General features: G+C 61.4%; 103 protein-coding genes and 2 riboswitches. Of the genes, 45 read left to right on the top strand and 58 right to left on the bottom strand.

The window, feature by feature from the left end; translation table 11 throughout:
- Positions 1–173 precede the first annotated feature (173 nt).
- Positions 174–5336 (top strand): dermonecrotic toxin domain-containing protein, encoded by a 5163-nt coding sequence (locus BLW22_RS11950; RefSeq protein ID WP_074846432.1) that lies wholly within the window; start codon positions 174–176, stop codon positions 5334–5336.
- Positions 5337–5356: 20 nt separating this feature from the next.
- Here BLW22_RS11950 and BLW22_RS11945 read toward each other — a convergent pair whose 3' ends face one another.
- The gene (locus BLW22_RS11945; RefSeq protein ID WP_065927883.1) at positions 5357–5626 is read right to left on the bottom strand and encodes a PepSY domain-containing protein; all 270 of its coding nucleotides are present in this window, start codon (positions 5624–5626) and stop codon (positions 5357–5359) included.
- A gap of 140 nt (positions 5627–5766) precedes the next feature.
- On the opposite strand from BLW22_RS11945, the gene BLW22_RS11940 reads away from it, so the two are divergent.
- The 7 genes from BLW22_RS11940 to BLW22_RS11910 all read left to right on the top strand — a co-directional run bounded on the left by BLW22_RS11940 (position 5767) and on the right by BLW22_RS11910 (position 11783).
- The gene (locus BLW22_RS11940) at positions 5767–6762 is read left to right on the top strand and encodes a FecR family protein (RefSeq protein WP_074846428.1); all 996 of its coding nucleotides are present in this window, start codon (positions 5767–5769) and stop codon (positions 6760–6762) included.
- A 326-nt stretch (positions 6763–7088) separates the two neighbouring features.
- On the top strand, positions 7089–7538 hold the full coding sequence (locus BLW22_RS11935; RefSeq protein WP_065927885.1) for a hypothetical protein: 450 nt from the start codon (positions 7089–7091) through the stop codon (positions 7536–7538).
- Positions 7538–8089: an adhesin gene (locus BLW22_RS11930; protein WP_074846425.1), complete on the top strand. Its 552-nt coding sequence runs from the start codon at positions 7538–7540 to the stop codon at positions 8087–8089. The genes BLW22_RS11935 and BLW22_RS11930 overlap by 1 nt, the downstream gene beginning before the upstream one ends.
- Positions 8090–8155: 66 nt before the next feature.
- Entirely contained in the window at positions 8156–8902 is a 747-nt protein-coding gene (locus BLW22_RS11925) for a hypothetical protein (protein WP_027606447.1), read from the top strand.
- A 61-nt stretch (positions 8903–8963) separates the two neighbouring features.
- A complete protein-coding gene (locus BLW22_RS11920) occupies positions 8964–9644 on the top strand; it encodes a C39 family peptidase (protein WP_065927976.1) in 681 nt (226 codons plus the stop codon).
- Between the two features lie 38 nt (positions 9645–9682).
- The gene (locus BLW22_RS11915) at positions 9683–10426 is read left to right on the top strand and encodes a hypothetical protein (RefSeq protein ID WP_027606449.1); all 744 of its coding nucleotides are present in this window, start codon (positions 9683–9685) and stop codon (positions 10424–10426) included.
- Positions 10427–10475: 49 nt separating this feature from the next.
- Positions 10476–11783: a hypothetical protein gene (locus BLW22_RS11910; protein ID WP_065927886.1), complete on the top strand. Its 1308-nt coding sequence runs from the start codon at positions 10476–10478 to the stop codon at positions 11781–11783.
- A gap of 81 nt (positions 11784–11864) precedes the next feature.
- Here the strand turns inward: BLW22_RS11910 and BLW22_RS11905 are convergent, their stop codons facing one another.
- Positions 11865–13187 carry a sigma-54 dependent transcriptional regulator gene (locus BLW22_RS11905; protein WP_027606451.1) on the bottom strand — a complete coding sequence of 441 codons (1323 nt, stop codon included), beginning with the start codon at positions 13185–13187 and terminating at the stop codon, positions 11865–11867.
- 344 nt (positions 13188–13531) lie between these two features.
- Here BLW22_RS11905 and BLW22_RS11900 point away from each other — a divergent pair, with 344 nt between their 5' ends.
- Positions 13532–13792 carry a hypothetical protein gene (locus BLW22_RS11900; RefSeq protein ID WP_065927887.1) on the top strand — a complete coding sequence of 87 codons (261 nt, stop codon included), beginning with the start codon at positions 13532–13534 and terminating at the stop codon, positions 13790–13792.
- 65 nt (positions 13793–13857) lie between these two features.
- On the opposite strand, the gene BLW22_RS11895 is transcribed toward BLW22_RS11900, so the two are convergent.
- Genes BLW22_RS11895 through gnd form a run of 3 tightly spaced genes read right to left on the bottom strand, consistent with a single transcriptional unit; the run spans position 13858 to position 17227 of the window.
- Entirely contained in the window at positions 13858–14682 is an 825-nt protein-coding gene (locus BLW22_RS11895) for a Cof-type HAD-IIB family hydrolase (protein WP_065927888.1), read from the bottom strand.
- Positions 14679–16202 (bottom strand): glucose-6-phosphate dehydrogenase, encoded by a 1524-nt coding sequence (zwf, locus tag BLW22_RS11890; protein ID WP_065948661.1) that lies wholly within the window; start codon positions 16200–16202, stop codon positions 14679–14681. Before zwf ends, BLW22_RS11895 begins: the two co-directional genes overlap by 4 nt.
- Positions 16199–17227, bottom strand: a complete 1029-nt coding sequence (gene gnd, locus BLW22_RS11885; protein ID WP_223841635.1) for a phosphogluconate dehydrogenase (NAD(+)-dependent, decarboxylating) — start codon at positions 17225–17227, stop codon at positions 16199–16201. Before gnd ends, zwf begins: the two co-directional genes overlap by 4 nt.
- A gap of 226 nt (positions 17228–17453) precedes the next feature.
- On the opposite strand from gnd, the gene BLW22_RS34980 reads away from it, so the two are divergent.
- The 4 genes from BLW22_RS34980 (at position 17454) to BLW22_RS11870 (ending at position 22245) form a co-directional block, all read left to right on the top strand.
- The gene (locus tag BLW22_RS34980) at positions 17454–17633 is read left to right on the top strand and encodes a DUF6026 family protein (RefSeq protein WP_256097793.1); all 180 of its coding nucleotides are present in this window, start codon (positions 17454–17456) and stop codon (positions 17631–17633) included.
- Positions 17634–17793: 160 nt separating this feature from the next.
- Positions 17794–19551 (top strand): phosphoethanolamine transferase CptA, encoded by a 1758-nt coding sequence (locus BLW22_RS11880; RefSeq protein ID WP_065948662.1) that lies wholly within the window; start codon positions 17794–17796, stop codon positions 19549–19551.
- A gap of 114 nt (positions 19552–19665) precedes the next feature.
- Complete coding sequence (locus BLW22_RS11875; protein WP_074846422.1) at positions 19666–21891, top strand: TonB-dependent siderophore receptor; 2226 nt, start codon at positions 19666–19668, stop codon at positions 21889–21891.
- A gap of 144 nt (positions 21892–22035) precedes the next feature.
- Complete coding sequence (locus tag BLW22_RS11870; protein ID WP_065927892.1) at positions 22036–22245, top strand: hypothetical protein; 210 nt, start codon at positions 22036–22038, stop codon at positions 22243–22245.
- Positions 22246–22347: 102 nt separating this feature from the next.
- Here BLW22_RS11870 and BLW22_RS11865 read toward each other — a convergent pair whose 3' ends face one another.
- The 10 genes from BLW22_RS11865 to BLW22_RS11820 form a co-directional block, all read right to left on the bottom strand.
- A complete protein-coding gene (locus BLW22_RS11865) occupies positions 22348–22839 on the bottom strand; it encodes a GNAT family N-acetyltransferase (RefSeq protein WP_027606459.1) in 492 nt (163 codons plus the stop codon).
- A 173-nt stretch (positions 22840–23012) separates the two neighbouring features.
- Positions 23013–24116, bottom strand: coding sequence for a cell division protein ZapE (gene zapE / locus BLW22_RS11860; protein WP_074846418.1), 1104 nt, complete (start codon positions 24114–24116; stop codon positions 23013–23015).
- A gap of 15 nt (positions 24117–24131) precedes the next feature.
- Positions 24132–24467 (bottom strand): nuclear transport factor 2 family protein, encoded by a 336-nt coding sequence (locus tag BLW22_RS11855; RefSeq protein ID WP_065927894.1) that lies wholly within the window; start codon positions 24465–24467, stop codon positions 24132–24134.
- Between the two features lie 51 nt (positions 24468–24518).
- Complete coding sequence (locus tag BLW22_RS11850; protein WP_065927895.1) at positions 24519–25235, bottom strand: helix-turn-helix transcriptional regulator; 717 nt, start codon at positions 25233–25235, stop codon at positions 24519–24521.
- Between the two features lie 148 nt (positions 25236–25383).
- Complete coding sequence (pepN, locus tag BLW22_RS11845) at positions 25384–28041, bottom strand: aminopeptidase N (protein ID WP_074846415.1); 2658 nt, start codon at positions 28039–28041, stop codon at positions 25384–25386.
- Between the two features lie 13 nt (positions 28042–28054).
- Positions 28055–28885 (bottom strand): DUF2797 domain-containing protein, encoded by an 831-nt coding sequence (locus BLW22_RS11840; RefSeq protein WP_027606464.1) that lies wholly within the window; start codon positions 28883–28885, stop codon positions 28055–28057.
- Positions 28882–29142, bottom strand: a complete 261-nt coding sequence (locus BLW22_RS11835; RefSeq protein WP_065927897.1) for a YeaC family protein — start codon at positions 29140–29142, stop codon at positions 28882–28884. Before BLW22_RS11835 ends, BLW22_RS11840 begins: the two co-directional genes overlap by 4 nt.
- A 14-nt stretch (positions 29143–29156) precedes the next feature.
- Complete coding sequence (locus BLW22_RS11830) at positions 29157–30026, bottom strand: rhomboid family intramembrane serine protease (RefSeq protein WP_065927898.1); 870 nt, start codon at positions 30024–30026, stop codon at positions 29157–29159.
- Entirely contained in the window at positions 30023–30997 is a 975-nt protein-coding gene (locus BLW22_RS11825; RefSeq protein WP_161985732.1) for a metallophosphoesterase, read from the bottom strand. Before BLW22_RS11825 ends, BLW22_RS11830 begins: the two co-directional genes overlap by 4 nt.
- The gene (locus BLW22_RS11820) at positions 30994–31884 is read right to left on the bottom strand and encodes an NAD(+) kinase (RefSeq protein ID WP_003190745.1); all 891 of its coding nucleotides are present in this window, start codon (positions 31882–31884) and stop codon (positions 30994–30996) included. The genes BLW22_RS11825 and BLW22_RS11820 overlap by 4 nt, the downstream gene beginning before the upstream one ends.
- Positions 31885–32030: 146 nt before the next feature.
- On the opposite strand from BLW22_RS11820, the gene BLW22_RS11815 reads away from it, so the two are divergent.
- On the top strand, positions 32031–32978 hold the full coding sequence (locus tag BLW22_RS11815) for a DUF1853 family protein (RefSeq protein WP_074846412.1): 948 nt from the start codon (positions 32031–32033) through the stop codon (positions 32976–32978).
- A 380-nt stretch (positions 32979–33358) separates the two neighbouring features.
- Here BLW22_RS11815 and BLW22_RS11810 read toward each other — a convergent pair whose 3' ends face one another.
- The 4 genes from BLW22_RS11810 to cobW all read right to left on the bottom strand — a co-directional run bounded on the left by BLW22_RS11810 (position 33359) and on the right by cobW (position 39965).
- Positions 33359–33961, bottom strand: a complete 603-nt coding sequence (locus BLW22_RS11810) for a vWA domain-containing protein (RefSeq protein WP_065927977.1) — start codon at positions 33959–33961, stop codon at positions 33359–33361.
- A gap of 53 nt (positions 33962–34014) precedes the next feature.
- Positions 34015–35013 (bottom strand): magnesium chelatase ATPase subunit I, encoded by a 999-nt coding sequence (locus BLW22_RS11805; protein ID WP_065947748.1) that lies wholly within the window; start codon positions 35011–35013, stop codon positions 34015–34017.
- 125 nt (positions 35014–35138) lie between these two features.
- A complete protein-coding gene (cobN, locus tag BLW22_RS11800) occupies positions 35139–38900 on the bottom strand; it encodes a cobaltochelatase subunit CobN (protein ID WP_074846408.1) in 3762 nt (1253 codons plus the stop codon).
- 3 nt (positions 38901–38903) lie between these two features.
- On the bottom strand, positions 38904–39965 hold the full coding sequence (gene cobW / locus BLW22_RS11795; protein ID WP_065927903.1) for a cobalamin biosynthesis protein CobW: 1062 nt from the start codon (positions 39963–39965) through the stop codon (positions 38904–38906).
- Positions 39966–40058: 93 nt separating this feature from the next.
- A riboswitch (cobalamin riboswitch) is annotated at positions 40059–40257 on the bottom strand.
- A 42-nt stretch (positions 40258–40299) separates the two neighbouring features.
- A riboswitch (cobalamin riboswitch) is annotated at positions 40300–40504 on the top strand.
- A gap of 97 nt (positions 40505–40601) precedes the next feature.
- Between cobW and BLW22_RS11790 the strand changes: the two genes are divergently transcribed.
- The 4 genes from BLW22_RS11790 to cobM all read left to right on the top strand — a co-directional run bounded on the left by BLW22_RS11790 (position 40602) and on the right by cobM (position 42712).
- Positions 40602–40790, top strand: a complete 189-nt coding sequence (locus BLW22_RS11790) for a CbtB domain-containing protein (RefSeq protein WP_027606475.1) — start codon at positions 40602–40604, stop codon at positions 40788–40790.
- Between the two features lie 11 nt (positions 40791–40801).
- Positions 40802–41506 (top strand): CbtA family protein, encoded by a 705-nt coding sequence (locus BLW22_RS11785; RefSeq protein WP_074846405.1) that lies wholly within the window; start codon positions 40802–40804, stop codon positions 41504–41506.
- Positions 41503–41895, top strand: coding sequence for a cobalamin biosynthesis protein (locus BLW22_RS11780; RefSeq protein WP_074846404.1), 393 nt, complete (start codon positions 41503–41505; stop codon positions 41893–41895). Before BLW22_RS11785 ends, BLW22_RS11780 begins: the two co-directional genes overlap by 4 nt.
- 70 nt (positions 41896–41965) lie before the next feature.
- Complete coding sequence (gene cobM, locus BLW22_RS11775) at positions 41966–42712, top strand: precorrin-4 C(11)-methyltransferase (protein ID WP_074846402.1); 747 nt, start codon at positions 41966–41968, stop codon at positions 42710–42712.
- A gap of 185 nt (positions 42713–42897) precedes the next feature.
- Here the strand turns inward: cobM and nfuA are convergent, their stop codons facing one another.
- Both nfuA and BLW22_RS11765 read right to left on the bottom strand, forming a co-directional pair.
- Positions 42898–43482: a Fe-S biogenesis protein NfuA gene (gene nfuA, locus BLW22_RS11770; protein WP_017136914.1), complete on the bottom strand. Its 585-nt coding sequence runs from the start codon at positions 43480–43482 to the stop codon at positions 42898–42900.
- Positions 43483–43575: 93 nt separating this feature from the next.
- Positions 43576–45867 carry a fatty acid cis/trans isomerase gene (locus BLW22_RS11765; RefSeq protein ID WP_074846400.1) on the bottom strand — a complete coding sequence of 764 codons (2292 nt, stop codon included), beginning with the start codon at positions 45865–45867 and terminating at the stop codon, positions 43576–43578.
- Between the two features lie 165 nt (positions 45868–46032).
- Here BLW22_RS11765 and metH point away from each other — a divergent pair, with 165 nt between their 5' ends.
- Entirely contained in the window at positions 46033–49743 is a 3711-nt protein-coding gene (gene metH / locus BLW22_RS11760; RefSeq protein ID WP_074846398.1) for a methionine synthase, read from the top strand.
- Positions 49744–49795: 52 nt separating this feature from the next.
- Positions 49796–50014, top strand: coding sequence for a DUF2970 domain-containing protein (locus tag BLW22_RS11755; protein ID WP_027606482.1), 219 nt, complete (start codon positions 49796–49798; stop codon positions 50012–50014).
- Here BLW22_RS11755 and BLW22_RS11750 read toward each other — a convergent pair.
- Positions 50011–51078 (bottom strand): ABC transporter substrate-binding protein, encoded by a 1068-nt coding sequence (locus BLW22_RS11750; protein WP_065927909.1) that lies wholly within the window; start codon positions 51076–51078, stop codon positions 50011–50013. The genes BLW22_RS11755 and BLW22_RS11750 overlap by 4 nt on opposite strands.
- A gap of 422 nt (positions 51079–51500) precedes the next feature.
- Between BLW22_RS11750 and BLW22_RS11745 the strand changes: the two genes are divergently transcribed.
- The 3 genes from BLW22_RS11745 to poxB all read left to right on the top strand — a co-directional run bounded on the left by BLW22_RS11745 (position 51501) and on the right by poxB (position 55957).
- Complete coding sequence (locus BLW22_RS11745; protein ID WP_074846396.1) at positions 51501–53159, top strand: nitrite/sulfite reductase; 1659 nt, start codon at positions 51501–51503, stop codon at positions 53157–53159.
- Positions 53143–53637, top strand: coding sequence for a DUF934 domain-containing protein (locus BLW22_RS11740; protein WP_003235539.1), 495 nt, complete (start codon positions 53143–53145; stop codon positions 53635–53637). The genes BLW22_RS11745 and BLW22_RS11740 overlap by 17 nt, the downstream gene beginning before the upstream one ends.
- A gap of 595 nt (positions 53638–54232) precedes the next feature.
- Entirely contained in the window at positions 54233–55957 is a 1725-nt protein-coding gene (gene poxB / locus BLW22_RS11735; RefSeq protein ID WP_065927910.1) for a ubiquinone-dependent pyruvate dehydrogenase, read from the top strand.
- Positions 55958–56199: 242 nt separating this feature from the next.
- Here the strand turns inward: poxB and BLW22_RS11730 are convergent, their stop codons facing one another.
- Entirely contained in the window at positions 56200–56757 is a 558-nt protein-coding gene (locus tag BLW22_RS11730) for an NADPH-dependent FMN reductase (protein WP_027606488.1), read from the bottom strand.
- 226 nt (positions 56758–56983) lie between these two features.
- Here BLW22_RS11730 and BLW22_RS11725 point away from each other — a divergent pair, with 226 nt between their 5' ends.
- Positions 56984–57220: a hypothetical protein gene (locus BLW22_RS11725; RefSeq protein ID WP_065927911.1), complete on the top strand. Its 237-nt coding sequence runs from the start codon at positions 56984–56986 to the stop codon at positions 57218–57220.
- Between the two features lie 63 nt (positions 57221–57283).
- On the opposite strand, the gene BLW22_RS11720 is transcribed toward BLW22_RS11725, so the two are convergent.
- A complete protein-coding gene (locus tag BLW22_RS11720; RefSeq protein WP_074846394.1) occupies positions 57284–57628 on the bottom strand; it encodes a hypothetical protein in 345 nt (114 codons plus the stop codon).
- 181 nt (positions 57629–57809) lie between these two features.
- Between BLW22_RS11720 and BLW22_RS11715 the strand changes: the two genes are divergently transcribed.
- Entirely contained in the window at positions 57810–58703 is an 894-nt protein-coding gene (locus BLW22_RS11715; RefSeq protein WP_065927913.1) for a LysR substrate-binding domain-containing protein, read from the top strand.
- Here BLW22_RS11715 and BLW22_RS11710 read toward each other — a convergent pair.
- From BLW22_RS11710 to BLW22_RS11690, 5 genes are all read right to left on the bottom strand, one after another.
- On the bottom strand, positions 58700–59269 hold the full coding sequence (locus BLW22_RS11710; protein ID WP_027606492.1) for a GNAT family N-acetyltransferase: 570 nt from the start codon (positions 59267–59269) through the stop codon (positions 58700–58702). The two genes, BLW22_RS11715 and BLW22_RS11710, sit on opposite strands and share 4 nt — an antisense overlap.
- 20 nt (positions 59270–59289) lie before the next feature.
- Entirely contained in the window at positions 59290–61545 is a 2256-nt protein-coding gene (locus BLW22_RS11705; RefSeq protein WP_074846391.1) for an Orn/Lys/Arg family decarboxylase, read from the bottom strand.
- A 201-nt stretch (positions 61546–61746) separates the two neighbouring features.
- The gene (dnaQ, locus tag BLW22_RS11700; protein WP_162844274.1) at positions 61747–62487 is read right to left on the bottom strand and encodes a DNA polymerase III subunit epsilon; all 741 of its coding nucleotides are present in this window, start codon (positions 62485–62487) and stop codon (positions 61747–61749) included.
- Between the two features lie 82 nt (positions 62488–62569).
- Positions 62570–63022 (bottom strand): ribonuclease HI, encoded by a 453-nt coding sequence (rnhA, locus tag BLW22_RS11695; protein WP_003173571.1) that lies wholly within the window; start codon positions 63020–63022, stop codon positions 62570–62572.
- A 44-nt stretch (positions 63023–63066) separates the two neighbouring features.
- A complete protein-coding gene (locus tag BLW22_RS11690) occupies positions 63067–63825 on the bottom strand; it encodes a class I SAM-dependent methyltransferase (protein WP_053134936.1) in 759 nt (252 codons plus the stop codon).
- 65 nt (positions 63826–63890) lie between these two features.
- Between BLW22_RS11690 and gloB the strand changes: the two genes are divergently transcribed.
- The 9 genes from gloB to BLW22_RS11645 all read left to right on the top strand — a co-directional run bounded on the left by gloB (position 63891) and on the right by BLW22_RS11645 (position 78286).
- Positions 63891–64658 carry a hydroxyacylglutathione hydrolase gene (gene gloB / locus BLW22_RS11685; RefSeq protein WP_074846388.1) on the top strand — a complete coding sequence of 256 codons (768 nt, stop codon included), beginning with the start codon at positions 63891–63893 and terminating at the stop codon, positions 64656–64658.
- 98 nt (positions 64659–64756) lie between these two features.
- A complete protein-coding gene (locus BLW22_RS11680; protein ID WP_065927917.1) occupies positions 64757–66172 on the top strand; it encodes a lytic transglycosylase domain-containing protein in 1416 nt (471 codons plus the stop codon).
- A gap of 144 nt (positions 66173–66316) precedes the next feature.
- Complete coding sequence (locus BLW22_RS11675) at positions 66317–68146, top strand: extracellular solute-binding protein (protein ID WP_065927918.1); 1830 nt, start codon at positions 66317–66319, stop codon at positions 68144–68146.
- Positions 68143–69987 (top strand): extracellular solute-binding protein, encoded by a 1845-nt coding sequence (locus BLW22_RS11670; RefSeq protein WP_074846385.1) that lies wholly within the window; start codon positions 68143–68145, stop codon positions 69985–69987. Before BLW22_RS11675 ends, BLW22_RS11670 begins: the two co-directional genes overlap by 4 nt.
- Positions 69988–71064: a microcin C ABC transporter permease YejB gene (locus BLW22_RS11665; protein ID WP_027606500.1), complete on the top strand. Its 1077-nt coding sequence runs from the start codon at positions 69988–69990 to the stop codon at positions 71062–71064. It begins immediately after the preceding gene.
- A gap of 1 nt (position 71065) precedes the next feature.
- Entirely contained in the window at positions 71066–72085 is a 1020-nt protein-coding gene (locus BLW22_RS11660; RefSeq protein WP_027606501.1) for an ABC transporter permease, read from the top strand.
- Between the two features lies 1 nt (position 72086).
- The gene (locus tag BLW22_RS11655; RefSeq protein WP_065947737.1) at positions 72087–73700 is read left to right on the top strand and encodes an ABC transporter ATP-binding protein; all 1614 of its coding nucleotides are present in this window, start codon (positions 72087–72089) and stop codon (positions 73698–73700) included.
- A gap of 178 nt (positions 73701–73878) precedes the next feature.
- Positions 73879–77325, top strand: coding sequence for a hypothetical protein (locus BLW22_RS11650; RefSeq protein WP_074846382.1), 3447 nt, complete (start codon positions 73879–73881; stop codon positions 77323–77325).
- Positions 77326–77398: 73 nt separating this feature from the next.
- Positions 77399–78286 (top strand): AraC family transcriptional regulator, encoded by an 888-nt coding sequence (locus tag BLW22_RS11645; protein WP_065927923.1) that lies wholly within the window; start codon positions 77399–77401, stop codon positions 78284–78286.
- Here the strand turns inward: BLW22_RS11645 and BLW22_RS11640 are convergent.
- The 3 genes from BLW22_RS11640 to BLW22_RS11630 all read right to left on the bottom strand — a co-directional run bounded on the left by BLW22_RS11640 (position 78228) and on the right by BLW22_RS11630 (position 80631).
- Positions 78228–78815: a LysE family translocator gene (locus tag BLW22_RS11640; RefSeq protein WP_027606505.1), complete on the bottom strand. Its 588-nt coding sequence runs from the start codon at positions 78813–78815 to the stop codon at positions 78228–78230. The genes BLW22_RS11645 and BLW22_RS11640 overlap by 59 nt on opposite strands.
- A 186-nt stretch (positions 78816–79001) precedes the next feature.
- Entirely contained in the window at positions 79002–79631 is a 630-nt protein-coding gene (locus BLW22_RS11635; protein WP_065927925.1) for a ribonuclease T2 family protein, read from the bottom strand.
- A gap of 19 nt (positions 79632–79650) precedes the next feature.
- The gene (locus BLW22_RS11630; protein ID WP_065927926.1) at positions 79651–80631 is read right to left on the bottom strand and encodes a Gfo/Idh/MocA family protein; all 981 of its coding nucleotides are present in this window, start codon (positions 80629–80631) and stop codon (positions 79651–79653) included.
- A gap of 127 nt (positions 80632–80758) precedes the next feature.
- On the opposite strand from BLW22_RS11630, the gene BLW22_RS11625 reads away from it, so the two are divergent.
- Positions 80759–81121, top strand: coding sequence for an NUDIX hydrolase (locus BLW22_RS11625; protein WP_065927927.1), 363 nt, complete (start codon positions 80759–80761; stop codon positions 81119–81121).
- 187 nt (positions 81122–81308) lie between these two features.
- On the opposite strand, the gene BLW22_RS34850 is transcribed toward BLW22_RS11625, so the two are convergent.
- The 5 genes from BLW22_RS34850 to BLW22_RS11605 form a co-directional block, all read right to left on the bottom strand.
- On the bottom strand, positions 81309–81482 hold the full coding sequence (locus BLW22_RS34850) for a hypothetical protein (protein ID WP_159440245.1): 174 nt from the start codon (positions 81480–81482) through the stop codon (positions 81309–81311).
- 94 nt (positions 81483–81576) lie between these two features.
- Positions 81577–82062 carry a periplasmic heavy metal sensor gene (locus BLW22_RS11620; protein ID WP_065927928.1) on the bottom strand — a complete coding sequence of 162 codons (486 nt, stop codon included), beginning with the start codon at positions 82060–82062 and terminating at the stop codon, positions 81577–81579.
- A complete protein-coding gene (locus BLW22_RS11615) occupies positions 82059–82484 on the bottom strand; it encodes a hypothetical protein (RefSeq protein WP_065947733.1) in 426 nt (141 codons plus the stop codon). Before BLW22_RS11615 ends, BLW22_RS11620 begins: the two co-directional genes overlap by 4 nt.
- Positions 82481–83059 (bottom strand): RNA polymerase sigma factor, encoded by a 579-nt coding sequence (locus BLW22_RS11610; protein WP_074846379.1) that lies wholly within the window; start codon positions 83057–83059, stop codon positions 82481–82483. Before BLW22_RS11610 ends, BLW22_RS11615 begins: the two co-directional genes overlap by 4 nt.
- Positions 83060–83090: 31 nt before the next feature.
- Positions 83091–83402, bottom strand: a complete 312-nt coding sequence (locus BLW22_RS11605) for a YXWGXW repeat-containing protein (protein ID WP_065927931.1) — start codon at positions 83400–83402, stop codon at positions 83091–83093.
- A gap of 222 nt (positions 83403–83624) precedes the next feature.
- Between BLW22_RS11605 and BLW22_RS34975 the strand changes: the two genes are divergently transcribed.
- Positions 83625–83765, top strand: coding sequence for a hypothetical protein (locus BLW22_RS34975; protein WP_162844259.1), 141 nt, complete (start codon positions 83625–83627; stop codon positions 83763–83765).
- Between the two features lie 116 nt (positions 83766–83881).
- Positions 83882–84826: a GGDEF domain-containing protein gene (locus BLW22_RS11600; protein WP_065927932.1), complete on the top strand. Its 945-nt coding sequence runs from the start codon at positions 83882–83884 to the stop codon at positions 84824–84826.
- A gap of 265 nt (positions 84827–85091) precedes the next feature.
- On the opposite strand, the gene BLW22_RS11595 is transcribed toward BLW22_RS11600, so the two are convergent.
- From BLW22_RS11595 to BLW22_RS11585, 3 genes are all read right to left on the bottom strand, one after another.
- Positions 85092–85352: a hypothetical protein gene (locus BLW22_RS11595; protein WP_065927933.1), complete on the bottom strand. Its 261-nt coding sequence runs from the start codon at positions 85350–85352 to the stop codon at positions 85092–85094.
- Positions 85353–85356: 4 nt separating this feature from the next.
- Positions 85357–85803, bottom strand: coding sequence for a GNAT family N-acetyltransferase (locus BLW22_RS11590; protein ID WP_065927934.1), 447 nt, complete (start codon positions 85801–85803; stop codon positions 85357–85359).
- Between the two features lie 78 nt (positions 85804–85881).
- Positions 85882–86940, bottom strand: coding sequence for an AbrB family transcriptional regulator (locus BLW22_RS11585; protein ID WP_074846376.1), 1059 nt, complete (start codon positions 86938–86940; stop codon positions 85882–85884).
- 109 nt (positions 86941–87049) lie between these two features.
- On the opposite strand from BLW22_RS11585, the gene BLW22_RS11580 reads away from it, so the two are divergent.
- Positions 87050–87949, top strand: coding sequence for a LysR family transcriptional regulator (locus tag BLW22_RS11580; RefSeq protein WP_065927936.1), 900 nt, complete (start codon positions 87050–87052; stop codon positions 87947–87949).
- A gap of 13 nt (positions 87950–87962) precedes the next feature.
- On the opposite strand, the gene BLW22_RS11575 is transcribed toward BLW22_RS11580, so the two are convergent.
- From BLW22_RS11575 to BLW22_RS11565, 3 genes are all read right to left on the bottom strand, one after another.
- Positions 87963–88292 (bottom strand): hypothetical protein, encoded by a 330-nt coding sequence (locus tag BLW22_RS11575; RefSeq protein ID WP_026136677.1) that lies wholly within the window; start codon positions 88290–88292, stop codon positions 87963–87965.
- A gap of 274 nt (positions 88293–88566) precedes the next feature.
- A complete protein-coding gene (locus BLW22_RS11570) occupies positions 88567–91068 on the bottom strand; it encodes a TonB-dependent siderophore receptor (protein ID WP_065947729.1) in 2502 nt (833 codons plus the stop codon).
- 116 nt (positions 91069–91184) lie between these two features.
- Positions 91185–91622: a DUF3995 domain-containing protein gene (locus tag BLW22_RS11565; RefSeq protein WP_065927938.1), complete on the bottom strand. Its 438-nt coding sequence runs from the start codon at positions 91620–91622 to the stop codon at positions 91185–91187.
- Between the two features lie 92 nt (positions 91623–91714).
- On the opposite strand from BLW22_RS11565, the gene BLW22_RS11560 reads away from it, so the two are divergent.
- On the top strand, positions 91715–92104 hold the full coding sequence (locus tag BLW22_RS11560) for a DUF2946 domain-containing protein (protein ID WP_074846374.1): 390 nt from the start codon (positions 91715–91717) through the stop codon (positions 92102–92104).
- Between the two features lie 95 nt (positions 92105–92199).
- Positions 92200–94326: a TonB-dependent receptor gene (locus BLW22_RS11555; protein ID WP_074846371.1), complete on the top strand. Its 2127-nt coding sequence runs from the start codon at positions 92200–92202 to the stop codon at positions 94324–94326.
- 83 nt (positions 94327–94409) lie between these two features.
- Here the strand turns inward: BLW22_RS11555 and BLW22_RS11550 are convergent, their stop codons facing one another.
- Complete coding sequence (locus tag BLW22_RS11550; protein ID WP_065927978.1) at positions 94410–95426, bottom strand: ABC transporter substrate-binding protein; 1017 nt, start codon at positions 95424–95426, stop codon at positions 94410–94412.
- Between the two features lie 133 nt (positions 95427–95559).
- Positions 95560–96009, bottom strand: coding sequence for a hypothetical protein (locus tag BLW22_RS11545; protein WP_051429370.1), 450 nt, complete (start codon positions 96007–96009; stop codon positions 95560–95562).
- Between the two features lie 414 nt (positions 96010–96423).
- Between BLW22_RS11545 and BLW22_RS11540 the strand changes: the two genes are divergently transcribed.
- The 3 genes from BLW22_RS11540 to BLW22_RS11530 all read left to right on the top strand — a co-directional run bounded on the left by BLW22_RS11540 (position 96424) and on the right by BLW22_RS11530 (position 97345).
- The gene (locus tag BLW22_RS11540) at positions 96424–96690 is read left to right on the top strand and encodes a hypothetical protein (RefSeq protein ID WP_074846368.1); all 267 of its coding nucleotides are present in this window, start codon (positions 96424–96426) and stop codon (positions 96688–96690) included.
- A gap of 115 nt (positions 96691–96805) precedes the next feature.
- Positions 96806–97036 (top strand): hypothetical protein, encoded by a 231-nt coding sequence (locus tag BLW22_RS11535; protein ID WP_065927941.1) that lies wholly within the window; start codon positions 96806–96808, stop codon positions 97034–97036.
- Positions 97037–97108: 72 nt separating this feature from the next.
- Positions 97109–97345, top strand: coding sequence for a DUF2789 domain-containing protein (locus BLW22_RS11530; protein ID WP_065927942.1), 237 nt, complete (start codon positions 97109–97111; stop codon positions 97343–97345).
- An 81-nt stretch (positions 97346–97426) separates the two neighbouring features.
- Here BLW22_RS11530 and BLW22_RS11525 read toward each other — a convergent pair whose 3' ends face one another.
- From BLW22_RS11525 to BLW22_RS11470, 13 genes are all read right to left on the bottom strand, one after another.
- The gene (locus BLW22_RS11525; RefSeq protein ID WP_413038076.1) at positions 97427–98659 is read right to left on the bottom strand and encodes a methyl-accepting chemotaxis protein; all 1233 of its coding nucleotides are present in this window, start codon (positions 98657–98659) and stop codon (positions 97427–97429) included.
- Between the two features lie 546 nt (positions 98660–99205).
- On the bottom strand, positions 99206–99610 hold the full coding sequence (locus BLW22_RS11520; protein WP_003191666.1) for a TraR/DksA family transcriptional regulator: 405 nt from the start codon (positions 99608–99610) through the stop codon (positions 99206–99208).
- A gap of 325 nt (positions 99611–99935) precedes the next feature.
- On the bottom strand, positions 99936–100958 hold the full coding sequence (locus BLW22_RS11515; protein ID WP_024076018.1) for an ABC transporter permease: 1023 nt from the start codon (positions 100956–100958) through the stop codon (positions 99936–99938).
- A gap of 58 nt (positions 100959–101016) precedes the next feature.
- Positions 101017–102570 (bottom strand): sugar ABC transporter ATP-binding protein, encoded by a 1554-nt coding sequence (locus tag BLW22_RS11510; RefSeq protein ID WP_065927944.1) that lies wholly within the window; start codon positions 102568–102570, stop codon positions 101017–101019.
- A 65-nt stretch (positions 102571–102635) separates the two neighbouring features.
- Positions 102636–103571, bottom strand: a complete 936-nt coding sequence (locus tag BLW22_RS11505; RefSeq protein ID WP_065947725.1) for a sugar ABC transporter substrate-binding protein — start codon at positions 103569–103571, stop codon at positions 102636–102638.
- A gap of 48 nt (positions 103572–103619) precedes the next feature.
- Positions 103620–103796 (bottom strand): hypothetical protein, encoded by a 177-nt coding sequence (locus BLW22_RS34970; protein WP_162844258.1) that lies wholly within the window; start codon positions 103794–103796, stop codon positions 103620–103622.
- A 127-nt stretch (positions 103797–103923) separates the two neighbouring features.
- Positions 103924–104952: a Gfo/Idh/MocA family protein gene (locus tag BLW22_RS11500; RefSeq protein ID WP_074846360.1), complete on the bottom strand. Its 1029-nt coding sequence runs from the start codon at positions 104950–104952 to the stop codon at positions 103924–103926.
- Between the two features lie 239 nt (positions 104953–105191).
- Complete coding sequence (gene iolG, locus BLW22_RS11495; RefSeq protein ID WP_065947723.1) at positions 105192–106202, bottom strand: bifunctional inositol 2-dehydrogenase/D-chiro-inositol 1-dehydrogenase; 1011 nt, start codon at positions 106200–106202, stop codon at positions 105192–105194.
- 19 nt (positions 106203–106221) lie between these two features.
- Complete coding sequence (gene iolD, locus BLW22_RS11490; RefSeq protein WP_065927948.1) at positions 106222–108153, bottom strand: 3D-(3,5/4)-trihydroxycyclohexane-1,2-dione acylhydrolase (decyclizing); 1932 nt, start codon at positions 108151–108153, stop codon at positions 106222–106224.
- A gap of 10 nt (positions 108154–108163) precedes the next feature.
- Positions 108164–108979, bottom strand: a complete 816-nt coding sequence (locus tag BLW22_RS11485; RefSeq protein ID WP_065927949.1) for a TIM barrel protein — start codon at positions 108977–108979, stop codon at positions 108164–108166.
- Between the two features lie 23 nt (positions 108980–109002).
- Entirely contained in the window at positions 109003–109791 is a 789-nt protein-coding gene (gene iolB, locus BLW22_RS11480) for a 5-deoxy-glucuronate isomerase (protein ID WP_065927950.1), read from the bottom strand.
- Positions 109788–110681 (bottom strand): myo-inosose-2 dehydratase, encoded by an 894-nt coding sequence (gene iolE / locus BLW22_RS11475; RefSeq protein ID WP_065927951.1) that lies wholly within the window; start codon positions 110679–110681, stop codon positions 109788–109790. Before iolE ends, iolB begins: the two co-directional genes overlap by 4 nt.
- Positions 110682–110782: 101 nt before the next feature.
- The gene (locus BLW22_RS11470; RefSeq protein ID WP_074846357.1) at positions 110783–112720 is read right to left on the bottom strand and encodes a bifunctional 5-dehydro-2-deoxygluconokinase/5-dehydro-2-deoxyphosphogluconate aldolase; all 1938 of its coding nucleotides are present in this window, start codon (positions 112718–112720) and stop codon (positions 110783–110785) included.
- Positions 112721–113035: 315 nt separating this feature from the next.
- On the opposite strand from BLW22_RS11470, the gene BLW22_RS11460 reads away from it, so the two are divergent.
- Positions 113036–114241 carry an ISL3 family transposase gene (locus BLW22_RS11460; RefSeq protein WP_065924368.1) on the top strand — a complete coding sequence of 402 codons (1206 nt, stop codon included), beginning with the start codon at positions 113036–113038 and terminating at the stop codon, positions 114239–114241.
- 79 nt (positions 114242–114320) lie between these two features.
- Positions 114321–115229 carry a MurR/RpiR family transcriptional regulator gene (locus BLW22_RS11455; RefSeq protein WP_074846354.1) on the top strand — a complete coding sequence of 303 codons (909 nt, stop codon included), beginning with the start codon at positions 114321–114323 and terminating at the stop codon, positions 115227–115229.
- The last annotated feature ends 114 nt before the right edge of the window (positions 115230–115343 follow it).

Raw genomic sequence — 115343 nt, 5'->3', positions numbered from 1 at the left:
ATTGGAAGAGACAACAAGAATCCAGACCCCCGATTAAACAACGCCTCAGGTGCCTGCTGTCAACGGGCGCTTGACGTCTGCGGCGGTTTGATCGCGAGTTATCTACCCCCCTGCACTCCCGCGCAATCCTTAACGTGGGCGCTCGTAAACGTCTATCTGATGGAGAGTGCCCTATGTCGACGGTCATCCCGCCCTACTTCTTCGACGAGTTCCTGCTTCCCGTAAAACGCAATGAGCCGACACCACGGGAGCGTGCCCTGGGGTTCACGGTCAAGGACCTTGAATGGTTGCACACGCTGTACTACGCCACCGACGCAGCCCGCCAGGACCCCGCGGTGCAAGGCAACCCCATGCACGTAGAACGGTTGTTGATCAACCCCGGCGGTCAACCCGCCATCCCACTGGCGGGCGCGTTCATGATGAGCCCGACGCCGGACGACAACAAAGCCGTGCTCTATACCCCCTACGGTGGCCTGGAACTGTTCGACAGCCGTGCCGGCCTGCTTGGCGAGGTGCAGGAACGCTTGACGCAACCGAGCAGGCGCAGCGAGTTGCTCCAGTTTCTGTCCATTGCCGAACGGGACGCGTTGCCGATAAACGTACGCCTGACGCTGACCACCGCCACGATTGCGGACGCCGTGATGGCCGACCAACAGAGGATCATCCTGGCTAACCAGCAAAAAAATGTACGGGCGATGCTCGATGAACTGCGCAAGCTCCCCGGTCTGAACGACATGCTCGACACCTTGCTCGGCATCATGGCCCGCTCCTATTTCCCAGGGTTGAACCCGGCCGACACTCGCGTGAACTTCTTCAGCCGCCCGGCCACGGGCGAAGAGGCCCGCTGGGTCGACTCGCTTCCCTTGCGTGATGCGTTGCTGCGGTTTTATGTCAGGCATGCCTGGCCAACCGACCAGACTCATTCGTTCTTCAACATCGGCCGAAACACCACAGCCTTCAGCCAGCAGCAACTGGCCGAGGACCAGCAGCGATGGAACAGCGTGGTCGAGCAAACCAGCGGCATTCTTTCCAAGCTATTGAACAGCCTGCTCCAGTCGTACTGGAACCAAGAGGTCAACGCGGACCAGTCGCGCCAACGGTTTTGCGCCCGCGTCATGAGTGACAAATGTCGCGCAGACCTGCTGTTCAAGCATCAGGACATGATCCTGAGCAGCGAAGAAAGCGAGCAACTGCGCGCGCTGTTCCTGGCAGACAAGACCGCGCGCGCGGCCTATACCCACCACCTGAACGTCGAGAGGGTGCGCATCCATGCGCCCTTTCAGCACTATGTCCATCTTGGGGGCACCTTGATGATCAGCAATGCCCACGCGTACCTCTACACGCAATCACGCGGCTTGCAGGTGCTCAAGGACATCGATGATCTGAAGGACATCCTGTTGACCCTGCTCAAAACCGCAGGGCATGAAGATGAGTTGCTCAATTTCCTCTCCTTGGACGAGCGTAGCGTGTTCATTGGCAGTGATCAGATAGAAGTGACCGGCAAGCCGGTGGCGGGCGATGCGTTCCAGGAGATGGTCGAAGACATTCTCGCCAAACAGTTCGACAACCTGGAATATGCGCTGGGGCTCTATCGGCGTAGCGCAGGTGAGATCGACCTGGCCGCGCTGCTCGACAATGCCCTGGACGTGCGCACCATGCTCGACAGCCGTTTGCAGGCGCTGGACGCCGGCGGGCGCTGGTCCGTCCATCCCATCACCAGCGGCAACGGCCGCCCCTCTACCGTCCATGCCGAAAAGGCCAAGGCACAGCTGAAGACGCTGGAAACGGTCGAGGCGGCGATGGCGATGGAGCGCAGCAAACACCCGACCCTGCGCGAGTTGGTGGGCCGAGCATTGAACGTCGAGCTGGGCAAAAGACAGTTGAGCCTCAAAGCCGACAACGTCTACATCAACCGCTACGCCACGCCAGCCAGCGAGCGCGAAGAGCGATTGCCCCTGGCGTCGACAAGCATGGTGGAGCACTTTATTGCGCGCCTGGCCAAGCAAGCCGAGGCCTTGACCGACTCGCCCCTGACCTGGTTTTACGGCAAGCGCCGCTCAGGCGTCGCCAACCAACTGCACAACCTGACCACGAACAGCTTCAATGCGGTGATCGAGCAGGTCCTGACCACCTTTGCAGAACATGACCTGCGGACGCTGCCGCATCTACTCCTGGAACATAACCGCGCGCACCTGAGCCATGGCATGTTGCTGGGGCTCAGCGGTGAAGCACAACTGAGGCGATTACAAAAGAGCCTGCCGGTCGCCTGCCTCGACCTGCTGGACAGCGCCCTTCACGCCGAAAACATGACCCGACTCACCCGGCGTGGCCTCAACGGGTTTATCCCTGACGCGTTTGGCTTGACCCTCAACCTCGGGGCTGACGCCGTACCCGAAGCTCTGACCAACTGTTTTGTACTGACCGAGCGTGGTGGCACCGACCCCGACCATTCAGGGCTGGCAATGCTGTGGACGCCGCGTGCCGGCTATGAGGCCTTTGCGTCGTTCAACGTCTTGCGCGAAGTGCTGGAACAACGCTTGCTGAGCCCCACCGCACGGTTACCGCTGATCGAGAACCTGAGGCCCTCCAAGCGCATACCCCACCAGTCCTATCGGCTCGGCCCCCTGCAACGTATCGACGAGCATCTGCTGCACAATCGCCAACAGACTTACAGCGACTTCATGCGCGACAAGATCGACCATGTACTGTCGATGAAATTGAACGCTCAACGCTTTCAGGACTTCATGGACAGTTTTATCCGCCAGGCCACACCGACCAACCTGCCCAGGGCGATGGCCATTGCACGTGCCATGATCCATCAACAGGCACTGCCGGTCTGGCTGGGGATGGCGCGGCCACATGAACAAATCCTGCATGCCGAACTGCTTGAGCAATACCGCGCCAGCGTAACGGATGAGCAGGATTACCTGCACGGCCTCACACCCATGCGCGAACAGGTGCTGAGTAGCTTATCTACCTTGCTCAATGCGCGGTTTCCCGGGCAAGTGGTCAACCCCGACGCCATATTGATACCTGGCCGTATCGACCTGCAAAACCACACCCAGACCCTGACCGACTTCGCCCTGCGGCACTTGCCTGAACTGAACGCTGACGATATCCGGCCGCGATCGCGTACAGACACGCCCTTGCCAGCAGCACTCGATGGCAGCACCGTGGTGCAACTGGTGCGCCAACTGGACTTGAAAAGTCTCTACCAGACACAGCTGACCACCCTGCTCAAGGGCCAGACCGAAGACACCCGTCGCCGTCGTCGATTGTTTTGTCGGCAACTGCCGTGGCAATTGCTGCAATACGCCCATGAACAAACACTTCAGGAGCGCCTGTCGGCATCAGCCTGGAGCTTTATCCAGCAAGTCTTTGATATGCCCGATGCCCTGGCGCGCAACAGCGTAAGCGGCGTCACGGCGATGGTTCGCCCGCTCGAACTGATCGCCACGCCGGGGGCGGCGCTGGTCAAGGCTCTGGGCTGCTACCTGATCGGCCCGAAGGGCGGCGCGACGGGCCCGTTGATCCTGTATGCGCCCTATAGCCCCAGCCACCTGTTGAAGGAATACGCAAATGAAGCGGCGTTCATCAGCGAATTCACCACCCCCGGGGCGCTGCAAGAGTGGGTGGTCAGCCAGTTGGAAGAATCGCAACAAGCCACTTACCGCAATTTGCTCAGCCAGAACTGGCGTCATGGGCTTTCGGAAATCCGTGTGGGTGCCAACCCGATTGTCGGCAACCTGCTCAAGCGCCTGTTCAAGGACAATATTGAGTTGCTGCTGCAGATGCTCGCCTGCCAGTTCTCTGAGTCGGGCAAGGTCAAATGGGACGGGATCACCAGCCTGTTGACCCGGGAGATTCCCAAGGGTTTGCAGTTCATGGCCGGTAAACTTGCTTACCCGCTAGTGGTGTGGCGCAGCTACAAACTGTTCCTGGCCTCCGCAGAAGACCTGCAACAGCACCGCTGGCAACGCGCGCTCAAGGCCTTTGCCGGCGGAGTGGCCGAATTGGCCGCGCTGCGCAAGGCGCTGGACAAGCTCTTGCCCCAGGACGCGCCAGTCACGGAGCCGCCCCCCGTTGAGCAGTGGTTGCAAGCCCCCGCGCCTGCTGCGGATACCCTGGCAGACCTGGACCTGACCGCACCCGCACGGACACACCTGCAAGTATTCGAAGACCACGATATTGCGCTGGCGGACCTCACCCCAGGCAAGCCTACCGGCCTTTACAGGGATCAGGCCGGCACGCGGCAGTTCATCCCCTTGTCGGGCAAGGTTTATCCGATAAAACAAGCCGGCAAACACTGGCGGTTGATCAAGGACGAGCTACCGGGCCCCTATGTGCAGTGCAACACCCAGGGGGTGTGGACACTGGACCTCGACCGGCATTACCCGCGCTACGGCAAAACGTTAAGCCGCTACGCCGGCAAACTCACCACCCGTGCAGCCGAGCGCGATGCCATCAATATCGAAGCGGTGGGCATACGAGAGATTGCCACGCTATCCAACTGGAAGGCCCAGTGCATTGATGAAGCGCTCAATGTCGCGACGTACTATTCGGTCAACTGCAAACGCAACCTGCTGCACTTCGCGACACATTTGGCCCCCAATAGCCGGCTCGGGCGGTTCTTCAGCGAACTGTTCGGCATCGTCACGCTGACGCCCGAGCAGGTGCAGCGAGTCGAGCGACGGGTCGACGAGATACTCGATGAGTTGACGAACCATACCCTCATCAGCCCCGATTCGATGCGGTTTGTCAGCGGCACCCATCGCTACAGCCCGCGCAACACCTTTGCCTTTGTGCTGCCCGATGACCAGGAGCAGAAAATCTATTTGCTCGACCGCTTTTTCGACCCCCCACTGGATAACTATCAAAACCGCCTGACCACGCCGTTCAACATCTCGGCCCACGCACGGGCAACGGTGCTGATTCACGAGATATCGCACATCAAATCCTTGACTGAGGACCTGGCCTACCTGGACAGCATGCGCCCGTTTCACGACCTGATTAATGTGAAGATCCAAGGTGCCAGGCTGATGCAGACCGACCTGGCCGACTTGCGTGATACCGCGCTGTCCACGCTGACGCCCGCCACGCTGTTGTTCAAAACCTGGGATGAGTTCAGCGAAGAATGGGAGGATTTCGGCAGCAGTCGGGCGACCACACCGCAAAAAGATAAAGTCCTCGGCATCACCGGCTGCCGAACCCTGAATGAGGCACGGGACATGTTCATGAGCAATGCAGACAAACGAATCGACACGATTCTGGCCAATGCCGATTCGGTCACCTACCTGATCAGCCAACTCGGGCGAGAGCTGGATGCGGGAGCCTGAGCAGGCTCCCGGCAGGTACGTCAGTCTTTCTGGTCGCGCAGGATGTTGCCGGAGGCCCCATCGATACGGGCTTCGTACACGGTACCGTCGGACTTGCGTCCCTTGACTTCCCAGTAGCCATTGTCATCGGCTTCCGCCGCATAGACCTCGACATAACCCGCCTTGGTCTTGGCAACGTCGATGGCTTTTTCGATGGTGATCCAGCCTGCGCCTGGCTTATCGGCCAGGGCAGCGCCCGCACTAAGCAGAGCAGTGGTTGCACACAGCGCGACTAAGGTTTTCTTCAGCATTTTCGTACTCCATTGTGGGAATGTCCTGATTTTTAGGTACTCCCAAACGAGAATAAGTTCCAATTGATGTGCAATCGCCATGACGCCTGTTCTCGCGGTCCACCTCGGGAGGTTAGAATGTGCGAAATCAGGATGAGTTAATGAGCGAAAAGTCCATTTCAGAAGCCGAATATGACGCCATCACCGACGCCGCCGCGCATTGGTGCATGCGCCTGCACGCCAGTGATTGCACAGCGGATGAACGTCAGGCTTTTGCGCAATGGCATGACTCCCATCCGCTGCACGCCTTTGAATACGCGGCCATGCTGGAAATCTGGGACGTCGCCGACCACCTGCCGCGCCACGAGATCCCGTCGGTGGTGGTGCCGTTCAAGCCGCGCAGCCGGCTGCGCACCTATGCAGTAGCGGCCGCGATCTGCCTGGTCGCCTTGCCCCTGGCCGCTTTCACTGGCTGGGAAGCCGGCTGGCTGCCGAGTTCCTATGAACGTTTCCAGGCCGCCAACGGCTTGCGCCAAGTCATTCTGGGCGACGGCAGCCAGGTGGAACTCAACCTGGGCACCGAGCTGGTCTACAGCAACTACAAGGATCAGCGCCGCGTCACGTTGAACAAGGGTGAGGCGTTCTTCAAGGTCAGCCATGACAGCGCGCATCCGTTTATCGTGCACGCAGGCGAAGGCCAGGTGCGCGTCACGGGCACCCAGTTCAACGTCTGGAAGTATGAAGACCAGGTGCGGGTGATGTTGCTCGAAGGCTCGGTGCAGATTGCCAGCGACTCGTCACACGGCAGCGTGCCCCTGACGCCGGGCATGCAGGCCAGCTACCAACAGGGCGATGCAACGCCGCGTATACAGGCAATCACCGCCAATGACAGCGCCCTGGCCTGGCGCCAGGGCAAGCTGGTGCTCGACAACCTGGCGCTGGTGGATGCGTTGCCGTTGATCAACCGCTACCTGAACAGACCGGTGATGCTGGCAGACGCCAACACCGGGACGATTCGCATCGGTGGCATCTACAACATCACCGAGGTCAATAACCTCATCCCCTCCTTGCCCAAGGTCTTGCCGGTCTATCTGACGCAGAACCAGGATGGCAACCCCGTACTCAATTCCATCCCGCGTAAATCCCCCAAAGGCTGAGCCTGCACCCCGGCCGGGGCATCGTTGCGCCTGAAGTGTCCATTTTTGAAACACTCGACTCCCCTGGACCGCCCGTGTGGTGCGGATTCATCGTTTTGTCATAGGCAGTGTTACAGCGCTGATACAGCTTGGTGAATCGTTTGTGGTATGCCGCTGTGTGTATGCCTTGGAGGCAGGTGTCTCAGCGCTGAAACAGCACTGACATCACTTCGCCCACAAACAAATCCAAGCCATTGAATAACAACGGCAAATAAAAAGCGGCACGGCTTCTGCTCTATCCCTTGCAGCGCTGTTTAGGGTCAGCGCGACGAATAAGGAATGCCGCCGTGGCCACACTCACTCAAGGTTCGATGAACGTGCTGCTGATCAGCTGTGTACTCAGCGTCGGCATCAGTGTTCCCAGCTTTGCAGAGGATGGCGTGATCGTGACAGGGCGCAACGTACAGGCTCATATGTACGGCCGCGCCGCCTTCGGTAAAGACCCCTACCCCACCACCGCCAACGCCAACCCCAGCCGGGACATCATCGGTGCCACTGGCGAGCTCAGTGATATGGATATCGGCGGCATCAGCAGCGGCTCAAGCATTGTCCGCGCAGTTCAGACCAACGGCACCTTGACCGGCCTGCACGCCACGCAAAACAGCATGTCCACCTTGGGGGCCGGCTCTGCCGCCGGCCACGGTGCGGGCAGCAGCATGGGCGGGCAGATCAGCGACTCGGTCCAGCGCGGCATGGCGCCGTTGAATAACATCGGCAGCATGCTGGGGGGCAAGTGATGAATCGTTCCCTGCTCGTTCTCGCCCTGTTGGCCAGCGCCCCGGCATTCGCCGACGACACGGCGGTGATCCACAACAGCGGCCAACAATACCAGGGTGTCGTGTCGATCAACCAGGCGGCCGGCAACCAGCAGCAAATGTCCAACAGCCGCGTCATCGCGCTCGGTGGCCAGGCCACCAACGTCAACATCCAGCGCCTCGACGGCAGTGTCGACCCGTCCCTGAACGCCAGGGCGGCGATCCAGGGCAGCTCATTTACCAACGGCAACGGTGTACTGGGCATCAACCAGTCCGCCGGGGCCAATAACCAATCCATCAATGCCGTGCGGATCAGCATCAACCCTGGCCCGCAAAGCATCGATGACAGCGTCCTGTTGCAACAGAACACCACGACGCTGGCAACCGACTCAGGGCTCACCCCCACCACTGGCAGCCGCCTTGTCGTTACGAGCGACCAGGCCTTCACAGGCAGCCGAGGAGTGATTCAGGTGAACCAGAGTGCCGGGGTGGGGAACCGAGTGGCTAACACCCTGGGCATCACTATCAAGTAAACGCTTGGTAGCACTGTTAGACCGTACCAACACTTAACCAACTAATTAGAAGCAAGGAGAAACACCATGAAACCTCAAATGGCTCTGAAACCACTGGTTTTCGCACTGGCCGCACTCATGGCTGCTGCTGCTCAAGCAGGTGGTGGCTGGCACCCTGCACCTCAACCCACCGGTGTGGTTGCCTCTGTCGTGACCGATGTGCAAAACAGCGTGGGCAACAAGTTCGATGACACCAAAACCGAAAACAACGCCTCTGCCGACGGCTCGGTAACCAGCAACAGCGGTAACACCGGGGTCAACGTACAGGCGGGCAGTGGTAACCAGGCCGACAACTCCGGCGCCATCTCCAGTGCCAAAGGTGACTTTGCAACGGTATTCGCTGTCGTCGATGTCAATCAAAACAGCGGGCTCAACAACTTCGTCAACAAAGGCACCCAGAACAACGCCTCGTTGGATAACTCGGCTAACGGGAACTCCGGCAACCTGGGTTACAACGGCCAGGCCGGTCAAGGCAACCAGGGTAAAAACAACCTGGCAATCACCACCGCTGATGGCAAAAACATCGCAGCGGCCGCCAACACCGAGCAAAACTCGCTCGCCAACAGCTACCTGAACACTGCCGCTACCAGCTACGGGTATGGCCATGGCAGCAAAGCCCAATACGTGTCCAACAACTCCAGCCTCGACAACTCGGTTAACCGCAACTCCGGCAACGTGGGTGTGAACCTGCAATCCGGCTCGGGCAACCAAGGCAGCAACAGCCTGTCGATCGGTCAAGGTTGCAGCGTCTGCGCCAGCGGCGTGCGCTTCTGATCCAACGGGGCCTTGGCAACAAGGCCCTTTTTTATTCCAGTGTCCAGCAGGTCACATGATCATGCGCCTCGCGACCCTCACCCTCCTGATGCTGCTCACCGGCCCGACCTGGGCAGGCACCATGGCGATCTCCGCCCTGCCTGGCGGTGCAGTGATCTACAAGAAGGTCGAGAGTATTCGTGAACGCCGGTTCGCCAACCTGGTGGAACAGAAAACCGATTTCAGCTGCGGTGCTGCGGCACTCGCTACCATTCTGCGCCAGGGTTATTGGCTGGATGTAGACGAAGATCACGTCATCAAAGGCATGCTGGTCAATTCCGACCAGGACCTGGTGCGTACCCAGGGCTTTTCCATGCTGGACATGAAGCGCTACCTCGAAAGCATCGGCATGCGTGCCCGGGGCTACAAAATCGCGCCAGAAACACTGGTCACCGTAAAGATCCCCGTGGTGGTCCTGCTGGAAATTCGTGGCTACAAGCACTTCGTGGTGATGCAGCGGGCCGACAAGGACTGGGTCTATATCGGCGACCCGGTACTGGGCCATAAGCGCTATTCCCATGATGACTTCGTCAAGGGCTGGAACGGCATCGTGTTCGCCGTGCTGGGTGAAGGTTACGACAAGGCCAACGCCCTGCTCGACCCGCCCACGCCACTGACCGCCAAGAACCAGTTGAATGAGTTCAGGCCCGTAGGCGATGCCGAGCTGATGGATTTCGGTTTTATCCAGAGCGACTTCTTCTAAGAAGCGCAATAAGGGGCAGGACGCTCCAGGAGCAAAAGATGAACACTTCCCGTTGGCTGACGGTCTTGTGTCTGGCAGCCTCAATGCCCGCTTATGCTTCGTCGGGGTTCAAACCCATCGAGCTCAAGGATTCGGAAATGGCCGACCTGCGCGGTCGTTACGTGATGCCGGGGCGGATCATCAGCTTCGGCATTGTCATGAGCAGCACCTGGACCAACGCCGTGGGTGACACCATCACCGGCAAGGCCAGCATGCAGATCGATTCGTCGACCATCACCCCGCAATTCTACGTACAAACCACCGGCTCGACCGGCAACGGCACGAACCCGAACACCGGCACCGGCACGGTCACCGGCGGCGCCGGCCTGGGCAGCGGCCAGGGTGTGACACAAAGCGTGCGTACCGCCGGCGATGGCAACACCGCCTATAACAATGTGGGCATCACCGTCGAGAACGGTTTTGCGCCCTCCAACATCGTGCAATCGGGGCAAGTGCTGGTCGCCGGCGGTACGGTGACCGGTGACAGCGCAGCAGGCCGCGTGAGCGTGTCGGCCAACAACGGTGGCTTGCAGATGGCGATCCAGGCCAACCACAACCAGGGCAACAGCCTGCAGCAGATCGGTGGTGGGAATGTGCTGCAAGGCACGGTTCTGACTGGCAACACTAACTTCGTCAACAACATGACCCAACTCAACGTAGTGATGAACAACAACGGTTTGAACAACGGCGCATTGAACTGCAATCTGGATCAACTCAAAGCCCTACGCACGCTCGGTTATTGAACTACGCTGACCGTCGACACTTACGCATTAGAAAAGGACGGCTTATTTCATGCATCGATCGTTATCGCTCCGTGCTGTGATCTGTTTAAGTACGCTCTTGCCCGCATCCGTTCTGTATGCAGCGCCAGATAGCGACATCGAAACCCTCAAACAGGAACTCCTGGAACTCAAGCAGCGGTACGAAGTGCAGCAAAAAGCGCTGGCCGTGCTGGAGCAGCGCGTGCGTCAGGTCGAAGACCAACCGGCCACACCGGCCCCCAAACGTCTGGCCAAGTCCCCGGCAGACTTTCAAAAAGCCAACGGCACCACCGTCGCGGGCACGGGTGCCGCAGCTGCATCCGGTGGCGCTGGAGGGGGTGGTGGCAGTTCCTACGGCCAGTCCCTCAAGGACGACTCCGCCCCGGCGCAAAGTGTCAGCAACCTTTATAACGAAGCCAGCGGCTTTTTCGGCAATGGCAAGTTCAGCTTCGAAACCGGCGTCACCTATGCCCGTTACGACGCCCGTCAGTTGACCCTCAACGGGTTCCTGGCGCTGGACTCGATTTTCCTCGGCAATATCAACCTGGACCGCATCAAGTCCGATAACTGGACCCTGGACCTGACCGGGCGCTACAACGTCGATAACCGTTGGCAGTTCGATGTGAACGTGCCGGTGGTGTACCGCGAGTCGACCTACCAGTCTGCCGGTGCCGGCAACAACGGCACCGCGACGTCGGAACAATCGGTGACGCGCGACCCGACCATCGGCGACGTCAACTTCGGCGTGGCCTACAAGTTCCTCGACGAAACCCCCACCCTGCCGGATGCGGTGGTATCGGTGCGGGTCAAGGCGCCCACCGGCAAAGAACCGTTTGGTATCAAGCTGATCAATACGCCCGGCAACGACAACCTGTTCGTGCCCGAAAGCCTTCCCACCGGCAACGGGGTCTGGTCCATCACACCGGGCATTTCCCTGGTCAAGACCTTCGATCCTGCCGTGCTATTCGGCTCGCTGTCCTATACCCATAACTTCGAAGAATCCTTCGATGACATCAGCAGTGACGTCAACCAGAAGGTCGGCGGCAAGGTCAGCCTGGGCGACAGCTTCCAGTTCGGGGTCGGCGTGGCCTTTGCCCTCAACGAGAAGATGAGTATGTCGTTCTCGGTGTCCGACCTGGTGCAGCGCAAGAGCAGGCTCAAGCCCAACGGCGGCGACTGGCAATCGGTGGTTTCCAGCGATGCCAACGCCGGTTATTTCAACGTGGGGATGACCATTGCCGCGTCGGATAACCTGACCATCGTGCCGAACCTGGCAATCGGCATGACGGACGATGCGCCGGACTTTACGTTCAGCCTGAAATTCCCGTATTACTTCTAACCCGACCGCTACAGAATCCGGTGCACAAGGAAAAGCCCCGCAACGATAAGGGTCGTTGCGGGGCTTTTCGGTTTACCCGCCCTAGCGGATCTGGTGTTTGTGCAGCAACCGGTAGAACGTCGGCCGGGAAATCCCCAGCACACGGGCCGCGACACTCAGGTTGTCGCTGTGCCGGTTGAGCACATCGCACAGCGCCTGGCGTTCAGCACGGTGCTTATAGTCTTCCAGTGTAGCCATGGGTGGCGAAATTGCCTGTTCGCCCAGCAATCCCAGATCGGCGGCTTCGATCTGGCGCCCTTCGGCGAGTACCAGGCCGCGGCGCACGCGGTTGGCCAGTTCGCGCACATTGCCCGGCCACGGGTGTTGCCCCATGGCCACCAGGGCGTCATCGCTGAAGCTGCGGGGGCGGCGGCCGGTTTCCTGGCTGTAGAAGCGTGAAAAGTGGTTGGCCAGCATCGCCACATCACCATGGCGCTCGCGCAAGGGCGCGGTGACCACCTGCAGCACATTGAGCCGGTAGTACAAGTCTTCGCGGAAAGCCCCCTTGGCGACGGCCGCTTCAAGGTCGACGTGGGTGGCCGCCAACACCCGCACGTCCACCGGAATCGGCTGGCTGCCGCCGACCCGCTCGACCTGCTTTTCCTGGAGAAAGCGCAGCAGGTTGGCTTGCAGTTCCATGGGCAAATCGCCGATTTCATCGAGGAACAGGGTGCCGCCATGGGCCGCTTCGATGCGCCCGACCTTGCGTTGATGGGCACCGGTAAACGCGCCCTTCTCATGGCCGAACAGTTCGGATTGGATCAGGTGTTCGGGAATGGCGCCGCAGTTGATCGCGACAAAGGGCCTGGCATGGCGCTGGGATTGGCGGTGCAGGGTCTTGGCCACCAGCTCCTTGCCGGTGCCGCTGTCGCCACGGATCAGTACCGGGGACTCCGTGGGCGCCAGCTTGGACAATAATTTGCGTAACTCACGAATGGGGCGGCTTTCCCCCAGCAACTCGTGCCCTTCATCTACCGGGGTGTGACCCTTGCCACGCAGGCGCGCCATGCCAAACGCGCGGCCCAGGGTCACCTGCACCCGCGCCACGTCGAATGGCAGGGTATGGAAGTCGAAAAACCACTCGCAGACGAAGTCCCCCACATTTTGCAGGCGCAGCACATCCTGGCTGAGTACGGCGATCCACTCGGTGCCACTGCGGCTGATCAGTTCCTTGACCGCTTCGGGCCGCTCCAGATGATAGGGCTGCAGGCGCAATAGGCCGACATCGCATGAGCGCTCTCCTACCGATTCCAATGTGCAGCTGTCGACATCCCACCCGGCCGTACGCAAACCGGGCAGCAACCCGTGGCAGTCGTCACAGGGGTCAACCACGAGCAAACGACGTTGGACGAGGGGCACACCCATGACTGATCCTTGGCGTCAAAAATCACTAAAGTTATTTAGAAACAACAGTTTGTAATGGTTGCCGATAACCCTAGCAAGATCTTGACAGCGTGCTTGTATCGTTTCGCTATAAGTGCGGACAAAAAGCCACTACTCGTGTTTGCAGGTCAAAAAGTTGCGTCTTCGCAAAACTTTCAATCAGCTTTCAAAACAGCCGCTTACATGACGTCCATCAGGAAAAGTTGAAATTTGTTGCTCTAACATGTGACCCGTACCCCGTCATCGCGCATCAGTACAAGTAACCCGCCGCACGGTCAGCCCAACCGCCGGTACTCACTTGAATGGGCATTTAGAGAGAGACCCACATGAACGCCCCGCTCCGCATCAACGAAGCTCTTTTGATCGCAGACCGTGCTTTCCAGCCCTTTCAATGCGTGGCCTGGCACGATGGCAATGGCGCCCTGAGCCTGAGTGTCATCGACCGCACCAATAACCGTATCGGCAGCAAACAGCTGTCGTCGAACACCTATAGCGACCCGGCGCAATTGGAAGACTTGCTGTTGCGGGCCCGCGCCGAACTCGACAAAGATGGCTACCAGTTGCAGTCCTGGGCCATGCCGAAGTAAATCGCGGCTAACTTGCGATCACTGCAAAACAGTGATCGCAAGTTGCACAATCGAACTTAAGACGCTTATCGCGCCGCGAGAATAAACCGTTCGATTGCTTCCGCAGCGCCCTCCTCGACATTACTGCCGGTGACCACGCTGGCCTGGCGCTTGACGGCTTCTTCCGCCTGCCCCATGGCAATCGACAACCCCGCCACCTGAAACATCGCCGGGTCATTGCCCCCATCCCCGATGGCCGCCGTCTGCTCCAGCGGCACCCCAAGGTGCGCCGCCAGGGTCTTCAACGCCTCGCCCTTGTTGGCCAGCATGGCCGTCACATCCAAATAAATCGGCTGCGAACGCGATACCTGGGCCAAGCCCTGGACCTTGGGCTGCAATTGCGCTTCCAACGTCACCAGTAATTGGGTGTCGTTGCTCGCGGCGACGATCTTGTCGATACGCTCCAGGTAGGGTTCGAAACTTTCCACCACCACCGGCCCATACCCCAGGCCATGGGCTTCGCGCGGTTCCACCGGCCCTGGCGGACCACGGCGCAGCCAGTCGCCGTCGGCAAACACCCAGACTTCCACATCCGGCTCGGCCGAGAACAGCGCCAAGGTCACCAGCGCCGCCTCCGCTGGCAAATGGTGGGCAACCAGGATGCTGCCATCCGGGTTGATCAAGGTGCCACCGTTGAAGCCCGCCACCGGCACATCGATCCCGAATGTCTCGATCAGGTGCAGCATGGCCTTGGGCGGTCGCCCGCTGGCCAGGCTGAAAAACACCCCGGCCTCGCGCAGGGCGCTCACCGCGTCGACGGTGCGCTGGCTCAGGCGATGATCCGGATGCAGCAAGGTGCCGTCCACGTCGCTGAGGATAAAACGGATGGGATGAATCGCTGCGTCACTCATCCGAGCGAGTGCCAGGTGCGGCCATCGCGCGCCAGCAACCCATCAGCCGCTGCGGGCCCGTCTTCACCGGCCTTATAGGTCTGGATCCCGTCGTCCTCCTTCCATGCATCGAGGAACGGTTGCACTGCTCGCCAGCCGTTTTCGATGTTGTCGGCGCGCTGGAACAAGGTCTGGTCGCCGGTCATGCAGTCGTAGATCAGGGTTTCATACCCGGTCGACGGTTGCATCTCGAAGAAGTCCTTGTAGGCAAAACCCAGCTGGATGTTGGCCATATCGAGGGTGGGCCCGGGCTTTTTCGCCAGCAGGTCGAACCACATGCCTTCATTGGGCTGGATCTGGATCTTCAAGTAGGTGGGCTTGACCTCGTCCACCTCGGTGTCACGGAATTGCGCATAGGGCGCCGGCTTGAAGCAGATCACGATCTCGGTGTCGCGCACGCTCATGCGCTTGCCGGTACGCAGGTAGAACGGCACGCCGACCCAGCGCCAGTTATCGATCATCACCTTGAGGGCGACGAAGGTCTCGGTGCTGCTGTCGGGAGCGACGTTGGCTTCTTCGCGGTAGCCGGGCAGTTGCTTGCCGGCGATTTCGCCCGCGGTGTATTGCCCGCGCACCGAGTTGGCCCGCGCGTCTTCCAGGGACCACGGGCGTACCGCGCCGATGACCTTGGCCTTTTCACCGCGCACCGCATCGGCACCAAAGGCGGCCGGGGGCTCCATGGCCACCATCGCCAGCAGCTGGAACAGGTGGTTGGGCACCATGTCGCGCAGGGTGCCGGTTTTTTCGAAGAAATTGCCTCGCGTCTCCACGCCGACGGTTTCGGCGGCGGTGATTTGCACGTGGTCGATATAGTGGTTGTTCCAGAACGCTTCGAACAGCACGTTGGAGAAACGGCTGATGAGGATGTTCTGCACCGTCTCTTTGCCCAGGTAATGGTCGATGCGATAGATCTGCTTCTCGCTCATCACCTTGAGCAGGCTGGCGTTCAACGCTTCGGCGGTGGCCAGGTCGGAGCCGAAGGGCTTCTCGATCACCACGCGCCGGAAACTGTCATCGGTTTCCGTCAGCAGGCCCGCACTGCCCAGGCGCTGCACCACCTCACTGAAGAAGCGTGGTGCGGTGGCCAAATAGAACACCGCGTTGCCGGTGCCGCTGGCAGCGATCTTCTTGCCGATGTCGGCGTAGGTGCTGTCATCGAGGAAATCGCCCTCGACGTAGCTGATGCCTTTGGCCAGTTGCGCCCACAATGCCGGATCGAGGGCGTTATCCCCATTGCCCTTGACCTTACTCGCGGCCTCGGTGCGGATAAAGTCCTCGAGTTTCTTGGCGAAGTCGGCATCGCTGATCGCGTTGTGATCAACGCCAACGATGCGCAAGCCATCGCCCAGCAAGCCATCACGACTGAGGTTGTACAGCGCCGGCATCAGCAGGCGCTTGACCAGGTCGCCATGGGCGCCAAACAGAAACAGGGTGGTGGGTGGAGCAGGTTCGGCCTTGAGTTTCTTGCCGTTGGCGGTCATTTTTTGGAAGTCTCCACGTGGCCGCCAAAGCCAAAGCGCATGGCAGACAGCATCTTGTCACCGTAGGTGCTCTGCTGGCGCGAGCGGAACCGCGCGAACAACGACGTGGACAGTACCGGCACCGGCACGGCTTGTTCCATGGCGGCTTCGATGGTCCAGCGGCCTTCGCCGCTGTCGGCCACGGAACCGGAGTAACCGTCCAGCTTGGGGTCGGTGGCCAGGGCGTCGGCAGTCAGGTCCAGCAACCAGGACGAGACCACGCTGCCACGGCGCCAGACTTCGGCGATATCGGCAACGTTGAGGTCGAAGCGCTGGTCTTCGGGCAGGTTTTCCGAGTTCTTGGTCTTGAGGATGTCAAAACCTTCGGCAAACGCCTGCATCATCCCGTACTCGATGCCGTTGTGGATCATCTTGACGAAATGCCCGGAACCCGCCGGGCCGGCGTGGATGTAGCCCTGCTCGGCACGCTTGTCAGCCGACGCGGAACGGTCCTTGGTGCGCGGGATGTTGCCCAGGCCCGGTGCCAGGCTGGCGAAGATCGGGTCGAGGCGCTGCACCGTCTCGGTGTCGCCGCCGATCATCATGCAGTAGCCACGCTCCAGGCCCCAGACCCCGCCGGAGGTACCGACATCGACATAGTGCAGGCCCTTTTGCGCCAGGGCCTTGCCGCGACGCACGTCATCCTTATAGTTGGTGTTGCCGCCGTCGATGATCACGTCACCGTCTTCCAGCAGCTCACTGAGTTCATTGATGGTGTTTTCGGTGGGGTCGCCTGCCGGCAACATCACCCAGACGGCACGGGGTTTCTGCAGCCCGGCCACCAGGGCCTTCAGGTCGGCAACGCCGGTGGCGCCCTCTTCGCTCAAACCTTTGACAAATGCTTCGTTACGGTCGTAAACAACGGTGGTATGCCCATTGAGCATCAGGCGCCGTGCAATATTCCCGCCCATGCGGCCTAGTCCGATAATCCCCAGTTGCATGTGCTGATGCTCCCAACTACTGAATAAATGTGTGACATAGTTTATAGCGCAATGAGGCTAATGAGGGTTAGTCCAGGGCAGATCCGTGTAGTTTCATGGGAAAAAATTGCCATCGTTTCACCATCACGCCTCCGAAAGTCACATGACCACCAAAAATAAAAAAGTTCCATTGATGGGAAAAAGAATTCAGAATTGCTTCCGACTGTTGCCGAGAACCTCGACTCAAGCGTTCTGGCACACCGCGACACACCGGCTATTTGCGAGGCAAGCAATGAGCACAGCACAGATGACCCGTCCTCCACAGACCCTCTACGTCACACTCCGTCGCGATGAATTGCGCCAGTTGAAAGACGAACGCGATCAGTTGCAGCTTGAGGTCATGCGCCTGCGTGCCCATATCATTCAAGCCCAGCTGGACCAGCCTTCCGGTGCGCAGCCCGCGCTCTGCTGAGCCCGTCATCACTTTGTAAGATAACGGCTACATAAATCTCACAAAGTTTTCACATGCCCTTCCCGATACTCCCGCCCCCAAGGGCCATCCCATGCAAGGGTGGCCTCTGTTGCGTGCAGCCCTGCGCGTCAACTGAAAAATTACCGGGTTGGAGCGCTGGATGGCGATGTTCGAACGCAGCAGCAAGTCTGCGAAAGGCTTTGATTGGGCCGGTCTTGGCTGGCTATTCGTGTTTTTCTGGTACTTCTCCGGCATTACCCAACTGCTGATCCAACTCAGCGGCACTTCCGGCTTCAGTGGTTTTCGCCAAGCCTTCTTCATGAGCGCGATATGGCTCGCGCCCCTGCTGGTATTCCCTCGCCGTACGCGCTTGCTTGCTGCCCTGATCGGCGTGGTGCTGTGGGCCTGTTCCATGGCCAGCCTGGGTTATTTCTTCATCTACCAGCAGGAATTTTCCCAAAGCGTCATCTTCATCATGTTCGAGTCGAACATCTCCGAAGCCGGCGAGTACGCCACACAATACTTCGCCTGGTGGATCGTGCTGGCGTTCATTGCCCACACCGCCGTGGCTATTTTCCTGTGGACCCGGGTACGCCCGGTATACTTGCCGCGCGGCCAGGCCCTGGTGGCGGCAACGGCGATCCTGGTGGCGATCATCGGTTACCCGCTGGTCAAGCAGATAGCCCGCAGCGACACCCTGGACGACGCCATCGACCGCTTCGAGTCGCGCATCGAACCGGCCGTGCCCTGGCAGATGATCGTTGCCTACCGCCGCTACACCGAACAACTGGACAACATGCAAGGCATGCTCGACAGCGCCAGCCAGATCCCCCCCTTGACCAACCTCAAGGACACCATGGCCGGCCAGCCTTCGACCCTGGTGCTGGTGATCGGCGAGTCCACCAATCGTCAACGCATGAGTCTCTACGGCTATCCGCGCAACACCACGCCGGAACTGGACAAGCTGCGCGACCAGCTGGCTGTATTCGACAACGTCATCACCCCGCGCCCCTATACCATCGAAGCGCTGCAACAGGTACTGACGTTCGCCGATGAGGAGAACCCCGATCTCTACCTCAAGACACCGTCGATCGTCAGCGTGATGAAACAGGCCGGCTACAAGACCTACTGGATCACCAACCAGCAGACCATGACCAAGCGCAACACCATGCTCACGACCTTTTCCGAACAGGCCGACGAGCAGGTGTACCTGAACAACAATCGCAACCAGAACGCCCGCCAATACGACGGCGATGTCCTGGAGCCATTCTCCAAGGCCCTGGCCGACCCGGCCGAGCGCAAGTTCATCGTGGTGCACCTGCTCGGCACCCACATGAGCTACCAGTACCGCTATCCACCGACCTTCGACAAATTCACCGACCGCCAGGGCGTACCTGCCGGGATCAGTGACGATCAACTGCCCACCTACAACAGCTACGACAACGCGGTGCTGTACAACGATTTCGTGGTGTCGAGCCTGATCAAGGACTACGCCAAGACCGATCCCAACGGCTTCCTGTTGTACCTGTCGGACCACGGCGAAGACGTATTCGATTCCGCCGGCCACGCCACCCTGGGGCGTAACGAAGGCAAGCCGACGGCGCCGATGTACACCATTCCGTTCATGGCCTATGCCTCGCCGAAATGGCGCGAAACCCACGACTGGAAGTTTGCCGGCGACTTGCAACGCCCTTACAGCAGCTCGCAATTGATCCACACCTGGGCCGACCTCGCCGGGCTGAGTTTCAACGAACTGGACCGCAGCAAGAGCGTCGTGAGCGACAGCTTCACGCCGCGCCCGCTGATGATCGGCAACCCCTACATGCGCCCGCAAAAGGCCTTGATTGACTTCAGCCTGATCAAGCCCAAGAAGGTTAATCCGACCGATGTGGTCCTGCAGGAACCGCCGGCCTTGTAACAGAAAGATAACAATCATTCTCGTTTAGCCCTAAAGTTCCACCGCTCCTTTCGTCTTTGAGCCAAGGCCTTCCCTTTCCGGGGTGGCCGCAAAGACGACAAGGAGTCTTCCGCGATGTTCGCGCCTTTTACCCGCTCCATGACCCTCACGCTCGGCCTGTGCGGCGCCGCCCTAAGCCCGGCCCTGCTGGCTGAAACCGACCCTGAACACACCCCGCTCGAACTCGGCGCGACCAACATCTCCGCCGAAGGCCTGGGCGCCACCACCGAACACACAGGCGCCTACACCACCGGCTCGATGAGCACCGCCACCCGCCTGAACCTGTCGGTCAAGGAAACCCCACAATCGATCTCGGTGATCACTCGCCAGCAGATGGATGATTTCAATCTCAACACGTTGACCGACGTGCTGCGCCAGACCACCGGGATCAACGTCCAGCATAACGACTCCGACCGCGTGTCCTATTCCTCCCGCGGCTACGGCATCACCAACTTCCAGATTGACGGGATGCTCAATACCTTCGGCTACATGAAGTCCGACGCCGATACCATTATCTACGACCACATCGAGGTGGTACGCGGTGCCACGGGCTTGACCACCGGCGCCGGCGACCCCTCGGCCACCATCAATATGGTGCGCAAGCGCCCGACGGCCCAATGGCAGGCGAAAACCGGCGTCAGCGCCGGCAGCCATGACAACTATTACAGCTACGTGGACGTGGGCGGCCCGCTGGCGTTCGACGGCAAGCTGCGCGGGCGTACGGTGCTGGCCTACCGTGACAGCCAATCGTTCCGCGACAACTATGGCCTGCAGCGGGCGGTCGGCTACGGCATCCTGGAAGGCGATCTTTCCGACGATACCGTGCTGGCCGTAGGTTTCGATTACCAGAACAAGCAGGTCCAGGGCACCTCATGGGGCACCGTGCCGTACTGGAACAGCGAGGGCGGCAAGGCCGGGCTGTCGCGCTCCACCAATATGGCGGCGCACTGGAGTTCCTGGCCGCTGACGGACAAGACCACCTTCGCAACCCTCGACCATCGGCTGGGCGGCGACTGGCACGTGAAGGCCGCCTACACCCATCGCCAGAGCGACACGGATGGCAAGGTGTACTACGGCGGTGCGGGGTTCCCCAACGATGACCGCAGCGGCATGACCGCCTGGGCCAGCCACATGCGCGGCACATCGAGAATGGAGGCCGTCGACCTCAACCTCGCCGGCAGCTATGCACTGCTGGGCCGCGAACATGCACTGATGATGGGCTATGGCGAGGCCACGCAGCGGGACGTCTCCCCCGTGATGCGCAGCAACCTACCCGCCGGCTATTACACCATCGAAGACTGGAAATACATGGGCGGGATCGCCAAGTTCGGCGACACCGTCACCGACCTCAAGGGCGAGCACAGCAGCAAGCAACAGAAGGCTGGCTATCTGGCCACGCGACTGAGCCTCACCGACCGCTTGCATGCAGTGCTGGGCAGCCGCTATGGCAGTTGGGAACTGAAAAGCGCGGCCCCCGAATACAACGCCAACGACCAACTGACGGCCACCAACAAGACCTCCCAGACCCACAATGATATGTGGACGCCCTACGCCGGCCTGCTCTACGACCTGACGCCGGAGTACACCGTCTACGCGAGCTATACCGACATTTTCAAACCCCAGAGCCTGCGGGATGCCAACAAGAAGTACCTGGAGCCCGTGGTCGGCAGCAACTACGAGGTGGGCCTCAAGGGCAGCGTGCTGGAGGAGCGCCTGAACCTGGCGGCGGCGTATTTCTGGAGCACCCAGGACAACGTCGCAGAGCGGGACGATTCGGTGGAGCGGAACCCGACCACCGGCGAGGAGTACTACAAGTCCGGCGGCAAAGGTAACAAGGTCAACGGCTTCGAATTGGAAGCTGCCGGGGAAATCATGCCCGATTGGAACCTGACGGCCGGCTACACCTACACCCATTCGGTCAACGGCTCGGGCAAACGCAACAACACCGGGCAGCCGCTGAACCTGCTGAGAGTGTCCAGCGCCTACCGTTTGCCGGGGGCATGGCGCAACCTTACGGTCGGCGGCGCGGTGAACTGGCAGAGCGACATTTACGATTGGAGCAATCGACCTACAGGGGTACGCGTCGGCAACACACCGGTGACCGAACGGGCGAAGATCACACAACAGGCATACACGGTGGTCAACCTGATGTCCCGCTATCAATTCGACGAGCACGTCTCAGCGTCGCTTAACGTCAACAACCTGTTCGATAAAAAGTATTACGAACGCGTCGGTTTTTATAACGGCGTGTATTGGGGCGACCCACGCGCCATTACGCTGGCCGTTGACTGGAAGCTTTAAAGCCGACCATCCGAAGTTAACGATATTGTTAACTTCGGATGTTTCTCGCGTTAATTCCCACTTAATAAGACCGCACCAGAATCGCCCCACGATTCTGATCAAGGACAGAGCAGATAACCGATCACACTTAATGAGTAAACACAGATGAAACTCTCGACCTTGATGCTTGCCAGCCTGATGACCCTGGGCTCCGCCGCCGCGTTTGCCGAAGGCGGCTCGGAGCGCTCGAAGGAGTTCTACAACAACTTCACCTTCACGCAGCAGACGCTTCACGGCACGGTTGAACAAACGGCGTCCGCCGACGGCAAGACACCGAACACCAACACGACCGAACAGGAACAACCCAAGAGTTAAGTTAATCGTTAGTTAATCCGTAACACCCTGGGCCATACCGCTCCGTTGGCAAAGGTTTATTGGGCGCCCTCCGCTGGCGCCCTTTTTTTCGCCGGTTATTTATTAAAGCGGCTTGTTCCAGAACAACATGCGTCCATGGGCGGGATCAAACTTCGCATCATCAAAACCAAACTTGCGATACGCCGACTGGGCGACGGCATTACCTTCCAGCACCTCCAGGGTGATCTTGCAGCAACCACGCTGGCGGGCGATGTCCTCGACCTTCAGCAGCATTTTCTGGCTCAGCCCCAAGCCGCGAAACTCATTCATCACCACCACGTCGTGCACGTTGACCAAGGGGCGGCAGGCAAAGGTGGAAAACCCTTCAAAGCAATTCACCAGCCCCGCCGGCTCACCGCCAACAAACGCCAGCACACTGAACGCATGGGGGCGTTTGGCCAACTCGGCCGGCAGTTGCTCCAGTAGATCAGCGGGCAGGCTATGGCCGCCGCCCATGGGGTCTTCTGCGTAATGGTTAAGCACCTTGGCAATGGCTTCGGCATGTACAGGATTGGTGTAGCTGGCTTGCAGCACCAGGATATCTGGGGTGTCCATTTCCGTCCTCGATCACGACTACAAGGGAACCGGTTCCCTTTGAGGGGCACGATTGTAAGCGTGGAGTCAGCACCAGATGAAGGAGATTAACTACAAATGTGCGCCCGAAAGCGCGAAGGCTTTGGCATTAAAAACCCCCAAAGTGTCCATTCAGGGCTTTTTTCGTACAGGTCTCAGTTGAAGCGCTGCAGCTGCATTTCTTGCAAGCGGCTCAAGGTGCGACGGAAAGGAAACGCCAGGTAACCGTTGGTATACAGGCGCTCCAGCGGCACCTGGGCGTCGATGAACAGCGGCACCTTGCGGTCGTAGCACTCGTCCACCAGGGCGATGAAGCGACGCACACTGTCGTCGTGCACCGACAACTGCGGCAACTCGCGATCACCGGCCACCACGCGCTCGACCCCATCCTCGGTGCCGCGGGCAATCCGGCCTGGGCGCTGTTGCGCACTCAGGTTGGGCACCTCCCCCAGCAGGATCGCCTTGAAGCGGTCGCACAGCAGGATGAAATCCATTGCCGCCAGGGGTTGTTCGCAGAGGTCGGCATAGCGGCACCACAGCACGCTGTCACTGGCCTGCACGCACACGATGGAACGATGGCCGACGGTGACCGGACCAAGACTCACCGTCTGGCCTTCGGCCAATTGTGCGAACACGTTCGCCAGCGCATCGGGCTGGTTCACCCAATAGCGCTGCCGGCCCACACCTGGATGCAAGCGATGATCCTCGCCACCGTCGACCGCCACCACGTGCATATGCCGCTCAATCGCCGCAATGCCCGGCAGGAAGCGCTCCCGATTGAAGCCATCGGCATACAGCTGGGCCGGTGGTTGATTGGAGGTGCAGACCATCACCACACCTTCCTCGAACATGACCTGGAACAGCCGGCCGAGGATGATCGCGTCACCGATGTCACTGACGAACAGCTCGTCGAAACACAACACCCGCACCTCCCGGCTCAGCTCCCGCGCCAGGGCCTGCAACGGGTCATGGGTGCCGGTGAGCTGGAACAGACGCTGATGCACCCAGCCCATGAAGTGATGAAAATGCTGACGCCGTGCGGGCACCCGCAGGCTTTGGTAGAACTGATCCATCAACCAGGTCTTGCCGCGGCCCACCGGCCCCCACAGGTAAACGCCAGTCACGGGCGAACGGCCCTGATGCAGGGCTGCATGGCAGGCTTGCAGGGCATCCACCGCCCGGCGCTGGGCGTCGTCGGCAACGAAACCCTGTTGGGTAATGGCGTGTTGGTAAGCAGCGAGGGGCGAGTCGAAAGTCATGCCCGCGATTATGACCTACAGGGAGATGTCCAGCCGTGAAATCTTGCCCTGCGCGTCCAGGCGAAAGGTGTAGCGCAACTCCAGCGGACTGCCGGGAAAATTGCCGGAGACCACATTGCTGACCAGCACCTTGCCGGTACGGTGCTGCACCTTGAGCACCTCGACACGCGGCTGGTAGCGGCGCCCGGTGTCTTCCATCCAGCGTGCAATGGCGGCGGTGCCCACCTGGTGCTGGCCTTCATCGAACACATTGGCATCGTCGGCAAAACACTGGGCAATGACCGAGGTGTCGCGGGTATTGGTCGCCGCGATATAGGCGGCGATGGCGGGGGCCAATTCAGGCTGGGACATGGCAAAGCTCCTTTTCAGGTGGTGGTAGCAGCATGCTAAGCCAGGGGTGTGTCAGTTTTTGTCAGGAGTGAACGGCCCGGATTCATTCTGCTCCATCAGCTTGCGCCAGGCCCGCAGCCAGTCGCTGCGCCGCCCCGGATAGCGTTCGCCGACGACCTCGGCACTCGCCACGCGGTCGGTGCGAAAGGTGCGATACGCGCCGCGCAGCTCACACCAGGCCACGATCACCCGCACCTCATTGAGAAACCCCAGGGCCAGGGGCCAGATCAGGCGTTGACTCTGGGTCTGGCTGGCATCCGCGTAGTCGATATGCAACTTGTCCTGATGCCGAATCGCTTCGCGAAATACATCCAGCGGCACGCGGTTTTCCGGGTAGCCAAACCCTGGCGGGCCGGGCAGCAACGTCGGGTTGCGCAAGGCTTCCTGCGCCGCCGGGTCGAGCACATCAGCGATTTTCGCCAAGGCGTTGGCGGCGGCACGGCTGAGCACGTCATCGCCGCGCTGGTCCACATAACGCAAGCCCAGCACGATCGCTTCGGTTTCTTCGGCGTTGAGCATCAAGGGCGGCAAAAACAGGCCGCTGCGCAGCACATACCCTACCCCGGCCTCGCCGAAAATCGGCGCGCCCAGGGCGGTCAACTCGGCAATGTCGCGGTACAGCGTACGCTCGGACACTTCCAATTGCGCCGCCAGCACGGCGGCGGTCACCGGGCGTTTCTTGCCTCGCAGGGCCTGCAACAACGTCAGTAAACGAGTGGTACGCGACACGTTGATCCCACCGAATAAGAAAAAGTGCCGCAGCTTAGCAGAGCCTTCTGCCAGGAAACGTCAGCAGCAAAAAAGCGCTCCTTGAACGAAGCTCCGAGGCAAAAAAAACGGCCTGAACAGGCCGTTTTTTTTTACCGAAGCGATTTATTTAAGCAAGACTCTTGCTCACCACCTCGAACACATCGCTGGACAACTCACCCGACCCACGAATGCGCTCCAGCTCCGCCTTCATCAACGCCTGGCGCGCGCTGTCGTATTTACGCCAGCGGGTCAGCGGCGCCAACTGGCGCGAAGCGATCTGCGGGTTGAACGCATTCAACTGGATCACCAGGTCCGCCAGGAAGCGGTAGCCCGAACCGTCGGCGGCGTGGAAGTTGATCAAGTTCTGCCCGGCAAACGCGCCGATCAGTGCACGCACCTTGTTCGGGTTCTTGAGCGTGAACGCCGGGTGCTCCATCAACGCCTTGACCCGCTCCAGCCCGCCCGGCAACGGGCTGCCGGCCTGCACGCTGAACCACTGGTCCATGACCAAAGGGTTGTCCTTGAAGTTCTCGGCAAATACCGCCAGCGCCTGGGCCTTCTCCGCTTCGAACGGCGAGTTCACCAGCACCGCCAGCGCGGTCAGGCGCTCGGTCATGTTGTCGCTGGTGTCGAACTGCTCAAGGGTCGCCGCCAGCACTTCGGGCTTGCCGCTGAGCATCAGGTACGACAGCGCGATGTTCTGCAAGGCACGCCGGGCGAAGTGCTCGGCCGCCGCCACATAAGGCGTCTGCTTGGACAGTTCGCGGTTGGCCTGGTAACGCAACCACAGCGGCTCATGCAGGTTGTCAGCCAGTTGCCTGCGCGCAAACTCACGCGCGGCGTGGATGGCATCCACGTCCGCGACGTCGCTGATTTCCGTCAGGTAGGCTTCGCCCGGCAACGACAGCATTTCCGCAACCATGGCCTGGTCCAGGCTTTCGTCGCTCAACACACTGCGCAAGGCCGTGATCAGGCGCTGGTCCATCTGCAACGCCTGGCCCTGCTGATGCTGGCCGATCAGTTCCTGCAACACCTGCACCGACAGCTGCTGGCCCGCATCCCAGCGGTTGAAGCCGTCGCTGTCATGCTGCATCAGGAACATCAGTTGGTCGCGGTTATACGGGAAGCTCAGTTTCACCGGTGCCGAGAAACCACGCAGCAGCGACGGCAACGGCTGTTCGGCGATGTCGACGAAGGTGAAGGTTTGCTCGGCTTCGGTCACCGAGATCACACGGGACGTGGCGCCGGCCGTGGCTTCACCGGCCAGGCGCAAGGCCATGCCCGCGCCCTGCCCGTCCAGCAGGCCCAGCTCGACCGGGATCACGAACGGCAGTTTCTCGACCTTGTCCGGGGTTTCCGGGCAGCTCTGGCGGAAGGTCAGGCTGTAGGTCTTGGCCGCAGCGTCGTAGGACTCGCTCACCGCCAGGCGTGGCGTACCGGCCTGGCTGTACCAGCGCTTGAACTGGCTGAGGTCGGTACCGTTGGCGTCTTCCATGGCCTTGATAAAGTCGTCGCAGGTCACGGCCTGGCCGTCATGGCGTTCGAAGTACAGGTCGCTGCCTTTACGGAAGCCTTCGGCGCCGAGCAAGGTATGGATCATGCCGACCACTTCCGAGCCTTTTTCGTACACGGTCAAGGTGTAGAAGTTGGAGATCTCGATAAAGCTGTCCGGGCGCACCGCATGGGCCATAGGGCCGGCATCTTCCGCGAACTGGTGGGTACGCAGGTAGGCCACGTCCTGGATGCGTTTGACCGTGGCGGAGTTCATGTCGGCGGAGAAGCCCGAATCACGGAACACGGTAAAGCCTTCCTTCAGCGACAGCTGGAACCAGTCGCGGCAGGTCACGCGGTTGCCCGACCAGTTGTGGAAGTATTCGTGGGCAACGATGGCCTCGACCCGCTGGTGCGCGGCGTCGGTGGCGGTTTCGGCGCGGGCCAGCACGGCGCTGGAGTTGAAGATATTGAGGCCCTTGTTCTCCATGGCGCCCATGTTGAAATCGTTGACCGCCACGATCATGAAGATGTCGAGGTCATACTCGCGACCGTAGGTTTCTTCGTCCCAGCGCATGGATTTTTTCAGGCTGGTCATGGCGTGCTGGCACTTGTCGATATTTTCCGGCTCGACGTAGATGCGCAGTGCCACTTCACGCTGGGTCATGGTGGTAAAGCTGTCTTCGACACACCACAGGTCACCGGCCACCAGCGCGAACAGGTAGGCGGGTTTCTTGAACGGGTCTTCCCAGGTCGCCCAGTGGCGGCCGTCTTCGCCGGGACCGCTGGCAATCGGGTTGCCGTTGGAGAGCAGCACCGGGTAGCGGTGTTGCTCGGCGATCACCGTGGTGGTGAAGGTGCTCATCACGTCGGGGCGGTCGAGGTAATAGGTTATCTTGCGGAAGCCCTCGGCCTCGCACTGGGTGCAGAACATGCTGCCGGATTTGTACAGGCCTTCCAGGGCGGTGTTGGTTTCCGGGTGGATGCGCACGCTGGTGTCGACCGTGAAGGTTTCGCGGGTCGGATGCAGGGTCAGGTGGCTGTCCGTCAGCTGGTAGTCAGCCTCGCTCAGTTCCTGGTCGCCGAGGTTGACGGTCAGCAACTCCAGCTGCTGGCCGTCGAGTACCAGCGGCGGCAGGCCGGCGCCACGCTCAGGGTTACGGCGCATCACCAGCTGCGCGTGGACCAGGCTGTGGTCCTCGAACAACTCGAAGGTCAGGTGCGTCTCTTCGATCAGGTAGTCCGGCGCCTGATAGTCCTTCAGGTAAATCATCTTCGGTTGTTCGGTGCGCATGGGTGGCATCCTTCTACTGATGCACGGCGAGCTGGTAGGCCGTGTACTTACGAATATTGATCACGCCGGTGTCGAAGATCAGGTATTGGCCCTTGATCCCCAGCAGCGTGCCTTCGGCAATCGGGTTCTTGTCCAGATTGAAGCTGACGATCTTGGCTGGATACTGCTCCACCGGGTAGCGGATTTCCAACGGTTCGAGGTCGGTTACCGGTTGGATGGCCTGCAGGCCAAAGCGTTCCTGCAATTGCAGCAGGCCATCGGCGCAGGAGGCGAACAACTCGTCGCGCACCTGCTTGAGGTCCACCGCCACCGCGTCGCCCTTGAGCAACGCACGCCAGTTGGTCTTGTCCGCCACCTGGCTACGCAATACATCCTCGACAAACCCGGATTGCTGGCGCGTCGCCACGCGCATGATCGGCAGCGCCTGGCTGGCGCCCTGGTCCAGCCAACGCGTCGGCAATTGGGTGGCACGGGTGATGCCGACCTTGATGCCCGACGAATTGGCCAGATACACCACGTGGTCGGTCATGCAGAAAGTCTCGCCCCAGCCTGGATCACGGCAGGTGCCGGCGTCGTAATGGCAACGCTCAGGGCTCATGATGCACAGGTCACACTGGGCCAGCTTGGTCATGCACGGGTAGCAATAGCCCTGGCTGAAGCTGGTCTTGGTCTTGCGACCGCAATGGCTGCAATGAATGGCGCCGAGGTATTCCAGGCGCACATGGGTGCCGATCAGGGGGTTGACCGGCACCTCGGTATCGCCCAGGCGAAACGCGTATTGAACGGTCGGTTCACCGAGTTGCGCCGACATTTTGCTGACTGCACCGCGACCAATTTCAATCAATGGATCGCATCCGACTTGAACAGGATGTTCGGCACGGTGGTCGATTTCGACTGGCATTCCTGCGGGCCCATGTAGCCGGTGCGCTGCTCTTCCGGCAGGTTCTGGATCTCCCAGGCGATCATGGCCTGCAGGGACAGCTCGCGCTGCTCGGCACTGAGCTTGCGGCCATCGGACCACTTGCCGATTTCCACGGCGAGCTTGAGGCTCGCGTAGATGTCCGGGGTGATGTTTTCGATCATTTCAGCAAAAGAGGACATAAGGCTCTTCCTTATCAAAGAGAGGATTTGCGACGGTTATACACACCGCCGAGCAAACCGGTAAGGCAACCGATAACCAGGCCGCCGACATGGGCAGCGTTGGCGATTTCGCCGAAGCCGATCATCGACACCAGCCCCGACAGGCACAACACCAGCCACACCAGCATCATCACCAGCACCCCACGGGGCAAGCGATAGGCCGGGTTGGGCGAGAGCAGTTGAAAGATCCAGCAATGCCCGAGCAGGCCATACAACACGCCGGACAAGCCACCGAACAGGCCGGGACCACCGTAGGCATATTGCGCGTAGTTGGAGACCAGGCTGAACAACAGGGTCAGGCCCAGCAGGTTGATGCTGCCCTGGCGCACTTCGATACGCCGGCCCAGCTCCCAGTACCACATGCCGTTCATGGCCAGGTGCAGGATGCCGAAGTGGATCAGCATCGGCGTAAACAGCCGCCACCATTGGCCGGAAGCCAACATGTCGGCGAACGGCGTGAACTGGATGTACTCGCCCATCACCCGGAACGGCAGGAAGGTCAGCCAGCTCATGGCTTGCAGGTTTTCACCGAGTAAGGTCACGGCGCCGACAATGATGCTTGCCAGCAGCACCAGCGCCGTTACCGGGCTATGGCGCACTTGCTGGACAAAGCCCGGACGTGTGACCGGCGCCTGTTCGGGAATATCCAGTTGCTGGTCCGGGTCACCGGCGGGAAAGCGCTGGTACAGCACGCGCACGTCATCGCTGAGGGTCTCGGGCACCCACAACACCTGCTCGCCGGCTTCCTCGCTGACGCGATGGGGCACTTGCATGCGTTGCAGCAGTTTCACGAAACCGCCCAGGTCGACGCTCAACGGCAAGCGCAATACGGGCACGGCACTCATACAGTCACCTCGGGTCGCTCAACGTCGACCCACACGAATTTACGCGGATCCAGGCGGGTTTCCTGGTCCAGGCGGTACGCCACCAGCTTGCCGTACAGCACTGCGCTGTAGTCCAGGCACGCCAGGTTCGGGCGGATCGGCGCCGGTTTGCCGCTGCGCCAGTAATGGCCGACGAACAGCAAGGGTTCGTCGGCGCCGTAGCGCAGCAGGGAATTCTTTTCATGGGGCGACAATGGCGTGCGCGCCACCGGCTCCGGCAGTGCGTCGGGCTGGAATACGATGTCGCCGTAGGTCTTAGGGTCGTCTTCCCAGAACTTGGTGCGGAAGAACGAGCGCGTCAGGCCATCGCCACCGGTCAGCGTCAGGCCGTCCGGCAAGCGCATATCGGTGCCGCGCAACAGGCGGTCGAAGGCGTTGCAGGCAAAACTGCCGGGCACGGCGGCGGCCTGCAGGAAGTGCCGGTCGATGCAGCCATCCGGGAACGTCGCGCGCAGCGGCTGGATAAAGCCGTCGTCCCAGCACGCATGCACCACGCGGAAGCGCCCGGCATCGACAAACAGCGGCATGTCGTAGAACCAGGCGAGGAAGTCGTGCCAGTCGGCCGGGTGCTGCTCGAACTGGGTCAGGGTCTCGTGGATCAGCCGCTCATGCCGTGGGGTGTGCTCGCGCACGAACTGCCTGCCACTGCCCGGCGGCGCCGGTGTGGCCCAACCCAGGGCATTGAACTCGTGGTTGCCCATGATGCACAGCGCCTGGCCGGCCTCGGCCATGTCGTGGACGATATGCAGCGCCTCGCGAATGCGTGGGCCACGGTCGATGATATCGCCGAGGAACACCGCCATGCGCGAAGGATGGCGCCAGGTGCCGCCCTGCTTGTGGTAACCCATCTGGTCGAGCAAGTGCTCAAGGGTATGAGCGCAACCGTGCACGTCACCAATCAGGTCGTAGCTACGCGCGGGATCGAGCATCAGTCGCCTCCACCCCCCAAGCGGCTGCCCCAGCCCAACTTGGTGCGGCACACTTCGTAGTAGTTGTGATCCAGCGGGTGGATCAAGCGCAACTTCTGTGCCTTCTTGCTCACGGTGATGGTGTCACCGGGGGCGCAGGTGAAATGGTTCTGCCCGTCGCAGGAGACTTGCGGGTAGATCTGCATGTCTTTGGACACCACGATTTTCAGCTCACTGTTGCCATCGACCACAATCGGCCGGCTGGACAACATATGGGGGTACATCGGCACGATCACAATGGCATCGAGCTTGGGATGCATGATCGGGCCACCGGCCGACAGCGCGTAGGCGGTGGAGCCGGTGGGCGTGGCGACGATCAGGCCGTCGGCCTTCTGGCTGCACACGAACTGGCCGTCGATATACAGCTCGAATTCGATCATCCGCGTGGATTTGCCCGGGTGCAGCACCACGTCATTGAGCGCATCGCCCTGGCCGATGGCTTCGCCGTGGCGGCGCACTTCGGCCTGCAGCAGGAAGCGGTTTTCCACCAGGTAATGGCCGTCGAGCACCTTGGCCACTTCGACTTCCAGCTCATCGGGGCGGATATCGGTGAGAAACCCCAGGCTGCCACGGTTGATCCCCAGCACCGGCACGTTATGCCGCGCCAGGGCCCGGGCCGCGCCGAGCAGGCTGCCGTCGCCGCCGACCACGATGACCATGTCGCAGACTTCGCCGAGCATCTTGCGCGAGGAGGTTTGCAGGCCGTGGCCGGGGAGGATTTCGGCGATGGTGTCTTCGAGGATCACATGCAGGTGGCGTTCCAGCAGGAATTTTTTCAGCCGGCGGACGGTGTCCAACACCTGGGTACTGCCCAGGCGACCGATAATGCCGATATTGCGAAAGTGCTCCATGGGGCTCCTGCGGGACGTGGGGTGTGGCAAAAAAGAAACGATTATGGGCGAAAGGCCGCGTGAGGCAAAATCCTTTGTCGCCGTGAAGCCTTGATGACAACGGTTCTCAGCCCCCTGCGCAACGGTTAAAAGGCTATGCTCGGACCATGACTGTGTTCCCGGATTTGCACAACCTGCCCCGCCAGCTGCGCCACCCCGAGGTGCGCGACCTGGCGTGGGTGATGCTTGCCCCGCCGATGCTCGCGCAGACACCGTGGCCACAGCGCCACCCGCTGGCGGGCAGCGACTGGGTGCAGGCGCCCGACCGTCTTGAACACTGGCTACGCGCACTCGACCAGGACAGCCGCGCCTTGCAGCACTGGTTGAGCCTGTCACGCACCCGGCGCCTGGGCCTGTACTACGAACGCCTGTGGCAGTTCGCCGTGCAGCATGCGCCGGGGGTGGAGTTGCTCGCCGCCAACCTGCCGATCCGCCGCGCCGGGCACACACTGGGCGAACTGGACATGCTGCTGCGCGACCGCAATGGCGTGCATCACCTGGAACTGGCGATCAAACTCTACCTGGGCCCGCAGGACGGCAACGGCCAGGACACCGCGCAATGGCTGGGCCCAGGCTGCCACGATCGGCTGGACCGCAAGCTGGCGCACCTGGCCCAGCATCAACTGCCGATCTCGGCGCGGGCAGAAAGCCGCGAGGTGTTGGCAGCCCTGGATATTCAGCAGTTTGATGCGCACCTGTGGCTCGGCGGGTATTTGCTCTATCCCTGGCCTGGGCTGGCCGAACCGCCCCAAGGCGCACACCCGCAGCATCTGCGCGGGCGCTGGTTGCATCAGCGGGACTGGCGGGATTTTGTCAGCGCCAGTGCGCCAGGCCGCTGGCAACCGTTGCCCCGGCACGCGTGGCTGGCGCCGGCGCATTACCCGGCGGATGAAGTGTGGAGTGAAGAACAGATGCGGGCCTGGCTGGCAGACCTTGATCCGATGGCGCCTGCGCAGCTGCTGGTGCGCATGGTGCAGAACGGCGCGGATTGGGAGGAAGCCGAGCGCTTGTTCCTGGTGGCGGATCTTTGGCCGAATGTGCCGGGGGCTGGTTGATAGAGTGTGTGGTGTATGTGAGGGCCTCATCGGGGCATGGGTATCTACACAACTTCCAGTGAATACGGAATCTATGGCAATTAGGCTTCTGTGGTGAGCGGGCTTGTCGAATCGTCGCACCGCCCGCGCTGGGTTGCGAAGCAGCCCCAAAACCTTCACCTCGATTGATTCTGGCACTCTGCGGTGACCTTATTGGGGCCGCTTCGCAGCCCAGCGCGGGGCAAGCCCGCTCACCACAGAGTTATGTGTCAGCCTTTAAGAGTTGTGTAGATACCCATGCTCATCGGGGGCAAGCCCCCTCCCACACTGACCGCATTCCAAAGGGTGTACTCGATCCAATGTGGGAGGGGGGCTTGCCCCCGATGGCTGTGGTACCGCCACTACAACTCATCGATATGCCGATAATCCAACTGCAACCCCACCGCCAGCTCCTGGGCCCGCCCCAACCTGATCGGCCCGCGCTCGATATCCACCAGCAACCCCGCACACGCCAGTAACGGCAACCCGGTAATGTCCTTCAGCCGCCCATCCGTAATCACCAGTACACGCTGCTGCTCGGCCGGATAACGCTTGCGCCGCGCCACCAGCCAATGCCCGGCCTCGGTCAGCGCCGCCAGCAACGGCGTACCACCGCCCGCGCCCAACTGATCCAGCCAGCCCGCCAGGCCTTTCGCAGCTTTCAACCCCTGTACCTGCCACTTCGGCGCCTGGCCGCTGGCGGTCAACAACGCTATGCGCGCCCGTTGCCGGTAAGCATCGTCAAACAGCTGGGCGAGCAAGCCCTTGGCGTCGGTTAATGCACGATGCCGCCGCGTGGACGCCGACGCATCCACGATCACCAGCCACAACTCATGGGCCGAGCGGCTGCGCAGGTGGTAGCGCAGGTCTCCACGGGAGTGCGGCCGGCCGCCGAGCAAGGTGCCCGGCCAGTTGATCGAACCCAGCTGTGCGCTGCGTGCCTTGCCCTGCCTGCCGTTGTCCAGTCGCCCCGCCTTGGGCCGGGCATCCGCCCCCGCGTCAGGTCGGGGGCGAATGCCTAGGGCTTTTTTGGCCAGGTGGGCACGTCTCGGCGCGTGCCAGTAGGCAGGGCCGGTGCGGGCATATCGCCCCATTGGCCTTGGCCGGGCGAGGTGTCCGAGGGTGTCGGCGCCTGCCCTGGCTTGGGTGGACTGGCCGGTGGGGATTGCGCCTGGCGACGGTGGCGCAAGGCGAATTCCGCCACCGCTTCGATGTCTTCTTCGGCAATGGTATCCGCGCCCCGCCACGCCGCATGGGCCCGGGCGCCGCGCAGCCAGACCAGGTCGGCGCGCAAGCCGTCGACACCGGCGGCAAAGCAACGCTCGGTGATCTGCGCCAGGGCCTGATCATCCAGCTCGATACTGTCCAGCCGCGCCCGCGCCTGGGTGCAGCGCTCGCGTAACGCCGCCTGCTGCCCGGCCCACTGGGTGCAGAACGCGGCGGGGTCACTGTCGAAATCCAGGCGCCGCCGGATGATCTGCCCGCGCTCGGCCGGCAGCGTCTGCCCGCTCAGCGCCACGTTAAAACCGAAGCGATCCAGCAACTGCGGGCGCAACTCGCCCTCCTCCGGGTTCATGGTGCCGATCAGCACAAAGCGCGCCGAATGGCGATGGGAAATGCCGTCGCGTTCGATCAGGTTGGTGCCGCTGGCGGCGACGTCGAGCAACAGGTCCACCAGGTGATCGGGCAGCAGGTTGACTTCATCCACATACAACACGCCGCCGTCGGCCTTGGCCAGCACCCCAGGGGAAAACTGCGCGCGGCCTTCGCTCAGCGCGGCATCTAGGTCCAGGGTCCCCACCAGGCGCTCTTCAGTGGCGCCCAACGGCAAGGTGACGAATTGGCCGCTGGCCAGCAGATCCGCCAGACCACGGGCCAGGGTGGATTTGGCCATGCCACGCGGGCCTTCGATCAGCACGCCGCCGATCTTCGGGTCGATGGCGGTCAGGCACAGCGCCAGTTTCAGGTCGTCGGCAGCGACCACGGCGGACAGCGGGAAATGGGGAATATCGGTCATCCGTTCTCTCTTTAAATTCTGCTGTACAAGTAATCACCCGGTCATGAGCAAGCTACTTGTGGTGAGCGGGCTTGCCCCGCTCACCACAACAAGCCCGCCAGCCACAACAAGCCGCATCTCGCGTTCTAGCTGTCTTCTTCTATATCCAGCAACAGGTTTTCCAACGCCTCGCGATACGCCCCCGGTTCCTGCCACAAACCGCGCTGCTGGGCTTCGAGCATGCGCTCGGTCATATCACGCAGCGCTGCGGGGTTGTGCTGCTGCACAAAGGCCCGGGTGTCAGGGTCCAGCAGGTAGGCGTCGGCGAGCAATGCATATTGATGATCGTCGATCAGCGCCGTGGTCGCGTCGAAGGCGAACAGATTGTCCACGGTCGCGGCCATTTCAAACGCACCTTTATAGCCATGGCGCTTCACGCCGTCGATCCACTTGGGGTTGGCGGCGCGGGAACGGATCACCCGGTTCAGCTCTTCCTTCAAGGTGCGAATCCTCGGCAGGTCCGGCTGGCTATGGTCGCCGTGATAGCTGGCGGCCTTGTCGCCGCTCAGGGTTTCCACGGCGGCGAGCATGCCGCCCTGGAATTGGTAGTAGTCGTTGGAGTCGAGCAGGTCGTGCTCGCGGTTATCCTGGTTCTGCAACACCGCCTGCACCTGGCTCAGGCGCTGGGCAAACTGTGCACGAGCAGCGGTGCCTTCGTCGGAGCCGCCATAGGCGTAGCCGCCCCAATTCAGGTAGACCTCAGCCAGGTCCTCGCGGCTTTGCCACAGGCGCCCGTCAATGGCGCCCTGCACGCCCGCGCCGTAGGCACCGGGCTTAGCCCCGAAGATACGCCAGCCGGCCTGTTTCGCTGCGGCCTCTGCATCCAGGCCGGAGGCCAGCAACGCCGCGCGCTCACTGCGCACCTTGGCGGCCAGCGGGTTCATGTCGTCCGGCTCATCCAGGGCCGCCACCGCCTGTACCGCCGCATCGAACAGGCGGATCAGGTTGGCGAAGGCGTCGCGGAAAAACCCGGACACGCGCAAGGTGACGTCCACGCGCGGGCGGTCCAGCAGGCTGATAGGCAGGATTTCAAAGTCATCCACCCGTTGACTGCCGGTGGCCCACACCGGCCGCACGCCCATCAGCGCCATGGCCTGGGCAATGTCGTCGCCACCGGTGCGCATGGTGGCCGTGCCCCACACCGACAGGCCGAGCTGGCGCAGGTGATCGCCGTGGTCCTGCAGGTGCCGCTCAAGTATCAGGTTGGCGGACTGGAAGCCGATGCGCCACGCGGTGGTCGTCGGCAGGTTACGCACATCGACGGTGAAGAAATTGCGCCCGGTCGGCAGCACATCCAGGCGCCCCCGGCTCGGCGCACCGCTTGGGCCGGCCGGAACAAAGCGCCCGCCGAGGGCCTCCAGCAAGCCGTGCATTTCCGCCGGGCCGCAGGCATCCAGGCGTGGCGCCACGACGATGCGCAGGCTTTCGATCACCGCCTTCACCTCTTCCCAGCCGGGCTCTTCCAGCTGTTCCAGCGGCCCTTCCAACGCCTGCTCGATCATTCGCGCCGCATACAACTCCAAGCGCTCGCGGGTATCCCCGGCGGTGCGCCACTGCTGCCCATCGATCTTCTGCAACACTGCCGGGCGTCGCCCGGTCCAGGGCTCGGCCAGGGCACAGTCCAGCGGGTCAAAACCCAGCGCGAACGCCTTGGCCAACACGCGCAGCAGGCTCGATTGCGGGCCACGGCCGTCTCCACGCGGGATGCGCAGCAAGGCCAGCAAGGTGTCGATGCGCAAGCGGCCCACGGGGGATTCGCCAAAGATGTGCAGGCCGTCGCGGATCTGCGACTCCTTCAAGTCGCACAGGTAGGTGTCGAGGCGCGGCAGCCAGATAGCGGCATCGGCGTCGCCATCCAGCTCAAGCTCCTGGTCGATGCGGGTTTCGCGCACCAGCTTGAGGATGTCTTTTTGCAGCTCGCGGGCCCGGCGTGGGTCGAGCAGTTGGGCTTCGTAGTATTCGTCCGCCAACAGCTCAAGGTCCCGCAGCGGCCCGTAGGTTTCGGCGCGGGTCAGCGGCGGCATCAGGTGGTCGATGATCACCGCCTGGGTGCGCCGCTTGGCCTGGGCGCCCTCGCCCGGGTCGTTGACGATAAACGGGTAGATGTTCGGCAGCGGTCCCAGCAGCGCATCCGGCCAGCAGTTTTCCGAGAGCCCCACGCCCTTGCCCGGCAGCCATTCGAGGTTGCCGTGCTTGCCCACATGGATCACGCCATGGGCACCGTAGGTGTGGCGCAACCAGAAGTAGAACGCCAGGTAGCCATGGGGCGGCACCAGGTCCGGGTCGTGGTACACCGCGCTGGCATCCACCTGGTAACCCCGGGCCGGCTGGATACCGACGAAGGTCTGGCCCAGGCGCAGGCCGGCGATCATCAGGCGGCCGTCACGGAACATTGGATCGTTGTGCGGCGCGCCCCATCGCTCCAGCACCGCCTGGCGGTTGGATTCAGGCAAACGCTTGAACATCGCCTCGTAGTCGTCCAGGCCGAGGCTTTGATGACAGGGGCGCAGGTCGAGGCTGTCGAGGTCGTTGGTGACGCCGCCGAGCAGGTCATGGATCAGTGCAGTGCCGCTCTCAGGCAGTTGATCCGGCACCGGATAGCCTTCGGCCTGCAGGGCACGCAGGATATTCAGCGCGGCGGCCGGGGTGTCCAGGCCCACACCATTGCCGATACGGCCGTCGCGGGTCGGGTAGTTGGCAAGGATCAGGGCGATGCGTTTATCCTCATTCGGTACCCGTGCCAGCTCGACCCAACGGCGCGCAAGCTCGGCGACGAAATCCATGCGTTCGGGCGCTGCGCGGTAGCACACCACGTCCGACTGGCTGCGCTCGCTGCGCCAGGCCAGATCCTTGAAGCTGATCGGACGGCTGATAATGCGCCCGTCCAGCTCCGGCAAGGCAATGTGCATCGCCAAGTCGCGCGGGCCAAGACCTTGCTCGCTGGCCTGCCAGCCCGGCTGGTTATCCTGGGCGCAGATCGCCTGGATCACCGGGATATTGCGACGAAACGGACGCAGATGCGGGGCTTCGGGGCTGGATTGGGCAAAACCGGTGGTGTTCAGGATCACCGCCGCGCCGACCTCATCCAGCAGGTCCTCGACCACCGCCAGGCAGCCGGGTTCTTTCAAACTGGCCACCGCCATCGGCAACGGGTTAAGGCCCGCCGCCTGCAAGCGCTGGCAGAACACATCGATAAAACCGGTATTGGCCGCCTGCAGGTGCGAGCGGTAGAACAGCACCGCCGCCACGGGCCAATCCGCGTGCCAATCGGTCTGCCAGTCATTGAGGCGAGGGTTGGCTTTGTGCGGGTGATAGATCGCGGTGCGCGGCAAGGTCTGCGGCTCGGCCCACGGGTAATCGCGGTCCAAGTAGCCGCTGGCCAGGCAGCGGAAAAAATCCAGCGCGTTAGCGAGCCCGCCCTGGCGCAGGAAGTGCCACAGGCGGTCGCGCTGTTCGGCACTCACCGTGCTCAGGCCGCTGAGTTCCGGGTCCGGGCGGTCATCCCCCGGCACCAGGATCAGCGTAACGCCGCGCTCGGCCAGCTCAACCAGGCGCTCGATGCCGTAGCGCCAATAACCGATGCCGCCGTGCAGGGAAATCAGGATGACCTTGGCGTGGCGCAGCACCTCGTCGACATACAAATCGACCGAAGCGTGGTTCTGCACCTGCATCGGGTTGGCCAGGCGCAGGCTGGGGTAATCCTCGGGCAACTGCTGGGCCGCTTCGGCCAGCAGCGCCAGGCTGGAATCGCCGCTGCACAGGATCACCAGTTCGGCGGGGGTTTGGCCAAGGTCGGCAATATTGTCGTCCGCGACGAAACCACCGGGCTGAGTCCTGAGCAGGTGCATGGGTTAAACGCTGAGGGCAGCGCGCAGTTGCACTTCGAGGCCCGCCGCGTCCAGCGCCTGGCCGATCAGCACCAGCCGTGTGATGCGCGCTTCGTCGGCGCCCCAGGCACGGTCGAAGTGCTTGTCGAAACGCGTACCCACACCCTGGATCAGCAGGCGCATCGGCTTGTTCGGGATGGCGGCGAAGCCTTTGACCCGCAGGATACCGTGCTGAACCACCAACTGGTTCAGGGCGTCGAGCAGCAGCGCTTCGTCGGCTTGGGGCAGGTCGATGGAGATGGAATCGAAGGCGTCGTGATCATGCTCGTCTTCACCTTCGTGGTGATGATCGTGGTGGCTATGGCGAGCGTCGATATGTTCTTCGGAACCCGCGCCCAGGCCGATCAATACGTCCAACGGCAGGCGACCGCTGCTGGCTTCGATGATCTTCACCGCCGGCGGCAGCTCTTCGGCGACTTCCAGGCGCACACGGGCCAGGTCTTCGGCGCTGATCAGGTCGGATTTGTTGAGGATCACCAGGTCGGCGCTGGCCAGTTGGTCGGCAAACAGCTCGTGCAGCGGCGATTCGTGGTCCAGGTTCGGGTCGAGTTTGCGCTGGGCATCGACCTGATCCGGGAACGCGGCGAACGTGCCGGCGGCCACGGCCGGGCTGTCGACCACGGTGATGACCGCATCAACCGTGCAGGCGCTGCGGATTTCCGGCCACTGGAAGGCCTGCACCAAGGGTTTTGGCAGGGCCAGGCCCGAGGTTTCGATAAGGATATGGTCGAGGTCGCCACGACGGGCGACCAGTTCGCGCATCACCGGGAAGAACTCCTCCTGCACGGTGCAGCACAGGCAGCCGTTGGCCAGCTCGTACACACGGCCGTTGGCCTCTTCTTCGGTGCAGCCGATGGAGCACTGCTTGAGGATCTCACCGTCGATGCCCAACTCGCCGAACTCGTTGACGATTACCGCAATGCGACGGCCCTGGGCGTTGTCGAGCATATGGCGCAGCAAGGTGGTCTTGCCCGAGCCAAGGAAGCCGGTAACGATGGTGACGGGGAGTTTGGCCAGTGTTTTCATCGGATGCCCTTTGGGGCGGGCATACGGGACGATAGGCACTGCGGCGGCGCGCAGAAGCGGATTTCGTCACCGGATCACCCCGCCCGGTTGAATTGGAAAATCGGTGGCGAGGCAGGTCTCCTGGCTTGGGGCTTGCGGGTCTTGCGACCGGCGCCGACTGCGCCTTCCCGCCGCAGTGGCAGTGGCGTGGCAGTCAGATAAACCCTTCACAGTTGCGGGGGCAGCCGCGGCTTGGACCGCGTTCCCTTCTTAGCTTCGGCCTGGGCCGAAGACCTCGAGGGTGCAAGGCTACAGGGGCTCGCCGCATTTGACTACCGTCCCCGGCCCATGCTCTCCTACACATCTTGTTTCGGGTGCCCTTCACAGGGTGAAACGGGAAACCGGTGAGTCATGGCGTCATGACGAGTCCGGTGCTGCCCCCGCAACGGTAAGCGAGTGAAGCGTCAGATCCACTGTGCCTGTACGGCATGGGAAGGCGACGCTTTATAGACCCAGTGTCCCTCGCAAGCCCGGAGACCGGCCCGAATAACATCGAATAACAAACCCGCGGTGGGCGGGCGCTGTTAAAACCCTGCGTGCCTGGCTCGCGGAGTTTGCATGCGCTCGTGTCACCTTGACACCTGAAAGGGACGCGCCATGTCGATCATCAGCAGCACCTCGCACACCGCCAGCAGCTCCGCCACCCTCAGCCAACGCCTGACCGCCGCCATCGGTGCGTCGATCCTCGGCGCGTGCCTGGTGTACTTCGCCGGTTTCTCGCACATCGAGGCGGTGCACAACGCCGCCCACGATACCCGCCACAGCGCCGCGTTCCCGTGCCACTGAGGCCTGCCGACATGATCAAGCGTATTGCGCAAACCGCAGGGTTCACCGGCCTGCTGGCCGCCCTGCTGCTGACCCTGCTGCAAAGCTTCTGGGTCGCTCCGCTGATTCTGCAGGCGGAAACCTTTGAAAAGGCCCCGGCCGCGACTGAAGTGGCCCGTGAGCACGCCGCTGGCGCCGCCGCACACACCCACGACGCCGAAGCCTGGGAGCCGGAAGACGGCTGGCAGCGCGTGCTGTCGACCACCGGCGGCAACCTGGTGGTGGCCGTCGGCTTCGCCCTGATGCTGGCCGGCCTCTACACCCTGCGCGCACCGACCCGCACGACCCAAGGCTTGCTGTGGGGCCTGGCCGGTTACGCGACCTTTGTGCTGGCGCCCACCCTGGGCCTGCCACCGGAGCTGCCGGGCACTGCCGCCGCTGACCTGGCGCAACGGCAGATCTGGTGGATCGGCACCGCTGCCTCCACGGCGGCCGGGATTGCGCTGATCGTGTTTGGTCGCAACTGGCTGCTGAAAGTCCTGGGCGTGGCGATCCTGGTGGTGCCGCATGTGATCGGTGCACCGCAGCCGGAAACCCATTCGATGCTGGCGCCGGAAGCCCTCGAAGCGCAGTTCAAGATCGCTTCGCAGTTGACCAACGTGGCGTTCTGGCTGGCCCTTGGCCTGATCAGTGCCTGGTTGTTCCGCCGCAACCGCGACGATCAATACTCGGCATGACCCTGGTGGTCGGCCTGGGTTGCCAGCGGGGTTGTGATGTCGACACCCTGCTGGCGCTGTTCGACAGCGCCCTCGCCGCAGGCGGGATCGAGCGTCAGCGTGTCAGCGCGCTGGCCAGTATTGACCGCAGGCAGGATGAGCCCGGATTACTCGCCCTGGCCCGGTTGCTCAACCTGCCGTTGCAGTGTTTCAGCGCCGGGCAACTGGCGGCTTATGAAGCCAGGCTGAGTCACAGGTCCACGGTCGCCTTCGCCCATACCGGCTGTTACGGCATCGCCGAAAGTGCCGCCCTGGCCCTGGCCGAACAGCTCTGCGGCGGCCCTGCCCGTTTGCTGATCACCCGCCAGAAAAACGCCCAGGCCACCTTTGCATTGGCCTGCGCCGGCTAAAATCCCGATAATCGCCCATCCCGATCATGAGCAATCTTCATGCTCGCCCGTTTTTCCACAGGAATCCTCCATGACCGTCTACTTCATCGGCGCCGGCCCCGGCGATCCGGAATTGATCACCGTCAAAGGCCAACGCCTGATCCGCAGTTGCCCGGTGATCATCTATGCCGGCTCGCTGGTGCCGGCGGCGGTGCTGGAGGGTCATCAGGCGCAACAGGTGGTCAACAGCGCCGAACTGCACCTGGAACAGATCATCGAACTGATCAAGACCGCCCACGCCAACGGCCAGGATGTGGCCCGCGTGCACTCCGGCGACCCGAGCCTGTATGGCGCGATTGGCGAGCAGATCCGTTACCTGCGCGAGTTGGGCATCCCCTTCCAGATCATTCCCGGCGTCACCGCAGTGGCCGCCTGCGCAGCGTTGCTGGAGACCGAACTGACCTTGCCGGACATCGCCCAAAGCGTGATCCTGACCCGCTACGCCGATAAAACCCGCATGCCGGCCGGGGAAGACTTCGACAGCCTGGCCCGGCATGGCACCACCATGGCGATTCATCTGGGGGTCAACCATTTGGAGAAGATCGTCGCCGAACTGCTGCCGCACTACGGAGCAGACTGCCCGATTGCCGTGGTACACCGGGCGACATGGCCGGATCAGGATTGGGCCGTCGGCACGCTCAGCGATATTGCCGACAAAGTCGCCGCCAAGGGCTTTCGGCGTACGGCGTTGATTGTGGTAGGTCGGGTACTGGCGAGTGATAGTTTCAGTGAGTCGTCGTTGTATCGGGTAGGGCATGCGCACCTTTATCGACCTTGATGATTTACTTCAAAAAATCAAAGCAATCCATTGATTTAAATGACTAAATACAAAAAATTTTGGAGGGGGCTTGCCCCCTCCCACACTTAATCCTACTTGTTAGATAGATGGCATAACTGTTTGAATTTTAATAATAAAAAACGACGCTCACGGGCGCCGTTTTTTGTTCGCAGTGAACACCTTACTCAGTAGTAGGCGTTTTCTTTCTGCGTGTGGTCTGTCACGTCACGGACGCCCTTGAGCTCCGGAATACGCTCGAGCAAGGTCCGCTCGATGCCCTCGCGCAGGGTCACGTCTGCCTGGCCGCAGCCCTGGCAGCCGCCGCCGAACTTCAATACGGCAATGCCGTCTTCGACGACGTCGATCAGGCTGACCTGACCACCGTGGCTCGCGAGCCCAGGGTTGATCTCGGTTTGCAGATAGTAGTTGATGCGCTCGTTGACCGGGCTGTCGGCGTTGACGTTCGGCACCTTGGCGTTGGGCGCCTTGATGGTCAATTGGCCGCCCATGCGGTCGGTGGCGTAGTCGACCACGGCATCGTCCAGGAAGGCTTCGCTGAAGTTGTCGATATACGCGGTGAAGCTTTTCAGCCCCAGGGCGGTGTCTTCAGGTTTCTCTTCACCGGGCTTGCAGTAGGCGATGCACGTCTCGGCGTACTGGGTGCCAGGCTGGGTGATAAAGACGCGGATGCCGATACCCGGGGTGTTCTGCTTGGACAGCAGGTCAGCCAGGTAATCGTGGGCGGCGTCGGTAATGGTTATGGCAGTCATGGAAACTCCTCACAGGCTTGCCGGCAGTTTACGCCAAAATATTACGCAGGTACAAAGTCCGAGTAATTTTGTCGGAAAAGACGCTGACCTCTGTCAGAGGTTTTCATAACGGTTCATATCCAGCACCCCCTCTTCCACCGGCGTCGTCTCGCGGATGTACTGGGACAAATCGTGGAAATACTGCCAGAACAACGGGTGGCTGCGGCGCACGCCCCAGCGGTCGACAATTTTCTCAAAGCGATTGGCGTCCTTGGCCCGCTCCATTTCGGCGACGAATTCGGGCACTTCCTGGGCAGGGATGTTGAACATGAAGTTCGGGTAACTGCTGAGCACTCCAGGGTAAAGGGTCAGTGTGTCCAGGCCCGGCTGATAGCGATAAGCCTCGCCCAGCAGAAATGCCACGTTACTGTGAGCACGATTGCGCAGCAGGCTGTAGACCACGCGCTTGCCGCTGGCGGTTTCGACGCGCAGCATCGTCGCTTCGGGTAACTGGTCAATCACCTTGAGCCCCGCCGCAGGGCGTGAAGTCAGGCGGCTGAGCGCCTGTTCGGCGTCCTGCAGCGCCGGGTCGATACCGTCGCGCGAACAAAACGCGCCCCCGCAACGGTTGATCGGATCCGGGCTGGCATTCAGGTCACCGTAGCGGGCAAGCAACTGGTTGGCGAAGTCGCGCTTGGGGTCCTTTTTATCCAGGTGCAAGGCAGTAGGCGTGTCGTCGTCGATGGCTTCGTAATCCAGCCACAGCTTGATCTTGCCGCTGTTCTGGTACCAATCATCCATAAACGCATCGCGGCTATCGGCCGGCATCAGGCGCAGGAAGTTCTGCTCGGCACCGTTGCGGATCAGGTCGAAGTACAGCCGGGTCTGGGCCTGGTGCGATACGTTGCCGAACACATCGAAATTGACCACCAGTTGGTAATAGGTGCGCTCGAGCAACGGATAGTCGAACAACCACAGTGTCTGCGGGACTTCACCAATCAGGCCCTTATTGACCGAGGCGCTGTCGAAGTGGCGGAAGATGCTTAACAGGGCATTGTCATTGCCGGCCCACAGGGTCGACCAACTGGGTGCCGGCAACTCGGCATAGCTGTCTCGCCGCAGGGCTTCGTACTGGTTGCGCTTATCGCGGTATTCGAGCCACAGGCTGAGCACACTGCCCACATCGTCATTCTGCCCTGGCATCGCCAGCAACGGCGTGACCTGGCCGCGATAGCGCGCATCGGTGACGTACAGGTCGTGGTCGGGCGCCTGGAACAACGCCCAGAAATTGTCGCGGATCACGTCCGTGGCAATTTGCCCGCGGCACACCGGCCCGCGAATAAAGGTGCGCACAAAGTACTCGGCGTTATCCAGCATGAACTGGTAGCGCGCCTGGGCCGGAATCGCCTCGAATGTCTCGAAAGGGTTGGCACGGCGGCCGGGGCCGTAGCCCGGCAAGGCGCTGGCCTGCCAGTCACCGCTGTAGAACAAGGCTTTGACCCGCGCCATTTTCTCTGCGCTGAGGGGGTATGTGATGTGAGTCTTGTGGACGATCACCCCTTGTACGGGCCACAGGCGGTAGTACACGCGGGTGCCGGGATCGTCATTGGGACGTCGGGTGTTGATCAGGTCAATCGGCTGGCCGCTGGGGGTACGCGAGCGCACCCACTGGAAGAAATGCCCCGGCTCACCGCCTTCGAAATACAGATGCGCAATAAACAAATGCTCGAACAGCCAACGGGCTACCAGGCTTTCCCGGGCGCCGGGGGCGTTGAACAGGCTTTCCCATTGCAGCACCTGCGCGGCTTCCTGGGCACTGGGGGCCACACCTTGCTCGTCAATCGGTGCACCGGAGGCCAGCCAGCGTTGCAGGGTCTGGTACTGCTGGTCGCTCAGGCCGGTGACCGCCAACGGCATGCCCTCCTTGGGATGAGCACCGGCATAGGCGTTGAACTCGCCCGGCGTGGCGCACATGTTTTCGCGGCTCAGGCCCAATACGATCTCTTCGGGCAACCTGGCATTGGGCTTCAGCGCTGCGGTATGCCCCAGCTCCAGCATGCGCGCCATCAGCGCCGCCTGGCTGCCCTGGGCGTCGAGAACCGAATAAAAACCCTTCTGCTGCCACGCCTGCTTGCCGAAGGCGTCATAGAACAAGCGCGTGGTGGGTGTGGCCTGGCTGCGCTCGCCGTCGTACACCGGCACTTTGGTCGCACCGCGCGCCGCGCCCTCGGCACTGCCCAGGTTCAGTTGGCAGGCCGAGTCGTAGCACGCATGGCAAGCCACGCACTTCTCGGTGAAGATCGGTTGAATATCGCGCGTATAGGAGATCGCCTGGGGGGGACCTTCCGCCAGAGCGGTACTGGCTATCAATGCCAGGACGGCGCTGACGATAAGACGAAGTGACATGTATCCGGTCCCGATTCAAGGCGTGCGGTTTAAAGTGGCGGTGATTCTACCGGGCCATGCCCCCTCTCAACATGAGCGATATTCATGCAAAACCCGGACATGCCGCAAATCCGCACAGGTTTGTTATGATCCACGCCCTCCGTAATGCCTGACCAGAGTAGTCCCATGTCCGATCGTAGCGCTCGTCTGCAAGCCCTTCACCACGCCCTCAAGGAACGCATCCTGATCCTCGACGGCGGCATGGGCACGATGATCCAGAGCTATAAACTGGAAGAACACGACTACCGCGGCAAACGCTTCGCCGACTGGCCGAGCGACGTCAAGGGCAACAACGACCTGCTGGTGCTCACCCGCCCGGACGTGATCGGCGGGATCGAGAAGGCCTACCTGGATGCCGGAGCCGACATCCTCGAAACCAACACCTTCAACGCCACCCGTATCTCCATGGCCGACTACGGCATGGAAGAACTGGCCTATGAACTGAACGTCGAAGGCGCACGCCTGGCGCGCAGGATCGCCGATGCCAAGACCGCCGAGAACCAGGCCAAGCCGCGTTTCGTCGCCGGCGTCCTCGGCCCGACCAGCCGCACCTGCTCGCTGTCGCCCGATGTGAACAACCCCGGCTACCGCAACGTCACCTTCGATGAACTGGTGGAGAACTACACCGAGGCCACCCAAGGCCTGATCAAGGGCGGTGCCGACCTGATCCTGATCGAGACCATCTTCGACACCCTCAACGCCAAGGCCGCGATCTTCGCCGTGCAGGGTGTGTTCGAAGCGCTCGGTATCGAATTGCCGATCATGATCTCCGGCACCATCACCGACGCCTCCGGCCGTACCCTCTCGGGCCAGACCACTGAAGCCTTCTGGAACTCGGTCGCCCACGCCAAGCCGATTTCCGTGGGCCTGAACTGCGCCCTCGGCGCCAGCGAGCTGCGCCCGTACCTGGAAGAGCTGTCCAACAAAGCCAATACCCATGTGTCCGCGCACCCCAACGCCGGCCTGCCCAATGAATTCGGCGAGTACGACGAATTGCCGTCGGAAACCGCCAAGGTCATCGAAGAGTTCGCCCAGAGCGGCTTCCTCAACATCGTCGGCGGCTGCTGCGGCACCACCCCGGGCCATATCGAAGCCATCGCCAAGGCCGTGGCCGGCTACGCGCCGCGCCCCATCCCGGACATCCCCAAGGCCTGCCGTCTGTCGGGCCTGGAGCCGTTCACGATTGATCGCAGTTCGTTGTTCGTCAACGTCGGCGAGCGCACCAACATCACCGGTTCTGCGCGTTTCGCCCGCCTGATCCGCGAGGACAACTACACCGAAGCCCTGGAAGTCGCCCTGCAACAGGTGGAAGCCGGCGCCCAGGTGATCGACATCAACATGGACGAGGGCATGCTCGATTCGAAGAAGGCCATGGTGACCTTCCTCAATCTGATTGCCGGCGAGCCGGACATCTCCCGCGTACCGATCATGATCGACTCCTCCAAGTGGGAAGTGATCGAAGCCGGCCTCAAGTGCATCCAGGGCAAGGGCATCGTCAACTCCATCAGCATGAAGGAAGGGGTCGAGCAGTTCATTCACCACGCCAAGCTGTGCAAGCGCTACGGCGCCGCCGTGGTGGTGATGGCGTTCGACGAAGCCGGCCAGGCCGACACCGAAGCGCGCAAGAAGGAAATCTGCAAGCGCTCCTACGACATCCTAGTCAATGAAGTCGGCTTCCCGCCGGAAGACATCATCTTCGACCCGAACATCTTCGCGGTCGCCACCGGCATCGAAGAGCACAACAACTACGCCGTCGATTTCATCAACGCCTGCGCCTATATTCGCGACGAGCTGCCGTATGCGCTGACCTCCGGTGGCGTGTCCAACGTGTCGTTCTCGTTCCGTGGCAACAACCCGGTGCGTGAGGCGATCCACTCGGTGTTCCTGCTGTATGCGATCCGCAACGGCCTGACCATGGGTATCGTCAACGCCGGCCAGTTGGAGATCTATGACCAGATCCCGGCCGAGCTGCGCGATGCCGTGGAAGATGTAGTCCTCAACCGCACCCCGGAAGGCACCGACGCCCTCCTCGCCATTGCCGACAAGTACAAGGGCGACGGCAGCGTAAAAGAAGCCGAGACCGAAGAATGGCGCGGCTGGCCGGTCAACAAGCGCCTGGAACACGCGCTGGTCAAGGGCATCACCACCCATATCGTCGAAGACACCGAAGAATCGCGGCAGTCGTTCGCGCGCCCGATCGAAGTGATCGAAGGCCCGCTGATGTCCGGCATGAACATCGTTGGCGACCTGTTCGGCGCCGGCAAGATGTTCCTGCCCCAGGTGGTGAAATCCGCCCGCGTGATGAAGCAGGCCGTGGCCCACTTGATCCCGTTCATCGAGCTGGAAAAAGGCGACAAGCCGGAAGCCAAGGGCAAGATCCTGATGGCCACGGTGAAGGGCGACGTGCACGACATCGGCAAGAACATCGTCGGCGTGGTACTCGGCTGCAACGGCTATGACATCGTCGACCTCGGCGTAATGGTGCCGGCCGAGAAGATCCTGCAGGTGGCCAAGGAGCAGAAGTGCGACATTATCGGGCTGTCCGGCCTGATCACGCCGTCCCTGGACGAGATGGTGCATGTGGCCCGCGAGATGCAGCGCCAGGATTTCCACCTGCCGCTGATGATCGGCGGTGCGACCACCTCCAAGGCGCACACGGCGGTGAAGATCGAGCCCAAGTACAGCAACGACGCGGTGATCTACGTCACCGACGCCTCCCGTGCGGTGGGCGTGGCCACGCAGCTGCTGTCCAAGGAATTGAAGGCCGGCTTCGTCGAGAAGACCCGCCTGGAATACATCGACGTGCGTGAGCGCACCTCCAACCGCAGTGCGCGCACCGAACGCCTGAGCTACCCGGCGGCCATCGCCAAGAAGCCGCAGTTCGACTGGAGCACCTACGCGCCGGTCAAGCCAACCTTCACCGGTTCCAGGGTGCTGGACAATATCGACCTCAACGTCCTGGCCGAGTACATCGACTGGACCCCGTTCTTTATCTCCTGGGACCTGGCCGGCAAGTTCCCGCGCATCCTGACCGATGAAGTGGTGGGTGAAGCCGCCACCGCGCTGTACGCCGACGCCCAGGAAATGCTCAGGAAACTGATCGACGAAAAACTCATCAGCGCCCGTGCGGTGTTCGGTTTCTGGCCGACCAACCAGGTGCAGGACGATGACCTGGAAGTCTACGGCGAAGACGGCCAGCCGATTGCCAGGCTGCACCACCTGCGCCAGCAGATCATCAAGACCGACGGCAAGCCGAACTTCTCCCTGGCCGACTTCGTCGCGCCCAAGGACAGCGGCGTGACCGACTACATCGGTGGTTTCATCACCACCGCCGGCATCGGCGCCGAGGAAGTGGCCAAGGCCTACCAGGACGCGGGTGACGACTACAACTCGATCATGGTCAAGGCCCTGGCCGACCGCCTGGCTGAGGCCTGTGCCGAGTGGCTGCACCAGCAGGTGCGCAAGGAACACTGGGGCTACGCCAAGGACGAGCAACTGGACAACGAGGCGCTGATCAAGGAGCAGTACAGCGGCATCCGCCCTGCCCCCGGTTACCCGGCGTGCCCGGACCACACCGAGAAAGCCCAGTTGTTCCAACTGCTCGACCCCGAGGCCCGCGAAATGCAGGCTGGGCGCAGCGGCGTGTTCCTCACCGAGCACTATGCGATGTTCCCGGCGGCGGCGGTCAGCGGCTGGTACTTCGCCCACCCGCAGGCGCAGTACTTTGCCGTCGGTAAGGTCGACAAGGACCAGGTGACCAGCTACACCGCGCGCAAGGGCCAGGACCTGGCCGTGACCGAGCGCTGGCTGGCGCCGAACCTGGGCTACGACAACTAAGCCGGCCTGGATTGTCTATGCTGTCCCTCACACACCTTGTGTCGAGGGACGTATGGACGATCCAGTCAACAACAAGCCGCCGACCTTCTGGCAGATGCTCCACAGCGTCATGGCCGCTGCGTTTGGCGTGCAGAGCGGCAAGAATCGCGCCCGCGACTTCACCCACGGCAAGCCCAGCCACTTCGTGATCCTGGGCATTCTGTTCACAGCAGTATTCGCCTTGACGCTGTTCGGCATCGTCAAACTGGTGCTGCACCTGGCCGGCGTCTAGCGCAGCAGCAGGTGCAGGCTGAACGGGTAACGATAGGACACGGGCTTGTCCTGGGCGGACAACGCGCGGAAATTCACCGACGGTGTCGGCCCCAACAAGCGCCGCGCCTGGCCGGCATCGATCAATTGGAATAGCGCCAACTGCCGGTCGCGTCCGCCATAGGCGCCAATGTCCAGGCCCTTGGCATCGTCATGGACCAACACCATGGCCCAGCCGCCCACGGTGAAATGCCCGGCGACCAGGGACGACAAGCGTCCATCCAGGCGTGCCTGCAGGATCTCCGGCGAGCTGTTGACCGCGCTGAACAGCACGTCCCTGCCCGGTAACCGCCCACTGCCCTGCAGCGCCTGCATGGCGCCCAGCGCCATCTGATCGTTGGCCGACCACACCAGCGCCGTCTGCGGGTAGCGCTTGAACAGTTGCGTCGCTTGTTCGAAGGCGCGTTCGCGGTTCCATTCGCCGTAGACCAACTGACGCAGGCGCACCTCGGGATGCTCGGCCAGCGCCCGACGCATGCCGCGCTCACGCAATTGCGCCCCCGGGGTGGACTTGGTCCCGGAAAACGCCAACAGGTCGAGGGGCTCGCCCGGCGCAACCGGACCGTGCTGGCGCAACAGATCACGGAGCATCAGGTAGCCAGCCTGTTCATCGTCAGCCACCAGGCTGCCGATCAAACGGATGCCACGGCGGGTTCCCAGCAATTGCGCCTGATCGGATGTCAGCGCGCTGTTCACCAGCAGCAGCTTGACGCCACTGCCCTCGGCCATGCGCAGGATCTGCGGTGCAACGTACTGCTCATTCACCAGCACCAGGTAATCGGGCCGCTGGCTGCCTTGCAGCACCTCACGCGCCTGAGCCAGCGTGTTGCCGGCATCACGCTCGCCATAACGCACGCGCAAGTCCAGGCCGAGGTCCTTGGCGGCGGCCTGCATGAATTGCGCGTAGCTGACCCAGAAGGTTTCCGTCGACATGCCCGGGTTGAGAAACACCACCGACGTTGCATGAGCCATCACCCCATACGTCGATCCCAGCAACCAGACACACGTAATCAACACCTTCAACATGGATGCTTGAGCCTCGAAAATAGGCCGCCATGATAGTGGCAATGCCTGAACCAATCGAGGCTCAATCAACGTCCTTTATTGGTGGCTGACCCAGAAAACGGCCGTTCCCACCACCAGAATGATCAGGAACAGAATGGCCCAGGCATCAACGGTACTGTCAGGTTTACGGGCTTTGGTCGGATTGCTCATTGCATCGCCTCTTGTCGGTTTTATAGGTGATTGCACTCAAACACGATCACAGTAAAGTTCACGATTGCCCGCATGACAAATGTGGGTATCGCGATAACCTTTCTCATTAGTCATTTTGGTTATGTGCATATACTCAAACATCACTTTTGCGCATAAACGCAAACTGGTATCGTGCGCCGGCTCCGTTGGGAGTGCGCGGCCGTGCGCGCAGATTTGCCGAGAACAGGACCTATATGTACGTATACGACGAATACGATCAGCGCATCATCGAGGACCGCGTCAAGCAGTTCCGTGATCAGACCCGACGCTACCTAGCAGGTGAACTGAGCGAAGAAGAGTTCCGCCCTCTGCGCCTGCAAAATGGCCTTTATGTCCAGCGCTTTGCGCCGATGCTGCGGGTGGCTGTGCCTTATGGCCAACTGACTTCGCGCCAGACCCGCATGATGGCCAGGATTGCCCGCGACTTCGACAAAGGCTATGCCCACATCAGTACCCGCCAGAACGTACAGTTCAACTGGCCGGCCCTGGAAGATGTGCCGGACATCCTGGCTGAACTGGCCACCGTGCAGATGCACGCCATTCAGACCAGTGGTAACTGCCTGCGCAACGTGACCACCGACCAATTCGCCGGGGTTGCCGCCGACGAGCTGATCGACCCACGCCCGTGGTGTGAAATCGTCCGCCAGTGGACCACCTTCCACCCCGAATTCGCCTACCTGCCACGCAAGTTCAAGATCGCCATCAATGGCTCGACCTCGGACCGTGCCGCCATCGAAGTACACGATATCGGCCTGGAGCCGGTGTACAACGCGGCTGGCGAGCTGGGTTTCCGTGTCCTGGTGGGTGGCGGCCTGGGCCGTACCCCGGTGGTCGGTGCGTTCATCAACGAGTTCCTGCCGTGGCAGGACCTGTTGAGCTACCTCGACGCCATCCTGCGGGTCTACAACCGCTACGGCCGTCGCGACAACAAATACAAGGCGCGGATCAAGATCCTCGTCAAGGCACTGACCCCTGAGGTGTTCGCCCAGAAAGTCGATGCCGAGATGGAGCACCTGCGCGGCGGCCAGACCACCCTGACCGAAGCCGAAGTGCACCGTGTGGCCAAGCACTTCGTCGATCCCGAGTACAAGGCGCTGAGCAATCAGGACGCCGAGCTCGTAGCGCTCGACCAGCAGCACCCGGGCTTTGCCCGCTGGCGCACCCGCAACACCCTGGCGCACAAAAAGCCGGGCTATGTGGCGGTGACCCTGTCGCTGAAACCGACCGGTGTGGCACCGGGCGACATCACCGACAAGCAGCTGGACGCCGTCGCCGACCTGGCCGAGCGCTACAGCTTTGGCCAACTGCGCACCTCCCACGAGCAGAACATCATCCTCGCGGACGTTGAGCAGAGCCAACTGTTCACCCTGTGGGGCGAACTGCGCGAAGGCGGTTTCGCCACGCCGAACATCGGCCTGTTGACCGACATCATCTGCTGCCCGGGCGGCGATTTCTGCTCCCTGGCCAACGCCAAGTCGATCCCGATTGCCGAATCGATCCAGCGCCGTTTCGACGACCTGGACTACCTGTTCGACATCGGCGAGCTGGACCTGAACATCTCCGGTTGCATGAACGCCTGTGGTCACCACCACGTCGGCCATATCGGCATCCTGGGCGTGGACAAGAAAGGCGAAGAATTCTACCAAGTGTCCCTGGGTGGCAGCGCCAGCCGCGATGCGAGCCTGGGCAAGATCCTCGGCCCGTCCTTCGCCCAGGAAGCCATGCCTGAGGTGATCGGCAAGCTGATCGACGTGTACATCGAACAGCGCACCGAAGATGAGCGTTTCATCGACACCTACCAGCGCATCGGCATTGACCTGTTCAAGGAGCGCGTCTATGCAGCGAATCATTAAGAACAACGAAGTCCTCGACGAAACCTGGCACCTTTTGCCCAAGGACGCGAGCTTCGACGGCATTTCCAACTGCGACGACCTGATCGTGCCGCTGGCGCTGTGGCGCGAACATGGCCACGCCCTCAAGGCTCGCGACGGCGGCCTGGGTGTGTGGCTGGACGCCGATGAAGAAGCCGAAGAGATCGGCGCTGACGTGGAACACTTCCAGGTCATCGCCCTGAACTTCCCGGCCTTCACCGACGGTCGCAACTATTCCAACGCACGCTTGCTGCGTGACCGCTACGGTTACAAAGGCGAGCTGCGGGCCATTGGCGACGTGCTGCGCGACCAGCTGTTCTACCTGCGCCGTTGCGGGTTCGATGCCTTCGCCTTGCGCGCCGACAAAGACCCGTACGAGGCGCTGGAAAGCCTCAAGGACTTCTCGGTGACGTACCAGGCAGCAACGGATGAACCGCTGCCGCTGTTCCGTCGTCGCTGAGTATCAAATGTGGGGTGGGGGGTTGCTCCCGTGACGGCTCGGGAGCTGACGACTCTCTAACTGATGCCCCGCGCTAAATGTGGGAGGGGCGGTGCGACGATTCGACTTGCCCCCGATGGCGGCCTCTGGGCCGACCATGTGCTTGGGTTGGAATGAGTACATATCCGTTGCTGCGGCAACGGCTACTTAGGGTTCCGCTCTTACAGCGGGTCACTTTTGGAAGAGCGCCAAAAGTCCACCAAAAACGCTTCGCCCCACCACTCGGCACCTCGCCCAGGCTCGGTGTGCCCGTAATCCGACAGTGATTTTTTGGGGGCCCGCCTGAGATCAAGATTAAAGCAAGATCAAGGGCCGCTCGCTTCGCAGATCCACGAGGCGCACGGCTACTTGCTCAGCCAGTTCCTTTCCCTGCACTGACCGCTGGCGCGCCCCCCTGGCTGGCGCTGGTGCGCGACCAGTGGTTTATCGCCCGGCGCACCCGGCAATACCGCGCGTCCATGACGCAATCTTCACATTAAAGGCGGAGCATTCGCCGTGATCGAACTGTCCCCTATTGATCAGCCGCTTTTAACCTCACTGACGATTGGAGTTCTTCATGGCGAAAATCAACCTGGCCCAGCAATTGGCGACCACCCTTGAACAGGCGGGGATCAAGCGCATCTGGGGCCTGACCGGCGACAGCCTCAACGGTCTCACCGACGCCCTGCGCACCATGGACAGCATCGAGTGGATGCACGTGCGCCACGAAGAAGTCGCCGCCTTCGCCGCCGGTGCCGAAGCGGCGGCCACGGGTGAACTGACGGTGTGCGCCGGCAGCTGCGGGCCGGGCAACCTGCACTTGATCAATGGCCTGTTCGATTGCCATCGCAACCATGTGCCGGTGCTGGCGATTGCCGCACAAATCCCCTCCTCCGAGATCGGCCTGAACTACTTCCAGGAGACCCATCCCCAGGAACTGTTCAAGGAGTGCAGCCACTTTATCGAGCTGGTCACCAACCCCGAACAGATGCCGCACGTGCTGCACCGTGCCATGCGTTCGGCGGTCCTCAACCGCGGCGTGGCGGTGGTGGTGATTCCGGGGGACGTATCGTTGCTGGAAGTCGAAGACAAGCTCAAGCCCTGGCCGGCCCTGCACGCACCGCGCACCCTGCCGGCGGAACAGGACCTGCAGCGCCTGACCGAGATCCTTGAAAGCAGCGAGAAAGTCACCCTGCTGTGCGGCAGTGGCTGCGCCGGTGCCCACGATCAAGTGGTGGCCCTGGCCGACACGCTGGGGGCACCGGTGGTGCACGCCCTGCGCGGCAAGGAGCATGTGGAATGGGACAACCCATTCGATGTGGGCATGACCGGCCTGATCGGCTTCAGCTCCGGCTACCACGCCATGCTCGACTGCGACACGCTGATCATGCTCGGCACTGACTTTCCGTACCGCCAGTTCTACCCCGCCGATGCCAAAATCATCCAGGTCGACCGCAACCCGCAGGCCCTGGGCCGTCGCGCCACGCTGGACCTGGGCATCGCTGCCGATGTGAGCGAGACCCTCGACGCGCTGCTGCCGCGCCTGACCCGCAACACCGACCGCAGCTTCCTCGAGACCTCGCTGAAGCACTACGAAAAAGCCCGCCAAGGCCTGGACGACCTGGCGCAACCGTCAAAGGCCAACCGGCCGATCCACCCGCAGTACGTGGCGCGTTTGCTCAGCGAACTGGCGGACGACGATGCAATCTTCACAGCCGACGTGGGCTCGCCGACGGTGTGGGCGGCGCGCTACCTGAAGATGAACGGCAAGCGTCGCCTGATCGGCTCGTTCAACCACGGCTCCATGGCCAATGCCATGCCCCAGGCGATCGGTGCGCAGGCAGCCTTTCCTGGGCGCCAGGTGATCTCGATGTCCGGCGACGGCGGGTTTGCCATGCTGATGGGGGATTTCATTTCACTGGCGCAGTTGAACCTGCCCGTCAAAGTCATCGTGTTCGATAACTCGTCCCTGGGCTTTGTCGCCATGGAAATGAAGGCCGCGGGCTACCTGGATGCCGGCACCGAGCTGAAAAACCCGGACTTCGCCGCCATGTCCAACGCCATGGGCATCCTCGGCATTCGCGTGGAGCAATCCGAAGACCTGGAACCGGCCCTGCGCCGCGCCCTGGCCCATGATGGCCCGGTGCTGGTGGATGTGGTGACGGCCACCCAGGAACTGGTGATGCCGCCGAGCATCAAGCTGGAACAGGCCAAGGGCTTCAGCCTGTACATGCTCAAGGCGGTGATGAGTGGGCGTGGAGATGAAGTGATCGAGTTGGCGCGGACTAACTGGTTGCGCTGATCCAACACTGAGGGAGGGGGCACGCCCTAACTCCAAAACCTGTAGTGAGCGGGCTTGCCCCGCGCTGGGCTGCGCAGCAGCCCCAAAACACAGCCCCGGACCTGCCTGGCACACTGCAGCGCTCTTATTGGGGCTGCTGCGCAGCCCAGCGCGGGGCAAGCCCGCTCACCACAGTTACAGTGTTCATCCTTAACTGACTGGCGTCAGGGCTTGCCCCTCCCACAGTGGACAATGGCGCAGATTCAAGCTGTCTGTTTTTCTACCCATTTGCCGTAGGCATCAATAAATGCCTGCAGGAACGGCCTGGTCTTTTCCGACACCTTGCCGGCGTCATCGAACACGCTGCCCGCTCCGCCCAGGTAGGCTTCCGGCTGCTGCATGCATGGCACATCGAGGAACACCAGGGACTGGCGCAGATGGTGGTTGGCGCCAAAACCGCCAACGGCGCCCGGGGATACGCTGATGATCGCCCCCGGCTTGCCGCTCCAGGCGCTTTGGCCATAAGGACGGGAGCCGACGTCAATCGCATTCTTCAACGGCGCGGGTACGGAGCGGTTGTACTCCGGTGTCACAAACAACACCGCGTCGGATGAACGTACCTGCTGACGGAAAGTACTGTAGGCTGCGGGCGGCGATGCCCCGTCGATGTCCTCGTTGTAGAGCGGCAAATCGCCAATTTCCACAATGTTCAACTTCAGGTTGGCGGGGGCCATTTCGGCCAGTGCCAGGGCGACCTTGCGGTTGATCGAGTCTTTTCTCAGGCTGCCAACCAGGACGGCAATCGTGTAGACCTTGCTCATTGGGTTTCTCGACGTCTGACTAAGGGAGCTTGTAGTTATAAAGGCTTCGCAGTGCGTTCACCAGAAGGTTTTGATAATCCTCCAGACGTTTGGCCCGCGATTTGATGCGTAGGAACCGTCTGAAAATGTCAGCGAATAGTATTTTTTTTCAATAGGTAAACTCCCCCTCTTTATGACGGTCTACAGCACCGCGAATTGAGTGTTTATCTCCAGAGGTTCTAAACAGATGGCAGCAGTACTAGTCGGACAGTTTCATGCCAGAGACGCAGAAGGACGCGTGTATTCGGTGCATGAGTTCCAGGAATCCAACCCGGCGCAAGGCGACCTGGCTGGCTCGGCACCCACCACCACCTACAAGCTGGCCATTGGCGACCGGGTAGAAAAACTCGAAGGCGATGAGTTCAAGCTGATTCAGTCGGGGACCATTATCGTCCGCGAATCGCAGACCGTCCTCGCCTCATAAGCTTGATCGCCCAGGCGTACCTGCTCAGTCCCGGCCATTGACGGCATCGACTGGGCCGGGCGGTCACGGGCTGCGAATTTCCGTCACTTCAAGCCCCGACTCACCGTCCACTTGCTTGAGCGTCACCATCAACCGGCCCCGCTCGCCTTCCACCGCGTACATCACCCGCCTGTAGCCCGGCGAGTTGTACCCCGGATACGCCACCACCTGCTTGACCTGCGTCATGCCCAGCACCGTGCCGACCTGCGCGGCGACTTGCTCCTGGGCACGGATAAATGCCTCAAGCGTGAGGTTTTCCGGAGCTGATTCATCGTGATTGCTGAAGAGATAAGCAGCCACGCACCCTACGGTCACCAGGACCAGCAGTTGCTTGACCGTTACCCCGAGAACTGTCGAGGGCAGAGGCATAGGAGACCAGACCTGTTTTTGTTGTATGTGCCGGTAATCGGCATTGGTCGTTGATGATCAGACTCGCCATTCTAGTGAGGTCCTGGCTGAACGCCAGCGACATACGCGACCCACACCGTCTTTTTTGCGCACGACGGCATGCACCATTGAATCCCCACGGCGCTGCACATAGACTCCGGCCATGCGTTTACGTCATATCGAAGTGATTCAGGCCATCCTGCAGACCGGACACCTCGGCACCGCCGCCGAATGGTTGCAACTTCCCGTGGGCGATGTAGACGCGGCACTCAAGGAGGCCGAGCGGCAATTGGGCTTCATGCTGTTTGCCAGTGTGCGCGGGCGTTTGCAGGCGACACGGGAAACCCTGGAGTTGCAGGCAGAAATAGCCCATGTGTACGAAGCCCTGGAACCGGTGCAACGCCTGGCCAGCCGCTTGAAACACCATCACGCCCCCACCCTGCGCGCCTTGTGCACGCCGCCCCTGGCCAATCAACTGCTGCCCCAGAGCATCGCGCTGCTGCGCCGACGCTTCCAGGACACGCCGTGCAACCTGTCGAGCCAGCCAACCCGGGAAATCGTGCGCAGCCTGCTGCTGCACGAGGCCGAGGTGGGCCTGAGCCTGCATGACCCGGAACATCCGCAAATCCACAGCACGGTGCTGGCCCAAGGCAAATTGCAATTGCTGGCGCCCCACGGCTGGCTCAAGCCCAAGCAGAAGTACATTGCGCTGCAGGACCTGGCCGGGCAAGCGATGATCGGGCTTGAAGGACACGACCCGCTCAGCCGTCTGCTGGACGCCAAGCTGCAAGCCCTGCGCCCGCTGCCGGTGGTGCAGACACGGGTGCAGACCTACCAGATGATGCGCAGCATGGTGGAAGCCGGCGAAGGCCTGGCGATAGTCGACCCATTCACCGCGTTTGGCGCGCGTGAGGCGGGTTTGGATACATGCCCGGTATCGCCGCCGATCCTGGTCAGCCTATATGCGCTGACACTCAAGGATGGCGTGACCTCGCCTGCGCTGAATGCGTTGCTGGAGATCGTCACGCAAAAGGCCCAGGGCCTGCTGGAAAGTTAACGCCGCTCGGCGTCGGTCTTGAACAATCGATACCAGAAAATCGCCACTTCACGGGTTTGCGGGTCGATGCCGCGATAGCGCAGGTGATCGATCCCGCCCATCACGTAGCCGCAACGCTCATACAGACGGCAGGCACCCAAGTTGTTGTTCTGGGTTTCCAGCATCATGCCCGGCAGGTTTTTCTTGCGGCTCCAGAACTGCGCCACATCCAGCAGCGCCTTGGCCACCCCGTGCCGACGGGCAGGCAAGGCCACCGCCAGCTCGTCAACGTGGGCAAAGCCGTTCCAATTGGTGCTGACCACGATATGCCCGACCGCACGATCATCCAGGTAGGCCATGAAGATCGCACTGTCCGGCGCATCGCGAAAACTGGCGAATTCTTCCGGGTCGATGCCATAGCACTTGCGGTACGGCACGATGCGCTCCACGGGCCATTGATCGACCCGCCTGCCCATCTCCGGCACGCCATAGGCACTGACCTCAAAGCTGAAATCATTGCCCCACACATAGGCGTCGAAGCCCTCGTCGGCGACCCGCACACTGAGCCCTGGATACTTCGGGTTCATTACAGCTTGCATAAACATCCTTAACCCTTGATGCAATCGACGGTGTAACAACGACCACTGCCGTCATCTTCGTGTTGTAACCCGTGAACATCGGCAACAAAACCGGGGAAACTGCTATCGAACGTCCGGGCAAACGCCAGGTAGTCGATGATCGACCGGGTCGACTCGGTAAAGCGCTCGCCCGGCATGATCAACGGAATGCCCGGCGGATAAGGCACCAGCATCACGGCTGCAATGCGTCCTGGCAAGGCATCAATGGACACGGCCTCCACTTCGCCCCTTACCAATTGGTCATAGGCGTCGGCGGGTTTCATCGCGATTTCCGGCAACACCGTGTACATGCGCTTGAGGTGCCTGGCGGTGGCGTTGCTGCGGTAACAGCCGTGCAATTGATCGCACAGGTCGCGCAAACCCAGGCCCTGATAGCGCGCCGGGCCCTGGGCAAACACCGATGGCAAACAACTGGCGAGGCTGACATTCGCGTCGTAACTGCGCTTGAACTCCAGCAACTCGGTGAGCAAGGTACTCCATTTGCCCTTGGTGATGCCCATGGAAAACAACACGAGGAACGAATACAGCCCGGTCTTTTCCACCACCAGCCCACGCTCCCAGAGGAATTTGCTGACCACCGCGGCGGGAATCCCATGCTCGCTCAAGGCACCGCCGGCCGTGAGGCCGGGCATCACCAGGGTCACTTTGATCGGGTCCAGCAGCACGTAGTCTTCGGCCACGTCACCAAAGCCGTGCCAGTCATCCTGCGGCTGCAACAGCCAATCCGCCGTGGCGACGCGGTCGATGCCCGCCACCGACGGCGGCTGCCAGATGGAGAACCACCAATCTTCGGCGGCGATATGCTGGCGCAGGTTGGCCAGGGCGCGGCGAAAACTCAGGGCCTCGTCGAACATTTCCTGCAGCAGCGAGCGCCCGGCCGGGCCTTCCATCATCGCCGAGGCGACGTCCAGCGAAGCAATGATGCTGTACTGCGGCGACGTGGAGATGTGCATCATGAAGGCTTCATTGAAACGGTCGCGGTCCAGTTGACGCGCGCCGCCGTCCTGCACATGGATCATCGAGGCCTGGCTGAACGCCGCCAGCAGCTTGTGGGTGGAGTGGGTGGTGAACACCAGCGGGCTGTCCGGGGTACGCGAGGTGCCCATGCCGTAGCGCCCGGCAAAGAACTCGTGGAACGCCGCATAGGCGTACCAGGCTTCATCGAAGTGCAGCACCTCGACACTGTTGCCCAATTGCTGCTTGATCAGCTCGGCGTTGTAGCACAGGCCGTCGTAGGTGGAGTTGGTGACCACGGCCAGCTTCACCTTGGGGGGCCGGCCGCGGGTCAAGGGGCTGGCGTCGATCTTGGCGCGGATCGATTCCGGGCTGAACTCGCTCAGGGGAATCGGACCGATGATGCCCAATTCGTTGCGCTCCGGGCACAGGTACAGCGGGATGGCACCGGTCATGATGATCGAATGCAACACCGACTTGTGGCAGTTGCGGTCCACCAGCACCAGGTCATCGCGCCCGACCATGGAGTGCCAGACGATCTTGTTGGCGGTGGACGTGCCGTTGATCACGAAAAAGGTATGGTCGGCGCCGAAGTTGCGCGCGGCGCGGGCTTCGGCTTCGGCCAGGGGCCCGGTGTGATCCAGCAGCGAGCCCAGTTCGGGCACCGAGACCGACAAGTCCGAGCGCAGGGTGTTTTCCCCGAAGAACTGATGAAACGCCTGCCCCACCGGACTTTTGCGATAGGCCACGCCACCGCCATGGCCGGGGGTGTGCCAGGAATAGTTGGAGTCGGCGGTGTGTTGCACCAGCGCCTTGAAGAATGGCGGCAGCAGGCCATCCAAATATGTGCGGGCAGCACGGGCCACCTGGCGGGCGAGAAACGGTACGGTGTCTTCGAACAGGTAGAGAATGCCGCGCAGCTGGTTGAGTTCGCTCATGGCATCGGCCGGGGCGTTTTCCAGGGTGACCTGCTCGCCCAGGGCAAAAATCGGCAGGTTCGGCGCCCGCAGGCGGGCCAGGCGGATCAGCTCGACCATGTTTTGCAGCAGGTGGGTATTCTCACCGGCGCCTTCGGCGGCGATCAGCATGCACGCCAGGCCGTGATGGGTCGACGCCACCAGCCGGCCTTCGGCGTAGTCCACGGCGGAAAAGATACTGAAGCCCTCTTGTTCCAACTCCCGGGCGATGCCCCGAACCCGGTCGCCGGCAACGGTGTCGGCCTTGATGTCGCGGTGCACGATAAGCACGGGGAACTTCAGGTCTTTGTACATGAGGGCGTGTAGTCCTGAGGGCTATGCACTCAAGGGTAGAAGCTCGGGGACGATGACGCGAATGAAGATTCTGAAAGCAATGGAGGTCAACCCTGGGAGGGGGCTTGCTCCCGATGACGGTATGCCAGCTCATATTTGATTGGCTGATACACCGCTATCGGGGCAAGCCCCCTCCCACATTTTGATCATACCTACGCAGGGCTATTGTTGTGTTAGCTGGGTCCACAACGCCGGCGCACCCGCCGACTTCGCAATAGCCTCCAACCGCGCCGCATGCTCGGCCAGATCCTGCTCGCTGGCGCGAATGATGGTGGTGGGCTTGCGATCGGCCGGCAGGCGGCGGATTTCCGAAGGGCGGTTGCCCGAGCCTTCCGCCGAGCCAGCGCCGTCGGAGGCATTGCCGGCCAGGGACAGGCTGGTCTGCCCGCCGGTCATGGTCAGGTAAACGTCGGCGAGAATCTCGGAGTCGAGCAAGGCGCCGTGGAGTTCACGGCCGGAGTTGTCGACGCCATAACGTTTGCACAAGGCATCGAGGCTGTTGCGCTGGCCCGGGTGACGCTCACGGGCCATCATCAAGGTGTCGAGGATCGAGCAGTGCTTGGAAATATCCGCACGATCCGTCTGCCCCATCAGGGCAAATTCGTTATTGATGAAGCCGACGTCGAACGCCGCGTTATGGATGATCAACTGGGCGCCGTTGATGAATTCGAAGAACTCATCGGCCACTTCGGCGAAACGCGGCTTGCCCTTGAGGAACTCGTCGGTGATGCCGTGGACGCCGATGGCGCCTTCGTCACTGTCGCGGTCCGGTTGCAGGTAGACGTGGAAGTGACGACCGGTGAGGCGCCGACCCATGAGTTCGACACAGCCGATTTCAATGATCCGGTGGCCGTCGGTCACCGGCATGCCGGTGGTTTCGGTATCGAGTACAACAGATCGGATGGCCATCAGGGTTCAGCTCTCAACGGTGTGGTGTGCAGTGTGGTGTGAGTCAAGGAGCGCGATGTTAACACGTCAACCAGCATCAGCTCTGCTTGTAGCCCCGCACTTCGTCCACACCTCTATTGGCAAGCTGGTCGGCGCGCTCGTTACCCGGATGGCCGATGTGCCCGCGCACCCATTTCCAGGTGATGTCATGGCGGTTGCATTGCTCATCGAGCAATTGCCACAGGTCGGCATTCTTGACCGGCTCCTTGGCCGCGGTCTTCCAGCCGCGCTTCTTCCAATTGACCATCCACTCGTTGATGCCTTTCATCACGTATTGCGAGTCGGTGACCAGCAGCACGTTGCAGCGGCGCTTGAGTTCTTCCAGGCCGCGAATGGCGCCCATCAGTTCCATGCGGTTGTTGGTGGTGTTGGCTTCGCCGCCCCACAACTCCTTCTCTACGCCCTTGCACACCAGCAAGGCGCCCCAGCCGCCGGGGCCGGGGTTGCCCTTGCAGGCGCCATCGGTGAAGAGTTCTACGCTATCGGTCATCGGTTACATCCATCAAGACGGGCAGGTCTGAAATCAAAAAAGTTCTACGGTTCGCTTTGCTTGCGGTTGACCTTGGCCATCGGCATCGGCACCAGTTTGCCCATGGGCTGGCGCAGCACCTGGCGCACCGGCCGCAACCCGACCACGATCTTGCGCGCCACCAATAAATAGAAGCCGCCACCCGACAGTTGCCAGGCGCCCGCGCGGCGTTCCCAACCGGCCAGGCGGCCTTGCCACTTGGCCGAGGCAAGCGGCGGACGATAGCACCCGAAGCGGCGTTTCTCCAGCGCGAAGCCCAGCAGGTTCAGCCAGTCCCCGACCCGTGATGGCGAGATGCAGCGCGCCTGACGCAGGCCATCATGGGCGAACACATGGCGCAGGCCCCAGCTGCTCCAAGGGTTGATGCCGATAATCAGCAAATGGCCACCAGGGCGCACGCTGCTCGCCGCTTCACGCAGCAGACCGTGGGGCGACAGGCAGAAATCCAGGCCATGCTGCAACACCACCACATCGGCGGCGTGCTCGCTCAATGGCCAGGCCTGTTCTTCGCAGACAATCTCCACCCCCGGCAACGGCGCGCCCAGGCGCACGTTGCGTTGCACCTGGGGCGCGGCGGGCGGGGTCTGGGCCGACGGACCGTAATGCACCAGGTAGCCGCCAAAGAAACGACCCAACTCGTCTTCGAGCATGCGCCGTTCTTCATCCAGCAGAAATTGCCCGATGGGCCCGGACAGCCATTCACGGGCTGCGCCGATCAGGGCCAGCCACTCAGGATCGGCCTGGGCGAACGCTTTATCAGTCATTGCATTCTCCAACTCGCCTAGACGTTCTAAGATGCACCAATGTGTTCAGCTTGGCGAATCGAAGAATGATACAGATCAGTGCCCTGCCCGCCTTCACCGATAACTACATCTGGTTGCTGCAGGACCCGCAGACCCAACGGTGTGCCGTGGTCGATCCCGGCGATGCCGCGCCGGTACTGGCCTGGCTCGAGCAAAACCCGACGTGGACCCTCAGCGACATCCTGATTACCCACCATCACCACGATCATGTCGGCGGTGTCGAGCAACTCAAGGGTGTGAGCGACGCCAAGGTGTATGGTCCGGCCAACGAGACGATCCCGGCGCGGGACATCGCGCTGCAGGATAACGACCGCATCAGCGTGCTGGGCTGGGACTTCGACGTCTATGCCGTGCCCGGCCACACCCTGGGCCATATCGCCTTCTACCACCAAGGCGTGCTGTTCTGTGGCGACACCCTGTTCGCCGCCGGTTGTGGCCGCCTGTTCGAAGGCACGCCGGAACAGATGCACACCTCCCTCGAGCGCCTGGCCGCCCTGCCCGCCGATACCCTGGTGTACTGCACCCACGAATACACACAAAGTAACCTCAAGTTTGCCCAGGCGGTGGAACCGCAAAATGCCGACATCTCCGAACGGGTGGAAAACGTCCGTCAACTGCGGGCCCGGGGCGAGATGACGCTGCCTTCCAACCTGGCCCTGGAAAAGCGCACCAACCCCTTCCTGCGTACCTCTGAAACATCCGTTAAACAAAAAGCGGACGAACGGAATGGCCGCGACAACCGCTCTGGGGCCGAGGTATTTGCTAGCTTGAGGGCGTGGAAAGATAAGTTCTAAAGGGACGCAATCTGATACGTAATTTCTGAATGGTTGACCGGAACCAAAGTGCTTTCTAGAATCGCCCGACATTTTTGCCCGGAACTTACTTCCAGCCAATGTCGTCATCTATTCGTAAATCCAACCATTCAGACGCATTGACCCGCCTGGCTCAAGCTGTGGCGGTGGCTGTGTCCGCCACGCTGGCGGGCTGCCAATCGACAAATTTCGCCGCACAATCCACCGTGCAACCCAAGCCCAACCTTACCGCCAAGATCAAGCAGAAACCCGTCATCTGGCTTTCAGAGAAGCCTGCTCCAGAAGTACCCCAGGACGTGTGGGAACGCATGCGCCGCGGCTTTCAATTGCAGGACAACGTGGGCGTCAACCCGCGTATCGAGCAACAGCGCCTGTGGTTCGCCAGCAACCCGTCCTTCCTGGAGAACGCCGGTGAACGCGGCAGCCTCTACATTCATTACATCGTCGAACGCCTTGAAGAACGCAACATGCCCCTGGAGCTGGCGCTGCTGCCGGTGATCGAAAGTGCCTACAACCCGATGGCGTATTCGCGCAGCGATGCCGTCGGCCTGTGGCAGTTCATCCCCTCCACCGGGCGCTACTTCAACCTGCGCCAGACCCGCGCCTACGACGGCCGCCGCGACATCACCGCCTCCACCACCGCCGCCCTGGACTACCTGACCCGTCTGCACGACATGTTCAACGGCGACTGGCTGCTGGCCCTGGCCGCCTATAACGCCGGCGAAGGCACGGTGAGCCGGGCCATCGAGCGCAACGAGAAGCTCGGCCTGCCCACCGACTACTGGAACCTGCCCCTGCCCCAGGAAACCAAGGACTATGTGCCCAAGTTCCTGGCGCTGTCCCAGGTGGTGCTGGCCCCCGAGGCCTATGGCGTCAACCTGAACCCGATTGCCAACACGCCGTACTTCGAAGTGGTCGAGGTCAAGCAAAGCATGGACCTGTCGCGGGTTGCCGCGCTGGCCGAGATCGACGAAGACGAACTGTTCCAGCTCAACCCGGCGCTCAAGCAACGCACCACCCTGGATGGCCCGCAGCACCTGCTGGTGCCGAGCTCCAAGGCACAATTGCTCACCAGCACCCTTTCGACGATGAAGCCGGAAGAATTGCTGGCGATGCGCCCGAAAAAGCAGGTGTTCGACGAAGTCGAGACTGCTCGGGTGGCCGGCCGCACCCGCAGCTACAAGGTGCGCAGTGGCGACAACCTCACGCTGATCGCCAAGGCGAACAAGGTCGATGTGCATGACCTGCAGCGCTGGAACAAACTCAACGGCCAGGCCCTCAAGGTCGGCCAGACCCTGGTGATGCAGGACACCCGCAAGCTGGTGGCCAAGGCCGACAGCAAGAAGCCGGTGCAGTACAAGGTCAAGAAAGGCGACTCGCTGTACATCGTCGCCAAGCGCTTCAACGTCGAGATGCAACATCTCAAGCGTTGGAACCCGCGTACTGGCCAGGCGCTGAAGCCTGGGCAGATGCTGGTGGTTTCCGGGCCGCGCTAAGGTTTCAAGAACCCCGGAGAACCAATGTGGGAGGGAGCTTGCTCCCACATTGGTTCTACATCATCCCGACTGGCTTTTTCCATCCGGAACAAGCTGTTACTGTACCGATCATAAAGCCCAAGCCGCCTGGATCGGATCCCTGACTTGAAGCGTCCCCTCCTTCTACTAATAAGTCTGGCCTTGAGCTTTGGTGCGAACGCGACAATAACCGAGAGCCACGGTTACACGCAGTTCGGCACGCTCAAGTACCCGGCCAAATTCACCCACTTCGATTGGGTAAACCCTGCAGCGCCGAAAGGCGGGACCTTGCGGGTCATGGCATTTGGCACCTTCGATACCCTCAATCCCTACACGTTCAAGGGTTCAAGCCCGGTTTCCACCCCCAACTTCCTGCAATACGGCGTCAATGAGCTGAATGAGCCGTTGATGGTCGGCACCGGCCAGTACGCGCCGTCCGGCGACGAGCCCACCTCCAGCTACGGGCTGATTGCCCAGTCGGTGGAATACAGCGAGGACCGCAGCTGGGTCGTGTTCAACCTGCGTCCGCAGGCGCGCTTCCACGATGGCAAGCCGATCACGGCCTATGATGTGGCGTTTTCCTATCGCACCCTGCTGACCGAAGGCCACCCCCAATACCGCACCAACCTGCAGGAAGTGGCACGGGTGGACATCCTCAACCGTCACCGCATCCGCTTTGTGTTCAAGCGCGCCGGCAACCCGTTGTTGATCCTGCGCCTGGGTGAGTTGCCGGTATTGCCCCAGCACTATTGGAAAAACCGCGACTTCAAGGCGACCACCTTCGAACCGCCCCTGGGCAGCGGGCCGTACCGCATCAGCAAGGTCACCCCTGGACGCCAGTTGGTGTTCGAACGGGTCAAGGATTACTGGGGCAAGGACTTGCCGGTCAACCAGGGCTTCTATAACTACGACAAGGTCGAGGTGGAGTTCTACCGCGACAGCGACGTGGCCTTCGAAGCGTTCAAGGCCGGCGAGTTCGACATTTATATCGAGCACCAGGCCAAGAACTGGGCCAATGGCTACAACTTCCCGGCGGTGAACCGTGGCGAAGTGATCAAGGCGCAGATCGCCCACCAGATCCCGACCCAAAGCCAGGGCCTGTTCATGAACACCCGGCGCCCGACCTTCAGCCAGACCAAGGTGCGTGAGGCCCTGGGGCTGATGTTCGACTTCGAGTGGACCAACCGCACCCTGTTCAGCAGCGCCTACAAACGCACGCTCAGCTATTACCCCAACAGCGAATTCGCCGCTGCCGGGGTTCCAACCGGCCATGAATGGCTGATGCTCTCCCCCTACCGCGACCAACTGCCACCCAACCTGTTCACCCAAGCCTTCAGCCTGCCCCAGACCGACGGGCGCGGCATCCCCCGCGAAACCCTGCGCCGCGCCCTGGCGCTGCTGGGCGAAGCCGGCTGGAAGCTGTCGGGCCAACGCCTGCTCAACAAGGACGGGCAACCGCTGCGCTTCGAGATCCTGCTGGTCAACCCCAACCTGGAGCGCATCCTGCAGCCCTATGTCGAGAACCTGATCAGCATCGGCATCGACGCACGCCTGCGCACCGTCGACCGCGCCCAGTACAAGCAACGCCTGGATCAATTCGATTTCGACATGATCCTGATCACCCTCAACCAGACCTTGAGCCCCGGCCTCGAACAGTGGCAGTACTTCCACTCGAGCCAGGCTGCGATCAAGGGCAGCAAGAACTATGCGGGCATCGCCAACCCCGTTGTCGATCACCTGCTGGAACAACTGCTGGCGGCGCAGACCCGCGAAGAACAACTGGCCGCCGGCCGCGCCCTGGACCGGGTGCTGCTGTGGCAGCACTACAGCATTCCCAACTGGTACCTCAACTATCATCGCCTGGCGTACCGCAACCGGTTCGCCTTTGTCACCACGCCGCCCTACAGCCTGGGCCTGAGCGCATGGTGGCTGAAAGCTTCGGAGAAAGCCCAATGATGTATTTGCGCAACGTACTGCTCGGCAGCCTGTTGCTGTGCACCACGGCCCACGCCGCCCCGCAACACGCACTGACGCTGTACAACGAGCCGCCGAAATACCCCGCCGACTTCAAGCACTTCGACTACGTCAACCCGGACGCGCCCAAGGGCGGCACCTTCCGCGAGTCGAGCATGGGCGGCTTCGACAGCCTCAACCCGTTTATCAGCAAGGGCGTGCCGGCCGACAACGTCAGCCTGATCTACGACACCCTGGCCATGCAGAGCCTGGACGAACCCATCACCGAATACGGCCTGGTCGCCGGCAAGATCGAAAAAGCCCCGGACAACAGCTGGGTGCGTTTCTACCTGCGGCCCGAAGCGCGGTTCCACGACGGCCACCCGATCCGTGCCGAAGACGTGGTGTTCACCTTCCAGGAATTGATCAAGGAAGGCTCGCCGATCTACCGCACCTACTACGCCGATGTCGATGAAGTGGTCGCCGAAGACCCGCTGCGGGTGCTGTTCAAGTTCAAGCGCACCAACAACCGCGAATTGCCGCTGATCCTCGGGCAACTGCCGGTACTGCCCAAGCATTGGTGGGCCACGCGGGACTTTGCCAAGGGCAACCTGGAGGTGCCCCTGGGCAGCGGGCCGTACAAGGTGGCCGAGGTCAAGGCCGGGCGCATGATCCGCTACGAGCGGGTCAAGGACTACTGGGCCAAGGACCTGCCGATCACCAAGGGTTTCTACAACTTCGACAACCGCATCACCGACTACTACCGCGACAGCACCGTGTCCCTGGAGGCGTTGAAGGCCGGGCAGTTCGACTACTGGCTGGAGTTCAGCGCCAAGAACTGGGCCAACGCCTACAACATTCCGGCCGTGACCGAGGGCCGGCTGATCAAGGAAGAAATCCCCAACGGCAATCCTACCGGCATGCAAGGTTTTGTGTTCAATACGCGCAAGCCGATGTTCCAGGATGTGCGCGTGCGCAAGGCCATCAGCCTGTTGCTGGACTTCGAGTGGAGCAACAAACAGCTGTTCAACGGCGCCTACACCCGCACCCGCAGCTACTTCGAAAACTCCGAAATGGCCGCCACCGGCCTGCCCGGCCCGGATGAGCTGAAGATCCTCGAACCCCTGCGCGACAAGATCCCCGCCGAAGTCTTCACCCAGGCCTTCGAGCCGGCCAAAACCGACGGCAGCGGCATGATCCGTACCCAGCAACGCGAGGCCTACCAATTGCTGCAGGAGGCCGGCTGGCGCATCGTCGACGACAAGATGGTCGACACCACGGGCAAACCGGTGACCATCGAGTTCCTGCTGGCCCAGACCGAGTTCGAGCGCATCCTGCTGCCGTTCAAGCGCAACCTGGCGGACCTGGGCATCGACCTGGTGATCCGCCGGGTGGACGTTTCGCAGTTCGTCAACCGTGTGCGTTCCCGGGACTTCGACATGATGGTGGGCAGCTTCCCGCAATCCACTTCGCCGGGTAACGAACAGCGGGAATTCTGGAAGTCTTCCAGTGCCGACAAACCCGGCAGCCGCAATTACATGGGCCTCAAGGATCCGGCGGTCGACCAGTTGGTGGAAGAACTGATCGACGCCGACTCGCGCAAAAGCCTGATCGCCCATGCCAGGGCCCTGGACCGTGTGCTGCAGTTCGGCTACTACGTGATCCCCAACTGGCACATCAAGACCTTCCGCGTGGCGTACTGGGACCACCTCGGCCATCCGAAAAACCCGCCACGCTATGACGTGGGCACCGCCACCTGGTGGGCAAAACCCAACGTAAAACCTGCCGTCACCCTGGAAACGACTACCGACACCAACGCCGATGCGGCGAGCGGAGGCGATTAAATGCTGGCCTATATTGTTCGCCGCCTGTTGCTGATCATCCCGACGCTGTTCGGGATCCTGCTGATCAACTTCATCATCATCCAGGCCGCCCCCGGTGGCCCGGTGGAACAGATGATCGCCAAGCTCGAAGGCTTTGAAGGTGCCACCAGTCGCATTGCCGGCGGCGGTGCCGAAGTCTCGGTGGCCGGCTCCAGCAGCTACCGTGGCGCCCAGGGCCTGGACCCGGCGCTGATCAAGGAAATCGAAAAAATGTACGGCTTCGACAAGTCGGCGCCGGAACGCTTGTGGATCATGGTCAAGAACTACGCCCGGCTGGATTTCGGCGACAGCTTCTTCCGTGACGCCAAGGTCATCGACCTGATCAAGGAAAAGATGCCGGTATCCATCTCCCTGGGGTTATGGAGCACGCTGATCATGTACCTGGTGTCGATCCCCCTGGGGATCGCCAAGGCCACGCGACATGGCAGCCACTTCGATGTGTGGACCAGCTCGGCAATCATCGTCGGCTATGCGATCCCGGCGTTCCTGTTTGCGATCCTGCTGATCGTGGTGTTTGCCGGCGGCAGTTATTTCGACTGGTTCCCCTTGCGCGGGCTCACGTCCAACAACTTCGATGAGTTGAGCTGGGGCGGCAAGGTGCTCGACTACTTCTGGCACTTGGCGCTGCCCATCACCGCGCTGGTGATCGGCAACTTCGCGACCATGACCCTGCTGACCAAGAACAGCTTTCTCGATGAGATCAACAAGCAATACGTGATCACCGCCAAGGCCAAGGGCCTGACCAACCACCGCGTGCTCTACGGCCATGTGTTCCGTAACGCGATGCTGCTGGTGATCGCCGGCTTCCCGTCGGCGTTCATCGGGATTTTCTTCACCGGCTCGTTGCTGGTGGAAGTGATCTTCTCCCTCGACGGCCTGGGCCTGATGAGCTTTGAAGCAGCAATCAACCGCGACTACCCGGTGGTGTTCGGCACGCTGTTTATCTTCACCCTGCTGGGGCTGGTGGTGAAACTGATCGGCGACCTCACCTACACCCTGGTCGATCCGCGTATCGACTTCGCCAGCCGGGAGCATTGAGATGAATCTATCCCCCCTCAATCGCCGCCGGTTCGAGCGGTTCAAGGCCAACAAGCGTGGCTGGTGGTCGCTGTGGCTGTTCCTGATCCTGTTCGGGCTGAGCCTGGGCGCCGAGCTGATCGCCAACGACAAGCCACTGGCGGTGCACTACGACGGCGACTGGTATTTCCCGGCGCTCAAGCGCTACCCGGAAACCACCTTCGGCGGCGAATTCCCCCTGGAAGCCAACTACAAGAGCCCGTATATCCAGGAACTGCTCAAGGCCAAGGACGCCTGGACCCTGTGGGCGCCGATCCCGTTCAGCTACCAGAGCATCAACTACGACCTGAAGGTACCGGCCCCCGCGCCGCCTTCGCGCGTCAATCTGCTGGGTACCGATGACCAGGGCCGCGATGTGCTCGCGCGGGTGATCTACGGCTTCCGTGTGTCGGTGCTGTTTGCCCTGACGTTGACGGTGCTCAGTTCGATCATCGGCGTGATCGCCGGCGCCTTGCAGGGTTTCTATGGCGGCTGGGTCGACCTGGCCGGGCAGCGTTTCCTGGAAATCTGGTCGGGCTTGCCGGTGCTGTACCTGCTGATCATCCTCGCCAGCTTCGTGCAGCCGAACTTCTGGTGGCTGCTGGGGATCATGCTGCTGTTTTCCTGGATGAGCCTGGTGGACGTGGTGCGCGCCGAGTTCCTGCGCGGGCGTAACCTCGAATACGTGCGCGCGGCGCGGGCACTGGGGATGCAGAACGGCGCGATCATGTTCCGCCATATCCTGCCCAATGCCATGGTCTCGACCATGACCTTCATGCCGTTCATCCTCACCGGCGCCATCGGCACCCTGACTGCCCTGGACTTCCTCGGCTTTGGCCTGCCGGCCGGTTCGCCGTCCCTGGGCGAACTGGTGGCCCAGGGCAAATCCAACCTGCAGGCACCGTGGCTGGGCATGAGCGCGTTTGCCGTGCTGGCGATCATGTTGAGTTTGCTGGTGTTTATCGGCGAGTCCGCTCGCGATGCCTTCGACCCGAGGAAATGAGATGAATCAGGACAATCTGATCGAAATCCGCGACCTCTCCGTCGAGTTCGTCACGGGCGAGCATCACCACCGTGTGGTGAACAACGTCAGCTTCGATATCAAGCGCGGCGAAACCCTGGCCCTGGTCGGCGAAAGCGGCTCAGGCAAATCGGTGACCGCCCACTCGATCCTGCGCCTGCTGCCCTACCCGCTGGCCCGGCATCCGTCCGGCACCATCACCTATTCCGGCCAGGACCTGCTGACCCTGAAGGAAAAGACCCTGCGGCATATTCGCGGCAACCGCATCGCGATGATCTTCCAGGAGCCGATGACGTCGTTGAATCCGCTGCACTGCATCGAGAAGCAGATCAACGAAGTGCTCGGCCTGCACAAGGGCCTGACCGGCAAGGTCGCGACCCGGCGCACCCTGGAGCTGCTGGAACTGGTGGGTATCCCCGAGCCGCACAAACGGCTCAAGGCCCTGCCCCACGAATTGTCCGGCGGCCAGCGCCAGCGGGTGATGATCGCCATGGCCCTGGCCAATGAGCCGGAGTTGTTGATCGCGGATGAGCCGACCACGGCCCTCGACGTCACCGTGCAGTTGAAGATCCTGGAGTTGCTCAAGGAATTGCAGGCACGCCTGGGCATGGCCTTGCTGTTGATCAGCCACGACTTGAACCTGGTGCGGCGTATTGCTCACCGCGTCTGCGTGATGCAGCAAGGCTGCATCGTCGAGCAGGCCGAGTGCGAGACGCTGTTCCAGTCGCCCCGACACCCTTACACCCAGGAATTGCTGGCGGCGGAACCCAGCGGTGGCCCGGCCAGCAACGAAGTCGGCCCGCCGTTGCTGGAAGTCGATGACCTGAAAGTCTGGTTCCCGATCAAGAAGGGCTTCTTGCGCAACACCGTCGATTACGTCAAGGCGGTGGACGGGATCAACTTCAGCCTGCCCCAGGGCCAGACCCTGGGCATCGTCGGCGAAAGCGGCTCGGGCAAATCCACCCTGGGCCTGGCGATCCTGCGCTTGATTGCCAGCAAGGGCGGGATTCGTTTCGAAGGCCAGCAGCTGGACACGCTGACCCAGCAACAGGTGCGCCCGTTGCGCCGGGAAATGCAGGTGGTGTTCCAGGACCCGTTCGGCAGCCTGAGCCCACGCATGTGCGTCAGCGAGATCGTCGGCGAAGGCCTGCGCATCCACAGGATGGGCACAGCTGCCGAGCAGGAAGCGGCGATTATCGCGGCGCTCAAGGAGGTGGGCCTGGACCCTGAATCCCGTCATCGCTACCCCCATGAGTTCTCCGGCGGCCAACGCCAACGCATCGCCATCGCCCGCGCACTGGTGCTCAAGCCGCGCCTGATCCTGCTGGACGAACCGACCTCGGCGCTGGATCGCACCGTGCAACGGCAAGTGGTGGAATTGCTGCGCAGCCTGCAGGCCAAGTACAACCTGACCTACCTGTTTATCAGCCATGACCTGGCGGTGGTGAAGGCGCTGAGTCACCAACTGATGGTGGTCAAGCAGGGGCAGGTGGTGGAGCAAGGCGATGCGCGAGCGATTTTCGCTGATCCGCAGCATGGGTATACGCGTCAACTGCTGGAAGCGGCCTTTCTGGTGCCCTGCCCGGAGCGCTTCTGAGCGATGAGCACGCCCACCTCCTGCGTTGGCGTGCCTCGCCATCGGATCACCGTGGCTGCCTACTCGACCTACAGCAACTCCGGATGGCGCAGGCTATCAAGCCCAGGTAAAAACCCTCGACCATGAAGTTCCGCCCAAGAAACGTTTTCTTGGGCAACCTTGAAACGGAACTTCATTCATGTACGAATTTGCCCCGCTGATTGCCGCTGCGGCGACCGAGCCACTGCCTGCCAGCCCCGTCTTGTTTGCCACCCAGGATGATCTGAAGCTGATCAACAGCCTGGTTGCGCTGCTGTCGCCCGCCTTACCGCACAATTGGACTCTGCTGGGGCCTCCCGCGTTGATCGCGGTCGACCGCAACTCCAGGCTTGGCCAATGGATGGTGCTGTTCGGCAAGGCTATCAACCAGAGCGTGTTCCTGGCATGGGCCGACGCGCGGCACCTGGAGTATCGAAGCATCAAGGTCATGGGAAGCTCCCTGCACGCCAATGTCATTCACGAGGACCAAATGACACCCAGGGCCTTTCATCTTCATGACGACCCAGGCTGGCTGGAAGTGTCCGTGCCGATCCTGGGCATCTCCGAGATCCTTGATCCCAACCAGCTGGGCGTGCCCTATATCGACTTGCCAAACGGCCACAGTACGTTTGAATTGCCACTCGAGTTGACGCTGGCGTTCTACGGCTACACGTTGCCCAAAAACCAGATCCAGGCGCGGATGATTGTCGATGAGCTGCAGGCCTACCATGCCTTTCCAACGATGGGTGACAATGGCCGCGCGCAGTCGGCGACACGCCATGAAATGCACGCACAGCACCTGGATTTGCTGCAACTGGCCGATAACCTCGAGCAATGCATGGCCAGCGCGGCAACCACGGATGAACCCCATGACAGCTACCTCGCTTACCGCCAGCGCCTCACGCTGAGGTCTGACTCCTTCGTAGCGCACACCTTGAAAGAAGCCGCGCAATTACTGCAGAGCGTGATCAATTCGATCGAGTTCACGCAGACGTTCCCAACTGCGCTGGGTCCCGATGAATACTTTATTTATTCCGGCGAGGATCACTCCCTGCGGGCCTCACCCGCGCAGATCCAGGGGACCAGTATCAGCCTGCGTACACACCTGGGCGGTGCGCCAGTGGCGGGTCGGCTGATTCGCCTGGCGCAATATGCGTCGTTGCTGGGAGAACAGGTGGCCTCCAATAACAGCCTGAGCCTGGCGCAACTCATGCACTTCTACGCCATCGAGGTCCCCCTCCAGGCCAGCGAGGTGCACGCCCTGATCGCGCGCCTGCGCCAGTCATCCGTGCCTGGGCAGCCGTACTGCAGTGAAGCTGCCCAGGATGCGCAATGGCTCAAGCGCAAACAAAACAGCCTGAGCGCCCTGAATAACTTCAATCGGCTGCAGACAGAGCTGGAGCGAGTCAGCGCTGGCAAACAACCCGATGAAAAGGTTGAGCTCGACGATACGGTCGAGCTGGACACTGACTCGATGTTCTACCAGTTGCTGGAGGAGAGCGCCGAAAAACTGCTGATGATGATCAAGCACAGATCATTTGTCGCCATTTGCGTGAAACGCGGTATCGACGACGAAAAGGCGCTGGTACTGCTGACCGAAGAGGGGTACGTGGGCGCGGACGACAGGGACGGCAGGCGCAGAAACCTCACGGACGATATCGTCTCCAGTCGAGCGCTCAAGCGCTGTCTCACGCCCTTGCAGGAGCTGGCCAAACAATTGGGTGGCGAGCTGCGCAGTGATATGAAGGCCACCCTCAAGCAGTTGATGAAGTTCCTGCGCATGCCCGAAGTGAAGACAGCGGAGCAGGCCCGGCAGGCGGCGCACTACCTGAGGGCCGTCAGGGCTGCGACACCACGGCTGGGCAACTACTGGCAGGGCCTGGGCCAGCCGCAGCCGTCATTGCTGACCTTATCCAGCACACAACGCCGACAGGTATACGAAGCGCAACAGGCGTTTGCACAGGCGCATGGAGCGCCCCTGTTCAAGTGGCTCGGCGAACCTTGTTGGGCGGGCAAGAGCGCCCCCAGGATCCGCGCCGAAGCGGACATGCTGCTGAACCAGATGGTGCAGAGCCAGCGCAGCCAGCTATTGGTCGAGCGCCTGGACACCCTCGTCATCTGGTCCGATGCCGCACTGCACGGTACAACGCCACAACAGCGTCGACAAACACTGCTGCTCAGCGCGCTGATTCTGAGCCTGGACGAACAGGCCGGCACACAACGCAACCTGGTCGGCGGGCTGGCCATCGATACCGATTACTACTGGGGTGACAACTGTGCACTGGTGCGCAGCAATCTTGAAGCCCTCCTGCGCCAGACGCTGCTGGAGGGTGCCCCATTGGCCGCGCATTTGCTGCTCAGTGGCAGCGCGCCACAATTGCTCGTGCGCAACATCCCCGAAACCTTGCCTTACCTGTGTAACCAGAACTGGGTCGTGTTCAAGCAGTTCGTCGATTTCATCGAGCTGAAAACCCCTGGCGCCAGCCGGTACATGACACTTGAGAACATCATGACCCTGGTCCATAACCCTGCCACGACGCTCAACCGGGAATTCTGGGCGCTGCCTCCTACGGTCGATCCCGTCCTCGACTGGGCGCGTGCCAATGGCGTGGTGGATGCGACGGACACGGACCTGCCCTTTAAAGGCGAGCTCGCCGTGCGCACCTATGAGAAACAGAAGCGCACACTCAACGATGCCTTCGGATCGCTGCACACCCCCTATCCGGATCAGAAGGAGGCGGCATTGAGGTACCTGCGTGAGGTCTATCCGGATAACGCTCACCTGGACAAAACCGTGTTCATGCCGGCGCCCTTCCTTCCACCCGGTATTCGCTATCCGCAAGTCAGTACCCAGGATATTTCCTTTTCCCTGGCCGAACTGTATCTGGCCGGTGAGTTAAAGCACATTGAACGCTGGAGGGCGATTCAGCCACAGGTACGTGTCAACAGGTTTTCGCCATCCTTGAGAACGCTCAAGGACCACAACGCTGATGAAAACTTCCACGCCGCGCTCGAATCCATCCGTGAGAGCTATATCGTGTGCATTGCCTACCTGCTGGCCTGCCTGCCGCTGCCCAAGCGCGTCAGCCTGGAGCAGGGAAACATCGAACTGTACCTGCTGCGCAAACCGTCCCCCGCTGCCCGGGACACGATGATCACCGCACATTTTGGATGCCTGTTGCGTGTTCGCTACCAGCGGGATCGCTACCTGCTGCAACTGCTTCCCAGGCAGATGCTGGTCACGCAGCTGGCCAACCCGCCATCCGGTTTGCTGAATGACCCGGTCGCCCCAGGCCCTGTTCAGTTGCAGATCGATTGGAGCGCTTATCTCACCGGTTCCGAACCCGTGGCGGGCGCCAGTTCGCAGGTCCTGCTCCATCCCCTGGACGCCACCCTCATAACGGATACCCAGGGTGACCCCGCCCCCATACCGAAGTCCTGGCAATCGGCACGACTCGAAGCGATTGCCAGGATGGTCGTTGACCAGTGCCTGCTCAGTAACCACCGGGATCTGAGTGAGTCCACGCAGAACCTCAACAATGTGGAAAAGGTCCTGCTGATCAACAACCGCCGAAACGAGCGTTTGCACAATCTGAAACCCTATTAAGCCATCGGCTACCCAAACGCCAGGGTCTGTGCAACGATCCGTTTCTGATCTTGACTGCCCTGGAGTCGCGCCCATGACACCGCCCGCCCCTTTCCCCGCCGCACCGCGCTTCTGGCGCGACGAGCGCCTGCCGTTCATCGAAGCGCGCACCATCGCCGACGGGCGCAAGGTCACTTACACCCGTCACGCCCATGAGCATTTCTCCATCGGCGCGATCACCACCGGGCGCAGCTATTACCATTACGGCGCCGATACATTCCAGATCAGCGCCGGCACCGTGGTGTTGATGAACCCCGGCGATGTGCATGCCTGCAACCCTATCCACGACCAGCCCTGGTCCTATCATATGCTGTACCTCGACACGCCCTGGCTGACCGAGCTGCAGTACCAATTGGGCTTCAGCACCGACCAGGGTTATCGCCCGTTCAATACGCCGCATACCCGTGACCCGCTGCTGTACGGCGGCTTGCTGGCGTTGTACCGGATGCTGGTGAACGAGCAGGCCGAATTGCTGCAAAAGCAGAGCGCACTGGTGAGTTACTTCAGCGAAGTCCAGCAGCGCCTGAACCCTTCACCCACACCGATGCGCGAGGTCAACCACAAGCTGGAGCGGGCCGCCGAGTACATCCGTGCGCACTGCACCGAGGCGTTGAAACTCGAAGACATCTGCCTGGCGGCCGAACTGTCGCCGTCGTACCTGATCCGCGCCTTCAAGCAGTACTACGGGCTGACGCCCCACGCGTTCCTGGTCAACCAGCGCATCCAGTTTGCCCGCACCCAGCTGCGCAAGGGCGAGTTGATCGCCGACGTAGCGCTCGCCGCCGGTTTTGCAGACCAGGCGCACTTCCAGCGCACCTTCAAGCAGCATTTCGCCGCCACCCCCGGGCAATACCGCGAGGTGCTCAAGCCATCAGCAAATAACCCACACTGGCCACCAGCAACGCGGCCATCGAGCGGTTGAACAGGCGCACGCCGTGGGGATTGTCCAGGTAACGGCGTAGAAAGGTCCCGGCATAGGCCCAGCACGCCACCGACAGGTAGCAGATCACCAGGTAGAGACTGGCAAACAGCCAGACTTGCCGCCCATCCCCGTCGGCCACAAACAGGCCCATGCCCGCCACACAGGCCAGCCAGGCCTTGGGGTTGAGCCATTGCATGATCGCGCCGTAGAGCATGGATGGCGCTGTCGCGCTGCCCTCCGCGTCGAGCTGGCCGTCGTCCACCGCCAGTTTCCAGGCCATGTACAGCAGGAACGCCACCCCACCCCACTGGATCAACTGGGTCAGGATGGGCCAGCGCACCAGCACCTCGTGCAAACCCAGGCCGATCAGCACCAACAGCAAGGTAAAGCCAACGGCAGCGCCGAACACATGCTTCTGGCTGGCGACAAAACCGAAGCGCGCGCCTGAACTCAGGGCGACCACGTTGACCGGTCCCGGCGTGATGGACGTGGCCAGGGCGAAGGCGGCCATGGAAATGATCAAGCTCATTGCGGTTCCCTTTTTATGATGAGGCGTAAACAGGGTTCCACGGTATAAGGCCGGGTCAAATCGGTATTGAACAAAATCACCCTGGGGCGTGGATCACACAGTCTTCGACGCCACACACCCGCCCATCCTCAGCCAGGATCTCGACCTAGTGCAGTGGCTTGGGCAAAGGTGTGTGGATGCCGGCGTTCAACGCTGCGTGGGAATGCGGATTTCGCCATCACGGCATTGGGTTTTCACACTGCGTGGGCAACCGGCGAAGGCCAGGTCCTTGGTCAGGCACACACGCACCTCCGACAGCACCTTGCCTTTGCAGATCACCGCCAGCCCATGGGTGCCCATGCGCGGGTTACTTTCGCGAAACAGCGCCTCGATCTCGCGGGCAGGCAACGACGGCGGTGTGTTGAACGGTTGCAGTTGCGCAGGGATGGCAACCACGCCCAGCGCCGCATCGGTTTTCTCCAGGTATGCCAAGGGTTCCAGCCCGCTGCAGGTGCCGTGCTTGGCCCATTCGTGGGTGAGCAGCGAGCGCGTCGGGAACAGCGCCGCGCCTTTGTCCATCTCTTCGCGGCTCAAGCGCGATTGCGTCGCACAGGTCGCCGGCCACCCTCCCCGCGCGTATTGCGGCCACAAGCCGTGCAGCACAAAGCCGTAGCCTTTGCCCGAACACTGCTCGTTGTCCGGGTGCGTCAGGCAGAAGGTCGGCGACCATGACAGCGACAACACATAAAAATCAAATTCCCCAGGCGTCCCTTGGCTACGCGGGGCCGCCATCGCCGTTGTGGCAAGTGCCAGCCACAGGACCATCCAGTATTTCATTCAGCTATTCCTTGGAAAATCATCCCGGCAGATTGGGATTACGTTGCAGGACCTTGTCCAGGATCCGATCGGTCTTCAACGCCTCGATGGCCAGCGACGGATGCTCGGCTTCGCCGCGAATATGCGCGTTCATGGCCAATACGTGGTGCCATTGGATATGCGTGTGGCATGGCACTTCCAGCACCTCGCTGGTCTCGCCCTCCAGGTGCAGCGGCTGGTCTTCGAAGACCGAGAACTGGATGCGCCCACGGCTGCCGATCAATTCGACCCGGTCCTCACGGCGGTCGGCGACGAAGTTCCAGCAGCCCATGCCCAGCGCGCCCGAGCTGAAGGTCCAGCAGGCCGTCACGGCGTCCTCGGCGGCATAGCTTCCGGCCTGTCGTGCAGTAAAGCCCGCCACTTCGACAATATCCCCGGCCAGGTACTGGAACAGGTCGAAACCGTGGCTGGCCAGGTCGGCAAAGTAGCCGCCACCGGCAATGGCCGGGTCGGTGCGCCAGTTGGCGGCGCTGGCGTCCTCGGCGGCCGGCGGCTTGCACAGGGTCCAGGTCAGCTGGCGTAACGTGCCGATGCGCCCGTCCTGCAGCCACGCGCGCACTTGCTGGAAGCGTGGCAGCGAGCGCCGGTAGTAGGAAACAAACAGGTGCAGCCCGGCGCGCTCGAAGGTGCGCTGCATCAGCGCGCTCTGTTCGGCGTTCAGCGCCATCGGCTTCTCGACACAGCAATGCTTGCCGGCCGCCGCCACCATCAGGCTGTATTCCAGGTGGCTGTCGGGCGGCGTGGCGATGTACACGGCGTCCACTTCGGGGTCGTTGATCAGTGCCTGGGCGTCGGTGTAGTAACGGGCAATCCCATGTCGCGATGCATAATCGCGCACGGCCTCCTCGCGCCGCCCCATCACGGCCACCAGCGCCGAACCTGGCGCTTTGTAGAAAGCGGGTCCACTCTTCAATTCAGTGACACTGCCACACCCGATCATGCCCCAACGTACGCTGCTCATCTGTTTTCCTCGTCCGTTTTCATCAATCAGGCAGTATCCACATCCCCACGCCGACACGCCATAACCACTTAGCATGACAATTGCATTACACTTTTATGACATTCATCCCGCTGCGGGGGCACAGACGATGAAAATACGCGCAACGGTCATTTGCGAACACGAGGGGCATATCCTCTTTGTGCGCAAGGCCAGGTCAAAATGGGCCTTGCCGGGCGGCAAGGTGGAACGGGACGAGCGCCCGGTCGGTGCGGCCGAACGGGAGCTGGAAGAAGAAACCGGATTGAACGTGGACGGGCTGCTGTACTTGCAGGAGCTGAAGGCCCACGACACCGTGCACCATGTATTTGAAGCCTCGGTGGTGAATATCGCGGATGCGCGGCCGCTGAACGAGATCGTCGACTGCCAGTGGCACGCCTATGGCGCCGTGGACCAACTGGACACCACCGACGCCACGCGGCACATCGTCAAAGCCTTTCTCCGGCGTCTGTAATACAGCGCCCAACCTGTTATCCAGCCCCCTTCGTTAGACCAGGCCATTTGCTCTCTGCCGTTCGACAAAGGATCTGTCGACCGCGGCAGCCGCTGTGTGTGTCAAAGGCACCCACATGGCCTGGTGAAGGGCGGCAGGCGGAGGTATCAGTGGCGAGGGCGCTTCCCCTCACCGCTGGGGGCAAGACTCAAAAACTGATCTGGGACGGGCCATTTCCTGCTGCCGATTCTTCTCCCGGGCGTTTCACCCGCGTTTGCTCTGCCATGTCCTCCGGCTGTGCGCCGCCGAAATCGGTGATTGCATCCAAAGAGTTAGGTTGAGCAGCAGCCTGCGCGGGACGTACGTTAGAGCTTTCGATCATCGTTCTTTACCTTGTTGCTCTACCCAACGGAATGTCAGGTTTCTCTGAGCTCTACCTTCGTGGCACTTTGAGATTTCCAGTTCCATCAGCCTGCTCACGACCGAGGTTCTTTGCCTGCCAACTTTGCTTGGGCCTTTGCCTGCCCGCGCCTGTACAAGGCCTCCACCAGCTGCTGCCGTTCATCCTGGGGCAAGGTATTGGCGAACTGCGCTAGGGTACCGTCCACCAACGCCCGCAGCGCCATATCGGCCTCCCGTGCCTTGGCCAGTTCCGCTACCAACGCCTCACGATCCAGGCTCGGCGCTTCCAATTGCTTGATCACCCCCAGCCGCGCCTCACGCCCGGCCATGATCAGCGGCTGGCTGTCGTCGCGATTGCGGCGCAGCAGTTGGCGCAGTTCCCTGCGCCGCTCCGGCGGCAACTTGACCATCGCCTGGCGCAGGCCATGCTGGTTGACCACCGCTTCGGCGGGCCGGGCGTTGGCCATCCAATGGTAGAGACCGCCGCCCACCCCACCGATCAAAAATACGTTGAGCAGGATCGAGGCAAACAACCACGGCTTCAGGGATCTGGTGGTCATTGTTCGGTTTCCTCGGCATTGACGCTGAAGACGACTTCCGCGTCGCCCTGATCAAAGACACTGGGCAGCACGTCGGAGGACAACATCGGCAGCGGCACGCTCATGGACGCCACCAGCATCCCGGTGACGATGCCGGCAATGCCCGCACCGACAAGGCCGGCGGGCGATAACCAGTTGGCATAGCGTGACCAGAATGAGCGTGGGGCGGATTGGCGTATCTGCCGAACCAACGCCGGGTCGGGGAACGCCAGGTGATGGCTGTCCAACTGGCTGTCAAGCCAACGCGCCTGCTGCAAGGCTACACGGGCATGGACGTTGCCGTTGTCGAGCAGCGCCTGGGCCGTTGCCCGTTCTGCCGCGGGCCAGCGACGCAGGTCCGCCCCATAGACGTCGGCCAGGTACACAAAGCGTTCGGGTGTCATGATTTTCCCCTTCCTGGGCGGGCAAGCCCGGGTGTATCGGCAAGTTGGCTGCGCAACTGGCGTCGGGCCCGCGACAGCAGGCTCTCCAGTGCCTCGACGCTGATATTCATCAGGGCCGCGGCGTCGATGTTCGACAGCTCCTGGTAGTACTGCAACACGATGGCTTCGCGCTGGCGTTCGGGCAAGGCCGCCAACGCGGCGGCCATGCGTGTACTGCGGTCCTGGGTCTCCAGTTGCTCTTCAGGCAATGGCGAGCTGTCTGCCACCTCCACCGCCGCCTCATCGCTCAGCGGGCGCTCCTTGCGCCGCCGCAAGCGGTCGTGGCACAGGTTCAGCGCGACCCGGTGCAGCCAGGTGTCGAAACGCGCCTCGCCACTGCGCCAGTGGGCGGCCTGGCGCCAGATGCGCAGGAAGCTTTCCTGGGCCACGTCCTTGGCCTCGTCGGCGTCCCCCAGGATCCGACTGGCGAGCGCCAGCAAACGCGGGAGCTTGCGCGTCACCATTTCATTGACGGCGGCAGGTTCGTTATTGCCGATACGCGCCAGCAGCTCAACGTCCGGATCAGTGTCTTTCAATCGGGCAGTTCTCAGGGCCAAGGGTCAGGGTTCAGCGGATCCAATGCCCTTCGCGCCAGTACCAGTTGGGGCCATGGGCTTCCCAATGACCAGGCTCCCAGCGCGCATGACGCATCACTGGCTGCCAGTGGCCCGGTACCCAGCCATAACCGCGCCCTTCCCAACGCCAGTGGCCACGGTCCCAGGCATAGCCGGGGCGCTCGGCCGGGATCATTTCCACACGTTGCGGCGGCGGTGCCTGCTGGATAATGATCTCGGTCTGGGCAAACGTCGGGGTGCTGACAAACGCGGCGAGGGCCAGCGGAACAAGCACGGTTAAACGCAATGTGGCCAGGGCTCTCATGGCAACTCCTCCATGCAACCCGCGAAAGTGCAGGTTGCTGATGGGTTGAACGGCGCGTGCACAAAAATCCGTCGCGGGCTGCGCAGATTTTTTCAGCAGGGTGCGAGACCAGTATTGCTCAGGGGTTGGCGGGGCTTGATGAAATGTCTGAAAGGATTGCGACGGATTTTCGCCGGTCGCCGCGTTGAAGGATTAACCCCGGCCAAACCAAGAGGAAACACCATGTACCGTCGACTTACCCTGCTGGTTGCCGCTGCGCTGATCGTCAGTCTCAGCGGCTGCGTGATCGTGCCGGAACACCGTCATTGCTGCTGGCGTTACTACGGCGCAGTGGACGCGCCCAGCCATGCTGTCATCGGCTAGCTGGCCGCCGCCATGCCCGTCACACGACCTCTCGTCTGCTGCCTCGGCAAGCGCTTGACTCCCACCGTCGATCACACGACGCTCTGGGCACTTAGCCATCATTCGAGCCGTCCACCATGAGCATCGCCCCTCCGAGCCAGCCCGACAGCGACGTATACCGCACGCTGCTGGAGTCGACCAAGGCCATCCCCTGGCGTATCGACTGGCAGACCATGACCTTCAGCTATATCGGCCCGCAGATCGAAGCGCTGCTGGGCTGGACCCCGCAAAGCTGGGTCAGCGTCGATGACTGGGTCTCGCGCATGCACCCGGACGACCGCGAATACGTGGTGAATTTCTGCGTGTCGCAATCCCGTGCAGGGGTGGACCATGAGGCGGATTACCGGGCGCTGACGGTGAACGGCGACTACGTGTGGATTCGCGACGTGGTGCATGTGGTGCGCAAGGACGGCGAAGTCGAGGCGCTGATTGGTTTTATGTTCGACATCAGTGAACGCAAGAAGACCGAAGAACATCTGGTGCGCCTGCAAAAGCAACTCGAGGAATATTCCTATCAGGACGGCCTCACCGGCATCGCCAACCGGCGCATGTTCGACACCGTGCTGGAGCGCGAATGGGCCAGCGCCCTGCGCAGCCAGTTGCCACTGTCGTTGATCATCCTGGATATCGATTTCTTCAAGCAGTACAACGACCACTACGGCCATATCAAGGGTGACGAATGCCTGCGCGAGGTCGCGCGTACCCTGTCACTCGCCGCCAACCGGCCCCGGGACTTCATTGCACGTATCGGCGGTGAAGAGTTTGTGTGGTTGCTGCCGGAAACCGATGCAGCCTCGGCCAAACAGGTGGCACAGCGCTGCCTGCACCTGATCTGCCAGCAACAGATCGAACATGGCTTTTCAGCGGTATCCAACCTGTTGACCCTGAGCCTCGGCGTGGGTACGCGCATCGTCAAACCCGACAGCCCGATGCTGGGTTTTGTCGAAGATGTCGACAAGTTGCTCTACCAGGCCAAACGCAACGGGCGAATGCGCGCAGAGTTTGCAGACGGGGAAGTTTGATGCCGGGTCAAATCGCAGGCAAAAAAAATCCCAAGTAGCTGATGGAAACTTGGGATTTAAAAATGCATAAACCGTGGGAGGTGAACGCCCGGCTATAGTAACCAGTGTAAAAAGCTGTAACAAGAAAATTTTATATCCTTTCGTCGGATTAGAAGCGGTGTAAGTCCTTCAATAACCACATGTTTTTTAAGGTAACGAAGTATATAAGTGCCACTTTTTGGTGCAACTACCGCCGTTATTCCCACTTATAAAAAAGGGTTATAAGTTACGGCGGCGTGACACTCTTCGATCCGCCCTCGCTCAATTGCTTGCAGGTATCGCGAAGTTCGAGGCCACCGGATGTGGCCACACTGGCGACCCGCTCAACCTGTCGACAAAGTGCCAAACGCTCGGCCGCTTCTTCGCGCTGGCGATCCGCCTTGGCGTTGAGTTGCACGAAATAGCCCCCCAGCACTACCGCAACGCACAGCACGCCGACCGCGAGGGAGCGCAAGCTGGTGGACGATGGGCGGGCTGCCGGGCTCATCGGCTTACCCTGCCCTGCTCTTCTGGTAGCGAACGTCGTCCCCCTCCACCCGCTCCACCACCGACCAGCCCAAGTGCCGGTAGAAACCGTTGGCGCGGATTTCGTCGCGGCCGTCGGTGATCAGGAACAGCCTGTCATGGTGTTCAAACAGCGCCGCTTCGGCGACCGCCATCAGTTGACGGCCCAACCCGAGGTTCTCGTGACTCGGCAACACGAACATCGCAAATACCTCACCTTCAGCCAGGTCGACCATGGCGAAAGCGACTGGCTGGCCATCCACTTCGGCAATCCATACGCAGGGCGCTTCACGCATGCTATCGGCCAGCAGCTGCGGCGTGATGCCCAGTTCAGCCATCTGCTCAATACTCAAATGGTTTTGGACCACCGACGTGCGGATCTCGAACAGCGTATCGACATCGTCCTGCGTCGCCGCGCGAATTAGCGTTTGCATACCGGCCCCCCCTTAGTGAAGGACGCAATTGTATGCAAATTGAAACACAGTGAATGTCGTGGATTTGTAAGCGACGGCCTACCAGAACCCTGAGCCTGCACTCGCCGGCGTACGCACCTGCGGGGTACGGTCCAGCAGCCTCAATAGCGGCAGGCACGCCGCCTGGATCAGCAACATCCGGATCACCTGCATCGCGGTCACCAGCGTCACCGCCAGGCCCAGGGCCTCGGCGGTCAGGCTCATTTCCGGCGCGCTGCCGGGCATCATGCCCAAGGCCAGCGACAGCCACGGCATGCCCAGCCAGGCGCCAAGTCCCCACGCGGCGAGGGCCGTGGCAATTACCGAACCCGCCAACAACAGCAACACCTTCGACAGAAAACCCGGCGCCCGCAGGAAAAAACCACGGTCAACCGCAACGCCGAGCGCGCAGCCGATCAACAGCTGGCCGGTGCCACTGAGCCAGCCTGGCATGCTCATCGACAGGTTGTTGCAGCCCACTCCCACCGCGCAGATCAGGAACGGCCCGAACGTCCATGGGTTGGGCAGTTTGCAGCGCTGGAAGCCCAGGGCTGCCAGCCCGCTCATCGCCAGGATGAACACCAGCCAGGGCCAGATCACCGGCAACGGCACACGAACAGCCACGTGCGGCATTCCAAAGGTGGCGACGGCGGGCACCGCCAGCAGGATCAGCAGTAACCGAATGCTATGGGCCGCCGCGATAAACGATGTGTCCGCCTGACGTTGGCGCCCCAGGTGCACCATCTCAGTGGAATTGGCCGGCATCAACGCGAAGAACGCCGTACCGAATGAAACGCCCCAGCGGTGCAGGATCAATACCGAACACACGGCCAGCACCAGCGTCAGCATCACTGCCGTTACGATCAGGCCAAGATGGGTCGCCACTTGCTGCATCACCGGCAGGGTGAAATGACAGCCGATGGCCACCGCCACGATCAGTTGCCCGATCTTGCGCCCGTGGGGCACTTCCGGCACCCGCGCGCCGGCGCATCGGCTCAGCATCACGGCGACCAGCGAGCCAATCACCCAGGGCAACGGCCACCCCGCCCAACTGGCAACGCTGCCGCCCAAGGCGCCGATGATGAGGGTCAGGAGCCAATACTGGCGAAGGTTGCGCATTGTGATGAACCCGGCATGGAGAAGAATGCCGACAGGTTATAGACTTGACATCATCACAGAAAATATCCATTTGTTAAGCAAATCATCAACTTTTGTTATGCGAGCCCGTATGAACCTGAAAGCCCTGGAGTACTGCGTCGAAATCGCCCGCCAAGGCAGCTTCACCAAGGCCGCGCAGGCGCTGCATGTGGCGCAACCGGCATTGAGCATGGCAGTCAGTCGGTTGGAAGAGGAACTGGGTGTCGCCCTGTTCAACCGTGCTACGCGGCAAATCAGCGTGACTGCCGAAGGCCAATTGTTCCTGGCGCGCGCCGAAGCCTGCCTGGAAGGTTTGGCTGGTGCCCGCCGCGAGCTGCAGGACCTGACTCAACTGCACAGCGGCGAGATCCGCATCGGTGTGCCGCCTATGTACGGCATCCGCCATATTCCCGAACTGTTGATGCAATTTCGCGCGCGTTATCCCGGCATTGCCATGCATGTGGTGGAAGGCAGTGCCGATGACATCAGCGAACGCCTGGCCACACGGCAGATTGATGTGGCGCTGCTGGAGTCGCGACGGGTTGACCCGGACTGGGAGTCGGTGCTGCTCGGCAGTGATGAGATGGTGTTGTGCATGCACGAAAGGCATCCGTTGGCAGGGGCACCTTCGATCACGGCGGCGCAATTGCAGGACGAGCCCATGCTGGTCTTCGACAACACCTTCCTGCAACGCCACCTGCTGGATGCCTTTTGCAGCGATGCCCGCGTGCGTTTCAATATTGCCCTGGAAAGTAATTTCGTTCCGCTGGTGATTGCCGCCACCCGCAGCGGCATGGGGGTTTCCACCCTGCTGCGGTCAGTTCAAGAGCAGGAGGTCGGGCTCACGGGTGTGTCTTTCGAGCCTGCACAATTCATGCACTTCAACCTGTGCTGGCGCGCCAGTGAGTATTTGTCCCAGGCCAATCGGCGGTTTATTGAAACGGCAAAGGTGTATTTCCAGGAGGATGCCAGCTCGCCGCTGACACGCTAAGCGGGCTGGCCACTCATTTGCGTGCCACTTTGTAGCGCACGCAATCCTGATAGAAACTCTGGCGAATCGCTTCGGGCTTGAGCCGTGAACGACTGTCATACGTCTGTTCGGTGATGCCCATGGCCATCATGCGCATCCAGGACTTATTGAACTTGATGGTCTGGATCTTCTGCCGCGCGGCGTACAACGACACCCCCGACAGCTTGAGTTCCTGGGCCCTGGCAGCCGTGCCGGCGCCCCAACTGCACATGTACTTGTCACCCTCGCGCAGCTCCCGTGCCTGCACGGCAGCCGCGCCGCCGGCCAGGGAGCAGGCGATCAGCATGATTCCAACAGTGCGCATTTGCTTCCTCACCTAACCACCTGAAAATAAAAGCGATTCTGGCGAGGATTTTGTTACAAAGGGGCCACTAAATTGCCTTATCGGTGAAACCGAATGACAACTGATGGCCCTGTGATGAGCCCGCTTGTTGTGGCGAGCGAGCTTGCTCGCGCTGGGGCGCGAAGCGGCCCCCCACCAATACACCTATGGGTATCAGGTAGAACGCGGTGCCTGGTTTTGGGGCTGCTTCGCAGCCCAGCGCGAGCAAGCTCGCTCACTACACAGGCCCAGGTACTTACCACTGGTAGGTGGCACTCGCCTGCACCGTACGCTGCGAGCCATACCAGCACCATGAGTACGAGTAGCACGACGCGACGTACTCTTTGTTCGCCAGGTTGGTAGCGTTCAGCGCCAGCCGCAGGTTGTCCTTGAGATTGACGATGTTCTGGATGTCGTAGTGCACCGCCGCATCGAACAAGGTGTAGCCCGGTACTTTCAGCGTGTTAGCCGTGTCGCCCCAAGATGAGCCGACATAACGCGCACCGGCACCGGCCCCGAAGCCCTTGAGGTTGCCATCGTGGAAGGTGTAGTCCGCCCACGCCGACGCGGTGTGACGCGGCACCGCATAAGTGGTGGTGCCTTCGGCATTGATGGCTGGGCCTACGCCGATGTCGCTGATGGGCGCATAGCGCACGGTGTTGTTGGACTTGCTGATGCGGTTATCCAGGTAGGCATAGGCCGCCGTGATGTCCAGGTTGTCGTTGAGGCTGGCCTTGCCTTCGAGCTCAAAACCACGGGATTGCACTTCGCCGTCCTGGCTCTGGCAGCGACCGCTGCCGCACAAGTGGGTGGGGTCCGGGTCGGTGGTGAGGACGTTGGTCTGGCGCAGGTCGAAGATCGCCGCGGTGATAAAGCTGTTGCTGCCCGGCGGCTGGTACTTGATGCCGATTTCATACTGCTTGCCTTCGGTCGGCTTGAACACCGAACCGCCGTAACCGGTGCCCGACTGCGGATTGAACGACTCCGCATAGCTGGCATACGGCGCCAGGCCGTTATCGAAGAGATAGACCAGGCCAATACGCCCGGTAAAGGCCTTGCTGTCCAGGGAGGACTGGCTCTTGGCCCCGGTGCGCAGGGTCTTGGTGGTGCTGTCGGTGCTGGCCCAGTCATAACGACCGCCCAGCAACAGCACCCATTTGTCCCACTTCATCTGCTCTTGCAGGTAGACCCCGGTCTGTTCGCTGCGCGACGTACCATCGGTGGTGTACGCCGGTACCGGCACGGCCGCGCCATAGACCGGGTTGAAAATATCCAGTGTCGGCCCGGCGGTATACGTCCCTGAGCCCAACAGGGTGTCGGTGCTGGTGTTCTGGTAGTCGAGCCCCATCAGCAGGGTGTGTTGCAGTGGGCCCGTGTCGAATTTGGCCTGCACCTGGTTATCGAGGGTGTAGGCATCCATGTCGACGTCACTGGCAATGGTGGAACGTCGGATGGTGCGGTAATCCGCCAGCAGGTAGTTGCTGTAGAGGCTGCGATAGCGTCCTTCGCTGCGCAGGTAACGCGCGTTCTGGCGCACCGTCCACACATCGTTGACGTGATGCTCGAAGGCCCAGCCGATGGAGTAGTACTCGCGATCGCTTTTCTCGAAGTTCTTTTCGCCGTCGTAGAAGTCCACGTCGATGCTGCGCCCGGTCGGGCTGTGCAATACCGAGCCCCAGGCCGGCACCGAACCGTAGGACGCGCCCTTGGGGTCCTTCTGGAAATGCCCGAGCAAGGTCAGCGAGGTGTCTTCGTCCGGCCGCCAGGTGAACGCGCTGGACAACGATTGGCGACGGGTTTCGGTGTGATCGACCTGGCCATCGGCATCGTCGAACAGCCCCGCGACGCGGTAGGAATACACGCCTTGATCGTCAATCGGCCCGCTCAAATCGAAGGTGGTGCGCTTTTTGTTAAAGGTGCCGTATTCGACGCCCACTTCATGGAACGGCGTATCCAGCGGGCGCTTGCTGACCATATTGATCACCCCGCTCGGCGTGCCCTGCCCGTACAGCACCGACGCCGGGCCGCGCAGCACTTCGACGCGCTCCAGGTCGAAGGCATCCTTTTGCGGCAAGGCATCACGGCTCGACGGCATGCGCAGGCCGTCCAGGTAAGTGGCCGGGGCAAACCCACGGATGGTCAATTGGTCGAGACGCGACGCCGTGGCGCCGCGGGTTTCCGGGATGACCGCGGCGCTGTAGCGCAGGATCTGGTTGAGGCTCTCGGCGTTCTGTGCGCGCATCTGGTCTTTGGTGACGATGGAGATCGACTGCGGGGTCTCGATCAGCGCGGTATCGGTCTTGGTGCCCGACAAACTGCGCGTAGCCACATAACCGGACACCGGCCCGGTAGGGCTTTCGGCCTGGTAGGCGCCGCTGATGGTGGTGGCCTGCAGCTGCATGGTGCCGCCGTTATCCGGGATGGCTTCCAGGCGGTAGCGGTCGGCCGAGAGCTTCAGCGCCTGCAGGCCGCTGCCGGCGAGCAACTGGGTCAGCGCCTCGTCGGTGGCATACTGCCCGCTCAAGCCATTGCTGCGTTTGCCGCGTGTCAGGCTCGCATCAAACGCCAATACCAGGCCCGCCTGCTCGGCCAGGCTATTGAGCGCCTGGCTCAAGTCACCGGCCGGAATCTGGAAGCCGCGTACAGCGCTGCGGCTTTCTTCGGCGAAGGCGGATTGGACGTTCAGCAACGGCACGGCGGCGAAAGCCAACGCCACTGACAAGGCCAGTGGGTGCAAGGGGCGAGCAAGGCGCGACATGGGAAATCCTGGGTAATAGAGGTTCTATTAACCATGACGGCCAGGTCGGCAAATCGGGCAAGAATGAGAGCAGTTTTTATTTGGGCGGCGTAGATCGGTGTGTTGTGTCTCCCTCATTAACCCCACGCCACCACCAACAATCCCACCCCCAACGCCAGGCACAACGGCGAATAGAACCACGTATCCCACCGCGCAAACCGTGACCCGCCGACCTTCTTGAAAAAACCCACCAACTCCGAATCCCCAATCGCCCTGGCAAACATCAGCAGGGCGATCGCGCTGATTCCCCATTGCAGCGCCGCATGGGAGACCGCCGAAAAGTACAGCCCGGCCCGCAGGCACACCAGCAGCGCAATGCCGACCAAGCCCATCGCCACCAGAAAGGTACCCAGCGCCGAGGGCTTGAATGCAGGGCGAGGCCCGCTGGCGAATTCGCCGGGCAGTTGGGGGATGGCGGCGAGGCTGCCGAGTTTGCCGCCGGCAGCCCAGTACAAGTGCACCATGCTGATGCAGGTAAAAACGCCGACGATCCATCGTGCGATGACAAAGCTCATGGCGGGTTCTCCCTGAAAGGTGCGAAACAGGATAGTCGCCCTGGGATTTTTTGCAGGCATTTCGTCGGCGGCTGATGGTAAAGTGCCGCCCCATGAAAATCGCCCGTGCCGACCGCTCGCTCATTGCCTGGATGCTCTATTGCTGCGTCCTGTTCAATGTATTCGCCTGCAGTATCGGTCACGGGCAGATGGTGGGGATGCAGCTCAATGGCATCGGCGGGCAGTTCTGTACCGTCGACCCGCGTACCCAGGCGCCCAAGCCGTCCAACTCCACCGATGAGAGCCTGCCGACGCTGTCCAAGGCGTTTGGTTGCCCGCTGTGCTCCACCGGCGGCATGGGCCCGGCGCTCAGTTCCAACCTGAATGTGGCGGTGGTGCCACAACCCCATGCACCGCCGCCGGCCGTCGTGCTGGCCGCTGATATCCCTGCCCGCTTCACCTGGCCCACGGCTAACCCGCGCGCGCCCCCCGCCTTCGCCTGATCCCTTTGCTTTCCAATCTGCACTGACCACCGGTTCCACACGGAATGACGGACGGTCGTGCGTTGTTTTCAAGCCAAGTTTTTCAGGATTCAACCATGAAACATCTACCCCTGTTGGCGGGCCTGTTCGGCTGCCTGCCTGCCTGCGCCTGGGCCATCGAACTGGCTCCGACCACCATTGATGGCGAATCAACTGCCGAACCCGGCCTCACCCTGGATCAATCCAGCGGCGTGGCGTCGCGTCTGGGACTGAGCGTGCGGGAAACCCCAGCGTCGGTTGCCATTGCCAACCGCAATGACATCGAGCGCCATGGTGCCAAGACGTTCCGCGATGCCGCCAACACCCTGCCCGGCGTCAACGCCAGTGCGCCGCCGGGTTTTGGCGGGTTTGTCTCTTACCGTGGGTTTACCAGCAGCCAGATCACCCAGATGTTCAACGGTATCAATGTCGCCACCGGCCTGGCCCGCCCCGTGGATGCCTGGATCTATGACCGCGTGGAACTGGTGGGCGGCCCCTCCTCCCTGATCAACGGCGCCGGCTCCGTAGGCGGCTCGCTCAACTATGTGACGAAGCTGGCCACCCGTGAAGAGCAGGCCGCCGAAGGTCAGCTCACCTATGGCAGCTACGACACCACCGGCATGGCATTCGGCGTCAATCACGCGCTGACCGAGCCCGGCGCCGAGGTGCAGCATTACGCGCGCCTGGATGTGAGCCGCAACACCAACCACAGCTACATCGACCGCGACCAGCGTGAGGCCTGGAGCCTGGCGTTTTCCCTGCTCAGCGACCTCACTCCCGACCTGTCCCATACCCTGGCCCTGGAATACCAGGATGAACAGGAAGACAGCCCTTACTGGGGCACGCCGGTGCTCAACCCCAAGGCCGGCGAGCTGAAGATCGACAAACACAACCGTTTCAATAACTACAACGTCGCCGACGGCCGTTACGAGCAGCGCACGATCTGGGCGCGCTCGATCATCGACTACCGGGTCAACGACAGCACGACGCTGAAAAATACGCTCTACCACCTCGATAGCCAGCGTGATTACCGCAACCTCGAAACCTACCAATACAACGCCGACAACAGTGCGGTAAACCGCTCGACCGCCTACCAGGTGCGTCACCAGGGCGAACAGCACGGCAACCAGTTCGAGCTGCGCCATGACGACCGCCTCTTCGGCCTGTCGACCACCTGGTCCGGTGGTTTTGAGTACAAGGTCAACAGCACAACCAACACGCCGCTGAATGTGCCGGGTAACAGCACGGTGGACCCGAACGGCTTCGCCCCCGGGTACTTCTACGACATCCCGCGTACCCGGGAGAACTTTGGCAAGGACAAGACCAATGAGGTCACCACCAAGGCGTTGTTCGTGGAGAACCGCCTGGGCCTTACCGATAAACTCTCGCTGCTGAGCGGCCTGCGTTACGACGCCATCGACCTGGATGTGACCAACCACCGCGGGGTCACGGCCACCAACCCACGGCACTTCAAGCGCCGTTGGGAACCGGTGACCGGTCGCGTCGGCCTGACTTACCAGTTCATCCCATCGGCCAATGTCTACGTGCAATACAGCACCGCCGCCGAGCAACCGAGTACGACCACCCAGGTGTTCGATGTGTCGACCGGCAAACAATGGGAGGTGGGCAGCAAGTTCGACTACCTGGACGGCCGTGGCTCGGCCACCGTTGCTGTCTATAAGATCGAACGCAAGGACTTTGCCGTAACCGACCCGCAGGACCCGACCACGAGCATCCCGGTCGGCGCGCAGTCATCGAAGGGCATCGAGCTGGCCAGTTCATTGCGCATCACGCCCAGGCTGCTGGCGGAAGGCAACATCGCCTGGGTGGATGCCGAATACGATGAGTTCAACGAGAAAATCGCCAGTGGCGCGGTGGTCTCGCGCAAGGGCAATACACCGACCAACGTGCCCAGGCGCATCGGCAACCTGTGGTTGACCTATGACTTTACCGAGGACTGGCAAGGCGGTGTGGATGCACGCTATGTCGCCGAGGTGTATGCGGACAATGCCAACACCCAGACAGTGCCGGCCTACACGCTGTTCGGGACGTTCCTGCGCTACCAGGTGGATTCACACACCTCGGTGACCGGCCGGGTGCGCAACCTGACCAATGAGGTGTATGCCGAGTTTGCCCATGTGTCGCCAGCGTATTACCTGGGAGCGCCACGGACATTCGAGCTGGCGGTGCAAACCAGATTCTGAAGCGACAGTGCAAACAACATGTGGGAGGGGTGTAGCCCCCTCCCACATTATTTTTGATCTCCGCTCGGCAATAAGCGCCGTGTTTACTTCAAGCTGGCTTCGACCTTCTGCGCCACATCCTCGGTCAACCACGCCTTCCACACCTCAGGATGCTCCTTGAGGAACGCCTGGGCCACCTCCCGGGGCGCGGTGTGGTTCTCGCTCATGGTCGCCAGGGCTTTATTCAGCGGCTCGATCGGAAACTCGACCTTCTGGAAAAACCCGGCAATCTGCGGATGTTCCTTCTGGAACGGCGTGGACACGCCAATACTCAGCTTGGACGCCAGCGACCGCGTAGGCTTCGGATCGGGGTTATCCGCATCCGTCAGGGTCTTCCAGGCCTCGGCATCGAACGGTGGCTCCTCCAGCTGGATCAGCTTGTAGCGCCCCATCAACGGCGTCGGTGACCAGTAGTAGAACAACACCGGTTTGCCGCGACGGATGGACGAGGCAATTTCGGCATCCAGTGCAGCTCCCGAACCGCTGCGGAAGTTCACGTAGCTGTCATCCAGGCCATAGGCCTTGAGCTTCTGTTTATTGACCACTTCCGAGGTCCAGCCGATGGGGCTGTTGAGGAAGCGCCCCTTGCCGGGAGACTCCGGGTCCTTGAACACGTCCTTGTAGCGCGCAAGGTCCTTCACGCTCTTGAGGTCCGGCGCCAGGGGCTTGATACCTTTGGCCGGGTCGCCCTTGACCACATACTCCGGCACCCACCACCCCTCGGTGGCCCCCTTGACCGTATCGCCCAGGCCCACCACCTTGCCTTCGGCCTCGGCCTTGACCCACACCGGGCTGCGGCCGGCCCACTCTTCACCGATGACCTGGATGTCGTTCTTGGCCAGGGCGGTTTCCAGGGTGATGGTGGTACCGGGCAAGGTGTCGGTGGGCAAGTCGTAGCCCTTCTCGACGATGACCCGCAGTATTTCGGTGATCAGGCTGCCGCTTTCCCAGTTCAGGTCGGCAAAGTGCACCGGCGCTGGCGCGGCCGAAACTGGCAGTGAAGCCACCGATAGACCCAGGGTCGTCAGCGATGCAGCCAACAGCGTTCTCAATCCTTTCATGCCCATGCACCTCGCGATGTCGCAGCAAACAACGAACGGCTTTGCTGTCTATGCGCGAAGCCTCTGAATAGTTAAGTCAACTCAACTGTAGTAGAGGTTCCGGGAGATAGGAGATGTTCGCAGTATTTACCGATTATTCACTGGCCTTGAACGTCACCAGCTCACCCTTGCGCCATTTGGCGGCCTTGCCGGTCACGGCCTTGAGGGTCTTGGTCAGGCCTTCCTGCAGTTGTTCATGGGCCGCAAACACCAGCATCACACTGTGGCCTTCCTTGAAGACGATGCCCTGGCCCTCGGGCGAGGACACAAAGGCATAGTCGCCCAAGCCATACACCGTCAACTTGATGTCGCGGAACTTGAGTTCGAACTTTCCACCTTCGCGACTGGGCAATACCGCAGCACGGAAATGGTCGCCCACCTTGAGCTCCAGACGGGGTTTGTCATCCACAACCATTGCCGCTTCGGTATCGATTTCGGCGATGTAGATGCCTTCCGGCGTCTGCTCAGTGATGTAAACAAAACGGGATTGAAACTGCTTGACCAACTTTGCGCGCAAATCGCCCAGCACGAACAACGCGTGCATATCCAGATTACTGACTGCCAAGGAAACGCCCCCACATCGAAAAGAGCACTGTCCGCCGGAGCGGGCAGCACAAAGAAACGGCCATCTCGGCACGATCACACAACACATTCATGGAAAACTGAAGAAGACCCCGTTGCTGCGCCCAAAGCCCCGGACAGGCATGCACGATGGGCCTTGCGCAGGGACATCAGGCATCGCAGGAGATCACAGGTTCAATAACCAGAGAATACCGGTCGACCCGCTTCAGAGAATAACACTATTAAAAACGCAGTTTCCGACAGCTCATACAAACAAAAACACCTCGGCGTGGAACCAGACGCCGACTGCCGACGACAATACTAAAACAGCAACACGGGTCAAAACCACCTGTAACGCCGCTGGTGGGTCAACAAGATCGATCGACAGGAGCTGACCATGCAACGACGTCAATACGACGCTATGTCTTCCCGCACTCGTTCATCATGTCAGGACGAACAGCAATACTACTGCTTACGCAGTCCCAACGGGTACCCCGATTCCGTTCTTTACCAAGTTGTACCCGCCGGAAGAAACTTCTTCCATATCCGCGAAGTCACCAGTGGCAGGATCAAAGGCTTTCGCAGCGACCACATCGAGGCCTGTGAACTGGCCAAGCGGCTGGAGGCCTCACTGCACGGCGGAATCGTTTCGTCACCCGGATGACTTTACTGCGCCGCCGCCCTTCAACAACTGCCATACTGGCCTGTCCATTGGAATTTGCTCCCTCACGGGCCAGGTTTCATCAGTGCTGTTGGTTACCTCGAAGGGAAGGCGATACGTGACGGAATTTGATATTGGCGAATTTTTCATCCATGGCGACGCAAGGGAAGTAGACGGTGAGTTTCAAGCAGTGATCGTGATGCGCGCCAAGCCGCCGTTGACCACCGTCACCACGCACCAGGTCGAAAAAGACCGTTGGTTCAAGACCCTCGACACTGCCGCCAGCGCCGGAAAAGAATCCGCCCAGGCACTCAAGGCTGCAGTGGATTCAGGGGCACTGACCTCCTGACAATCCGATCGAACTCTACCGCGCCACAAGCCTCCCATGCATAACGATCCCGAAACCCGCACGGAGACTGACATGGACGCGCCAATACCGACACTCGAAACCTTATTTGAACAACTGGGCCTGGACTCAACCCCCGAAGCTATCGACGCCTTTATTGTCGCGCACCCGTTGAGTGACGACGTCAAGTTGATCGACGCGCCGTTCTGGACGCCGCAACAGGCACAGTTCCTCAAGGAAGAACTGCGTGAAGACGCCGATTGGGCCATGGCGGTGGATGAGCTGAACCAGCGCCTGCATCAATCGCAGTAACCCACTCAATGCCGGCTGCCTGAGCGCAATAGCGCTTGCCAGGCAGCTGGTATTTCCCCGCCTCACAGACAACAACAATCCCTAGCGCGCAGCCTTCGCCCCCTCCGGCTTATACCCCAGGCGCAAGCCACCCCAATGCCGCCCCCGGACCATGATCGGCACCGACAAGTCGTGCATCAACTCACCGGTATCGCGGGTGTAGGTCTGCAATAACACCGCTTGCTGGTGGCTGCCGCAGCGGATGCCGGTGCGGTCTTCGAACTTGCGCTTGGTGCGGTTCTGCACCGCGTCGATCTGGGCATCGCCGGTCAGCGCCTGGGAAAATGCCTTGTTGTGCGTTGGCACATAGCCCTGGGGCGTGCAGGCAATGGCAAACACCAAGCCTTCATGGCGTGGCAGCAGTGCTTCCTGGATGGCCGGCAGCACCTGGTCGGTGTAGCCATCGAACCGGCTGTGGTACTTGCTCGGGCTGGTGTTGGGGATCAAGGTGTAGCTGCGGTCGAACAAGTCATCCAGGCTGATGCGGTTCTGCTGTACATCGGCTTCGAATTGCGCGGCAATCCGGCTCGCGCCTTCGCGCGCCAGGTCGTAGATGCGTTGGTGATAGTCATCCAGCCCGACTTCCGCCAGGCGCTCACTGATCGTTTCGGCCTGCCCTTCCATCTGCACAGCGGCATCGGCCAACTGGCGGGTCTGCTGGTCGCTCACGATAAGATCGCTGCGCATTTGCTCCACGGCATGGAACAGGCTGTCGAGTTGGGCGCGGTTGGTGTCGGTGCCCTGGGCGATTTCATTGACCTGGCCTTCCACACCCGCCGCCAGGCCGGCAATGTTCTCCAGGTGCTCGCCGGCGTGCTCCACCTGCTCGACACCGGTGTGCAAGTCTGCCGAGAGCTGGCGAATCTGCTCAACCACCTGGGCAGTGCGTTGCTGGATATCCGCCACCATCACCCCGACTTCATCGGTGGCCGTGGCCGTGCGGCCCGCCAGCCCACGCACTTCATCCGCCACCACGGCGAACCCGCGACCGTGCTCACCGGCCCGCGCCGCCTCAATCGCGGCGTTGAGCGCCAACAGGTTGGTCTGGCTGGCGATGGACTGAATCACCAGGGTCACCCGCTGGATTTCTTCACTGCGTTGGCTCAGGGCTTCAATCAACTCCCGACTGGCATTGGCGCGCTGGCTGAGCTGGTGCATACGAATGATCGACTGGGCCAGCACTTCACGGCCTTCAGTGCTGCGCTGATGGGCCTGGCTGGCCGCCTGAAGGGCCTCGCGACTGAGTTGAGAGGTGACCTTTTCAGTGCTGATCATCACTTCGGCACTGCTGACGATCTGCTTGGCCGCGCCCAATTGCGATTGCACTCGAGCCGCCAGTTGCTTGACTGAATAGGCGACGCCGGCAGCGGACAGTGCGTTGTGGCTGGTGGTATAGGACAGATCGCGGGTCAGCTCGCCAATGGCATCGGCAGTGACGGGCGGTGCCGTGCGGGAGGTGCGGTTCATAAGGCCTGGCAGCCAGATCACCAGCAAGGCAATGGGCAGGCAGAGGTATATCGGCAGGCTGGCAAACGCCAGGCCCAGCAGTACCAGCACCAGGGCGGCGCTCTGCAGGAGCGGCATCAACCAGCCGGGCAACCCGCGCACCACCGGTTGCGGTGGCACTGCTGCGCCCATCAGAGATCCGTCTCCAGCCATCGTCGTTACCCCACTGTTTGTCATTTTTGTCCCTGCATTAAACGCCACTATCCAGCCATTATCCATGGGCCTTTAGTGGGGTAGCCTGCAGCAGATCAATAGACGGGGCGTAACGGGTCTTTCTCCGGGGAACCGCCCAGGCGATTCCCCAGCTTCAGCGCATCAGGCTTGGCGCTGGTGCTTGTCGATCTGCTCGTGGCGCTCTTGCGCTTCGATGCAGTACTTGGTGGTCGGGCTGATCAGCAGGCGCTTGAGGCCGATAGGCTCGCCGCTGTCATCGCACCAGCCGAAGGAATCTTCCTTGATGCGTTCCAGTGCACGCTCAAGCTGCGGCAGCATGCGCTGGTCGCGGTCGATGGCATTGACCAGCCAGGTGCGCTCTTCTTCAACGGAAGCGGCGTCGGCAGGGTCGGCCGGGGTGTCCAGGCTTTCAATGGCGATGCGGTTCTGTTCAATGCGCTCGTGGTGTTCCACCTTCATGTCCTGCAGCAACTTCTCGAAAAAAGCGTGCTGTTCGGCATTCATGTAGTCATCCGCCGGCATGGCCAGCAACTTTTCCTTTGTCATTGATTTCTCTATAAAAAATACGTGCATTAAGGCGAATAAGGGAGCGTTCCGGTCGACCTCTGCAGGTCTCGGAAAGGCGCCATCCATTCCAAGCGCCACCCGGCACTCAATTTACGAGGGGCGGCAGTCTAAGGCCGACTTGAGGGCACAGCAACTGAAATGACAGGCATTTTTACCGATATAACCCCCAAAGGCACCAGGACGGGCTTGGCGAATGGTCATCGGAGTGCGTTTATAGCAGGAAAGTTCGTAGAGCAGCTATAAGCCGCAGGCTGCAAGCGACAAGCTGTAGAGCTCATCGGACTTGCAGCTTGCAGCTTGAAGCTCAGCGCTTGAGCTTGCGCTTGTTGCGGTACTGGTCGATCACCACCGCCACCACGATGATCAGGCCCTTGATGATGTCCTGGATATACGCATCCACCCCGACAAAGGTAAACCCGCTGGCCATCACTCCGAGGATCAGCGCGCCGATCACGGTGCCGGTGATACGCCCTACCCCGCCAGCCAGGCTGGTGCCGCCGATTACCGCGGCGGCAATCGCATCCAGCTCATAGGACATGCCCATGCCGGCCTGGCCGGTGGCGGCGCGTGCCGAAGCCACCACGCCGGCCAGACCGGCGAGCAACCCGGCAATGCTGTAGACGATGATCAAGTGGCGCTTGACGTTGATCCCCGACGTCCGCGCCGCCTGCATATTGCCGCCGATGGCGTAGGTGTACTTGCCGTACTTGGTGTAGCGCAGGGCGATATGGAAGATCACCGCCACCACCAGGAAAATGATCACCGGCATCGCGCCATGACCGATGGCCGTGTAGGAGTCCGAGAGCATGCTCACCGGCTGGCCTTCGGTGTAGTAACGCGCCAGGCCACGGGCCGAGACCATCATGCCCAGGGTCGCGATAAACGGCGGAATACCCGTGACGGCGATGATGCTGCCGTTGATCGCCCCCGCCAGCAGCCCCACACCCAACCCCATCGCCACCGGAATCCACACCGGCAAGTCCGTCAGCGAAGGGAACACCGCCCGGGAAAAGTCGGAAGTTTGCGCCAAACTGGCGGCAATCATCGCCGACAGCGCCAGCACCGACCCCGAAGACAGGTCGATACCCGTGGTGATGATCACCTGGGTCACCCCGATCGCCAGCAAGCCGATGATGGACACTTGCAGGATCATCAGCACCAGGCGCTGGGAGTTCATCAGGAAGCTCTGGTCCCGCACGATCCAGCCAAACAGCTCAAACACCAGGCCGATGCCGATCAGCACCAGGAAGATGCTCAGCTCGGTGGGCAAGCGCCGACGGTGCTTGACCGGGGCCGTGGCAGGCTTGTTGTCTGTTATTGCGTTCATAGCCAATCACCTTCTTATTCTATGGCGCGGGCCAACCGCAGGCCCGCGCGGCTGTTCGTCAGTGGACTGCGGTCATACCGGAAGCCAGCTGCATGACTTTTTCCTGGGTCGCATCCGCACGGTCCAGGGTGCCCATCAGTTCGCCTTCGTGCATCACCATCACCCGGTCGCTCATGCCCAGCACTTCAGGCAGCTCGGAGGAAATCATGATCACCGCCATGCCTTCGCTGGCGAGGAAGGAGATCAAGCGATAGATCTCGGCCTTGGCGCCTACGTCGATGCCCCGGGTCGGTTCATCGAGGATCAGCAAGCGTGGGTTGGTCATCAACCAGCGCGCCAGCAGGGCTTTCTGCTGGTTGCCGCCGGACAAGGTGTCGATGCACTGCTCCAGGGATGGCGTCTTCACCCGCAGTTTCTTGCACATGTCCTCGCACAGGGCGCGCAGGGCTTTCTGCTGGATAAAACCGTTGCCCGAATAGTGCGGCAGCACGGCCATTTCCATGTTTTCCAGCACCGACAGGCAGGGGAACAGGCCACTGAGCTTGCGGTCCTCGGTCAACAGCGCAAAGCCTTTTTCGATGGCCATGTGCGGGTCACTGATGCGCACCGCCTCGCCATCCAGGGTGATCTGCCCACCGCTGCTGGGGGTGATGCCGAAAATGGTTTCCGCCACATTGGTGCGCCCCGAGCCCATCAGCCCGGCGATGCCGAGGATCTCACCGGCATGCAGGTCGAACGACACGCCCTGGAACACCCCGTCCAGGCGCAGGTCGCGCACCGACAGCAGCAGTTCGCCGATGGGCGTCTCGCGCACCGGGAACAACTGGCTCAGCTCGCGACCCACCATCATCGAGATCAGGCTGTCGCTGTTCATGCTGTCGGCGCGTTGCAGGCCGATGTACTGGCCGTCGCGGAACACCGCCACTTCATCGGCAATGGCGAACACTTCGTTCATTTTGTGCGTGATGTAGACAATGCCTTTGCCCTGGGCCTTGAGGTCGGCAATGATCGAAAACAGGTGGGCCACTTCCTTCTCGGTAATGGCCGATGTCGGTTCATCCATGATCAGGATGTCGGAGTCGTAGGACACAGCCTTGGCAATTTCGACCATCTGCCGCTCGGCGATGCTCAGGTTACCCACGTGTTCCTCGGGGTCCAGGTTGATGCGCAGGCGCGCCAGCAACTCGGCGGTGCAGCGGTGCATTTCGCGGTGGTTGACCATGTGCAGGCTGTTGAGCTGCTCGCGGCCGATCCAGATATTCTCGGCGATGCTCATGTGCGGCATCAGGTTGAGCTCCTGGTGGATCATCGCAATCCCGGCCTTCTGCGCCGCCAGCGGCGTGTCAAACACGATGGGCTTGCCGCGCAGGCGGATTTCACCGGCGTCGGGCTGGTAGATGCCGGCGATGATTTTCATCAAGGTCGACTTGCCCGCACCGTTCTCGCCCATCAGCGCCAGCACCGTACCGGGGCGTACACGCAGTTGTACGTCGGCCAGGGCCACGACGCCGGGAAAGCCTTTGCTGATGTTGACGATTTCCAACAGGTAGGGTTCGTCCAGCGGCAACGGCTGGATACCGGGAGGCTGCGAGACAGCGGCTTGAGCGAGCATAAGACGGTACTCCATCAGCAGGGCGGGCACGACCGCCCTGCCGGTTCATTGTTGTTATGTCAGGGCTACTTGAACGTGGCGACGTTTTCCGGGGTGATCAGCTGGAACGGGATGATCACGTTCTGCTCGACCGGTTCCTTCTTGGCCATCTTGCGCGCCGCTTCCACCGAGCCCACTGCCTGGCCCTTGGCGTCCTGGAACGCGGAGGCGGCCATGTCACCCTTGGTGATCGCATTCAAGCCATCCGGCGTACCGTCGACCCCCGCGATCAGCACACTGCCCTTTTCCTTGCCGGCCGATTTCAGCGCCATGGACGCGCCGATGGCCATCTCATCGTTGTTGGCCAGTACCGCATTGAACTCGCGGCCTTGGGTCAGCCAATCGTTGACCAGGGTCATGCCCTTGTCCCGCAGCCAGATGCCGGTCTGTTCCTGTTCGATCTTGATGTCCGGGTACTTGGTCAACACTTCCTTCACGCCCTTGGTGCGGTTGGTGGTGGAATTGTTCGCCAGGTCGCCCAGCAGGATCACGATCTTGCCCTTGCCACCGAGTTTTTCAGCGATGTACTGCATTTGCAGCTTGCCGGCCTCGACGTCATCGGAGGTCACGGCCACGACGTCCTTGGGCAAGTCCTTCTGGTCGGGACGGCGGTTGACGAATACCAGCGGGATACCCGCCTTGGTCGCGGCATTGATGATGTTCTTGGTGGAGGCGGTGTCGACCGGGTTGACGATAATCGCGTCGACTTTCTGGCTGATAAAGTTCTCGACCTGGCTCAGTTGCTTGACCACATCGGCGCGGGCATCTTCGAACTGCAGCTGCACGCCGTCACCCTTGGGATAGGACTTGGCCTGCTTGTCCATGTCTTCGCGCAGGTAAGTGAGGAAGGTGTCATCGAAGGCGGACATGCTCACGCCGACCTTGATGTCGGCGGCACTGGCAACACCGCTGGCCAGCAGCATGGATAAAGCCAGCGCGGTAAAACGGATCGGGGTCTTCATGAACGGTCTGTCTCCACTTTCTTGTTGGTTTTTTGGACGTTGCGTTTATCAGAGCTCGGCAGGCACGCGTACGACCGGTGCGCCTGGAATGCAGCAGACCAGCGCGCCCTGGTTTTCGACGCACAGCACATTAAGGAAGGAGAAGTAGAACGGCCGGGCGCGGGGCAGGCCGCGGGGCGTGTGGGCAGGGCGTAAAACTCGCAGTACAGCGTTGAAGATTTTCATCTGACGGTACCTGGTTGTTTTTGATCTTGTTTTTGTTGAGTCGTGCGAATCGAGTCCGAACGTACTTTATGCAACCTGGAAAAGACTTTATTGGAAAATAATTTCCATATCAACCTGTTTTAGAATTTTATTCTATTTTTGTTGAAACCACCTGCTGGCGCTCGGCGCTGAGGCGTGCGGCGTCCAATATACGCGTGGTTTCCAGCGCGTCATAAGCGTCCACGGGCAACGGGCCCTGCCCGTTTACCGCCGCTTGCAACTGGCGATAGAACTGGGTCCAGCAGCCCTTCTCCGACGGCACTCGCTCACGTTCCGGCCCCTGTTCGAACCAGCCCCAGCGGCGATGTTCTTCTGCGCCCCAGTGTTCGCCTTCGGTTTTCGGTGACTTGCCGGCCATCAGCGCTTCTTCCTGGCCGTCCAGTCCGTCCACGGTGTAGCAACCCAAGGTGCCACTGACGCGAAAACGCGGAGCCTGGCTGTTCTGCAGGGCGTTGCCCCACAAATGGGAAACCACCCCGTTGGCGTGGGTCAGGGAGACGAAGAAGCCGTGGTCGACAGTGGGGTATTCAGGGGTGAACTGTAACTGCGCAAAGACCCGCTCCACCGGACCGAACAGTTGCAGCGCCTGGTCCACCAGGTGGCTGCCCAGGTCGCGCAACCAGCCGCCGCCGCTGGCATTGCCCACGGCCTGCGGGCTGTAGCGCTCGACGCGGGATTCAAAGCGGGTGATCTCGCCCAGGGCACCGGCGTCGATCAATTTGCGCAGGGTCAGGTAGTCCGAGTCCCAGCGCCGGTTCTGGTAGACGCTGAGCAACACCTCATGGCGCTCGGCGGCCGTGATCAGCGCCTGGGCCTGTTCAGCGTTGGCGGCAAAGGGTTTGTCGCTGACCACCGCCACGCCGTGCTCGATGGCTTCCAGCACCAGCGCCGGACGGCCCTTGAGGGTGGTGGAAATCACCAGGGCATCGACGCCGGCTTCGACGATCTGGCCGATGCTGTCAAAGGCCTTCACACCTGGAAGATCGGTACTTAATTGCTGGCGGCGCTCGGGTGAGCGCGTCACCACGCCGACAAACGTCGCCCCCGGCAAAGTTGCAATCAGCGGCGCATGAAAAAAGCGCCCTCCGTGGCCGTAGCCGACTAGTCCGATTCTCATGATCAACTCCTGAATTGAATTGGAAACCAATCAACTGTGGGAGGGGGTTTGCCCTAATGCCAGTCAGTTAAGCGTACATCGCCTCCTGTAGGAGCGAGCTTGCTCGCGAAAAACGTCAACGATAACGAGTGCTTCCTGAATGAACGCGGCGCCTGTGAGTTTTTCGCGAGCAAGCTCGCTCCTACAAAAAGCCTTAACTGAGTGGCATTAGGGCTTGTCCCTCCCACATTGACCGAGTGTTAGCCGTAGAAGTGTGGGCGATCCGGCAGGCGGACCTTCACAATCTGCTCACTGCCCTGGGCCTCGATACACGCATCCGCCGCTACCGCCGCCGCAAAGCCATCCCACGCCGACGGCCCACCGACCTGACCAGCACGCACGCTATCGATGAAGGCCTGCAACTCCACGTCATAGGCCCCGATAAAACGGTCCTTCCAATCCATCAGGATCGCATTCGACAGCTTGGCATCGCTGCGCAGCTGTACCTGGGACGGCTCCGGCAATTTGGCGATGCCGGTCTCCCCCACCACTTCGCACTGGATGTCGTAGCCGTACTGGCAGTTCACAAACACTTCCACGTCGATACGAGTGCCCTTGGCGGTTTCCAGCAGCACGATCTGCGGGTCGCGCAGATGGGCCAGGGCCTTGCTGGTCTTGCGCGGGAACACCACCTGCACCGACACGTAGTCGTCGTTGAGCAGCCAGCGCAGGACATCCAGCTCGTGGATCAGGGTGTCGGTGATCGCCATGTCGGTCTTGTAGTTCTCGCCCACCGTCGGGTTACGGTGCGCGCAGTGCAGCATCAACGGCTCGCCGATCTGGCCGCTGTCGATCACCGCCTTGAGGGCGCGATAACCTTCGTCATAGGGGCGCATAAAGCCCACTTGCACCAGGCGCTTGCCGTAGGCCACTTCGGCGTCGACGATCTTGCGGCAGCCTTCGGCCGTCACCGCCAGGGGCTTCTCGCAGAACACCGGTTTGCCGGCGGCGATGGCGGCGAGCACGAACTCCTCGTGGCTCGGGCCCCAGGACGTGACCAGGATCGCCTCGACCTGCGGCGAGTTGATCAGCCCATGGCCGTCCGCGTACACCTCGGCGTCCAGCTTCAACTCCGCGACCACCTTGGCGGCCTGCTCAAGGTTGATGTCGGTCACCGCCACCACCTGGCTGTTGAGCAGGGTCTGGCTGCACCGACGAATATGATCGCGGCCAATGGCGCCGGTACCGATTACACCAAGCTTCAAAGACATACAAACGCTCCTCTAGTTATTAGTACTGCCGGGCCTTGGCCAGGTGTTCATTGAGTTTTTTCGCCGCCGCGTTGGTGCGCTCGCTGGTGGACACCTGCGCCACCCCCACCCGCCACCACGACAGGTAGCCGTGGACCATGGTCTTGGGCAGGACCTTAATGTCGATCAGGGTCGAGACGCTTTGCGTGCGCGCATCGGCCAGGGCCGCCTCCAACTGCTCCACCGTGCTGACCTTGTAGGTCTTGCAGCCATAGGCCGCCGCACTCATGGCGAAGTCCACCGGCACCAGGCCGCCGTCGAGCTTGCCGCTCTCGGGGTTGCGGTAGCGGAACTCGGTGCCGAAGCTGTCCATGCCGTTGCCGATCTGCAGGTTGTTGATGCAACCGAAGGCCATGTTGTCGAGCAGCACCACGTTGATCTTGCGGCGTTCCTGGATCGAGGTGGCCAGCTCCGAGTGCAGCATCATGTAGGAGCCATCGCCGACCAGCGCATAGACCTCCTTGGAGGGCTCGGCGAGCTTCACGCCGAGGGCGGCATTGATCTCATAGCCCATGCACGAATAACCGTACTCGACGTGGTAGGTGTTGACGCCCTTGCTGCGCCAGGCGCGCTGCAGGTCGCCGGGCAGGCTGCCGGCCGCGGCGACGATGATCGCGTCGTCGGCCAGGGTCTGGTTGAGGACGCCGAGCACCCGGCTCTGGGTCAGGCATGAGCCGGTCAGTTCGATAAATTCACGCAGCACGGCGCGGTCGAGGTGGTCGTCGACTTCCGGCACAAAATCATCGCCGTGGTACTCGACCTGATGCACACGGTCCACTTCGGCGTCCAGTTGCGCCTTGGCGTCGGCGATCTGCTCGCCCCAGCCGGAACGGTAATCACCGAGGGCATCGGCCAGCGCTTCGAGGGCGACCTTCGCGTCGGCCAGCACCTGCACGCCGTCGAGTTTCAAGGCGTCGCAGGGGCTGATATTGAGGTTGAGAAACTTCACCTCGGCATGCTTGAACAGCGATTTCGACGAGGTGGTGAAGTCGGTGTAACGGGTGCCGATGCCGATGATCAGGTCGGCCTCGGGCGCCAGCAGGTTGGCGGCCAGGCAGCCGGTTTCACCGATACCGCCCACATTCAGCGGATGGCTCGAGACCACCGCGCTCTTGCCCGCCTGGGTTTCGGCGAAAGGAATATCAAAGCGCTCGGCAAAGGCTTGCAAGGCAGCATTCGCTCCGGAGTACTTCACGCCGCCACCGCAGATGATCAGCGGTTTGCGCTTGCCCCGGAAGGCGGCCAACCCATCGCCGATCATCGCGGCGGTGGCCGGGCGGCGGTCGATACGGTGCACCCGTTTTTGCAGGAAGTAGTCGGGGTAGTCCCAGGCTTCGGCCTGCACGTCCTGGGGCAGCGCCAGGGTCACCGCGCCGGTTTCGGCGGGATCGGTGAGCACGCGCATGGCATGAATCGCCGCCGTCATCAGTTGCTCGGGGCGGTTGATGCGGTCCCAGTATTTGCTCACGGAACGGAAGGCATCGTTGGTGCTGATGCTGAGGTCGTGGAACTGCTCGATCTGTTGCAGCACCGGGTCGGGCTGGCGGCTGGCGTAGACATCGCCGGGCAGCAACAGCAACGGGATACGGTTGGCAGTGGCGGTCGCCGCAGCGGTGAGCATATTCGCCGCACCTGGGCCGACAGAGGCGGTGCAGGCGTAGATCTTGCGGCGCAAGTGCTGCTTGGCAAAACCGATGGCGGCATGGGCCATGCCCTGCTCGTTACGGCCCTGATGCACCACCAGGTCGCCGCTGTCCTGTTCCAGGGCCTGACCCAGGCCCAGCACGTTGCCGTGGCCGAAAATAGTGAACACGCCGGCGACGAACTTGCTCTGCACGCCATCGACTTCGATGTACTGGTTATCCAAAAACTTCACCAGGGCCTGGGCCATGGTCAGTCGGGTGGTGGTCATGTCGCGCCCCTTATCGTTTCTGCAGGTGGGCGATGCTTGCCCCCAAGGCCTGCTGGATATCCGCCAGCTCGTGCACGCTTGTCGCAAACGGTTCGAACGACAGGTAGCCGCTGTAACCGCTGCTGAGCAAGGTGTCGATCTGCGCGGTATTGCCGAGGATATCGCCCTCGCCCACCAGCACGCGGTGGCCGTCGCGGATCGAATTGAGCGGCGCCTCGGCATCTTCCACGCCGGAGATATGCACCAGCCCGGTCAGTTCCGGGAAGAACTCATGCTCGCTGGCCAGGTGGTGGTGGAAGGTGTCGTGCACCAGGCGGAATACATCCAGGCCGCCGATGGACTGGATCGCATCCACCGCCACGCGCTTGCGGCGCATGGCACATTCTTCAAAGCCCAGGGGCTCGATAAACCCGAGAATCCCGTACTCGCGCAGGATCGGCGCCAGTTGGCTCAACGCGGTGCGCAAACCGGCGGCGCGCTGGGCTTCGTTGCGGGTGTCGCCGGGTTCATTGAACGGGCACATCACCAAGCCTTGCGCACCACATTCGCGGGCATAGGTGGCGAGCGCTATCGCCTGGGCGCGGCGCTCGTCATTCCACACATCAAAGGGGTACAGCGCGTTGATCGACAGCACCGTGATGCCCTGGGCCGCGCACAATTCGCGCACGCGGCCGGCCGGGGTGCCGTATTCGATCTGGCGATCCTTGAGGTCGTTGCGAATCTCGATGGCATCGCATTTCAAGGCCACGGCCAGCTGGATGAAATCCGGCAGGGACAGGTTGGGCGCGACCATACGGTTGAGGGCAAAGCGTAGAGGCGACTTCATTGTTGTTCTCCGTCCAACACCGTTTAAAGGTCCAGCAGCCAGCTGTGCTGCGGGTCGTTGTGGAAATGCCAGGCGCGCTTGGGGCCCGCCATCACGTTCAGGTAGTAAGACTCGTAGCCATACGGCACGCTGACCGGGTGATAGCCCTTGGGCACCACCACCAGATCACTGTTTTCCACGGCCATGGCCTGGTCAATGCTGCGGTCGTCGGTGTACACCCGTTGGAACACGAAGCCCTGGGGCGGGTTGATCTGGTGGTAGTAGGTCTCTTCAAGAAAGCTCTGGTGCGGCAGGTCGTCGGTGTCGTGCTTGTGCGGCGGGTAGCTCGACGAATGCCCGGACGGCGTGCGCACTTCCACCACCAGCAGCGAATGGGCCGGGTCGGTGTCCGGCAGGATGTCGCACACGTAGCGGGTATTGGCGCCTTTGCCGCGTACGCTGCGCTTGCACTGTTCAGGACGGATCAGGCGTGGCTCGAAACCCGGAGCACCCGGTGCGGCGCACACGGCAATCTGCACGTCGCTCAACGCCGTGACCTGGGCATCGGTACCCGGCGGCAGATAGGCGGCGAACGGCGATTTGTCCTCGAACACCGACTGGCGATCACCGAGGTTCTGCCAGTTGAAGCCCTCGCCTTCGATATTGACCCGACCGCTGAGCAGCACCAGGCACAGCTCCTGATCGCCGGCAGTCACCGGCAATGTTTCGCCAAGGCTCAGGCGGTAGGCGGCAAAGCCTACGTATTCCAGGCGGCCCTCTTCCAGGGCGACCATGGTTTGTCCGCGTTTACTGCTCTTTACCAGCAAGCTCATGGTTGGGTCCTCTCATCGAGAAGCGCACGCAATGTGTCATAGCCCTTTTTCGCATAGACGTAGCTGGGCGCCACGGCCGGATCCTGCTCGGCTTCTACCACCAGCCAGCCCGCGTATTTCGCGGCCATCAGCACATCGAGCAACTCGGCAAAATCGATATCGCCATCCCCGGGCACGGTGAAGGTGCCGTTGACGATGCAATCGGGGAAGCTCCACATCTGGTTGCGCGCCAGTTGCACCACGGCTTTGCGCACGTCCTTGAAATGCACGTGGCAGACGCGGTCGATATGCTTGCGCAACACCTCGATGGGTTCGCCGCCGCCCATATAGCAGTGGCCCGAATCGAACAGCAGGCCGACTTCCGGCCCGGTACGGCCCATCAACTGATCGATGTCTTCAGGCGATTCGACATACGCGCCCATATGATGGTGGTACGCCAGGCGCACGCCCTGGGACAGGGTGAAACGCGCCAGCTCCGTGAGTTTGTCGGCGTAGTCCTGCCAGGCCTGTTCACTCTGAAACCGAGGACGCTCGATCAGGCGAATGCGCGAGCCCTGGATCGAATCGGCCACCTCGCCGTACACCAGCACCTTGGCGCCGTTTTGTTTCAGCAGTTCGACGTGGCCGGCGATGGCTTCGATTTCTTCGGCCACCGAGCGACGGGCCAGGCGACTGGAGTACCAGCCGGAGACCAGCGCCAGGTCATAGGGGCGCAGGACGTCGCCGACGCCCTTTGCGTCCTTGGGGAATTTGCCGTTGAGCTCGAAACCTTCGTAGCCGATTTCCTTGCCTTCGCTCAGGGCGGTGCTCAGCGGGGTTTCACCGCCGAGGGCCGGAAGGTCGTCGTTGCTCCAGGAGATCGGGTTGATGCCAATTCGGATTGCGGGCATGGCTGCACCTTTATTATTTTCTGGTATCACTGAGATCTGCTTTCTGTGGGAGGGGGCAAGCCCCTCCCACATTGGATTGCATTTCAAATTAAGAACTTGGTTCAGCCTCGGGCACTGCGCCAGGCGTTGATCAACTGCTCAAAGGTCGCCTGGACCTGCTGGATCAACGTCTCATCATCGATCTCCCCCGCCATCCACAAACGGCTCGGCTCCTGGAAAATCGTGCGGCCCACGGCAAACCCACGGCAGGTGCTGCTCTGGCTGGCTTGCTGGAAGCCGGCGGACAGGCATTCGGCCGAGGCGTTCAGGCCCAGCAACACCACGCCACGGCAGTACGGGTCGCGTTCCTGGATCAGTTCGTCGAGCTTTGTCCAGTCCTCGGCCGACTGTGCCTCGATTTTCCACCACGCCGGGTAGATACCCAGGTTGTACAGGCGCTTGAGGCTGCGATAGAGCACGTCCGGGTAAGTGGACGGATGATCCTTGGGCGGGATGACTTCCAGCAGCAGCTCATGGCCGCTGGTCACCGACGCCTCGTACACCGCCTTGAGCTGCGCTTCCTGTTCCAGGCGCAACATGGGCTCGTCGTCGGGGTGGTATTGCACCAGGCACTTGATGATCTGTTCCTGGGGCCAGGCAATCAGGTTGCTGCCGATCGAGCGGCCATGTTCGAACGCCAGGGGCCGCGAGTTCTGCACCTCCACCGGACGCGCGATCCACCAGCCGCGACCGCTGGCGGCATTGAGCGCGTCCTGGCCGAAGCGCTGGTCGGCCAACAGGCCCACATCGGCCTCGACGCCCTGCTCGGCGAGCTTTTTCTCCACGCGTTCGATGGCCTGGATAAACAGCTGCTTGATCTCGCTGATCCGGGTCAGGTCCTGGCCGCCGCGTTGCGCCAGTTCCACCAGTTGCCAGCGGTGATCGAAGGCAAAGATGAACAGCTGCTTCCAGGCCTTGCGCGGCACGGTGACGCGGTGCAGGCGTTGCAGGGTCGCGTCCTGGTCAGGCCGGGTGATCGGCACCGGGCTGTTGAACAGGTAATCCAGTTCGGCCGGGGTCGGCATGGCCGGCGCACAGGCGTGGCGCGAGACCACGAGACCACCGCAGGCATTGGCCAACTGGCTGCAACGCTCATCGCTGGCGTCATTGATCCAGCCGCTGAGGAAGCCCGACATAAAGGCATCGCCGGCGCCCAGCACGTTAAGCACTTCAACCCGCACGCCAGGGTAGATGGCGCCCTCTTCCAGGCGCGCCGGGATTGCACCGTGGATCACCGTGCAGCCTTGCGGGCCGAGCTTGACCACCAGGGTCGCCGGGGTCAGTTCACGCACGGTGCGCAAGGCGGTGAGCAGATCTTCGCTGCCGCCGGCAATCAAAAACTCTTCTTCGGTGCCGACGATCAGGTCGAAACGCGGCAGGATTTTCTGCACATGCTGGCTGACGTTCTGGTCGGCGACAAACCGGGTTTCGCCATCGGCCTTGCCCGCCAGGCCCCACAACACGGGGCGGTAGTCGATATCCAGCACGCGCTTGACGTTGTGCTTGGCCGCATAGTCCAGGGCCTGGATGCTGGCCTTGTACACGCCGTCGGTGGAGAAATGCGTGCCGGTGATCAACAAGGCTTTGCTCGAGGCAATAAAGGCTTCGTTGACGTCTTCGGCGCGCAGGGCCATGTCGGCGCAGTTTTCGCGGTAGAACACCAGCGGGAAGGTTTCGCGGTCCTTGAGGCCCAGCAGCACCATGGCGGTGAGGCGTTCCGGGTCGACCTTGATGCCGCTGACATCGCAGCCTTCGCGGGCCAGGGATTCCACCAGGAAACGGCCCATATGGTCGTCCCCCACCCGGCTCAACATCGCCGACTTGAGCCCCAGCCGGGCAGTGCCGAACGCGATATTGGCGGAGGAACCGCCGAGGTATTTGGCGAAGCTGGACACGTCCTCAAGCCGCGCACCTACTTGCTGTGCGTAGAGGTCGACGCCCAGGCGCCCGAGGCAAATCAGATCCAATTGACGCCCACTGGCAAAACGAGTCTGGCCCATGCTGGCTCCTGTTATTTTTATCAGCCTGCGTTGTGCCGTCGTGGCGACGGCAAACGCTCTTGGTGGGAGCAGACTAGAACGTCCGGCGGCGGCAATCAATATTTATTCCAGAATTATTTTTAGTGGAATATTTTTTCCAATACGTCAGCATAGGGGCATGCCAGCTGCCGTGCATCGTTTCAGCAGGCCACGCGGGCCGTGATGCCGGGGTATTTTTTTGGTTCATCACGGAATCCCGGGAAACACAGAAACAAGAACGCCGATTTGATTGATGATGTTCGTGCGAGCAAACACATCTAAAAAACCGGCGTTCTTATGCGTGATATTAATACTTTCCTTCCTTTTTGGGAGGGCTTTTCTGTCGTCACGATCAAGCCCGATGGTGACGCTCTAAAGATCGATCTGATTCCCCACGCCACCCGATTCCCTTCCTGCGGCGGCTGCCAAAAACCTTGTTCAACCACTCATGAGTATTGTGAGCGAACCGTTCGTGATCTGCCCATTCTCGGTCGCGCGGTGCGCCTCAGCATTTTGCTCAGGCGTGTTGGCTGCCGCGACTGTGGAAAACGCATGGAGGCCGTCAGTTGGCTGGATCGCTATGCCCGCATGACGCGCCGCTTGGCCGAGGCGGTCATTCAGGCCTGCGAGCGCCTTCCCACCCTGCACGTGGCCCAGATGTTTGGACTGCATTGGGACACTGTTCGGTTGCTGGAGCGTCGAGCCTTGCAGGCGGTGTTGAGTGAGTTGCCGAAGGCGCAACCACGACGCCTGATCATGGACGAGTTCGCGTTATTCAAAGGTCATCGTTACGCCAGCGTTGTGCTGGATGCCGATACACGACGAGTGCTGTGGATCGGTGAAGGCCGTAGCCGAGCGGCAGTCAGGCCGTTCTTCGAGGAACTGGGGCCGGAGGGCTGCGCTCGAATCGAAGCGGTGGCGATGGACATGAATACTGCTTTTGATCTGGAGGTTCGCCAGCATTGCCCGAAAGCGCGAGTGGTCTACGACCTTTTCCATGTGGTGGCCAAATATGGCCGAGAGGTGATTGATCGGGTCCGCGTCGACGAAGCTAATCGGCTGCGTCATAACAAGCCGGCTCGCAAGGTCATCAAGCAGGCACGATGGCTGTTGCTGCGTAACCCACAGAACCTGAAAACGCCGGAACAACAGGTCCATTTGCAGGATTTATTGGAGGCCAACCAATCGCTGATGACAGTTTATTTGATGAAGGCTGAACTCAAAACGCTCTGGACACCGAGCACTGCCTGGACCTGGAGATCGGCCTGGAAGCAATGGCTGCGCCATGCATATGAAAGCGAAATACCGGCTCTGATCCAGTTTGCCAAACGGCTAAAGGGTTATTGGCGGGGCATCGTCAGTCGGGTTCGCTGGCCGATGCACACCGGTCAGTTGGAAGGAATAAACAATCGAATAAAGGTCATCAAACGGATGGCGTACGGTTACCGGGATAGCGAATTCTTCTTCATGAAGATCAAGAGCGTCTTTCCCGGTAATCCGTGATGAACCATTTTTTTACGCCTACCCTGTAGACTTGCGCCACCCACCAGCGCATCAGAAGAACACGCCAGAAGGATTGCCCATGTCCCGCACCGATCCCGAGACCACCCTGGAAGACACCATCGCCAGCCTTCCGATCAATGCCGAACGCCTGTTGCAGCTGATCACCGACGAGTACGAAAGCCTGCCGCGCCAGCTCAAGCGCATCGCCAGCTACATGAGCCAGCAGAGCGACCGGATCATGGTCGACCGCATCAGCGACATCGCCCGCGAATGCGAAGTGCACCCCTCGGCGATCGTGCGGTTTTCCCAGCGTTTCGGCTTCAGTGGGTTCAGTGAGATGCAGGCGCTGTTTCGCGAGGCCTACACCCACAAGACCACACCGGTGCAGAACTACCAGCAGCGCATCCGCAGCATGATCGCCAACAAGTCGCAGAAAGCCAGCGGCGGCGACCTGGCCCGCGAGTGCGTCAACGCGACCCTCTCGGGTATCGAGCGCCTGGGGCTGGAACTGGATGATGTGGCCTTCGACAAGGCCGTCGACCTGGTGGTCAACGCCGACAATATCTACGTGGTTGGGGTGCGCCGGTCGTTCGCGGTGGCCGATTATCTGGTCTACAACCTGCAGCACACCAACAAGCGCATCCACCTGATTTCCGGTTTGGGCGGCAGCTATCGCGAGCAGATGCGCAGCGTGCGCGCCAATGACCTGGTGATCGCCATCAGCTTCACGCCCTACGGCAAAGAGACCCAGCACTGCCTGCGGATCGCCCAGCACCATCAGGCCAAGACCCTGATCATCACCGACAGCAACCTGTCGCCCCTGGCCAAGCGGGCCAACGCGGTGCTGCTGGTGAATGAAGGCTCGTCGTTTGCCTTCCGCTCATTGAGCGCCACCTTGTGCCTGTGCCAGGCGTTGTTTATTGCCGTGGCGTATCGGTTGGAGTTGAAGGTGGATGAGATTCACGAGCAGGTCGGGTTTGATGACTGACTATCAAACACCGCAAATCAAATGTGGGAGGGGGCTTGCCCGATAGCGGAGTGTCAGTCGACAGCAACATCAACTGATACACCGCTATCGGGAGCAAGCCCCCTCCCACAATGG

It is taken from the genome of Pseudomonas marginalis, assembly GCF_900105325.1.
In the GTDB taxonomy this organism is placed as follows: Bacteria; Pseudomonadota; Gammaproteobacteria; order Pseudomonadales; family Pseudomonadaceae; genus Aquipseudomonas; species Aquipseudomonas marginalis.
Note: the sequence above shows the minus strand (reverse complement) of the source record. Positions and strands in the feature narration are given on the sequence as shown.

Excerpts from the sequence above, each read along its gene's own strand:
- BLW22_RS11950 (WP_074846432.1), top strand. The coding sequence starts at position 174 with ATGTCGACGGTCATCCCGCCCTACTTCTTCGACGAGTTCCTGCTTCCC.
- BLW22_RS11945 (WP_065927883.1), bottom strand. The coding sequence starts at position 5,626 with ATGCTGAAGAAAACCTTAGTCGCGCTGTGTGCAACCACTGCTCTGCTT.
- BLW22_RS11940 (WP_074846428.1), top strand. The coding sequence starts at position 5,767 with ATGAGCGAAAAGTCCATTTCAGAAGCCGAATATGACGCCATCACCGAC.
- BLW22_RS11930 (WP_074846425.1), top strand. The coding sequence starts at position 7,538 with ATGAATCGTTCCCTGCTCGTTCTCGCCCTGTTGGCCAGCGCCCCGGCA.
- BLW22_RS11925 (WP_027606447.1), top strand. The coding sequence starts at position 8,156 with ATGAAACCTCAAATGGCTCTGAAACCACTGGTTTTCGCACTGGCCGCA.
- BLW22_RS11920 (WP_065927976.1), top strand. The coding sequence starts at position 8,964 with ATGCGCCTCGCGACCCTCACCCTCCTGATGCTGCTCACCGGCCCGACC.
- BLW22_RS11915 (WP_027606449.1), top strand. The coding sequence starts at position 9,683 with ATGAACACTTCCCGTTGGCTGACGGTCTTGTGTCTGGCAGCCTCAATG.
- BLW22_RS11910 (WP_065927886.1), top strand. The coding sequence starts at position 10,476 with ATGCATCGATCGTTATCGCTCCGTGCTGTGATCTGTTTAAGTACGCTC.
- BLW22_RS11905 (WP_027606451.1), bottom strand. The coding sequence starts at position 13,187 with ATGGGTGTGCCCCTCGTCCAACGTCGTTTGCTCGTGGTTGACCCCTGT.
- BLW22_RS11900 (WP_065927887.1), top strand. The coding sequence starts at position 13,532 with ATGAACGCCCCGCTCCGCATCAACGAAGCTCTTTTGATCGCAGACCGT.
- BLW22_RS11895 (WP_065927888.1), bottom strand. The coding sequence starts at position 14,682 with ATGAGTGACGCAGCGATTCATCCCATCCGTTTTATCCTCAGCGACGTG.
- zwf (WP_065948661.1), bottom strand. The coding sequence starts at position 16,202 with ATGACCGCCAACGGCAAGAAACTCAAGGCCGAACCTGCTCCACCCACC.
- BLW22_RS34980 (WP_256097793.1), top strand. The coding sequence starts at position 17,454 with ATGAGCACAGCACAGATGACCCGTCCTCCACAGACCCTCTACGTCACA.
- BLW22_RS11880 (WP_065948662.1), top strand. The coding sequence starts at position 17,794 with ATGGCGATGTTCGAACGCAGCAGCAAGTCTGCGAAAGGCTTTGATTGG.
- BLW22_RS11875 (WP_074846422.1), top strand. The coding sequence starts at position 19,666 with ATGTTCGCGCCTTTTACCCGCTCCATGACCCTCACGCTCGGCCTGTGC.
- BLW22_RS11870 (WP_065927892.1), top strand. The coding sequence starts at position 22,036 with ATGAAACTCTCGACCTTGATGCTTGCCAGCCTGATGACCCTGGGCTCC.
- BLW22_RS11865 (WP_027606459.1), bottom strand. The coding sequence starts at position 22,839 with ATGGACACCCCAGATATCCTGGTGCTGCAAGCCAGCTACACCAATCCT.
- zapE (WP_074846418.1), bottom strand. The coding sequence starts at position 24,116 with ATGACTTTCGACTCGCCCCTCGCTGCTTACCAACACGCCATTACCCAA.
- BLW22_RS11855 (WP_065927894.1), bottom strand. The coding sequence starts at position 24,467 with ATGTCCCAGCCTGAATTGGCCCCCGCCATCGCCGCCTATATCGCGGCG.
- pepN (WP_074846415.1), bottom strand. The coding sequence starts at position 28,041 with ATGCGCACCGAACAACCGAAGATGATTTACCTGAAGGACTATCAGGCG.
- BLW22_RS11835 (WP_065927897.1), bottom strand. The coding sequence starts at position 29,142 with ATGTCCTCTTTTGCTGAAATGATCGAAAACATCACCCCGGACATCTAC.
- BLW22_RS11830 (WP_065927898.1), bottom strand. The coding sequence starts at position 30,026 with ATGAGTGCCGTGCCCGTATTGCGCTTGCCGTTGAGCGTCGACCTGGGC.
- BLW22_RS11820 (WP_003190745.1), bottom strand. The coding sequence starts at position 31,884 with ATGGAGCACTTTCGCAATATCGGCATTATCGGTCGCCTGGGCAGTACC.
- BLW22_RS11815 (WP_074846412.1), top strand. The coding sequence starts at position 32,031 with ATGACTGTGTTCCCGGATTTGCACAACCTGCCCCGCCAGCTGCGCCAC.
- BLW22_RS11805 (WP_065947748.1), bottom strand. The coding sequence starts at position 35,013 with ATGACCGATATTCCCCATTTCCCGCTGTCCGCCGTGGTCGCTGCCGAC.
- cobN (WP_074846408.1), bottom strand. The coding sequence starts at position 38,900 with ATGCACCTGCTCAGGACTCAGCCCGGTGGTTTCGTCGCGGACGACAAT.
- cobW (WP_065927903.1), bottom strand. The coding sequence starts at position 39,965 with ATGAAAACACTGGCCAAACTCCCCGTCACCATCGTTACCGGCTTCCTT.
- BLW22_RS11790 (WP_027606475.1), top strand. The coding sequence starts at position 40,602 with ATGTCGATCATCAGCAGCACCTCGCACACCGCCAGCAGCTCCGCCACC.
- BLW22_RS11785 (WP_074846405.1), top strand. The coding sequence starts at position 40,802 with ATGATCAAGCGTATTGCGCAAACCGCAGGGTTCACCGGCCTGCTGGCC.
- BLW22_RS11780 (WP_074846404.1), top strand. The coding sequence starts at position 41,503 with ATGACCCTGGTGGTCGGCCTGGGTTGCCAGCGGGGTTGTGATGTCGAC.
- cobM (WP_074846402.1), top strand. The coding sequence starts at position 41,966 with ATGACCGTCTACTTCATCGGCGCCGGCCCCGGCGATCCGGAATTGATC.
- nfuA (WP_017136914.1), bottom strand. The coding sequence starts at position 43,482 with ATGACTGCCATAACCATTACCGACGCCGCCCACGATTACCTGGCTGAC.
- BLW22_RS11765 (WP_074846400.1), bottom strand. The coding sequence starts at position 45,867 with ATGTCACTTCGTCTTATCGTCAGCGCCGTCCTGGCATTGATAGCCAGT.
- metH (WP_074846398.1), top strand. The coding sequence starts at position 46,033 with ATGTCCGATCGTAGCGCTCGTCTGCAAGCCCTTCACCACGCCCTCAAG.
- BLW22_RS11755 (WP_027606482.1), top strand. The coding sequence starts at position 49,796 with ATGGACGATCCAGTCAACAACAAGCCGCCGACCTTCTGGCAGATGCTC.
- BLW22_RS11750 (WP_065927909.1), bottom strand. The coding sequence starts at position 51,078 with ATGTTGAAGGTGTTGATTACGTGTGTCTGGTTGCTGGGATCGACGTAT.
- BLW22_RS11745 (WP_074846396.1), top strand. The coding sequence starts at position 51,501 with ATGTACGTATACGACGAATACGATCAGCGCATCATCGAGGACCGCGTC.
- BLW22_RS11740 (WP_003235539.1), top strand. The coding sequence starts at position 53,143 with ATGCAGCGAATCATTAAGAACAACGAAGTCCTCGACGAAACCTGGCAC.
- poxB (WP_065927910.1), top strand. The coding sequence starts at position 54,233 with ATGGCGAAAATCAACCTGGCCCAGCAATTGGCGACCACCCTTGAACAG.
- BLW22_RS11730 (WP_027606488.1), bottom strand. The coding sequence starts at position 56,757 with ATGAGCAAGGTCTACACGATTGCCGTCCTGGTTGGCAGCCTGAGAAAA.
- BLW22_RS11725 (WP_065927911.1), top strand. The coding sequence starts at position 56,984 with ATGGCAGCAGTACTAGTCGGACAGTTTCATGCCAGAGACGCAGAAGGA.
- BLW22_RS11720 (WP_074846394.1), bottom strand. The coding sequence starts at position 57,628 with ATGCCTCTGCCCTCGACAGTTCTCGGGGTAACGGTCAAGCAACTGCTG.
- BLW22_RS11715 (WP_065927913.1), top strand. The coding sequence starts at position 57,810 with ATGCGTTTACGTCATATCGAAGTGATTCAGGCCATCCTGCAGACCGGA.
- BLW22_RS11710 (WP_027606492.1), bottom strand. The coding sequence starts at position 59,269 with ATGAACCCGAAGTATCCAGGGCTCAGTGTGCGGGTCGCCGACGAGGGC.
- BLW22_RS11705 (WP_074846391.1), bottom strand. The coding sequence starts at position 61,545 with ATGTACAAAGACCTGAAGTTCCCCGTGCTTATCGTGCACCGCGACATC.
- rnhA (WP_003173571.1), bottom strand. The coding sequence starts at position 63,022 with ATGACCGATAGCGTAGAACTCTTCACCGATGGCGCCTGCAAGGGCAAC.
- BLW22_RS11690 (WP_053134936.1), bottom strand. The coding sequence starts at position 63,825 with ATGACTGATAAAGCGTTCGCCCAGGCCGATCCTGAGTGGCTGGCCCTG.
- gloB (WP_074846388.1), top strand. The coding sequence starts at position 63,891 with ATGATACAGATCAGTGCCCTGCCCGCCTTCACCGATAACTACATCTGG.
- BLW22_RS11680 (WP_065927917.1), top strand. The coding sequence starts at position 64,757 with ATGTCGTCATCTATTCGTAAATCCAACCATTCAGACGCATTGACCCGC.
- BLW22_RS11670 (WP_074846385.1), top strand. The coding sequence starts at position 68,143 with ATGATGTATTTGCGCAACGTACTGCTCGGCAGCCTGTTGCTGTGCACC.
- BLW22_RS11665 (WP_027606500.1), top strand. The coding sequence starts at position 69,988 with ATGCTGGCCTATATTGTTCGCCGCCTGTTGCTGATCATCCCGACGCTG.
- BLW22_RS11660 (WP_027606501.1), top strand. The coding sequence starts at position 71,066 with ATGAATCTATCCCCCCTCAATCGCCGCCGGTTCGAGCGGTTCAAGGCC.
- BLW22_RS11655 (WP_065947737.1), top strand. The coding sequence starts at position 72,087 with ATGAATCAGGACAATCTGATCGAAATCCGCGACCTCTCCGTCGAGTTC.
- BLW22_RS11650 (WP_074846382.1), top strand. The coding sequence starts at position 73,879 with ATGTACGAATTTGCCCCGCTGATTGCCGCTGCGGCGACCGAGCCACTG.
- BLW22_RS11645 (WP_065927923.1), top strand. The coding sequence starts at position 77,399 with ATGACACCGCCCGCCCCTTTCCCCGCCGCACCGCGCTTCTGGCGCGAC.
- BLW22_RS11640 (WP_027606505.1), bottom strand. The coding sequence starts at position 78,815 with ATGAGCTTGATCATTTCCATGGCCGCCTTCGCCCTGGCCACGTCCATC.
- BLW22_RS11635 (WP_065927925.1), bottom strand. The coding sequence starts at position 79,631 with ATGAAATACTGGATGGTCCTGTGGCTGGCACTTGCCACAACGGCGATG.
- BLW22_RS11630 (WP_065927926.1), bottom strand. The coding sequence starts at position 80,631 with ATGAGCAGCGTACGTTGGGGCATGATCGGGTGTGGCAGTGTCACTGAA.
- BLW22_RS11625 (WP_065927927.1), top strand. The coding sequence starts at position 80,759 with ATGAAAATACGCGCAACGGTCATTTGCGAACACGAGGGGCATATCCTC.
- BLW22_RS34850 (WP_159440245.1), bottom strand. The coding sequence starts at position 81,482 with ATGATCGAAAGCTCTAACGTACGTCCCGCGCAGGCTGCTGCTCAACCT.
- BLW22_RS11620 (WP_065927928.1), bottom strand. The coding sequence starts at position 82,062 with ATGACCACCAGATCCCTGAAGCCGTGGTTGTTTGCCTCGATCCTGCTC.
- BLW22_RS11615 (WP_065947733.1), bottom strand. The coding sequence starts at position 82,484 with ATGACACCCGAACGCTTTGTGTACCTGGCCGACGTCTATGGGGCGGAC.
- BLW22_RS11605 (WP_065927931.1), bottom strand. The coding sequence starts at position 83,402 with ATGAGAGCCCTGGCCACATTGCGTTTAACCGTGCTTGTTCCGCTGGCC.
- BLW22_RS34975 (WP_162844259.1), top strand. The coding sequence starts at position 83,625 with ATGTACCGTCGACTTACCCTGCTGGTTGCCGCTGCGCTGATCGTCAGT.
- BLW22_RS11600 (WP_065927932.1), top strand. The coding sequence starts at position 83,882 with ATGAGCATCGCCCCTCCGAGCCAGCCCGACAGCGACGTATACCGCACG.
- BLW22_RS11595 (WP_065927933.1), bottom strand. The coding sequence starts at position 85,352 with ATGAGCCCGGCAGCCCGCCCATCGTCCACCAGCTTGCGCTCCCTCGCG.
- BLW22_RS11590 (WP_065927934.1), bottom strand. The coding sequence starts at position 85,803 with ATGCAAACGCTAATTCGCGCGGCGACGCAGGACGATGTCGATACGCTG.
- BLW22_RS11585 (WP_074846376.1), bottom strand. The coding sequence starts at position 86,940 with ATGCGCAACCTTCGCCAGTATTGGCTCCTGACCCTCATCATCGGCGCC.
- BLW22_RS11580 (WP_065927936.1), top strand. The coding sequence starts at position 87,050 with ATGAACCTGAAAGCCCTGGAGTACTGCGTCGAAATCGCCCGCCAAGGC.
- BLW22_RS11575 (WP_026136677.1), bottom strand. The coding sequence starts at position 88,292 with ATGCGCACTGTTGGAATCATGCTGATCGCCTGCTCCCTGGCCGGCGGC.
- BLW22_RS11570 (WP_065947729.1), bottom strand. The coding sequence starts at position 91,068 with ATGTCGCGCCTTGCTCGCCCCTTGCACCCACTGGCCTTGTCAGTGGCG.
- BLW22_RS11565 (WP_065927938.1), bottom strand. The coding sequence starts at position 91,622 with ATGAGCTTTGTCATCGCACGATGGATCGTCGGCGTTTTTACCTGCATC.
- BLW22_RS11560 (WP_074846374.1), top strand. The coding sequence starts at position 91,715 with ATGAAAATCGCCCGTGCCGACCGCTCGCTCATTGCCTGGATGCTCTAT.
- BLW22_RS11555 (WP_074846371.1), top strand. The coding sequence starts at position 92,200 with ATGAAACATCTACCCCTGTTGGCGGGCCTGTTCGGCTGCCTGCCTGCC.
- BLW22_RS11550 (WP_065927978.1), bottom strand. The coding sequence starts at position 95,426 with ATGAAAGGATTGAGAACGCTGTTGGCTGCATCGCTGACGACCCTGGGT.
- BLW22_RS11545 (WP_051429370.1), bottom strand. The coding sequence starts at position 96,009 with ATGCACGCGTTGTTCGTGCTGGGCGATTTGCGCGCAAAGTTGGTCAAG.
- BLW22_RS11540 (WP_074846368.1), top strand. The coding sequence starts at position 96,424 with ATGCAACGACGTCAATACGACGCTATGTCTTCCCGCACTCGTTCATCA.
- BLW22_RS11530 (WP_065927942.1), top strand. The coding sequence starts at position 97,109 with ATGGACGCGCCAATACCGACACTCGAAACCTTATTTGAACAACTGGGC.
- BLW22_RS11525 (WP_413038076.1), bottom strand. The coding sequence starts at position 98,659 with ATGATCAGCACTGAAAAGGTCACCTCTCAACTCAGTCGCGAGGCCCTT.
- BLW22_RS11520 (WP_003191666.1), bottom strand. The coding sequence starts at position 99,610 with ATGACAAAGGAAAAGTTGCTGGCCATGCCGGCGGATGACTACATGAAT.
- BLW22_RS11515 (WP_024076018.1), bottom strand. The coding sequence starts at position 100,958 with ATGAACGCAATAACAGACAACAAGCCTGCCACGGCCCCGGTCAAGCAC.
- BLW22_RS11510 (WP_065927944.1), bottom strand. The coding sequence starts at position 102,570 with ATGCTCGCTCAAGCCGCTGTCTCGCAGCCTCCCGGTATCCAGCCGTTG.
- BLW22_RS11505 (WP_065947725.1), bottom strand. The coding sequence starts at position 103,571 with ATGAAGACCCCGATCCGTTTTACCGCGCTGGCTTTATCCATGCTGCTG.
- BLW22_RS34970 (WP_162844258.1), bottom strand. The coding sequence starts at position 103,796 with ATGAAAATCTTCAACGCTGTACTGCGAGTTTTACGCCCTGCCCACACG.
- BLW22_RS11500 (WP_074846360.1), bottom strand. The coding sequence starts at position 104,952 with ATGAGAATCGGACTAGTCGGCTACGGCCACGGAGGGCGCTTTTTTCAT.
- iolG (WP_065947723.1), bottom strand. The coding sequence starts at position 106,202 with ATGTCTTTGAAGCTTGGTGTAATCGGTACCGGCGCCATTGGCCGCGAT.
- iolD (WP_065927948.1), bottom strand. The coding sequence starts at position 108,153 with ATGACCACCACCCGACTGACCATGGCCCAGGCCCTGGTGAAGTTTTTG.
- BLW22_RS11485 (WP_065927949.1), bottom strand. The coding sequence starts at position 108,979 with ATGAAGTCGCCTCTACGCTTTGCCCTCAACCGTATGGTCGCGCCCAAC.
- iolB (WP_065927950.1), bottom strand. The coding sequence starts at position 109,791 with ATGAGCTTGCTGGTAAAGAGCAGTAAACGCGGACAAACCATGGTCGCC.
- iolE (WP_065927951.1), bottom strand. The coding sequence starts at position 110,681 with ATGCCCGCAATCCGAATTGGCATCAACCCGATCTCCTGGAGCAACGAC.
- BLW22_RS11470 (WP_074846357.1), bottom strand. The coding sequence starts at position 112,720 with ATGGGCCAGACTCGTTTTGCCAGTGGGCGTCAATTGGATCTGATTTGC.
- BLW22_RS11460 (WP_065924368.1), top strand. The coding sequence starts at position 113,036 with ATGCGTGATATTAATACTTTCCTTCCTTTTTGGGAGGGCTTTTCTGTC.
- BLW22_RS11455 (WP_074846354.1), top strand. The coding sequence starts at position 114,321 with ATGTCCCGCACCGATCCCGAGACCACCCTGGAAGACACCATCGCCAGC.